This is a genomic window from Saccharothrix sp. DSM 118769, from assembly GCF_052936295.1.
In genome coordinates, this window is record NZ_CP193627.1 from 1,984,794 (window position 1) to 2,100,136 (window position 115,343).

Genomic DNA, 115,343 nt, shown 5'->3' on the forward strand with positions numbered 1-115,343 from the left:
GCGACGGCACCGCCCGCAGCCACTGGGTCGTCGAGTTCCGCAACGGCCTGCTCCAGTGGACCGAGGACGACTGGTTCCGCCGCGACGAACTGCGGCTCGACTTCAACCAGACCGACGGCGACTTCGACGAGTTCCACGGCGGCTGGGTGCTCGAACCCACGCCCGAGGGCGTGAAGACGGCGCTCATCGCCGACTTCGACTTCGGCGTGCCGTCGCTGGCCAGCATCGTCGAGCCGGTCGCCGAGCGCGTGCTGACCGACGTCGTGCAGCTGATCCTGCTCGGCCTCTTCGGCGACGCCGTGCAGTTCCCCGAGGGCACCGTCGTCCCGCAACGCGAGATCCGCCGGCCCCAGGCCGTCGCCGGCGTCTGACCGACCAACCCCAGGAGGAGTGAGACCATGGGCAACGCCCGCGACCTCTACCACGCCCACGCCGCGCCGAACACGGTGCCCGAGGGCAAGCTGCTGACCGACCTGTCGCCCGGGCAGCTGTTCCGCGCCGGCCAGATCTCGCTGGCCCCGTCCACGCTGTCGCGCAAGCGGCTGCCGGTGAAGCTGAACCTGGACGAGTTCCGCTCGCCGGAGTTCCACTACGACACCGACTCCGCCGAGCGCTGGCAGAAGCTGCTGGAGGACGTGCCGCTCAACGGCGACGGCGTCCGCTGGATCCACGAGGACGACGCGGTGCTGTTCTACGGCATCCGCCACTTCGAGATGGACTACGACGAGTTCGTCTCCCGCGTGGACGTCAGCCGCGTCGGCGACTGCTTCCGGGACGTGCTGGGCATCAACACCCAGGTCCTCCAGCGCGACGCGGCCGGCCGGCCGACGCTCCAGGTCGAGCGGATCGCCGCGCTGGCCCAGCCGCGCTACACGGCGTTCCTCGGCAAGGACGAGCTGGACGTCTACAAGCTGGAGCACATGACCTACGAGAAGGACGAGGTCCGCAACTGGATGCGGACCGTGTGCAGCCCCAACGCGTCCACCTCGGCCGACGACGGCTACCTCGGCTTCCGCCGCGCCGCGGGCGGCGGCACCGACATCGTGTTCGTGGCCCGCCAGGCGTTCCCGCGCCCGCGCGTCATGGTGGCCCTGCGGCTGGACCGCTGGGTGTGGTTCCGCACCATGCTCACCGAGTCCGCGTACATGAACTTCTGGAACGACACGGTCGACAACATCATCTCCCGCTACGAGGGCCAGGAGATCGGGATCGGCCGCCCCAACCGGGGCAAGGGGTCGTCCAAGCGCGTCGTCGGCGCCCTGGCCGCCGCCGCCGCCACCGCCCTCTTCCTGCGAAACCGCAGCCGCCGGGCGAAGAAGCGCCGCTGAGCGACTCCCACCGGCGACGAGAGAGGAGGGGTCCTGATGGAGTACCCGTACGCGTTCCACATCGCTCTCGACGGCAACGGCCTCAACGGGTTGGAGGGACGGGCCGGGGTCTGCATCTTCCGGTACGACCCCGCGACCGGTCGGTACGCCTACGACGTCGAGTACTACGACGGGATGGCGGGCGGCCACGCGGTCAGCGTGAGCCCGGACCGGCGGGTCGGCTTCCTCGGCAGCACCGGCCAGCACCTGATGTTCTACGACACCGCGACGGCCGAGGAGGTCCAGCGGATCTCCACCCTCCGGTTCGAGCCGACCGACTCGTCCATCAAGGGCAGCACGCACGTCGCCTGGATCAACGACACGCAGGCCGTCGCCGCCATGGGCGACGGCCTGTGGATGACCGACCTCCAGCGGCTGGACAAGGCCGAGCGGCTGGGCGACCACGGGGTGAAGCTCCCGCACGCCATGAAGACCACGGCGTCGGGGCGGTACCTGGTCTACGGCGGCATGGACCACCCCGGGCGCGGTGAGGCGTGCGAGGTCGGCATCTTCGACCTGCACACCCGCACCGCGCGCCGGGTGGAGCTGCCCGCGACCTGCTGGCACGTCGTCGCCCACCCCTCCGAGGACCGCTTCTACGCGCTGTCGTTCCGGGTCCGGCCGCAGGACGGGCGCGACTGGCACGAGTGGAGCATCGCCCAGTTCAAGGAGTACGCGTTCGAGATCGACGCGGAGACCGGCCAGGTGCTGCGGCACTGGTCGGCCGGTCACGACACGCCCGCGCACATCAACTCGGACGTGTGCATCTCCGACCGCGAGCTGATCTACTGCAACGGCGCCAGCGGCACCATCGTCATGATCGACCTGGCGAGCTTCACGTCGTTCCGGGTGCTCGACGAGCGGCCGAACCTGCGGGCGCAGCTGCGCGCGGGCCGCCAGGTGGCGCGCACCCTCGTGGACACCTTCAGCCGCGGCTCCGCCCTCACGCAGAGCCACCACTACCTGCGCGCGCTGCGGGTGGCCCGGGGTGCGATGGTGGACTCGGTGTACGCCTGCCAGCTCTCCGCCGACCAGTCCCTGCTGTTCACCGCCAACCGGGGGCTCAACCAGATCACCGTGTACGACTACCCGGAGAACACCGTCCGGCTCCGGGTGCGCATGCCGGAGCTGCAGGAGTTCGACAACGGCCTGCGCTGGTGGAGCGATCCCCGGCTCGGCTTCCACCACAGCACGCTGATCAGCCCGCCGGCGGCGGCGAAGGAACCACCGGCGCCGGCGGCCCCGCCCGCGCGCCCGCAGCGGCAACCGCGGGCGCGCACCAAGGTCCGCCCCCGCTAGCGGACCGCACGGCACCAGCGAAACCGCCCGCCCGAACCAGGAGTCCCGTTGGACCGCCTCACCGACTTCCTCTTCCGGAACAGCAAGCTCGTCCTGGTCGGCTGGGTGCTGCTGGCCGTCGTCGGCGGGTTCTTCGCCCTCGGGCTGGAGGGCCGCGCCGTGCCCGGCGGCGAGGCGTCGGGGTCCAGCCAGGCCGAGGCGGTGGCGCGCGAGCTGGGCGCCAACGGCGTGCCGTCGCTGTTCGTGGTGGTGACCGGCCGGCCGGCGGAGGGCGGCGCGGCGGCGCTGGAGCCGATCACCTCGGCCATCTCGGCCACCGAGGGGGTCCGCGAGGTCGCGCCGCTGCCGCTGCCGCCGCCCGCGGCGGGGTCCGGGCCGATCGCGGTCCTGGGCATCTCCGCCGAGGGCGGCGTGGACGGCTCGATCGACGTGGCGAACGAGCTGCTCGACGCCGGGCTGACCGCCGAGGGCGGCGAGGTGTTCCTCGGCGGCTACGGCGCCCACCGCGAGGAGCTGGTCCAGCTCTCCCGCAGCGACCTGTTGCGGGCCGAGCAGGTGGGCCTGCCCATCGTCCTGGTCGTCCTGCTGCTCACCTTCGGCGCGCTGTGGGCGACCGTCGTACCGCTCGTCATCGGCCTGTCCGCGCTGGTCGGCGGGCTGGGCGCGGCGGGCGCGCTGGCGTACGGCATCCCGTTCTCGGAGTACGTGACGAACGCGGCGTCGATGGTGGGCCTCGCGCTCGCCGTCGACTACGCGATGTTCCTCGTGCAGCGGGTGCGCGAGTCGGTGCTGCGCGGGGTGGGCGTGGACGACGCCATCCGGAACGCCATGCGCACCACCGGCACGGCCATCGCCTGGTCCGGGCTCACCGTCGTGGTGGCCGAGGCGACCATGTTCCTGGTCGACTCGCGGGCGATCCGCACCGCGGGGCTCGGCATGATCCTGGTGACGGTGGCGGCGATCGTGGCCGCCCTCTTCGGCGCCCCGATCGTGCTGCGGATGCTGGGCCTGCGCATCCTGCGCAAGAAGGACCGGCAGCGGCTGGTCGAGTCCGGCGGGGCCGTGGTCGTGGACGCCGAGCTGTCCGGTTCCTGGGCCCGCTGGGGCAAGCGGGTGACCGACCGGCCCGGCCGCTGGCTGGTCGGCGCGACCGTGCTGCTGGCGTTGTTCTGCGTGCCCGCGCTGGACCTGGCCGACCGGGTCGACCTGCCGTCCGCGAGCGCGATGCCGCCGGACTCGCAGGTGCGGCAGGCGACCGAGACCGCCGCCGACGCCTACGGGGCGGGCGTGATCTCGCCCGTGGAGGTCGTCGTGCGGGCGACCGCCGGGACGGCGCGCACCCAGGCCGAGCGGGTGGCGCAGGTGCTGTCGGACGCGCCGGGGGTGCGCGCGGCCGTGCCCGTCGCGCTGGACCGCCCGGACGTCTACCGGGTGAGCGTCGCGACCGAGCACAGCCCGTCCGACGACCGCACCCACGACCTCGTGCGCAGCCTGCGCGACGGCGACCTGCGCGGGCGGCTCGACGGCGTCTCCTACGACGTGGGCGGCGAGACCGCCATGCGCGTCGACGCCACCGACGCGCTGTTCGCGAGCCTGCCGCTGATGCTGGCCGTGCTGCTCGGGCTGGTGCTGCTGCTGCTCGTGGTCGCCATGCGGTCGATCGTGCTGCCGATCAAGGCGGTCCTGCTCGTGGTGGTGTCGCTGGGCGCGAGCACCGGCGGCCTGCTGCTGCTGTCGACCACCGAGCTGGGCGCGTCGCTGATCGGCTGGTCCGACCCCGCCGACCTGCACCCGATCGTGCCCATCACCATCGTCGCCATCGTCATCGCGCTGTCCACGGACTACGAGGTCATCCTCATCTCCCGGATCGCCGAGCGGTACGCGGAGACGCGCGACAACACCGCCTCGATCATCGACGGCGTGGCGCGCACCGGCCGCGTGATCAGCAGCGCCGCGGCCATCATGATCGCGGTGTTCTTCGGGTTCGCGCTCTCGGACGTGACGCCGCTCAAGCAGCTCGGCGTGGGCCTGGCGTTCGCCGTGCTGATCGACGCCACGGTGGTCCGCGGCGTCCTGGTGCCCGCGAGCATGCAGCTCATGGGCCGCTGGAACTGGTGGTTCCCGGGTTCCGGGCGGCGTCCCGCGCCGCCGGTCGGGGAACGCCTGCCCGAGGTCGTGGGTGGCCGCGCGCCCTCCGACGACCTGTCCTGACACCCACTCACGAAAGGTCCCGGCACCGTGCCTTCAGTGCTCTCGGCCGTCGCCCGCGCGACGCGGATCGTCTTCGCCAAGCCCACGGTGGACCGGGTGGAGCCGTCCTTCGACATCGACCTCGGGCTGTACCACGAGGCCGACTACGAGAAGATCATCCCGCAGCTGGAGGACGTCGAGCGGCAGCTCGCGCAGGTGCCGCTCGACCGGCGCGGGATGCGCTGGGTGCACCAGGGCGACACCGTGCTGTTCTACGGCGAGCGCACGTTCGACGTGCCGTTCGAGGACTTCACCTCCCGGGTCGACATCAGCCACGTCGGGCGGTTCTACCGGGACTCCCTCGGCGTCACGACCCGCGTGGTGGCGCGGGACGGGCAGGGCCGGTCCGTGCACCAGGGCGTGCGCGTGGTCGCCCTGCCGCAGCCGAACTACGCCGCGTACTTCGGCAAGGACGACCTCGACGTCTACAAGCTGGAGAAGGTCGACTACGGCCCCGACGAGCAGCGGGTGTGGATGCTCACCGTGCACAGCCCGAACGGCTCGGCGGTGTGCGACGACGGGTACACCTCGTTCACCCGCACCGCCGACGGCCGGGGCACCAGGGTGGCGTTCCTGGCGTGCCAGAACTTCCCGGTGCCGCCGCTGATGGCGCTGACCCGGGTGGACCGGTGGACCTGGTTCAAGACCCTGGTCACCGAGAGCGCCTACCGGCGGTTCTGCAACGCCATGATGGACGCGGTCCTGGCCTGCTACCACGGCAACGAGTTCCGCGTGGGCCGCGTGGCGCGGTAGCGGGCCGGGCCCGGCTCACCTCGACTGGAGCGCGTCCACGGCGACGGCCTGCGCGATCACCAGGCGGCGGTCCACGTGCGGGTCGGCGATCGTGATCAGGTAGTGGTCGCGCACCCAGGTCTTCTTCTCCACGCTGAACACCGGCTGCCCGCCGCGGGCGAAGTCGAAGTGGAAGCGGAACGGGAACGGGACGTTGTTGACGAACGGCAGGAAGCCCCACACCCGGCGCAGGATCGCGATGCCCGCGTTGCGCTCCCGCCCGGTGGCCGTCGGCGCGCCCGGCTGGTCCAGGTGCCAGGTGGAGTTGGTCAGGGACTTGCCGAAGTCCTTGCGGAACGAGCCGATGGACCGGCCGTCGCCGTCGGTCACGTCGTAGCCGCTGCCCAGGTCGATGACCTTGCGCGCGCGGAAGCCCGCCAGCACCTGCCCCTTGCCGGAGTCGGTGAAGATCGTCACCTGCTCCTTGAAGGCCATCCGCTTCTGCTCGACGAACGCCACGAGGTGACCCGGCTCGCCGCCGTTGTCGGCGAAGACCTCGTAGCGGTTCACCATCAAGGTGACCTTCTGGTGCATGTGCAGCACGTTCATCGACTGTGGGTGCATGGCCGTCCCCTGACTCCGGTGGTGACCGCAGTCTCTCACCCGACCGAGTGAAGATCACCTTTGGCCTGAACCGGCCGGCGCGCTGGCCGCCGTCGACGGCGCCGGGCGGGTCGGCGGCGGCCACGGCGACGACCGGGGACCCACGACCGACCCGAACGCGAGCCACCGGTTCGCGGTCGCCTGGGACACCCGCACCGGGGAGGTCGGCCTCACCGTGCAGCCCAGCACCATCGAGGGCGGGTGGGCCGTCGACGACATCGTGGTCGACGTCCGGGAGATCGGGGTCGGCCACGGCTACGTCCCCAACAGCTTCGAGGTGCGCGCGGCCGACCCGGGCGGCCTGTCCATCGACTACGACCTGCTCAACAGCGGCCTGCCGGGCGAGTTCGGGCAGGTCAACGGGAACGTGTCGGTGGTGCTGGACCCGGAGCGGGTCGAGGTGCGCAACCGGGGCGACGACTACCCGGCCGGCGAGTTCGTCCAGTACCGCGACAGCGGCACCCGCCTGCTGGGCAGCAAGGACATGGCGGCCACGCCGGCGGCAGGCGTTCGGCATCACCCGCCCGTTCCTGGACCCGGGCGCGACACCGGAGGGGTTCGACGTGGAGTTCGACCCGTTCCTGCACCAGCTGGACCGGCGACTGGCGGAAGGGGGCCGGTGATGGGCGACGACGTGTCCCTGGAACCCGTCGACCTGGTGGGCGCGATGCGCGTGCTCGCCGGCGAGGGGGAGACCTTCGGCGGCCGGCTCGCGGCGGCGTTCCGGCCGACCCACGGGCCGGCCGTCGAGTCCGTGAAGCAGGCCGCGGGGCTCGTCCCCGGCGCGTTCGGCGAGGCCGCCTCGGCGGGGGAGGTCTCCGCCGCCGAGCACGTCCGCGTGGGCGGCGCCGCCGGGCTGCAGTTCGAGGGGCTGAGGTTCGCAGGGCCGGGTCGGAGGGGCCGGGGTTGGAGGGGCCGGGGTCGGAAGGGCTGGGGTTCGCGGGGCCGGGACGGGCCGACCCGCCGCGCTGACCGGTCCTCGTCGACCGGGACAGCGCGGCGGGTCGGGGGTCTCGCGGGGCTCACCTCGCGGGGCTCACCCCACGGGGTGCGGCCTCACGGGGTGGCGCAGGAGACGGTCGGGGCCGCCCACTGGCCGTTGGCCATCACGGTGAAGCCGAACGTCGTGCTCGCGCCGGCCGCGAGGTTGCCGTTGCCGCTGGGCTTCACCGTCATCACGTTGCCGCTCGCGTCCCAGCTGGGCGTGCCGCTCCAGGTGGCCGTCACCCGCTGCGGCGACGTCACCGAGACGGTGGCGGTCCAGCTGCTGATCGCCGACGAGCCCGCCCGCACGGTCACCTCGCCGTTGAAGCGGTCGCCCCACTGCTGGGACGTCCGGTAGGTGGCGGTGCAGGAGCCGCCGCCCGGCTGCGTGGTCGTGGTGGTCGTGGGACCACCCGGGTTGTCGGTGGGCGCGACGGCGCGGCCGGTCGACGGGGAGATCATGCCCGCGCACAGGCCGCGGCTCGCCAGGTTCGCGGCGATCTGCGGGACGGCGTTGAGCGTCGTCTGGTAGCCGTCGTGCATCAGGATCACGCCGCCGTTCTGGAGCGTGGACGCCGCCTGCACGATGGCCGCCGTGCTCGCGCCGTTCCAGTCCTGCGAGTCGACGCTCCACAGCACCTCGGTGAGGCCGAACTGCGCCTGCACGGACTTCAGCGTGGCGTTGGTCTCGCCGTACGGCGGGCGGAACAGCTTCGGCGCCTCGCCCGTCGCCTGCTGGATCGCCTGCTGCGTCTGGGAGATCTCCGACGTCATCTGCGCCTGGCTCAGCTGGGTCATGTGCGGGTGGGACCAGCTGTGGTTGCCGACCCAGCCCACCTGCCGCTGCGCCTGCACCAGCGCGGTGTTGCCACCGATCTTGTTGCCCTGGTTGAAGAACGTCGCCCGCAGGCCCGCCGACCGCAGCGCGTTGATCAGCTGCGTGGTGCTGGTGCCGGGGCCGTCGTCGTAGGTCAGGCCCACGTAGCCGTTGGGGCAGTTGGGCGCCGGCTGGCCCGTCGTGGTGGTCGTGGTGGTGGTCGGGTTCGTGCCACCGCCCGCGTTGAGGGCGTTGAGGACCGAGGTGTACGCGGCCTTCTTGTTGCCGCTGCCGTCGAACAGCAGCGGGGTGCCGGAGGCGCGCCACGAGTCGGTGTCGCGGATGCCCCACACGGTGATGCCGGTGCAGCGGGCGACCGAGAGGCACGCCTGCACGACGCCCTGGTACTGCTGGGCCTGGCTGGAACCGGAGCCCTCGATGTCCAGCTCGGTGATCTGCACGTCCACGCCGAGGTCGGCGAAGTTCTGCAACGTGGTGTGGTAGTTGCTCGGCACCGGGTTGCCGCTGTTGAAGTGGGCCTGGAAGCCGACGCAGTCGATGGGCACGCCGCGCGACTTGAAGTCCTGCACCATGCGGTAGACGCCCTGGGTCTTGGCGTGCGACCAGTTGTCGGTGTTGTAGTCGTTGTAGCAGAGCTTCGCGCCCGGGTCCGCCGCCCGCGCCGCGCGGAACGCGGCCTCGATCCAGTCGTTGCCGGTGCGCTGGAGGTTGGAGTCGCGCCGGCCGCCGGAGCTGCCGTCCGCGAACGCCTCGTTGACGACGTCCCAGGCGTAGATCTTGCCCCGGTAGTACGTGGCGACCTGGGTGACGTGGTTGAGCATCGCCTGGCGCAGCGTGGAGCCCTCCATGGACTGCATCCAGCCGGGCTGCTGCGAGTGCCACGCCAGGGCGTGCCCGCGCACCCGCTTGCCCTGGCCGCGCGCCTGGTCGACGATCCGGTCGGCGTTGCCGTAGCTGAACTGGCCGCGCTGGGGTTCCGTCGCGTCCATCTTCATCTCGTTCTCGGCCGTGACCATGTCGAACTCGCGGTTCAGGATGCCCACGTAGGTCGAGTCCGAGAGCTTGTTCGCCGCGACCGCGGTGCCGAAGTACCGGCCCTTCTCCGCGGCCGACGCGGCCAGCGTGGTGCCGGCGCTGGCGATGCTCGGCAGCACCACGGCCGTCGCGGCGAGCAGGCCGACGACGCCGGCCACCACCGCGGCGCGGTTCGGCCCGCCCCGGTGCGCCGGCCTGCCGGCGGCGGTGACAGCAGTTCTGGACATCACTTCCTCCAAGGTGTCGTCACGGCACAGGGCGATTCGAAAGTTTCGATCGAACCGGGTGACGCTTTCGTAAACTAAGGGCCTGGTCGGAGGTCGTCAAGCACTTGCAATCACCTATAGAGACGCCAAAATGCCGGTACAGAGAGGTCAACTCGCTTCCGCAACTTACGAAAGTGTCGGCTCATGTCTTGCGGTAGCGAGGGCTGAAGTCACCACTCTTCGGCGCATCGACCGCCGCGTGGAGCGGGGGTAGCCTGCCGGGGAGGCCCGCGCCGGCGTAGGTCGGGCCCGGTGGCGTCCGGGGGGACTGCACGTGGTGGAGCGGACCGCGGTCGAGTACGCGCAGAACCTGCTCGGCACGGACGTGGCCGCGCCCCGGCTGTCCTGGGTGCTGCGGCCGTCCGTGCGGCAGACCGCCTACCAGGTCGTGGTGAGCGGGGTCTGGGACTCCGGCAAGGTCGAGTCCGACCGGACCACCGGCGTGCCCTACGGCGGGCCGCCCCTCGCGCCGCACACCCGCTACCACTGGCGGGTGCGGGTGTGGGACCAGCGCGGCCGGCCCTCGGCGTGGAGCGCGGAGCGCTGGTGGGAAACGGCTTTCCTCGGCACGCCGTGGGACGCGGAGTGGATCGGCGCGGGCGACGGGGAGTTCCCCGGCCTGGAGGCCGCGTCCTGGGTCTGGGCGCACGACGGGGAGTTCTCCCCGCCCGGCACGCGCTGGTTCCGGGCGGCCCTCGACGTGCCCGGCGCCGTGGCCCGCGCCCGCGTGGTCGCCACCGGCGACGACGACTTCGTGCTGCACCTGAACGGCGAACCGGTGCTGTGGAACGAGGAGCGGGTCGACGCCTGGAAGCACGGCCGCGGCGCGGTGGTCACCGAGCACGTCCGCCGCGCGGGCGGCCGGGTCGTGCTCGCGGCGGCCACCACGAACCGCGGTGACGGGCCCAACCCCGCCGGGCTGATCGCGCGGCTGGTGGTCGACCTCGTCGACGGCACCGCGCACGAGCTGGTGACCGGACCGGGGTGGCTGGCCGCCGACACCGAGCAGCCCGGCTGGCACGAGCCCGGGTTCGACGACTCGTCGTGGACGCCCGCGGCGGTGCTGGGCCCGTACGGCGCGCCGCCGTGGGGCGACGCCGTCTCGGTGGTCGTGGAGACGCCCGCGCCGGTCCTGCGCCGGGAGTTCCGGCTCGCCAAGCCCGTGGCGAGCGCCCGCCTGCACCTGTGCGGCCTGGCCTACCACGACGCGTGGCTGAACGGGGCCCGCGTCGGCGACCACGTCCTCGACCCCGGCTTCACCGACTACGACGTGACCGTCCTGCACGCCACCCACGACGTCACCCGGCAGCTCACCACCGGCGTGAACGCGCTGGAGGTGACGCTGGGCCGCGGGTTCTACGGGTTGACCACGCCGACCGCGTGGGGCCACGAGCACGCCACCTGGCGCGCCGAGCCGAAGCTGCTGGCGCAGCTCCTGGTGACCTTCCGCGACGGCACCAAGACCTCGATCGGCACCGGCACCGGGTGGCGGGTCGCGGACGGCCCGACCCGCACCGACTCGCTGTACGCGGGCGAGTCCCACGACGCCCGGCACGTGCCCCGGGACTGGCGCCCGGCGGTGGTCGTCGACCCGCCCCGGGGCGCGGTCCGGGCGCAGGCCCACCAGCCGGTGCGGGTGGTGGGCGACGTCCTGCCGGTGTCGGTCGCCCAACCGCGCCCGGGCGTCCACGTCGCCGACTTCGGCCGCACGTCGGCGGGCTGGACGAAGCTCACCGTCCGCGCGCCCGCCGGCACCGTCGTCCGCCTGGTCCACGGCGAGCAGCTGACCGACGACGGCACCGTCGCGACCGGCAACGCCCTGGTGCCCGGCCGCCACCAGACCGACGAGTACACCTGCTCCGGCCGGGGGACCGAGACGTGGGAACCCCGCTTCTCCTACAAGGGTTTCCGGTACGTCGAGGTCACCGGCCTGCCCCGGCCGCCCCGGCGCGGCGAGCTGGTGTGCCGGGTCGTGCACACCGACGTGCCCGCGATCGGGTCGTTCGGCTGCTCGGAGCCGTTCTTCGAGCAGCTGGAGCGGGCGATGCGGCGGACGCTGCTCAACAACCTGCACGGCATCCTCACCGACACGCCCACGTTCGAGAAGAACGGCTGGACGGGCGACGTGCAGCTGGGCGCGGGCGTGCTGATGCAGGCGTTCGCGGCGGAGCGGTTCCTCGCCAAGTGGCTCGGCGACCTCGCCGACAGCCAGGACGAGGCCGGTCGGCTGCCGGTGGTCGTGCCGACCGGCCGCTACGGCTACGCCGACGACGCCGCGCCCGCGCCGGAGTGGACCACGGTGTACCCGTACCTGGTCCGCGAGTTCCACCGGTACTACGGCGACGAGCGGGTCGTGGCCGACCACTGGCCGGGCGTCGTCCGCTACCTGGACTGGGAGGTCGCGCGGCTGGAGGGCGGCCTGGCGACCACCAGGCTGGGCGACTACCTGCCGCCGGGGTCGGGCGGCCTGCCGCCGGAGGACACCCGGCTGAGCGCGACGGCGTACCTGCACCGCGCCCTGCTGTGCGCGGCCGAGGTGGGCGACCTGCTGGGCGAGCACGACACCGCCGCGCACTACCGCTCGGTGGCCGACTCGTGCCGGGACGCGGTCAACGCCGCGTTCTTCGACGGCGCGCGGTACCGCACGGGGTGGAACGGGCGGTACAGCCAGACGTCCAACGCCCTGGCGCTGGAGTTCGGCCTGGTGCCGCCGGGCGCGGAGGGCGCGGTCGCGCAGGGGCTGGCGGACGACGTGCGCGCCCGCGACGACCACCTGGACACCGGCGCGCTGGGCACCAGCGTGCTGCTCCAGGCCCTGACCCGCCACGGTTTCCCGGAGGTGGCGCACGCGGTCGCCACCCAGCGGACCTACCCGAGCTGGGGGTTCTGGTTCGACCTCGGCGCCGACACCATGTGGGAGATGTGGGAGGAGCACTCCCGCTCGCGCGACCACTTCTTCAAGGGCGGCGTCGTGCAGTGGCTGTACGAGCACGTCGCGGGCCTGCGGCCGGGGGACGACGGCTACCGGGCGTTCACGATCCGGCCCGACGCGCGGGTCGGCGTCACGTGGGCGCGCAAGACCACCACCACCGTGCGCGGCGAGGCGTCGGTCGAGTGGTCGACCCGCGGCCCGGTGCTGGAGCTGGTCGCCGTGGTGCCGTCCGGGTCCACGGCCGAGGTGCACGTGCCGACCGGCGACCCGGGCGCGGTGACGGCGCAGGACGGCGCGGAGGCGGCCGGCGAGGAGCCGGGCTTCGCGGTGTACCGGGTGGGGCCGGGCCGGTGGCGGTTCGTGTCGCGGCTGTGAGCGCGGCTCAGGGCAGGGCGTAGCCGACCCCGCGCACGGTCCGCACGAGCGGCGGCGGGCCGAGCTTGTCGCGCAGCTGGGCGACGACCACGTCCAGGGCGTTCGACCTCGGCGGGACGACGGCGTCCCAGGCGGCGGCACAGGCTGCGCACCCGGGCGACCATCTCCACCACCGCGAACGGCTTCACCAGGTAGTCGTCGACGGCCACCAGGAGGTCGTCGTCCTCGGTGACCAGTACGCGCACGAGGAGCGACGGTAGCGGAACCCCGGCGGGGCGGCCCGTCGGTCGGCCCGCCCCGGTCCGCGTGTTCCGGCCGGCGTGTTCCGGTCAGCCGGCCCGGTCCACCAGCCGGCCGCGGTCGGCGGCCTTGGCCCCTGCCTGGAAGCGGCTGCGCGCGCCGAGCCGGTCCATCAGGTCGGACACCACGCGGCGCATCGTGCGCACGGAGATCCCGAGCCGCGCCCACCACGCGGCGGCGGCGACCCGGGCCGGGTCCTCCGGCGGCACGACCACCTCGGGCAGCGGCGCGGGCGGGCCGACCGCGAGCCCTTCGGTCACCGCGCGGTACGGGTCCACCAGGCCCGCGCCGTACGCGTCGCCGACACCGCCCGGCGCCGGACCGGCCGTGGCCAGGAGGCGGGCGACGACCTGCGGCGCGGTCAGCTCCGGCCACCTCGCCCGCACCAGGGCGGCCGTCGCGGACACGAACGGCGCGACGAAGCTCGTGCCGCTGCGCACGTCGTGCCCGCCGGCCCGCGCCGCCGCGACGATGTCCGCGCCCTGCTCGGCCGCGTACCAGATGCCCCGCGCCAGCACGACGGGGTCGAACGCGGCCGACCCGCCGCCCTCCGCGACGTCCCGCTCGGTCACCCGCACCGGCAGGACCCGCGCGCCGGGCGCGAGGCCCGCGAACCCGACGCCGTCGACCGGGTCGGCCGCGATCACGCTCGCCACCGCCGTGCCGTGCGACACGCAGTCGAAGTTCCCCGGCAGGTCGCCGACGAGGTCGAAGTCCTGGCCCGCCGGCACCTTCCCCGGCCTGCTCAGCTGCGGGTGGTCGGTGTCGACGCCCGAGTCGACCACGGCGACCAGCACCCCTCGCCCGTGCTGTGCGGCCACACCGACCTCGGCGCCAGCACCCGCTGCGCCCACGGCACCGGCGCGACGACCGGCCGCGCCGGCTCGGCGTTGCGGCACACCCCCGCCGGGGGCGCGCCCGCCTGCGGGAACGCCGCGCCCGCCTGTGGGAACGCCGCGCCCGCCTGCGGGAACACCGCGACCGTCGCCGGCGCCACCACCGCCCCGAACGCCGTCATCGAGCCCTCCGGCACCCGCCCACGCCGCGCACCTCCCCGATCCGCTCCCGTGAAGCCGCCAGTGTGGGCAGCGGGGACGCCCGGGGCCGGCCGCCGGCCACTTCCGGACAGCGGCCGGCGTCGCGGCTAGCGCGTGCCGCAGAGGGCGTGGTCGACCAGCGGGGCGACCGGGTCGTGCGGCGCGGGCGCGGTGCCCGGCGTCGGGACCATCGAGTCGGTGTTGATGGACACGGTGACCGCGCGGGCGCCGTCGTCGGTGACGCCGTTGCGGGTCTTGAAGCCCGGGATGTCACCGCCGTGCGACCAGTAGCCGCCGCACTCGTTGGGGATGAACATCAGGCCCAGGCCGTACCGCACGCCCGGCCACCCCTGCTCGAAGGCGGTCGCCGGGACGGTGCGCTTCATCTCGGCCAGCTGCGCCGGGCGCAGCACCCGGCCCGCCATGAGGGCCTTGAGGAAGCGGTTGCCGTCGTCGGTGGTGCTGATCATGTCGCCCGCCGCGCCGCCCCACGACGGGTTGTAGACGGTGACGTCGATCGCCTCGCCGTAGCGCGGGTCCGCCGGGTCGGCCTCCAGGCCCTTCTCGGGGAAGCGCTCGTACGCTGTGGCATGCGGTCGGGGGATGAACGGCGAGGTGTGCGGCAGGTGGGTATCCCGCAGGCGCAGCGGGTCGAGGATGCGCGTGCGCACCTCGTGCTGCCAGCTGCGGCCCGTCACCCGCTCGATGATCATGCCCGCCAGCGCGTAGCCGGTGTTGGAGTACAGCCACCGCTCGCCCGGCGGGAAGTCCGGCGCGACCCGCACGGCGAGGGACACGGCCTCCTCGGCGGTGACCGTGCGGAAGCGGTTGGCCTCGAACTCGCGGTCCTTGAAGACGAACGGCAGTTGCAGCACGTAGTTGTGCAGGCCGCTGGTGTGCTGGAGCAGCATCCGCACCGTGATCCGGCCGCCGTCGTTGCCGTTTCCCCGCACGACGCCCGGCAACCAGCGTTCGACGGTGTCGTCCAGCGACAGCCTGCCCTCGCCGACCAGTTGCAGGACGGTCGCGGCGACGTAGGTCTTGGTGAAGCTGCCGATGCGGAACTTCGCGTTCCACGGCACGGGTTTGCCGGTCGTCGTGTCGCCCACGCCGCTGCGCACGTCCACGTCGCCGCGCGGGGTGTCCAGTTCCACCAGCACCCCCGGCGCGCCCTGGGCGAGCAGGGCGTCCGCGTCCCGCTGGAGGGTGGAGGGGCGCTGGTGGTCGGCGTGCGCCGCGCCGACCAGGCTCGCGGTCAGCGCGGCGGCCAGCAGGGGGGCGAGAAGTCGTTTCATGACAACGAAAGCTAGGCGCGGCGCGGGCTCGTGTCGTCGCCCCTGGACGGCAACTCCGCTTACCCCCGCGGGGGTAGGCCCGGATCAGCCCGGAGGATGGCGACGGCGCGGGGCCGTGTCCAATAGGCTTGTCCCCGGCGATGCCGCGCAGTCGGCGCTAATAGTGCGGAGAGCGAATGTCGAAAGGTCGTGCGTCTCGCTTGGTGAATTCAGTCGACGCAGGTCAAGAGCATTGTGTTACTCCGTGATAACCTGGCGTGGTCAGGGCGGGCAACGTATTTAGCATTCGCTTTACACCACCGGTGTAAAGCGGGCAAGAGGCCGATCGGATCGCATTCCAGGTGCATTGGACGGAAATGGTGACGAGCGCCACTGTTCCCGTCACCGCCGCACTGCTCGGTCCTGCGCGGGCGTGGCGGGACGGTGTCGAGGTGGACCTGGGCACGGCGCGCAGGCGGGCCGTGTTCGCGGTGCTCGCGCTGCGTGCCGACCAGGTCGTGTCGCGCGACGAGCTGGTCGACGGTGTCTGGGGCGACGCCCCGCCCGCGACGGCGGCGGCGAGCCTGCACACCTACGTGTCCGGCCTGCGCCAGGTGCTGGAACCCGCGCGGTCCAAGCGTGCGGTGGCGCGGGTGCTGGTGTCGGCCGGGTCGGGGTACTCGCTGAAGCTGTCCGAGGACGGCCTGGACGTGCACCGGTTCGAGCGGCACCGGGAGCGCGCGGCGGCGCTGGCGCCCCGGGACCCGGCGGCGGCGCTGGCCGAGCTGGACCTCGCGCGGGGGCTGTGGCGGGGCGACGCGCTGTCCGGCGTGCCGGGACCGTTCGCCGAGGCGCAGCGGGCCCGGTTGCGCGAGCTGCGGCTGGCGGTCGCCGAGCGGCGGGCCGAGCTGGCCCTCGTGCTGGGGCGGCACGTCGACGTGGTCGCCGACCTCGCGGCGCTGGTGGACGAACACCCCCTGCGCGAGGGCCTGCGGGCGCTGCTGATCACCGCCCTGCACCGCGGCGGGCGGTCCGGCGAGGCGCTGGAGGCGTTCCAGGACGCCCGGCGCGTGCTGGTGGAGCGGCTGGGCATCGAGCCCGGCGCGGCGCTGCGCGAGGCGCACCAGCGGGTGCTGGACGACGAACCGGCCGGGGAGTTACCGGGCCCGCCCGAGCCGGGTTCCCCGGACCGCGTTTCCCCGGACCGGGGTTTCCCGAACCGGGGCCCCCTCCCGCCCGACCGGGTTCCCCTGGACCGGATTGCGCCGGACCGCGTTCCCGCCGACCGGATTGCGCCGGACCGGATTGCGCCGGAACGGATTCCGCTGGACCGGGTTCCGCTGGACCGGGTTCCGCTGGACCGGGTTCCGCTGGACCGGGTTCCCCTGGACCGGGTTCCCCTGGGACGCGACCTGGTGGGCGGGTTCGCGGGGCACGTCGCCCCCGGCCGGCCGGGGGACGTGTTCGTGGGGCGGGACCTGGAAGCGGGCGTGCTGCGCCGGGCGCTGGTCGACGCCGCCGCCGGGCGCGGGCGGTGCGTGTGGGTGGAGGGCGAGCCGGGCATCGGCAAGTCGGCCCTGCTGGCGGAGGGCCTGGCGGGTGCCGCCGCGGCGGGCTTCCGGGTGGCGTGGGGCGCGGGGGACGAGGTCGGGCCGCGCACGCCGCTGCGGGTCGCCCTCCAGGCCCTCGGGGTCGCGGAGACCTCCCCGGACCCGAGGCGGGCGGAGCTGGCGCGGGCGCTGCGCGTCCCCGCCGTGGGTGACCCGGTGCCGGTGGTGGTCGACCGGCTGCTGGCCCTGGTGGCCGAGATGTGCGCGGAGGCGCCGCTGGTCGTCGTCGTGGACGACCTCCAGTGGGCGGACGAGGCCAGTGTGCTGATGTGGCACCGCCTGCTGCGCGTGGCGCACCGGTTGCCGCTGCTGCTCGTGGCGGCGGTGCGGTCGGTGCCCCGGCGGGCGGACGTGGACCAGGTGCGGCGCGCGGTGGTCGACTCCGGCGGCCGGGTGGTGCGGCTCAGGCCGCTGTCCGCGGAGGCGGGCACGGCGCTGCTGGCGTCCCTGCTGGGCGCGGTGCCGGGGGAGAGCCTGTGGACGGTCGTGGACTGCGCGGGCGGGAACCCCCTCTACACCAGGGACATGGTCGAGGCGCTGCTGCGCGACGAGGCGATCCGGGTGCGCGACGGCGTCGCCGAGACCTCCGTGCCGCTGGACGACGACCCGCCGCGCTCGCTGGTCGCCGCGCTGGCGCGGCGGTTGGCGTTCCTGTCCCCGGAGACGACGGAGGTGCTCCGGTCGGCCGCGCTGCTGGGCACCGAGTTCGCCCTGGGCGACGCGGCGACCGTGCTGGGCCGGCCGTCGTCGGAGCTGATCGCCGCAGTGGAGGAGGCGACCGCCGCGGGCGTGCTGGACGACGCCGGCCCGAAGCTCGCGTTCCGGCACGTCGTGATCCGCGAGGCGCTCTACCACGGCACGCCCGCCGCGGTGCGGACCGCGCTGCACCGCCGGACCGCGCAGGCGCTGGCCACCGCGGGCGCGCCGGTGGAGCTGGTGGTCGAGCAGCTGGCCGCCGCGCCCGGCGCGGTCGACCCGTGGGCGGTGGACTGGCTGGTGGCCCGCGGCACGGCCCTGGGCAAGCGCGCCCCGGACACCGCCGTCCGGCTGCTGCGCGCCGTCGTGGAGGGGCCCGCGCCGGACGCCGAGCACCGGGAACGGCTCGCCGCCCTGCTGGCGCGGCTCATGTTCTGGCTCGGCCGCAGGCCCGAGGCCGAGGCGCGGTACGTGCTGGCGCGCACCCGCGACCCGCGCCGGGCCGCCGAGATGCGCTGGATACTGGCCCACGCCCGGTACCGCGACGGCCGGGCGGCGGAGGCGGTGGACGCGCTGCGCGCCGCCGCGGCCGACGCCGCCGTGCCGCCGGCGTGGCGGGCGCGGCTGGAGGCCCTGCTGGCGGCCGTGCTGCGGGAAGGGCTCAACGACGTGGCGGCGGCCGAGGAGACGGCGCTGCGCGCAGTGGCGCGCGGCGAGGAGGCGGGCGACGAGTTCGCCGTCGCGCACGCCCTCCAGGCGCTGTGGCAGGTCGACTCGGTGCGCCGCGACCACCGCGGCGCGCTGGCGCGCGTCGACCGGGCGCTGCTGCTGACCGGCGGGCGGCCGGACTTCACCGAGCTGCGCCTGGGGCTGATGGACAACAAGGCGTTCACGTTGCAGAACCTGGACCGGCTCGCCGAGGCCGACGGGGTGCTGGCCGCGGCGCGCGAGCTGGCCGGCGGCACCGCCTCGCCCGCCGTGCGGGTCACCGCCGCCGTGCAGGACTACTGGTCGGGCCGCTGGGACGCCGCCGCGGCCGAGGGCGTTCGGGCGCTGGCGAACGGCACCGGCACGTCGTTCGGCCTGCGCGAGCACGGCCTGGCCCTGCTGGTGCACGGGGTGGCGGCGCTCGTCGCGGCCCGGCGCGACCGGGTGGAGACGGCCGAGGCGCACCTGGACGCCGCCACCGCGCACCCGCTGGTGACGCCGTCGGACCGCGAGCACGGCGACTTCCTGCTGGTGGCGCGGGCCGTGCTGGCCGAACGCGCGGGCCGGCCGGACGAGGCGCTCGCGCTGCTGGAGCCGGTGGTGTCGGCCGCCGGGCAGATGGTGCTGCGCCACCAGTGGCTGCCGCTCGTCACCCGGCTCGCGGTCGCGCACGGGCGGCGCGACGTGGCGGGGCGCGCCCTGGCCGTCGCCGAGGAGGAGGCCGCGGCGGAGCGGGAACCCGCGCGGGCCGCGGCGGCGCTGTCCTGGTGCCGGGGCCTCGTCGACGGCGACCCGGCCGGGATCGTGGCCGCCGCCGGGAGGTTCCGCGCCGTCGGCCGGCCGGTGGAGCTGGCGGAGGCGCTGGAGGACGCGGCGGTGCTGTCGCGCGACCGGGTCGCGTTCGACGAGGCGGTGCGGGGCTACCGCGAGTTCGGGGCGGTGCACGACGTGCGGCGCGCGACCGTCCGGCGACGCGCGGCCGGGACGGGCGCGGGAACGGGGACGGGCGCGGGAACGGCCGAGGGGTGGTGGACCGGGTGACGGGCGTGCCGCCCGGCTCGTCGCGCCCCCGCGCGGCGGGGCCGGGGGATGCCGGCCGGGGTGACGGGCGCGGTCCGGGGCGGGTCGGCCGGATCGGTGCGCCCGCGCGCGGCGCGGGTGGCTGAAAGGTGTTCGGCGGGGTGGTGGACGTGGTGCGGGTCGGGTCGGGTCGTTCGGCCCGTCGCCGGGCGGCGGGTCCGGGAACGGCGACGGTGGGGGAGTGGTGGACCGGGTGACGGGCGTGGTGCGGGTCGAGCTGCTCGGGTCGGTGCGCGCCTGGGCCGGCGACCGGGAGGTGCCGCTGGGCTCGTCGCGCCCCCGCGCGGTGTTCGCGGTGCTCGCGCTGCGCGCCGGCGGGGTGACCCGGGACGAGCTGGTGGCGGCCGTGTGGGGCGAGGGCGCGCCGGCCACGGCCGAGGGCAGCGTGCACACCTACGTGTCGGTGCTGCGCAAGGCGCTGGAGCCGGACCGCCCGCGCGGCACGCCGTCGCGGCTGCTGGTGTCGGCGGGCTCCGGCTACCGGCTGGCGGTGGACCCCGCCGACGTGGACGTGGCGCGGTTCGAGGCGCTCCTCGACGCGACCCGGCGGCAGTTGGCCGGCGGCGACCCGGAGGCGGCGCGGCGGTCGTCGGAGGCGGCGCTGGCCCTGTGGCGGGGCGACGCGCTCGCCGGTCTGACCGGCCCGTTCGCCGAGGCGCAGCGGCGCAGGCTCGGCGAGGCCCGCACGGCGGCCCGCGAGCTGCACGGCGAGGCGGCCCTCGCGGCGGGCGCGCACGTCGAGGCGGTGGCGGGGCTGACCTCGCTGGTCGCCGACGAACCGCTGCGCGAACGCGCCCGCGAGCTGCTGATGCTCGCCCTGCACCGGTCGGGCCGCAGCGCCGAGGCGCTGGAGGTGTTCCGGGACGCCCGGCGGGTGCTGGTCACCGAGCTGGAGGTCGAGCCGGGCAAGCGGTTGCGCGAGGCGCACGAGCGCATCCTCGCGGGCGGGCGCCGGTACGAGCCGCCCGCGCCGCCCGCCCCCCGGCCACCGGACGTCGACCTCGTCGGGCGCGGCCCGGAGCTGGCCGCGGTGGGCCGCCTGGTGGACGACGTCAGCGCCGGGCACGGCCGGGTGCTCTGGGTCGAGGGCGAGCTGGGCATCGGCAAGTCCGCGCTGCTCGGCGCGGTCCTCGCGCGGGCCGGGCGCGCCGGGCACCGGATCGCCCTCGCCGTGGCCGACGAGCTGGGCACGCGGTTCCCGCTGCGGCTCGCCCTGGACGCGCTCGCCGTGGACGCGCGCTCACCCGACCCGCGCCGGGCCGCCGCCGCGCACGCGCTCGCCCAGGAGCGGCCCGCCGGGTCCATCTTCGGCGAGGCCGACCCCGTCGTCGAGGCGGTGGACCGGCTGGTGTCGCTGGTGGAGCTGCTGTGCGCGGACGGCCCGCTGGTGTTCGCGCTCGACGACCTCCAGTGGGCCGACGAGTCCAGCGCCCGCGTGTGGCACCGGCTCACCGCGCTCACCCGGCGGCAGCCGCTGCTGCTGGTCGGCGTGGCCCGCCCGGTGCCCCACCGGGCGGAGATCGCGCGGCTGCGCCGGGACGCCGAGTCGTCCGGCGGCACGGTGCTCGACCTCGCCCCGCTCGCCGACGCCGAGGTCGCCGGGCTGGTCGGTCGCCTGGTCGGCGCGGTGCCCGGACCGGGGCTGCGCCGGATCGCGGCCCGCGCCGCCGGCAACCCCCTGTACGTGCGGGAGGTCGCGGACGCCCTGGTGCGCGAGCAGGTCGTGCAGGTCGACACCGGTGTCGCCGAGGTCGTCGACACCGCGTTCGACCGCGCCCCGCTGTCGCTGGTGTCCGCGGTGACGGGCCGGCTGGACTTCCTGTCGGACCCGACGCGCGAGGTGCTGCGCTGGTCGGCGCTGCTGGGCGGCGAGTTCGGGGTCGGCGACCTGTCGGTGGTGCTCGGCACGCCGGTGTTCGACCTGGCGGCCCGGCTGGAGGAGGCGCTGGCGGCCGGGGTGCTCAGCGACGCCGGGCCGCGCATGGCGTTCCGGCACCCGCTGATCCGCCAGGCCCTGTACGAGGGGACGCCCGCGGCCCTGCGCACGGCGCTGCACCAGCAGGCCGCGCAGGCGCTGGCCGCGTCCGGCGCGGCGGTGGACCACGTCGCCGAGCAGCTGCTCGCCGCGGACGGCGAGGTCGGTGCGTGGGCGCTGGACTGGCTGGTGGAGCAGGCGCCCGCGCTGGTCTACCGGGCGCCGCTGGTGGCCGTCGAGCTGCTCCAGCGGTGCCTGCGGTCGTCGGTGGCGCGCGACGAGCGGGACGCCGCGCTGATGGCGCACCTGAGCAGCGCGCTGTTCCGGGTCAACCGGGACGTCGAGGCAGAGGAGCACGCGCGGCGGGCGCTGACGCGGCTGCGCGACCCCGACCGGGTGGCCGAGGTGCGGTGGACGCTCGCCTACATGCCGTACCGGGGCGGGCGGGCCGAGGACGCGGTGGCCGCGTCGCGGGAGGCGCTGGCCGACCCCGTGCTGTCGGACCGGTGGCGCGCCCGGCTGCTGTCGCTGCTGGCGCTGGTGCAGCGGGCCGGGGTGGGCGAGCTGGACGGCGCCGAGGCCAGCGCGCGGCAGGCCATCGAGGCGGGGGAGCGGGCGGCGGACCCGTTCGCCCTCGCGCAGGCGCTGGAGGTGCTGTGGCAGGTGGAGGCGGTGCGCCGGGACTACCCGCGCGCGGTGGCCCACCTCGACCAGGCGCTGGACGTCGTCGGCACCGACGTGAGCCTCACCGACCTGCGGTTGCTGCTGCTGGACAACCGGATCTTCACCCTCCAGTGCCTCGACCGGCTCGACGAGGCCGGGCGGAACCTCGACCTGGCGTTCGAGGTGGCCGGGCGGACCACGCCGGTGGCCGGGCTGCACCTGGCGGCGGCCGTGCACCAGTACTGGCTGGGCGGGTGGGACGAGGCGGTGGCCCGGCTGGACGGCGTGCTGCGCGACCCGGGGTTCACCGGGTTCGGCCTGCGGGAGGGCGCGCCGGTGCTGCTGCACGGGGTGGCGGCGCTGATCGCCGCGCACCGCGACGACGGCGAGCGGCTGGCCGACCACCTGGAGCAGGGGCTGACGCTGCCGCTGGTGACCGAGGCGTACCGGGAGAACTGCGACTTCCTGGTGGCCGCGCAGGCGATGGCGGCGGCGCGGGAGGGCGACCCGGCCCGCGCGGTGTCGGTGCTCGGGGCGATCCTCGACACCCGGTACGCGGACATGATGCTGAGGCACCAGTGGCTGCCCGAGCTGGTGCGGCTGGCGCTGGAGGCGGGCGACCGGTCGACGGCGCTCGCGGCGGCGCGGGCGTGCGAGACCGAGGCGGAGCGCGAGGCGACGGCGGCGCGTGCGGCGGCCGCGGCCCAGCGGTGCCGCTCGGTCCTGGCGGAGGACCCGGACGGGCTGGTCCCGGTGGTGCGGCACTACCGGTCGGTCGGCCGGGCGTTCGAGCTGGCGCAGACCCTGGAGGACCGCGCCGTGCTGCTCGCGCGCGCCGGTCGCGGCGCGGAGGCCGGGACCGCGCTGGCCGAGGCGGTCGCCCACTACCGCCGGTTCGGCGCGGAGTGGGACGTCCGCCGCGCGACGGGCGAGGTCGCGCTGTCCCGCTGACCCGAGAGCGGGAGGACCCGGCGGTGGTTCGGTCGCGTGCGGTGGTGCGGTGGTGCGGTGGTGCGGTGGTGCGGTGGTGCGGTGGTGCGGTGGTGCGGTGGTGCGGTGGTGCCCGGCCGTGCCGGCCGCCGTTCCCCAACGGCGCCCGTGCCGGCCGGCGGCCGGTCAGCGGCCGGCCGGCTCCTCGTCGCGCGGGCCGTCGATGACCCCGTCGGGGGTCATCACCCACTGCCGGGGCCGCGCCGGGTGCGGCGCGCGGCCGGGCCCGGACCTCAGGCCCCGCAGCGCCAGGTCCACCACGTGGCGGAGGGAGGCGCCGGTGCGCTCGATCGGTTTCTCCACGTCAGATCATCCCCTTCCGGAGGGCGTAGGCGACCGCGTGCGGCCTGTTGCGCAGGTTCAACCTGGTCGTGATGCCGTAGAACACGTTCTTGATCGTGCGCTCCGAGTAGCACAGCCGGCCGGCGATCTCCGCGGTGTCGAGCCCGTCGGCCATCAGCCGCAGCACGTCGGCCTCCCGCGAGGTGAGCTGGTTCGGCCCGCCCTCGGGCGCCACGACCTGCCGCTGGAGGCGCTCGACGTGCCGCAGCAGCTCGGACACCATCGACGGCGGCATCGCGCCACCGCCGGTCGCCGCCGACAGCACGCTGCGCAGCACCACCTCGTCGGTCACCGAGGCGCGTTGCAGCACGGCCACGACCCGGCACTCCACGGCGGCCAGCACGTCGGTCTCGCCGACCTCGTCGACGATGAGCACGACGGGCGCCCCGACCTGGGCCGCCGCCCGCCGCAGGCGGGACGCGACCTCCGCGGTGAGGCGCGGCGCGGCGACCACCGCCACCTCGGCCCGCGCGTGCTGCGCGGCCCCCAGGACCTCGATCTCGGGCCTCGACCCCAGGTAGGTCGTCAGACCGGTCATGCTCAGGTGATCCGTCGCCTGGACGGCGACCCGGATTCGCTCCACCGCTGCCTCCCACAGTCTCGCGTTGCGCTTCCGAGTCTGCTGGGGGCGGCTTCAGGCCCTCTCAACCGCGTCTACAAGGATTCTTCACGCCGGCCGGCGTCCCTCAAGAGCCGTGGAGAACCCTGGTGGACGAACTCAACACCGCCTGACCCGCCCAGGTCAAGGGCCGTTCCGCCCCAGTGCCGGTGCAGCGACAGCAGCACCTCCGACGGGTCGTGCGCGGGCCGCCAGCCGGGGTAGTCGCGGCGGAACCGGCGGGTGTCGGTGAGCCACCACCGGACGTCGGCGAACCGCGGTCCGGGCGTGTAGTCGAACCGCACCTCCTGCCCGGTCAGGTACTCGTAGCGCGCGATGAACTCCAGCACCGACGCGCCGTGCTCCCGGCCGCCGCCCGCGTGGTAGACCTCGCCGGGCCGCGGCGACAGGTAGAACCGCCAGAACATCTCCACCAGGTCGCGCGCGTCCAGCACGTCCCGCACCTGCTTGCCGCCGTGCCCGATGACCTGGAACGCGGCCCCGCGCACGGCGCTGCGCACCAGGTGGGACAGGAACCCGTGCCGCTCCACGCCCGCGTGCCGGGCGCCCGTGACGCTGCCGCACCGGAACACGCCGACGGCCATGCCCAGCCGCCTGGCGTACTGCTGCGCGGCCAGGTCGGCGGCGAGCGTCGACACGCCGAGGAACGTGCGGTCCACGCGGTCCAGCCGCAGCGACTCGTCGACGCCGTGCTCGTGGTAGGGGTGCGCCGGGTCCACCTCCCACCGGGTCGCGGTCTCCACCAGCGGCAACGAGTCCGGCGCCGCGCCGTACACCTGCCGGCTGGACACCACGACCACCACCGCGTCCGGGCACCACCGCCGCACGGCCTCCAGCGCGCTCACCGTGCCCAGGGCGTTGACCCCGAAGTCCACCAGCGGGGCGTCGGCGGCCCACTCGGCGCTGGGCTGCCCGGCCGCGTGCACGACCAGCCGCACGTCGGAGCCGTACTCGGCCAGCACCGCGCCGAACGCCTCCTGGTCCCGCACGTCCACCGCGCGGTGCCGGGAGTTGGCCGGCGCCTCGACCGCCGCGCCCACCGCCGCCGCGCCCAGGAAGTCCCTCCTCATCATGTTGTCGACCCCGACGACCAGGTCGAACCGGTCGGCCAGCACCCGCACCGCCTCACCGCCGATCAGCCCGGCCGAACCGGTGACCACGACGACGTCCACGTCCGCTCCTCTCCGACTGCTCACGGGCGGCGGAAGAACTCCACCTCGCCCAGCGCCACGTGCCCGCCCGGCGGGAGCCCGGCGGCCTGCTTCACGACCAGCCGCACCCGCACCACGCCGCTGATCGCGGTGTCGGTGCGCTGCGGCCCGGCCCGGTCGCCCAGCGACAGCGGCACGGTGCGGTGCGTGCCGTCGACCGAGGTGACCACGGCGTCGACCGCGGTGGCCCGGCCCTGCGCGGTGAACGCCTCCGGCTGCGCGCCCGCGCCGGTGTGCACGACGACCGACAGCAGCCGGAACGGCGAGGCGAACGTGAACTCCACCGCGTCGCCCGCGGCGGGCGCGCCCCAGTACCGGTTCGACAGGCCGTCCACGGCGTTGGACGCCGGGTGGCCCGGCACCTCCGCGGTGGCCCTGGTGCCGCTGGGCGCGATCGCCGCCGGCGTCGACACCCGGTCCCGCAGGTCCTCCAGCCACCGCACGGCCCACGGTTCCAGCAGCACCGCCACCGCCACCAGCACCACCACCGCGAGCAGCGCCGCCAGCCTGCGCAGCCACCGTGACGTGTCGCCGCCCCAGCGCCACCGGGTCCGGCGGGGAGCGGACTCCTTGCGCGCCGCGGTCCGCAGGGGCGTGGCGCAGCGCCGGCAGAACCGCCGGTCCGGCGGGTTGGCCGTGCCGCACGACGGGCACGGCGGCCCGACCACGGCGTCCCGCGCGGCGGCGGTCGGCAGCGGTCGCCGGATCGCCGGCCGCCCCGGCGGCACCGGTTCCAGGGTGAGCGCGAGGGGCGACGCCTCGGGCTCGGCCTTCGGCACCCAGCCCAGGTAGGTGCCGCAGTTGCCGCAGAAGTCGTCCCCGTCCGGCACGGGCGCGCCGCACTGCGGGCAGTGCCGCACGTCGTCGGCCGTCACCTCAGCCACCGCCGACCACCTCCACCACGCACGTCGCGTGCACCGGCCGCACCGCCTCGACCAGCGCCTCCACCGCCGCCCGGTCCACCGGCCCGGACCTGCCGGGCCGCACCCGCACCACGACCGCCCCGACATCCGGGGGCAGCTCGCCGTCCGGGTCCGGCGACCACACCGCGCCGGCCCCGTCGAGCACCTCGGCGCGCACGCCCAGGCACAGCTCCAGCCGGGCCACCAGGCCGCGCGCGGTGCCGCGCAGCCGGTGCAGCTCCACGGCCCGGGACGCGACCTCGCGGCGCAGCGGCTCCGGCCACGCCGGGTCGAGGTCGGCGGCCAGCCACGACGACAGCCACTCCAGGAAGTCGGCCGGCGCCAGGTCGGCGTCGAAGTACGCGGCCAGGTTGTCCATCGTGGACAGGATCGAGGACAGCACGGCGTCCAGCCCGGCGGTGAACCGCTGCGCCAGGTCGTCGGCGGCGTACAGGGCGGGCAGCGCCGCGCCCAGCGGGTGCCTGCTGGGCAGCTCGGGCAGGGCGGCGCGGCTCACGGCCCGGCCACCACTACCTGGTGCTGGTGGGAGAACACCAGCGCGTTGGGCGCGACCTCGACCCGGTCGCCGGGCGTGCCGCGCGCCCCGGTGATCGGGTTCGCCGGGAACAGCAGCACCTCGTCCACCAGGCGCACCCCCGGCACCCGCTGGAGCACCGCGAACACCTCGCCGAACTGCACGGCCCGGCCGAACTCCCAGCCCGTGCCGTCCACGCCGCCGCGCAGCGGGTTCAGGTAGCGGTGCAGCGCGTCCAGCGCCTCCTCGCGCACCCGGGACGTCTCGGCCGCGTGCGCCGCGGCCAGCCGCGCGACGACCGTGACGCCCTGGTAGCGCGGCGGTTCCACGACGATCCGGGTGCCCAGCAGGCGGCGCTCGTCGAGCTTCGCGGCCACCGCCCGCAGCACGTCCGCCGTGGGCACGAGCTGCTCGAACCGCAGCCGGTCGCCCCGGTCGGCCACCGCGTCGGGCACGACGAGCACCCGCGCGCCGCCGCCCTCGACCGGCAGGCACCGCACCCGCGCCAGCGACGGCGCGGCCACCCGGGCGATGTGCTCGTGGTCCTCCGCGGTCACCGCCCGCTCCTGCACCCGCAGCTGGTGCGGCGCGCGCAGCTTGGCCTCCGCGACCGTCTCGCCGTCCACCCCGCCGCGCGCGGCCTCGCGGTTCTCCACCGCCGCCACGAACGGCACCGAGCTGCGCAGCACGGTGATCGTGCCGCGCGCCACGTTGCCCGCCCGGCCGCCACCCGTGCGGTAGCGCGGCACGTGCACCACCGCGCCCTTCGCGGGCACCGCCCCGTACCGGCGCAGCGACCCGTCCGCCTCGCGCACCGCCGGCGGGAACGCCACCTCGCCGCGCGCCGCGTCCAGCACCACGTGCCGGTCGTCGGGGCCGGACAGCCCGAAGTGCTCGACCGCCGTCCAGTCCTGCCAGCCCTCGCCCTCCGACACGCGCACCACCGGCGGCTCGCCGTCGAGCAGCACGGGGGCGCTGGGCAGCAGGAACCGCTGCCCCGGCACGCCCGCCGCCTCGCCCAGCGGCACGTCCACCTCGGTCTCGGCGTGCTCGACGACCGCCGTGCCGCCGAGGGTGAACGCCTCCGCCCGCCGCACGGTCGGCGACTCGGCGTAGAACGGCTGCTCGCGCACCGGTTCGACGACCCGGCAGCGCAGCCAGCCCGCCCGGTGCCCGGCGACGACCGACGCGGTGTGCCCGGCGGGCACGTGCAGCACCACCTCGCCCGGCCGGTTCAGGCCGCCGGTGGTGTCCTCGTCGGTCGCGCACGGCACCCAGTCCTGGCCGTCCCACGCCTCCCACACCAGCGGCGGCTGCCGCGGGTCGACGCCGATGCCCTCGACCCGGCTGTCCAGCCGCAGCACCACGACGCAGCGCGGCACGGCGTTCGACAGGCCGAACAGGGTGGCGTCACCGGCCGCCGGCTCCGCCTGGAAGCACCGCACGTCCCGGCCCGCCTCCAGGTCGCGGGAGCGGTCGGCGTGCTCGCCCGCCGCGGTCCGCGTCACCAGGCGCTCCAGCGCGCACGGCACCACGGGCAGCTCCTCGGTGGTGGCGAACACGACCGGCTCGTCCTGCTCCACCTGGGCCGTCGCGACCTCCGTGCCGACGGGCAGCAGCACGGTGTCCTCCTGCGGCGCGGACAGCCAGAACGTCACCTCCGCCCGCGCCGCGGTCGGCGGGAACAGCGTGACGCCGAGCAGGTCCAGGAACGCCAGGTGGTTGCGCTCGGGCACCCGGTTCAACCGGTACACGAGCTGATCGACCATGTGCGCGAACGCCTCGATCAGCGTCACGCCCGGGTCGGACACGTTGTGGTCCGTCCACTCCGGGCAGCTCTGCTGGACGTAGCGCTTGGCCTCGTCCACGAGCTGCTGGAACCTGCGGTCGTCGAGGTTCGGTGCGGGCAGCGCCACGGCTAGTCGCCCCCCTCGTCCGGGATCGTGTAGAACGGGAAGACCAGGTTGCGCTGGTCGTTGGTGGTGCGGACGGTGTAGCGCACGTCGATGTAGAGCGTGCCGACGTCCACCGAGTCGAAGGCCACCACGACGTCGTCCACCTCGACGCGCGGCTCCCAGCGCTCAAGGGCGGCGCGCACCTCGCGCGCCAGGTGCCCGGCGGTGGCGCCGTCGGCGGAGGCGAACACGTGGTCGTGGATGCCGCAGCCGAACTCCGGCCGCATCGGCCGCTCACCGGGCGCGGTGCCCAGGACCAGCCGGATCGCCTCGGCGATCTCCTGGTCGCGCTCCACCATGCCGATGCCGCCGGTCGGGCCGACGCGCAGCGGGAAACCCCAGCCGCGTCCGACGAAGTCCACGGCGTCAGCCCCCGATCCGCACGGTGAGCGCGCCGAGCACGACCTGCGCCCCGCAGGTGGTCTTGTCGCCCACGCGGGCCGCCGGGAGACCGCCGATCAGCACCGGCTTCCCGAGCGAGGCGGGGCCGGGCACCACGAGGTTCCCGGGCCCCAGCGCCGCGTGGGGCGGCATCGGGCAGCCGTGCGTGCTGCCCACGACGGCGGCGGGACGGCCCTCGATCCGGACCGAGGCGACCCTGATCGCGGCCGGGGGCAACGGCGGTCCGAGAGCACCGCCGTGGCTCGTCTGGTCGCCCAACCGGGCTGCGGGTGGCATGTCGTCCTCTTCTCGTGCTCAGACGGGGAACGGGGGGTTGAGGTGCACGACCGTGCCCTGCACCACGGCCTTGAGGCCGCCGTCGACGGTGACGCCCCGGGTCGCCTTCACGGTGGCCTCGCGGGTCGCCTTCACGGTGGCGTCACGGGTGGCCTCGACGGTCACGTCGCGGCCCTTGAGCAGCAGTTCGCCGGTGCCGGCGTCGATCGTGATGCCGCGGTCGGTCATGGTGATCGAGCTGAGCACCCGGCGACCGCGCGCGTCGCGCACCCGCAGGACGAGCTCGGACTTCAGCTCGTCGAGCACGACCTCCAGCCGCTCGTCCCCGCTGGCGACCCGCACACCCGACGCCGTCGTGCCGTCGAGCAGTTCGAGCCGGTTGCCGGTGCGCGACACCAGCGAGCGCCGGTTCACCCGGCCGCTGCGCCGGTCCACCAGCGGCACGGCGTGCGGCGAGGGCTTGTCGACCCCGTTGTAGAGGCCGCCCAGCACGTACGGGCGGTCCAGGCTGCCCTGCTCGAAGCCCACGAGCACCTCGTCGCGGACCTCGGGGCTGAACACGCCGCCGCCGCGCACGCCGCCCCACTGCACGGTGCGCACCCAGTCGCTGACGTAGGACTTGTCCAGCCACGGGAAGGTCAGCTTCACCCAGCCGCGCTCGCCGCCGACCTCCTTGACGTCGGTGACGATCCCGACCGCCAGGCCCGGCACGCGGGCCGACCGGGCGGGCGCGTTGGCCCCCGTCGCCAGGCCCGCGAGGGACCGGTCCGGCGACGTGCTGACCGTGACGGTGGTCTGGTAGCCGTCCACCGCGTCCAGCACGTGCCGCACGGACGTCGCCGTGTACTTGCCGTCGAACTGCGTGCCCGCGCCGGCGAGCGTGACCGGGACGCCCGCGCGCAGCTTCGGCTGGCCCGCCGCGACCGCCTCGACCTCGGCGAACCCGGCGCTGATCGCACCCGCCAGGGACTTCGACGCCGCCCTCGTCTCGGCGTCCGTGCCGTACGGGGTGTCGAACACCAGGGTCTTCGCCTTCGTGCCGAACGCGCGGCCCACGTCGGCCGGCTTGGCGCCCGGCACGACCGCGGTGCTGGTGACGGCGGGCGAGGTGGACACCAGGGGCGCCTTCGCCCGCACGTCCCAGCCGCGGACCTCGACCTCCTGCACCTGGTCCGCGCTGGTCAGCGAGGCGCGCAGCACCCGGACGTTGCGGCCCAGCTCCAGCACGCACGGGTGCGCGACGTTGGTCGGGGCCGGCGCGCTCGCCGCCGGCGCGGGCCGCACGAAGTCCAGCACGCCCTTCGCGTCGACCCGCACGACCGCGCCGTGCTCCTGGGCGAGCTGCTGAAGGAAGTCCCAGTCGGAGATGCCCGGCTGGCTCAGGTGCGGGTGGATCACCGAGGCGACGTCGATCCGGCCGACCTTCAGCCGGGCGCCCTTCACCACCTGCGTGACGATCCGCTTGACCGACATGTTCGTGAACCCGGCCACCCGGCGGCCCCGGAACAGCCGGTGCGCCCTGCTCATCGCGCGGATGACGGTGAACTTGCCCGTCGAGTCCGCGTCGACCTCCAGGGACGTGACCTCGCCGGTGAACAGCAGCTCCCGGGCGGTGCCCGTGGTCGCCGACACCGACACCTCGACCGGGCTGCCGATGGTGACGCCGCCCTTGTCCAGCGCCTCGCGGCCCGGGTCGCGGTAGGTCAGCACGGCGGAGTCGGGCAGCCCCACGCTCTCGTCGACCACGCAGCTGACCAGGTCGTTGTGCCACGACGCGGGCAGGCCGCCCGCCTTGACCGTGAACGACGCCGCGGTCGGTTTGCCGGCCTTGCTCATCGGACCTCCTCCACACCGGGCACCAGCAGCTCCGTGCCGGGCACCAGCACCATCGGGTCGTCGATGTCGTTGGCCTCGGCGATGACCCGCCACGCCGTCGCGTCGCCGTACTCGCGCCACGCCAGCTGCGGCAGGCTGTCCCCGGCCACCACGCGGTGCGCCCGCCGCGCCTCGCGCGACCCGGACGTCGGGTTCTGGCCGGGCGTGTCGACCCCGGCCTCCTCGATCGACAGCGCGCAGCGCGCCCGCAGCGGCTTGCCGTCCACGTCGAACAGCGAGTAGTCCACCGACAGGTTCGACAGCACGCCGTCGAACGACGTGGTCTTCGACGTGCCCCACTCGAAGCGCACCCACGGGCTCGCGGGCTTCTTCTTCGCCAGGCTCGCCTTCGTCGGCACGCACGCCGTCAGCAGCTGCTGCACCCGGTTCTCCACCGAGTTGTCGTGCTTGGCCGTGCCGTCCAGGAAGACCTCCACGGACAGCGTCCGCGGGCCGCTGCCGACGAACTCCGGCAGCGACGTCTCGCCCGCCATCCGCGCCGGCGTGCGCCGCCACTCGGTGCTCTTGGCCAGCTGGAGCGAGTTCGGGTTGAACTGGAACTTCACGCTCGCGAGCCGGCCGCCCGGCTTGGCCCCCGCCGTCGCCGGTGGTTCCATCACCACCAGCTGGGCGCGCGTCAGGCTCGCTCCTGCCTTCGGCATGTTCTGTGGTCCTCTCAGGACGCTTCGATGCCCTCGTGGGCGAATTCGAGGGTCTCCACGGCCGCCTGCGAGCTGCCGGGGTCGAAGGAGGGGCCCTGCCAGCGGACCGGGACGATGCCCTGCACCTGCCAGCTCGCGATCGGGGTCATGTCGGGGGTGAGCGCGACGATCTCGCCGTCCTTGCGCTCGACGCGCTTGATCACGTCGTTCAGCCACTTCACGACCTTGGCGCTGTCGGAGGTGACCGGTCGGGTCATGGTGATGTTCGACCAGGTGATGCGCGAGGGCAGTTGGTGGGCGAACCCGTTGTTGCCGCCCTCGGTGAACTGCTCGACCTCCATCTGCGCGCCCATGCCGTCGCAGGTGTGGAACGCGCCGAGGTCGTTGCCGGCGATGGAGAGCCGGAAGAACACGCTGGTGGCGAAGATCGTGTCGGACACGGGGTTTCCCTTCTGGTTCTACCGGCGCCGGTCGTGCAGCCGCCCGGCGCGCTCGCGGCCGTGCCGCAGTTCGGCGCGGAGCAACCTGCCCACGGGGTCGACGAGGTGGCGGGCGAGGTCTTCGAGGTCGGTCCTGGGGTTGGTGCCGTGCCGGGCGGAGCCTGCCGCGTTCGCCGCGTTCACCGCGCCGGCCGTGCTGTTCGTGCTCGTCGTGCTAGCCGTGGTTGCGCCGGCCGGTGCTTCGGATCGCTGGACCACCCGGGCGTGCGGCGTCGCGGTACCGCGCTGCACGGCCCGCGCCGGGGCCGGGGCCGAGACCGGCGGCTCCATGACCCGGGGCGGGTAAGCGGGCTTGACCGGCAGGCGTTCGGGCCGCGCACCGCCACTCCCCGCCGTTCCCGCCGTTCCCGCCGCTCCCGCTGTCCCGAGCGCTCCCACCGCTCCCGCCGATCGCGGCAGTTGCACCCGCCCCGGTTCCTGCACCCGTCGCGTCTGCTGCGGCGACCGCTGAACCGCCGGTGATCCCGGTCCCCAGTGCCGCAGGGGGACGACCGGACGGGCCGCGGACGCGGACCCCTGACGTTCGGGAGGCCGGGCGAGCGGCCGATCGGCGATGAGCGGGACGGTCCGGAGATCCGCCTTCCCGGCACTGCGCTGGACGAGCGGCACCACCGGCAGTGCGCGCCGCTCGGGTGTTGACCCGGTCGTCGGCTGCCGGACCACGACGGGCGGGGTGACCCGACGCTGAACCGGAGAGGCAGCAGGAGCACCGACAGCCTCACTGGTGGGCTCACCGGCGGGCTCACCGGACGCGGTAGGCGGCAGTTCGGGCAGCGGCGAGCCGATCCCGATCACCGGACGTGTACCAGGTGTCCCCGTTCGAGTGATCTTGCGCTGAACAACCGGCTCCACCGGAGCCGGGGCCGGAGCCGGAGCCGGGGACGTCCTGACCGGCGGATGACCGGGAACACCCTGTCGGACAACGGAAAGCGGCCGAAGCGGGGTGACTTCGCGACGCGCCGAGATCAACGGCCGCCCAATGGCCCTGAGCTGCACCGCAGGTGAAGCCGACCCCAGCAGCGGAGCCCCACCCCCACCCGTACGACCGACCGCAACCCCGGTCCCACCCCGCCCACCGGAGGCACCGCCCCCAGCAGGCCGAGACACACCGCCACCACCAGCGGCCCCACTCCCACTACCCGCCGACCCCCCGGACCGACTCCCGGCCCCTGAAGCCGATCGGGCACCACCGCCACCCGCATTCGAGCCGACCACGGGCATGGCCACCGAACTACCCGGCCCAACGCCGGACCCTGCCCCGCCACCCGAGCCCGCCCCGGACCTGCCGCCCGATCCCGATCCCGACCCACCACCCGAGCCCGCGCCGACCACGCCGCCCGAGCCCGAACCAGAGCCCGGCCCGCCGCTCGAACCCGCGCCGGCCCTACCGCTTGAACCTGCGCCGGTCCCGCCGCCAGAGCCTGGCCCGCCGCCCGAACCCGCGCCGGACCAGCCGCCTGAACTCAAGCCCGGCCTGCCGCCCGCGCCTGCTCCGGCCCCAGCTCCGCCGCCCGAGTGCGCGACCGGACCCACGCCGGTCCCGCCACCCGAACCCGGTCCGCTGCCCGAGCCTGCGCCGGCTCCGCTGCTCGACCCTGCGCCCGGTCCGCCGCCAGAACCCGTACCCGACCCGCCGCCGAACACCCCGCCGGCTCCCGCGCCCAGACTGCCGGCGAACCCACCGCTCGGCCCCATGCCCAGCACACTGGTGGAGTCGCCACCCAACCCACCGCCGACTCCGGCGCCCGGTCCGCTACCCGCCCGGCTACCGGACCCGGTTCCCGGCGCGGCGCTCGATCCGCCGCCCGCCTTGGTGCTCGGCCCGCTGCTCGCCCTGGTGCCAGACCTGGCGCTCGGTCCGCCGCCCGCCTTGCCACCTGCTCCGGTGCTCGGGCCGAGGCCCGTCTTGCTGTCTGCCCCGGTGCTCGACCCACCGCTCGGCTCGGCACCCGACCCACCGCTCGATCCGGCACCTGTCCCGCCGCTCGACCGGCCGCCAGGCCCCGCGCCCGACCGGGTGCCGGACCCGCCGCTCGTCCCAGCACCGGCCTTGGTTCCCGTTCCGCCGCTTGATCCGCCGCGTGATGCGCCGCCGACGCCGGACCCGGTGCCTGGAGCAGCCCCCGGAGCGACACCCTGAGCAGTGCTGCGAGCGACCACGGGACCGACCCCGGAGCCGGTTCCGTTCCGCGCCTCCGCACCGCCGACTGCACCGCCGCGCCGCCCGGTCCGGGTGAGGGCGCGGGCGATGCTCCGCGCTCGGGCACCGAAACCGATCACGGGGCGAGCGGGTTCCTCTCCGCCACTCTCTCCGCCGCCACCCTCACCGCCACCCTCCCCGCCGTCGAACGGGCGGTGGGCGAACGTCAGTGGGTGCGCGGCCGAGTACTCGCCCGGCACGCCGGTCGGGCGGGCCACGCCGTGGACGACACCGGCCGGCGCGGTGGAGGTGACCGAGTGGCCCAGGTCGCCGCTGATCGTGTGGCCGCGCCACGCGGCCAGGCTGTCGCGGAAGCGCAGGCCGTCGGTCACGGCCATCGACGTTCGCTGCAGCACGCCCTCCATCCTCGGCGCGGCGCGCCAACCACCGTCCGAAGTAGACCGACCAGCTCGAACGGGAACCGGAACAGGAACCGGTGCCGGCGTGCGGGATCTGGACCAGAAGCCCATCGGGTCACCCCCCTTCGTTCACCTTCGTGTTGATGCGCGCGATCTCCGTCACCCAGCGCAACCGCTCGCGGTGGTCCAGGTCGAGGATCTCGTCGCGCGGCCAGTGGAAGTGGTAGGCCACGTACGCGACCTCCTCGTGCAGCCGGTCGGCCGCGTACGTCACGATTCCCCCAGGCGACCACCGGCCAGGTCCACCTCGAACGCGCTCCCGCACGACGGGCACGACACCCCGGCCCGCGTGTGCCCCTCGCTGTTGATCCGCCGGTAGAAGTCCTGCAGGAAGGCGATGTCCGTGGCGTACATGCGCTCCACCACGCCCACGTTCACCTCGTCGACCTCGCCCAGCTCGGTGATCACCGTGCTGAGCAGCAGCACGCTCAGGTACCCGGGGTTCTCCTTCACCCGCAGGTCGATCTGCGGCCTCAACTCGTCCCGCGCGGTGGCCAGGCGCATCCGGCCGTGCCGGTGGACCTGGCCGTCCCCGTCCACGTAGCCGCGCGGCAGCTCGAACTCGAACTCGGTGAGCGCGGCGGGCGCGTCGGGCGGGGTGGCGACCGGCTTCTTCTTGACCTCGGCCAGCTCGTCGAGCGAGTCGAGGCCGATCACCCGGCGGCGCATCAGTCTTCGAGGGTGATGTCTTCGAAGGTGATCGTCACCTTCTCGGTCGCGGCGCTGGACTCGCCCGCCTTCAGCGACGGGCCCTCCCACCGGCTGACCCACCCGTTGACCAGGTTGAGCCGCCGCTCGGTCTCGCCCTTGCTGTTCATGATCTCGATCGTGATGTTCTGCCGCGCGGACTCGACGTCACCCTTGTTGAGGGTCTCCTTGAGCCACTTGGTGAACTCCTTGCTCTTGTCCATCCCGCGGGTGACGGTGATCTCGCCGCCCTTGCGGGCACCGGGCTGCTTGCGCAGCAGCGGCTTGCCCTGCGGGGTCACCTGCGAGATCTCGACCACGTCCTCCTCGACGGTCACACCGCTGACCTCCTGGAGCGACTCGACGACGTACGCGCCGAGCTGGAGGCCGAAGATGTGCGTGGAGAGGGCATCACCGTCTGCCATGGCTGCCGCCTTTCACAAGGGAAGAGGTCACTCGCTGACGAGGCTGGTGTTGTCGGAGAACTGGGCGAGCCGGAAGACCACGAACTCGGCGGGCTTGACCGGCGCCACGCCGATCTCGCACACGACCTGCCCGAGGTCGATCGACTCCGGCGGGTTGTTGTCCCGGTCGCACTTGACGTAGAACGCCTCGGCCGGGGTGCGGCCGAACAGCGCGCCCTGCCGCCACTGCTCGGTGAGGAACGCGGTGATGTTGCGCCGGATGCCCGCCCACAGGCGGTCGTCGTTCGGCTCGAACACCACCCACTGGGTGCCGATCAGGATCGACTCCTCCAGGAAGTTGAACAGCCGCCGCACGTTCAGGTAGCGCCACGCCGGGTCGGACGACAGCGTGCGCGCGCCCCAGATCCGGATGCCGCGACCGGGGAACGAGCGCAGGCAGTTCACGCCGACCGGGTTCAGCAGGTCCTGCTCGCTCTTGCTGAGCGCGACCTCCAGGTCCACCGCGCCCCGGATCACCTCGTTCGCCGGTGCCTTGTGCACGCCGCGCTCGGCGTCGCTGCGGCCCCACACGCCGGCGACGTGCCCGGACGGCGGCACGAGGGAGTTGCGGCCGGTCGCCGGGTCGAAGACCTTGATCCACGGGTAGTACAGGGTGGCGAAGCGCGAGTCGTGGTTGGCCTCGTCCTGCCGCCACGTGCGGACCCGCTGCGGCGACAGGCCGGGCGGGGCGTCGAGCAGGGCGACCCGGTCGCCCATCCGCTCGCAGTGCCCGATGACCGCGTTCTGCACGGTCTTCACGCCTTCGAGGTCGATCATGCCGCGCTGGTAGGCGCTCATCAGGTCGGGCACCGCGACCATGGTGACCTCGTCGACGTTCTCCAGGCCGCCGAAGCCGGTGCGGGCCTCGGGGTCGCCGACGTACTCGTTCGCGTCGACCTTCGCGGGCCTCGCCGCGTCGGCGGGCGCGGCGGGCAGCGCGACGGACTGCTTGTCCGGCCTGCTCAGCGCCGTGCCGGCCTGTTCGGTGACGGCGATCAGCTTGGACCGCTCGGTCACCTGCGTCACCACGTAGTTCTTGAGGTTGCGGCGGGTCGACACGTCGTAGGTCTCCACGACCCGCTCGCCCTGCCGCACCAGCAGCTTGAACCGGTCCTCGGGCGGGTTCTCGCCGTCGGCGTCGGCGACCTCGACGGTCACGTCCGGTCCCGCCGCCGGCAGCGCGGTGATGCGCAGGCCGCCCAGCACCGCGGGCACCGCGGCCACCGGCTCGGCCTCCCGCGCCGCGCCGCCGACGCGCACCACGTACGCCGCGCCGCCGCCGTTCGCGAAGTAGCCGTACAGCGAGTGCGGCAGGTAGGCGCCCTCGGTGAAGCCGCCGAACTCGCGCACGTACTGGTTCCAGTTGGTCACCAGGGTCGGCTGGTGGAAGGGACCGCGCTCGGCGAACCCGACGAAGGCGGCGACCGCGGTGCCGACCCCCTCGATCGGTCGCGCCCCGGTCTGGACCTCCTCCACGTACACACCGGGGGAGAGGTACTGCGGCATGGTCGCTCCTCGTCTGTCGGGCGTTCTTCCGCTCTGCTGAGGACGAGTTTCGTCGGGCGGCGCACCGGGCGGCAGGACCGCCGGACCCCTGCCGGGGGCACTCCCGCTGCCTGAAGGGGCACCGCGCCCACCCGCACGGCACCGCGCCCCGGCACCGCGGGGTGCGGTGCCGGGGCGCGGTGGGTCGTGCGGTGCCGGGGCGGGTCAGCCCATGTACTCGGCCACGTTCATCCGGAAGCGCCGGTACAGCTCCGCCTCCACCCGCAGCACGGCCTCGGCCTCGCTCAGCTGGGCGTTCGGCGGCAGCCTCCGGTTGATGAAGGCGGCGATGCCGGACCGCGTCGTCGGCGTCGCGGGCAGGGTGAAGGAGAACGGGCCGGTGTCCCCGTCGTCGCTGTCGCGCACCGGCGGCGCGTCCCCGGCGTGCGTGTACGCGCCGGAACCGCGGTAGTTCGCGTCCCGGTCGAAGGCCACGCCCTGCCCGCTCACCACGCCGATGGGGGCGTAGTCGCCGAGGTCCTGGGCGACGAACGTGGTGGCCGTGCTGTTGGGCGAGCCCGACAGCACGTAGATGTTGTTCGGGTCGCCCTCGCCCGGCCTGCCGCCCATGTCCTCGGGCAGGCCGATGCCCTGGCCGCCGGCGCGCGTCAGGCCCTCCTCGTGGATGCCCTCCCGGTTGTCGGGGCGGGTGAGGTGGCCGTGCAGCTGCACCACGGGCGGCAGCGCGGGCACGTTCTGGTAGCGCCTGTCCAACGCGGTGATGCTGACGTTCTCGTTGGCGGGCAGCGGCCGACGGCCGTTGTCGTCGTCCTCGTCGCTGTCGAAGCGCGGCCGGCCGGCCCCCGAGCCGGACGCGCCGGGGATGCCGATGCCCATCGGCGCGCTCCGCGCCGGTTGCGGCCGCTCCTCCGGGGTCGGGGTCCGGGCCAGCGACTCGCCGCCGGCCTGCCGCCGCAGTGCGTTCACCTCGTTCACCTCGCCGGTCACCAGCTGGCGCAGGCCCCTGATGATGGTCGCCCGGCGCGCGGTCTGCTCCCGGTGGAGGTCCGGTGTGAGGCGACTGGCCTGGTTGCGCTCCCAGTCGTCCATCGCGACCTGCAACTCGGCCAGCAGGAGCCCGCGGGCGGTGAAGTCGGCGGCGGGCAGGTTCGAGTAGTCGGCGACCCGCCGGGCGATGGCCGGCCACTGGGACCGCCTGGGGTTGGGTATCCGCTCGCCGGCCGCGTCCCGCACGGACTGCTCCAGGCTCCACGTCGCCGGGGTGCGCTGCACGGCCGGCCCACCCGCCCCGTGGTCGTGGCCGCCGTGACCGCCGTGGTCCGCCTGGCCGCCGTGGTCCGCCTGGCCGCCGTGGTCCGCGTGACCGGCCTGACCGGCCTGACCGGCCTGATCGGCGTGACCGGCGTGCCGGTCCACGTGGTGGTGCGGGTCGGGGGCCGGGGCGCTCAGCGCCCTGGTGGCGTTGGCCTCGGCGGCGCGTTCGAACCGGTCCGACGGGTCGCTCACCCGCAGGCCGTCGCCGGTGTCCGTGCCCGACACCGCGCCCTGCCGCTGCTGGATCACGTGCGTCAGCTCGTGCGCCAGCGTGTGCCGGTCCCCGCCGCCCCGGCCGATCACCACGTGCTCGCCCGACGTGTAGGCGCGGGCGCCGACCTCCTCCGCCGAACGGGCCGCCGCGGTGTCGGCGTGCACCCGCACGCCGGAGAAGTCCGCGCCCAGGCGCGCCTCCATCTCGGTGCGGGTGCCGCTGTCGAGGGGCGTGCCCGGCCGGTCCAGCACGTCGTGCACGGCCGACCGCTGCACCGCCGGCGGCTGCCCGGCGGCCCGCCCGCCCGCCGCCTCGGCCTCCCGGGCCAGCTCGACCATCCGCGCGACCGCCGTGTTGCCCGCGGTGCGCTGGACGCGCAGCAGGTCGCCGGTCCGGTCGGCCGGGCGGTCCACGCCCGGCACGGGGTCGTCGCGCTCCGGCCCGTGGTGGTGATGGTGGTGTGCGTGCGTCACGTGCTCCTCCTGCGTCCTGTGCCGGTCAGGGCCGGTCCTGCCACCACGGTCCGAACTCGTTCTCCAGCACGAGCCGGCCGAGCTTGCGGTACTCCCGGTGGATCGCCGCCACGACGTCCGCCATGGCCACCGGCCGGTCGGCGGCGGCGGCCAGGTAGGCGGCGGTCACCGCGCACGCCCGGATCGAGCCGCCCGCCAGGTCGAAGCGCTCGGCGCAGAACGCCAGGTCCAGGTCGTCGGCGCGGGGCATGGCGGTGCCCAGGCAGCGGTCCCACAGCGCGGTCCGCTGCTCCGCGTCGGGCACCGGGAAGTCCGCGACCACGTCGATGCGGCGGGTGAACGCCTCGTCCACGTTGGACCGCAGGTTCGTGGTCAGCACGGCGATGCCGTCGAAGGACTCCATGCGCTGCAACAGGTACGCGGACTCGGTGTTCGCGTGCTTGTCGTGCGAGTCCTTGACCTCCGACCGCTTGCCGAACACCGCGTCCGCCTCGTCGAACAGCAGCACCCCGTGCACGCCCGCCGCCTCGGTGAAGATCCGCTCCAGGTTCTTCTCCGTCTCGCCGATGTACTTGTCCACCAACGACGACAGGTCCACCACGTACAGGTCCATGCCGATCTCGGCGGCGACCACCTCGGCCGACATCGTCTTGCCGGTGCCCGACTCGCCCGCGAACAGCGCCACCACCCCGCGCCCCCGGCCGCCGCCGGGCCGCATCCGCCACTGCCCGAGCACGCGGTCGCGGTAGCGGGCCCGCACCACCAGCTCGTCGAGCTGGGCGCGGGTGGGCGGGGGCAGCACCAGGTCGTCCCAGCCGACGGCGGGCGTGATGCGGCGGGCCAGCCGTTCCAGCCCGGCCCCGTTCTGGGCGCGCACGCCGGCGCGGACGTGCCCCAGGCCCACCGGGCGGTCCTCCAGCACGGCCAGCCCCGCCGCGACGTCCACCGCCCGGGTCACCTCGTCCGCGCCGAGCCGGTAGCCCGACAGCGCCGCCACCAGCGAGTCGTCCGCGGTGGTCCCGGTCGCCCGCGCCAACGCCCCCGCCCACCACCGGGCCCGCTGCCCGGGGTCGGGGGACGGCACGTCCACCGACGGGACCGGCGTCGCGGTCCAGTACGGGTCCCAGTGCCCCCGGCCGTGCAGCAGGAGCGGCACGTCGCCGGCGAGGGCGACGAGGTCGCGCACGACGCCCACGTGGTCGGGCACGAGGGTGTCCAGCGGGCCGAGCACCACGCCCGCGCCGCGCAGCCGGGCCTCCCGGACGGCGGCCCGGACCAGCGGCGTCCCCGCCGGGCCCGGTGCCGCGGCGGCGAGTGCCGGGGCGTCGAGCACCACCGCGCCCAGCCCGGCGACGGACAGCGCGTCGCACGCCACCCGCCCGCCGTCCCCGTCGCGCTCGCGCAGGTGGACCACCGACACCCCGGCCCGCAGCGCGGCCCCGAGCCGGTGGTCCGGGCCGGGGTCGCCGCCCGCCGGCACCACGCGGGCGGCGCCGGCGAGCACCGGGTCCGGCTCGTCCGCGCCCAGCAGGTGCGCGACGACCCGGTCGGGCACCCGCAGCACCCGCGACAGCGCGGGCAGGCCGCCGTCGACGACCTCGACCAGCCCGCCCGCCACCAGTGGCGCGGACGCGGCGAACCGGAACCGGGCCGGGGCCGCCGGGGGCAGCCCGCACAGCTCCAGCGCCAGCCCGACCGTGGCCCGCCGGCGGGTGACGTCGTCGTTGAGGTAGGCGTAGAGCCGCTCGAACCGGGCGTCGACGTCCGGTGCCAGCGCGACGAGCAGGAACTCCACGTCCAGCGGCGTCAGGTCGAACCGCCGGGCCAGCCGCAGCAGCCGGGGGCCGCCGTCGGGGGCGAGCGCGGCGAGCGCGGCCAGCTCCGGGTCGTCCTCGGGCGGCTCGCCCAGCCGCCGCGGCTCGTCCAGGATGCGCCGCACGACGTCCGCGGTCAGGTAGAGGCCGCGGTGCGGGTCGTCCGGCAGCGGATCACCCTCCGCGCGCACCGCCACCACCCGGCGCACCCTCTGCTCGACCGCGCCCAACCGGCCCCACAGGTACGCGAGGTCGGCCGCGCCCGTCCCGGTCCGCGCCGGGCCGCCTCCCGCCCCGGCGGCGGCCACGCGACCCGCGCCCGCCGGACCTGCCGGACCTGCCGGACCCGCCGGACTCACAGGGCCTGCCCGATCCGCGCTCACCACCTCGGCCGTCATCGGATCGGGCCCGCGTGGCGGCGGCGGTCGGCGGGCAGCGGACGCGGTCGGGGCGCGGTGAACCCGACACCCGACCCGCCTACCCCGCCGGCCCCGCCAGAGGTCCCCGCCTCGTCGTAGCGCAGCCTGCGCCCCTCGTCGCCGGACGGGCCGACCAGCACCAGACCGTCCACGGCCGGCGCGGCCGGGGCGAGCGTGCCCACGACCGGCGCGGTCACCACCACGTTGATCGCCGGCCTCAGCTCACCGCCGAGCGCCGACCACACGTCGGTCGCGGCCCGGCCCTCCGACACCGCGCCGCCCGCCTCGACGCCGACCGTCAGGTCCAGGTCGGCCAGCGACCCGGACAGCCACTCCGCCCGGAGCCGGTTGGTCGCGACCAGGCACGCCAGCGCCTGCGACAGCAGCCGGTGCCCGTCCTGCGACCGGTTCGTCCACGCGGTCACCAGGTAGGACAGCCGGAACCAGCGGGGCGGCCGGCGGTGGCCCACCAGGTGCTCGTCCTCGTGCACGGCCAGCGAGCCGGTCGAGCGCCGAGTCAGGTCCTCGCGGATGTCGTAGAGGAACACGTTGACCGTCGGCGCGTTGCGCCGCGCCACCCAGTCCGTCGTGGGCGGGTCGAACGCCAGCTCACCGCCGCCGCCCGGCACGTCGCCGGCCGCGAACAGCTTGCGCATCGCTTCGTCCACCTCGTGGATCACCCGACACCTCCTCCGTCGTCGTCCCGGGTCACCGGCGCCGCACCACGTCCGGTGGCTGGATGGAGCCCGGCACCACCAGGAACGGCGTGGTGGCGGACCGGAAACCCGGTCCGGCCGCGGTGATGGTGCGCGGGCCGGTCGAGTCCTTGCCGAGGATCAGCAGCTGCGCGGCGAACCCGCCGTCGGCGCGCGGCAGCACGGGGGCCGCCGCCGCGGTGATGCCGGGCGTCCACGTCAACCGCACGGGCACGCCGGGCGGGAAGTCCAGGCCCCGCACGGACGTGACGAACCCGGGTTCGCCGATCGGCGGCACGGCCACGATCCTGGGCAGCAGCACGCGCACCGGCGCGCTCGCGGTGTTGTCGGCCGGGTTCGCGTCGGTGCCGGTGGTGCGCAGCACGCCGCGCGCGACGGCCTGGAGCGGCGCGTCCGGCGCGAGCACCACCTGCACCACCTGCGCCGCGCCGGGCGCGAGGTCGGGCAGCACCGGGCAGCCGGTCACCGAGCAGCCGGGCGGCAGGGCCGCGACCGGCACCCGCGCGGGCAGCTGCCAGTCCAGCCGCAGGCCGGTGGCCAGGCCCCCACCGCCGTTGCGGACCGCGTACGTCGCCGTCGTGCGCCCGCCCACGTACGACGGGTCGGGCTGCACCACGACGGTCAACGACGGCCCGGCGGCGGGCGGCGGCGCGGGAGCGGGCGGCGCGGGCGGCGGGGGAGGCGGCGGCGGGGCGGGCGCGGGGTCGCGCACCGGCACGGCGGTGGTCGCGGCGTTGTCGGTGGGCAGCGCGTCGAGCACCGGTCCCGCGACCGACCACGTCAGCTCGTGCCGACCGGCCACCACGCCCACCAGCTCGACCGACACCCGCACCACGTCACCGGGGGCCAGCACGCCGAGGTCGCAGCGCACCCCCGCCACGTCGCACGCCCCCCGGTCCGGGCGCAGCGCGACCGGCCGCACGCCGCCCGGCACGGACGCGGTCAGCGCGCTGCCCGGCGACGTGGCCGGCCCCCGGTTGACCACCTCCACCTCCAGCCGGGTCGTGGCGCCGGTCTCCGAGTCGGGCAGGTCCGCCGGGGCGAGCACGGCGAGGTCGACGGACTGCTGCCACGTCGGCTCCTTCTGCCGGCCGGGCAGGTCGGCGGTGATCCGCGTGACCGCGCCCGTGCCGACGTCGACCACCAGCAGCTCCTCCGGCGACCGCGCGTCCCCCGCGCGCCGCGCGGTCAGCACGACCCGCGACCCGTCCGGCGAGAACGCCGCGTCGCGCGGCTGGAACGGCCCGCCCGGCGCGCTCAGCGGCTCGGCGCAGGTGTCCCGGCCGCGCGGGAACAGCACGGTGCAGCCGTCGTCCGCCAGGGACACCAGCAGCACGCCGTCGGCCTCCCGGTTGACCACGAGCGTGCGGCCGTCCGGGCTGAACGCCGAGCTGTCGTCGGTGACCTCGCAGTCGAAGCCGCACACCGCGGCGGAGACGTCGCGCTGCCCGCCCAGGTCGTCGGCGCGGGCCGTCCACACGTGGTTGTCCCGCACCTCGGCGGTCGGCCCGTCGAACACCCGGCCGCGGGTGAAGGACAGCGTGCGGCCGTTCGGGGACCACGCGGGCTGCGTGTCCTCCTGGTCGGCCGCGCCGGGCGGCGGCAGCAGGCGCCCCGTCACCGCGCCGGTCGCCACCTCGACGACCACCACGCGGCTCGGCCCGCCCGCCGGGCGCACCCCTCCCGGCGTCCGGCGCGCGAAGGCCAGGGACCGGCCGTCCGGGGACCACGCGGCGTCGAACTCCCAGTCCGTCGCCGCGCGGTCGGCCACCGGCAGCCGGCGCGGGTTGCCGCCGTCCGCGTCCACCAGCCACACGCGCTGCACGCGCCCGCCCTCGCCGTCCTCGAAGCGGCTGAACGCGATCGTGCGCCCGTCGGGCGAGTAGGACTGCCGCTGCGTCCACGGGTCGAAGCCGGGGCGCGGGCGGAACAGCAGGTTCGGGTCGTTCACCGCCTCCGGGTCCTCGCGCAGCACGGGCACGCCGAGGTCGCGCGGGTCCGCCCCGTCGGGGCGCACGTCCAGCAGGCCCGCCGTGGAGCGGGTCGGCGCGGTGGTGCGGCCGACCACGAGCTGCTCGCCGCCCGCGTCCACCAGCCACGTGGGCGCGCCGACGACGCGGTCCTCGGCCAGCAGCAGGTCGGGCGGCGCGACCACCGGCACGCCGGGCGCGGTGTCGGCGCGGTAGACCTTCTCCACGTTCGGGTCGGCCGGGCACGAGCACACCTGGTCGAGGCTGAGGAACAGCAGGCGCGTGCCGTCGGGCAGCCACTCGGGCGACCGGCCGCGCCACTCCGCCTGCCCGCCGCCCAGCAGCGGGACGCCCGCCGCCGGGTCGTCGCCCACCAGCCGCAGCCACCGGGTGCCGTCACCGCTGTCCAGGGTGTAGGCGATGCGGCCGTCCACCGGGTTCCACGCGGGTTCGACGGCCGCGCCCACCGGTTCGTCGGTGACCCGGGTGGTCGCGCCGCCCGCCACCGGCCGCCGGTACAGCTCGGCGTCGCCGTCGGGGTCGGCGGAGAACACGACCTGCGCGCCGTCGGGCGAGAACGACGGCGACGTCTCGTCGTGGGGCGTGTCGGTGAGCCGGGTCAGGCCGGTGCCGTCGACGCCGACGCGCCACAGGTCGCGCTGCCCGCCCTCGGCGGAGTCGAACACCACCGACCGCAGGTCCGGCGACAGCCTCGGGCGGCCCGCGTCACGGCCCTCGGTGAGCCGCCGCACCGCGCCGTCCCCGGCCCGCGCGTACACCTGGGGCCGGGGCTCGTCGCGCAGGCTGGTGAACACCACGAGCCCGCCGCGCGCGGACGGCCGGTCGTCGTGGTGCGCGGGCCCGGCGCCGAGCAGCGGGTCGCTCGCGCGGAGCTGGTCGGGCACGGGGGCCGCCACCGCGCCGAGGCTGCGGTGCCCGGTGCCCGCGTAGGCGATCCGGCCCGCCGCGGGCGGTTCCTCCTGCGCCGCCGCCGACGTGGCGCCCCCGTGCGCCACCACCACGACCGCACCGCACAGCAGCACCAGCGCGGTTGCCGTGGCCAGGTGCGGGTTCCGCAGCCATCCCACCAAGGTCTCCACCTCCGTCAGTCGCCGGAATCGTCGTCGGGAACGGGCCGCCGCACCGAGGTCCCGGCGGGCACGACGCGGGAAGACCGGTGGCCCGTTCGGGCAACCCGGTCAGATCAGGCCGTGCCGCATGGCGAAACCGACGGCGTGCGCGCGGTTGCGCAGGTGGAGCCTCGTGGCGACCTCGTGCAGCACGTTCTTGACCGTCCGCTCGGAGAACGACGTCTTCGCCGCGATCTCGGCGGTGTCGAAACCCTCGGCCACCAGCCGCAGCATGTCCGCCTCGCGCGGGGTCAGCGTGGACAGCGACGGCCCGTTCGGGTCCAGCACGCTGCGCTGCAACCGGCCCACGTGGTCCAGCAGCCTGCCCAGCAGGTCGCCCGGCAGCACCGACTCGCCGCGCGCCAGCGCGGTCACCAGGCGCACCAGGTGGTCCTGGTCGGCCTCCGCGCGCCGCAGCACGCCCGCGACGCCGCAGTCGATCGTGGTCTGCAACGAGTCGTGGTCGAAGCGCCCCACCACCAGGCCGGTGCGCGTCTCCTCCGCGTGCCTCAGGCGGCGCAGCAGCCGGGACGTGCCCTCGTCGACCTGGTCCACGACCACCAGGGCCACGACCGCGCGGGACTCCTCGTCCGGCCGCAGCACCTCCACCTCGGGCCGCGGGCGCAGCTGCTGGGTGACGCCGACCCGCAGCACCGGGTCCTCGGCGTACACGGCCACCGGGATTCTGCTCATGGCACCCCTCCTGAACACCGTCGTGCCACCATCGTGCTGGCGGGGTGGGCGCACGGGCAGCGGCACGGGGTTCCCGGTGCACGGGATTGCCCGCACCGTGCCCTTTTCTCCCTGCCGGCCCGGGATTTCACCTCCCTACGGTTCGCCGGGTGACCACAACGACCGAGTTCGGTCTCCCCACCGTGGGCGTCACGCCCGGTCAGGAGACCCGCACCACGATGACGGTGCGCAACGACAGCGACATCGTCGAGGCGTACGAGTTCGAGGTGGTGGGCGACTGCGCCCCGTGGACCACCGTCGAACCGGGGCGGCTCTCGCTGTTCCCCGGCACGTCCGAGCAGGTTTCCCTGGTGCTGCGGCCACCGCGCTCACCCCTGGTGCGCGCGGGCGAGGTGCCGCTGGCGGTGCGCGTGCTGCCCGTCGAGCGGCCGGACTCGGCGGTGGTCACCGAGACCACCGTCGTGGTCGCGCCGTTCGCCGCGCAGCGCGTCCGGGTCGTGCCCCGGCGCCGCCGCGCCTGGCGCAGCGCCCGCTACCGCGTCGAGGTGCGCAACGAGGGCAACACGCCGGTGTCGGTGACCGTCGCCGTGCCGGAGAAGGACGACCACCTCCGGTACGCCACGCCCCCGCGTCCGTCCACAGTGGAACCGGGCGGTCAGGCGGACCTCGAACTGCGCGTGCGGGTGGCCAAGCTGCTGTGGTTCGGCAAGCCCCTGGTGTGGCCCGTGCGGCTGGAGGTCGTCGCGCTCGCCGCGGAGGAGCGGCACGAGCACGACCTGGCGGCGGAGCTGGTGCAGCTGCCGGTCCTGGCCCGCTGGCTGCTGTCCGTGCTCGCGGCGCTGCTGGCGCTGCTGCTGCTGTGGCTGTTCCTGGTGCGCCCGGCGGTGCGCAGCGCGGCCCGCGAGGCCACCGACGAGCGGGCGCAGGAGATCGCGCAGGCGGGCGACGCCCAGGCGCCCCCGGCGGACCAGCCGCAGGGCCAGGGCCAGGGCCAGGGGCAGGGCGAGGGCCAGGCCCAGCCGGGCCAGCGGGGACAGGGACAGGGACAGGGGCAGGGCACGGCGTTCGGCCCCGGTCGGCAGGGCTCCGCCACCATCCAGGTCACCACCGCGCCCGGCCAGCAGGCCACCGGCACGTACGTGGTGCCCGACGGCAAGATGTTCCACATCAGCGACATCGTGCTGGCCAACCACCAGGGCGACGAGGGCGTGCTCACCATCGCGTTCGGCGAGCGCACCATCACCACGATCGCCCTGGAGACGTTCCGCAACCAGGACTACCACTGGGTGACGCCCATCGACATCCCGGAGAACGGCACCGTCACCGCCGCGGTGACCTGCGCCAAGCCGGGCACGCCCGCGAGCGGCCAGCAGGCGTCGGGGTGCGCGCAGCTGCTCAACGTCAGCGGTGTGCTGGCCGACCTGCCCTGACGCGGAGGGGGCGCCCGGCAGCGGCTCGACCGCGCGGGCGCACCCCTCGCCGGCCGTCCACACCCCTCCGGGGGTCGACGGCCGGCGCTGTGCTCACCAGCCCGCGCGGCGGTTCCACTCGTCGAGCAGGGCGTCGATCCACGCCAGCATCAGGTCGGCGGTCGCGTCGTCCCCCAGGGTGCGGTACCGCTGGAGCTCGACGCCCGCCGCCGTCAGCTCGGCGCACAGGTCCGAGGTGGCGATCCCCTCCGGCCTGCTCACCGCTCGCGGGCTCGTTCGGCGCTCGCCCGTTCGGCGTTGCGCGCGGCGATCCGGAACGCCTCCACGTACTTGGGCAGCTCGACGAGCGCGCGTTCCCACGTGCCCGCGGTCACCTGCTCGGCGAACACCATGTCGACCGCGAACTGGGCCACGTCCGGCGAGAGGTCGTCCACGGACGCCTCGCGCAGCCGGCGCGACACCTCCAGCCGCTGCACGCGGGACCGGACGACCTCCAGGGTGCGCAGCAGCTCGGCGACGACCCGCTCGGCCTCGCCCCGCTCGACCACCAGCCACCCCTTGTCGGCCAGGTCGAGGAACAGGTCGCCCGCGAACCTCTCCCGCGTGGAACCGTCCGCCACGCGACTTCCGTCCCCGTCGGGCCGCACAATCATCGCACCTCCGTACGGGAACCGGGGCGCCGCTCCTCCGGGAGCCCTCACCAGTTGACGACCCGAGCCCACCACGTGCGGGGGCGCGGGTACAGGTCGCGGGCGCAGGTCTGCCCGTCCGTACCTGTCACCGACCTGTCGATCCACCGCGACCCATCCGCCAAGATCGTCCGAACGGGTGAAACCCTCTGGATTCTGAACCGTGTGGACCCACCGTGCGTGGCCATGCTGCGTAGGACGAGCGGGGGGAGGCGACGGGATGCCGATCGACGACGACGCGCTGCGGGTGCGGTTGCTGGGGCCGGTGCGGGCCTGGCTCGGGGACGCGGAGCGCGGCCTGGGGGCGGCCCGGCAGCGGACGGTGTTCGCGGTGCTGGCCGGCCGGGCGAACCGGGTGGTGTCGCGGGAGGAGCTGGTCGACGGCGTCTGGGGGGACGCCGCGCCGGCCGGCGCGGTCGGCAGCCTGCACACCTACGTGTCCGGGCTGCGCCGGGCGCTCGGGCCGGCCAGGCACGTGCTGGTGTCGCGGTCGGCGGGCTACTCGCTGGGGCTGGCCGAGGACGCGCTCGACGCGGCCGTGTTCGACCGCGGCCGGGTCGAGGGGCAGCGGCTGCTGGCGGCGGGGGAGTGGGCGCGCGCCAAGGACGTGCTGGACGCCGCGCTGGGCCTGTGGCGCGGCGGGGCGTACGACGGGGTGGCGGGTCCCTTCGCCGAGGCGGAGCGGCGGCGGCTGGGCGAGCTGCGGGTGGGCGCCGCGGAGGCGCGGGCGAGGGCCGCGCTGGAGCTGGGCGAGCACGCCGAGGTGGTCGCCGAGGTGGGCGCGCTGGTCGGCGAGCACCCGTGGCGGGAATCGCTGCGCGAGCTGCTGATGCTGGCCCTGCACCGGGCCGGGCGGCACGCGGAGGCGCTGGACGCCTACCGGGAGGCGCGGCGCGCGCTGGTCGCGGACCAGGGCATCGAGCCCGGACCCGGGCTGCGCGAACTCCAGCGGGTGATCCTCGACGGCACCGACCTCCCGCGCACCGACTCCCGGCGCGCGGACCTCCCGCGCATTAACTCCCGACGCGCGGATCTCCAGCCGGCCGACTCACGGCGCGCGGACCTCCCGCGCGCCGACCTCCGGCCCGCCGCCGCTCCCCGCGTCACCTCCCCGAACCCCCCTCCCACCCCCGACCACGACCGGCGCCTGGTCGTGATCCCGCCCCGCGTCCTGGCCGCCTCCGCCGCTCTTGCCCCCGCCTCCGCCTCCGCCTCCGCTCCCGCTTCCGCCGCGTTCGTCGGCCGGCGCGTGGAGACGGCGCTGCTGCGCTCCCTCGTCGCCGACGTGCTCGACGGCCGCGGCTCGGTGGTGTGGGTGGAGGGCGAACCCGGCATCGGCAAGTCCGCGCTGCTGGCCCGCTCCCTGGCCGACGCCGCCGACCGCGGCTGCCAGGTCGGCTGGGCCGCCGCCGACGAGCTGGGCATGAGGTTCCCCCTGCACGTCGTCATGGAGTGCCTGGACGTCGCGCCCACCGCACCCGACCCCGTCACCGCCGACCCGGCGACCGGCTGGGCCACCGACCCGGTGACGGCCGCCGTGGACCGGCTGCTCGCGCTCGTCGACCGCACGTGCGCCCGCTCGCCCCTGGTGCTGGTCGTCGACGACCTCCAGTGGGCCGACGAGGCGAGCCTCGTGCTGTGGCACCGGCTCGTCGCCGCCACCAGCAGGCTGCCGCTGCTGCTGGTCGCCGCCTCCCGGCCCGACCCCGGCCGGCGCGCGCTGGCCGGCGTGCGGCGCGGCGTGGAGGCGCGGCGGGGTCACGTGCTGGCGCTGGAGCCGCTCGCCGCCGACGAGGCGGAGGAGCTGGTCGGCCACGTCGTCGGCGCGCGGCCCGGCGACGCGCTGCGCGGGGTCGCCGAGCGCGCCGCGGGCAACCCGCTGTACCTGCGGGAGGCCGCGCAGTCCCTGGTGCGGCGCGGCGCGGTCCGGGTCGTGGGCGGTGTCGCCGACGTCGACGCGGCCACGGCCGGCGAGGTGCCGCCGTCGCTGCTGTCCGCGGTGAGCCGGTCGCTCGACGCCCTCACCCCGCCGGCCCGCGACGTGCTGCGGTCCGCGGCGCTGCTCGGCGTCGAGTTCCGGGTGCCCGACCTGGCCGCGGTGACCGGCCGGTCGGTGATCGACCTCGCGTGCCTCCTGGACGAGGCCGTCGCCGCCTCCGTCGTGGTCGAGGCGGGCGAGCACCTGGCGTTCCGCCACCCCTACCTGCGGATGGCGCTGCACGAGGGCCTGTCCGCGCCGGTGCGCACGGCCCTGCACCGGCAGGCGGCCGAGGCGCTGGCCGCGGCCGGGGCGCCGGTGGAGCGCGTCGCCGGGCACCTCGTCACCGAACCCGTCCCGGTGGACGCCTGGGTGCTGGGCTGGCTGGTGGACCACCACGCGGCCCTGGTCGAGCACGCGCCGAGGGCCGCCGCCGACCTGCTGGCGCGGGCGGCCGACACCGAGCCCGCCGACGCCGGGCAGCGCGCGACCGTGCTGGTGGCGCTCGTCCGCGCGCTGTCCCGCCTGGGACGCGACCCGGTGGACGCGGCGCTGCGCGCGCTGGCCGTGGCCACCGACCCGGCCGACGTCGCCGAGGTGCGCCACCTGCTGGCCGCCGCACGGCCCTGCGCGACCCCCGGCCCGGACGGGGGACCGGCCGCGCCCGACCTGCCGGCGGCCCGGCGCGTCCACCACCCGTCGTCACCGGCGCACCTGACCGGCCCGTCCGCCCCGTCCGCCCCGTTCGGCCCGTCCGCCCCCTTCGGCCCGTCCGCCCCGTCGGGCCAGGAAGGGCCGCTGAACCCGCGCCCACCGCACCCGATCCGCCGCGACCACGGCCAGGCGCCGCGCCGGGGCGACGACGCCCACGCCCGGCCCCGGCGGCCCGAGCTGGTGGCGCTGCGCCCGGACCTGCTCGACAACCGGGTGTTCACGCTCCGCCTCCACCGGCCGGCCGAGGCGGAGGAACCGCCGCCCCACCGGACCCCGCCCCGCCCCGTGCGCCACCGCCGGGCGCGCCGCCACGGGCCCGCCGACGCCGCGGGTCCGCGGCTCAGGTGTCCCGGGACGTGCTGACGTCCGCGCCGATCGGGTTCACCCGCACGGCGAGCAGCACCACCACCGCCGGTACGGGTCGGGCAGGGGCACCTCGGCGGCCGGGTCCGCCTGCGGTCAGGATCGGCCCGCCGGGCGGGGGAGCAGGAAGTGGACCGCGAACGCCGCCGCCGTGGTGAGCACCGCCTGGTACAGCGTCGACAGGCGGGCGTCGTCCGCGACCGTGAACACGGCGTCCAGGTCGGTGGTGACCAGCCCGGCCAGGGTGACCAGGCCCGTGGCGTGCCAGCCGAAGAAGCCCGCCGTCCACGCGGTCAGCGGCCACCGGTTGCGCCCGGGGCGGCGCAGCAGCCACACCGCCGAGGCGGCAGCCGCGGCGTTGACCGCGAGCGCGAGCCCCACCAGCTCCACCGAGACCCCGCTGAGCAGGGCGGACAGTGCGTGGAGCACCGCCAGGATCAGGGTCGTCCAAGCGCCCAGGCGCGTTCGGTCCACGTCCCGGATGCTAGATCAGCGGTCCCCCGGCCGACGCCGAGGTGGGCGCCGCGCACCCGCGGTTCAGTCCACGACGGCGGCGACGGCCTCGATCTCGACCAGCTGGTCGTCGTACCCGAGCACGGTGACGCCGAACAGGGTGCTGGGCACGTCGTGGTCGCCGAACGCCGCGCGCACCACCTCCCACGCCGTCACCAGGTCCGCCTGCCGGGTGGAGGCGACGAGCACGCGCGTGCTGATCACGTCCTCGATCCCGGCACCCGCGTCCTCCAGCGCGACGCGCATGTTCCGCACGGCCTGCGCGGCCTGGGCGGCGTAGTCGCCGGCCCCGACCGTGTTCCCGTGCTCGTCGAGCGGGCACGCGCCGGCCAGGAAGACCAGCCGCGCGCCGGCGGGCGCGGTGGCCGCGTAGGCGTACTCGGCGACGTCGGACAACCGGGGCGAGCGGATCAACCTGACGGCCGGGGGCACGGCGCTCCTTCCGCTGGACGGGTACCCGAAGCCTGGGTGGCGGGCACGTACCCCGGCACGCGCGCCGCCGCGCGGCGCTCCACCACGACCGACAGCCCGGCCACGGCCAGCCCGGCCAGGCTCAGCGCCACGCCCACCCACGCGGTCGAGGTGAAGCCCCAGCCCGCCGCGATGGCGAGCCCGCCCAGCCACGCGCCCGCGCCGTTGGCGAGGTTGAGCGCCGCGTGGTTGGACGACGAGGCCAGCGACGGCGCGTCCGGCGAGGCGTCCATCAGCCGCACCTGGAGCGCGGCGGCGAGCACCTGCGTCACGTACCCCAGCAGGAACACGAGGACGAACGCGAGCACCGCCACCGTCGCGGTCAGCGCGAACGCCACCAGCACGGCGGCGGTCACGACCAGCCCGCCGAACACGCTGCCCATCACGGACCGGTCGATGAACCGGCCGCCGGTCATCGCGCCGAGCGTCATGCCCAGGCCGAAGGTCGCCAGCGCCCACGGCACGGCCGTGCTCGACAGCCCGGTCACCTCGGTCGTGATCGGCGAGATGTAGGAGTAGACGGCGAACATGCCGCCGAACCCGATCATGCCGGTGACCAGCGCGAACCACACCTGGGGACGGCGGAACGCGCGCAGCTCGGCGGCCACGCCCGCGTCCTGCGCGGCCGGGATGCGGGGCAGCCACCGCGCCAGCGACAGCGTCGTGACCAGGGCGATCACCGACACCGCCAGGTACGCCACCCGCCAGCCGATCTGCTGCCCGGCGGCGGTCACCACGGGCACGCCCACCAGGTTGGCCACGGTCAGGCCGACCATGATCCGGGCGACCGCGGTGCCGCGCCGCTCCGGCGCGACGAGCGTCGTGGCGACCACGGCCGCGATGCCGAAGAACGCGCCGTGCGGCAGGCCCGCCACGAACCGGGACACCATCAGCAGCGTGGTGTTGGGGGCCAGCGCCGACAGCCCGTTGCCGACGGCGAGGGCGACGGTGAGCGCGATCAGCAGGCCCTTGCGCGGCAGCTTCGCGGCGAGCCCCGCGATCAGCGGGGCCCCGACCACGACGCCGAGCGCGTAGAGGCTGATCGCGTGGCCGGCGGTCGGGATGGAGATGTCGAACGTGTCCGCCACCTGCGGCAGCAGGCCCATGGTCGCGAACTCGGTGGTGCCGATGGCGAACCCGCCGAGCGCCATGGCGCTCATCGCGGCGGTGGCGCCGCTCGTCCGGGGGGCGGCCGTCCGCTCGACGGTCGTGGTCATGCGCGATCGCTCCTGTCACCGTGTCCCGCGTCGACGGTGACCGGACCCCTTGGGCTTCCCTGAAACTCGATCAGCTGCTGAAACGATTTTACGGGCGGGGGCATTCCGCGACCGGCGTGCCGCTCCTCACACGTCGAGCTTCGTGCCGTACAGCTTCGCCGCGCGCAGCCTGATCACCACCCGCCGCTCGCGCACCTGCTCCACCAGGAACGCGCGCTCCTCGGCCGGGTCGGCGAACCCCGGCGTCATGCCGAGCAGTTCGAGCCCCACCGCGTCACCGGGCTCGGCGCTCGGCGCGGACACCTCGGCGTCGCCCTCCACGACCGCGAACGACCACACGTCCGGGCTCACGTGCAGCGCCACCCTCGGGTCGGCCTGGACCTGCCGGGCCTTGACCCGGTCCGCCGTGGTCGACACGCGGGCCACGCCGTCCCGCCAGTCGTAGGCGACGGTCGTCAGGTGCGGGTGGCCGCTGCGCTTCACGGTGGCGAGCACGCCGAACCGGTGCGCGGCGAGCAGGTCGGTCACCTCGTCGGTGGTCAGGGTCCGCGGGGTGGGGCGGTCGTCGCTCACGTCGTGTCCTTCCAACGGTTCCGGGGTCACCGGTCGTCGTGCGGGACGGACGGCACGGTCCCTCCCGCCCGAGCGGTGACAGGAGGAACCGTAGCAGATAGTACCGTTGTAGACGATCTGTTTCAGGATTACTTGCTGCGCTCGCGGGCCCGGCGGGCGGTCGCCGGGGCCTCGACCGGGGTGGACAGGTGGCCGGTGGCCAGCCGGTCCAACGCGCGCAGCAGCACCTCGCGCTCGTCGTCGGGCAGCGCGCCGAGGGCGTCGCGGTGCACGCCGTCGACGATCCGCCGGCTCCGCGCGGCGACCTCGGCCCCCTTCTCGGTCACGGAGACGATCCGGGCGCGCCGGTCGGTGGTCGACGGTCGGCGCTCGGCCAGGCCCGCCGCCTCCAGCGCGTCGACCGTGACGACCATGGTGGTCTTGTCCATGTCGCCCAGTTCGGCGAGCCGGACCTGCGTGCGCTCCTCCTCCAGGGCGTGCACCAGCACGCAGTGCATGCGCGCGGTCAGGCCGATCTCGGCCAGGGCCGCGGCGACCCGCGTGCGCAGCACGTGGCCGGTGCGGTCCAGCAGGAACGACAGGTCGGGCTCGGTGCGCGCGGGGGCCGTGGCGGACATGGCCCCAGTCTACGACTCGTCCCGATCCGGATCGTCCGTCACGGGACGGTATTACCGGGGCGGGTGGGCGTTGCGCAGCAGGTCGCGGAACTGGGCCGGGTCCCACCGACCGGCGGGCGGCGAGTCCGGGCGCGCCCCGGTCGGGTCGGGCGTCGCGTCCGGCTGCCCGGTGTAGGTCGGGTCGCACATCCGGTCGAAGTTCTCCTCGCCGGTCGGGACCGGGATGCTCGCCCCGTCCGACTCGCCCGGCCGCTTCAGCCACGCGTAGGCGTCCACGTCCGGCGCGGGGGACGCGGTCGGCGACTCGCCCAGGCCCGCGCCCACCTGGTTGCACCAGTTGCCGATCCGCAGCCGCCGGTCGAGCCGCCCGCCGTCCACGTACGCGTCGACGTTCGTCTCCGGCCCCGGTCCGGTCGGCCGCGCGGCCCCGCCCCAGCCGTTGCGCGACGTGTCGACCACCACGCCCGCGCCCGCCCGGAACCCGGCCGCCACCAGCCCGCGCCGCACGGCGTCCGCGTAGGACAGCTCGTCGAGGAACGGGTTCCAGTCCACCCACCTGGTCTGGAGGATCGGCTGGCCCGCGATGGTGGTCCTGGTGATGAACTCCTCGCGCAGCACCGAGTAGTTCGCCGTGTTCACCACGAACCCGTGCACGTCCGTCGGCGTGCTGCCCGCCGCGTTCGCCGCCCGGAGCAGCACGTCGGTCAGCGGCCGGCGGTGGTCCGCCCAGCCCAGCGACCCGTGGTGGCCGATGTCGAGGTAGGAGTAGGTGTTGTCGAGCTCGCCGAGCCTGGCCAGCGCGTGGCCGACCGCGCCCGTGTACGCGCCGTTCGCCTTCACCCGCTCGCAGAGCGGCGTGGCGTCGTTCGCGGACCCCACGTGCGTGACCAGGAACCCCAGCGCGTGCGGCTCGACCACGGCGACGACCCGCAGGCCCGCGTACGCCGGGTCGCCCAGCACCTCCGCGATCGGGTCGACGAACTCGGCGCGGTAGCGCGGCAGGTCGTCCGGGCCCAGCTCGCCGTTCGTCGACAGCCGCCCGCAGTCGCGGCCCGGCGCGTCGTGCAGCACGAGCTGGACGAGGTCGGCGCCCTGGCGCAGCGCCTCGTCGAGGTGGTCGCGCAGGCCCATCCGGCCGTGCCGGCCGTGCACGGAGGCGATGCTGTCCAGCCACACGGCGGTCGGCTCGCCGGCGACGGCGGCCCCACCGGGTTCGGCGGCGGCGCGGGCGGACCACTCCGGGTCCACGTACGCCCGCGCCCCGGCGTACGGGTTGTCGGCACGGGTGGTGGCGGTGGCGGTCGGTGCGCCGACCAGGCCCGCGACGAGCGCGAGGGCGGCGGCGAGGTGGAGCGCGGGACGCGTGACGGACATGCGGCGACCTCCGGGTCGAACGGAGGCGGTGTGCGTCCACGGTACCGCGCCACGCACCCCCCGCCGGCCCCGAACGGCCGCCACCGCCCGCGCCGTCACCGCACCCCGCCACCGGTCGCGCTGCCACCGGTCGCGCTGCCACCGCCCGCCGCCACCGACCGGAAAACCGGTGGTGGCGGGCGGGATGATCGTCGCGCGCACCGACCCGGGGAGGCCGCCATCACCGTCCACGACGCCGTCGCCGAGGCCGCCCTCGCGCCGGGGTGGCGGCCGGCCCTCCACGTCGTGCCGGGGCTCGTGGCGGCGGTCGCCCGGTCCCGACCGCGGTCCCGACCGGTCCTGCCGGGGGTCAGGACCGCCAGACCACCGGGTCGTCCACGTAGGCGTCGCCGCCCTTGTCGAAGCTCGCGCCCGAGACCTTCGACCCCTCGCGGGCGGCCGACAGCACGCACGTCTCGTACTTCGCGCCCGCGGTGGTGAAGTCGCGCGGCGCGCTCTCGGACTCGCACTTGTCCGTCTCGCCGCTGATGATCACGCCGGTGCCCTTGCCGTCGTCGCCGAGGCCGCGCAGGCTCAGCGAGCTGTAGGACAGGTCCGTGCCGCCGAGGTTCTCCACCGTCACCCGGATGTAGAACGGCGTGATGCCCTTGGCCTTGTCGCCGAACTTCGCCAGGTCCGCGTTGTCGCCCTGCTCGATCGCGCTGACCGTGACCCCGAGGGTGCCGTTCTTGTCCGTGCCGTACTTGAACGGCACGACCGCGCGCTCGCCGACGTCGAGCTTCGCGCCGGGCGCGGTCACGTCACCGGTCGGGGCGTCCGCGGCGGCCGACGCGCTCGCCTTCGCGGACGTGCTGCCGCTCGTCGACGCGCTCGTGGTCGCGGACGTCGTGTCGCCCGCCGGGGCGGACACCGCGGTGCCCTCCGTGTCGCCACCGCACGCCGACAGCAGCAGGACGGCCGCGCAGGCGGCGGTGATCGAGGCCGTGCGGGCGTGCGTCAAGGCAACTCCTCGGGTGGGCGGCACGGCGACGCTAGCTCCGTCCGGAGCAACCCCGCGTCGGTCGTTCGCACCACAGGACCGCTCAGAGGTCGTCCACGCCGATCAGGCCGTCCTGGATGGCCCGCGCCACCAGCGCCGCCTTGGTCGGCGCCTCCCGCCCGATCAGGGCGTACTTGATCCGGATGCGCTCCAGGTGCGAGTTGACCGTGCTCAGCGAGATGCCCAGGCGCTGCGCCACGAAGTCCTTCGACTCGGACTGGAACCACTCGACCAGCACCTCGACCTCGCGCGCCGACAGCGCGGGCCGGTGGTCGGACCGGTCGCCCGCGAGCGCCCCCGCCAGCGACGGCGGCGTGTACGGCCGCCCCTCGGCCGCGGCCCGGGTCGCCTGCACCAGGTGGTCGGCGCCCTCGGCCTTGGTCAGGTAGCACAGCGCGCCCAGTTCGAGGCACTGGAGCGCGATGTCGTCGTCGGCGCGCATCGAGTACACGACGACCCGCCGCCCCGCCTCCGCGAGCCGCCGCAGGTCGCCCAGCGCCGGCGTCGGACCGCCCAGGTGCAGGTCGAGGATCACCACGTCGGCCCCCGCGCCCTCGCCCAGCCACGCCACCCGCACGTCCTCGCCCGCGGCCACCACGGTGATCGGCGGAACACCCGACGACAGCCAGTAGGCGACCCCCGCGCGCACCGCCGGGTGGTCGTCCACGACGACCGCGGTCAGCTGCTCGTCCGCCATCTGGCCTCCATCCGCGCCTGCCCACCGTACGTGCCCCGTTCGACCACGACGCGGGCCGTCGCGGTTCCCCGATCAGCCGATCCGTCGCCCCCAGCGGTGTCCTGTTCGTCACACGTCCCGTCACCCGGACCGCCGACACCCGTTCCGCCGTCCGCACCGGCACCCGATCCGCCACCCGCGCCAGTGCCCGTTCCGCCGCCCGCGCCGGCACCCACTCCGCCGCCTGACCCGCCGCCCACGTCGGAGCCCGATCCGCCGCCCGCGCCGGTACCCGATCCGCCGCCCACGTCGGTACCCGATCCGCCGCCCACGTCGGTGATCACCGCCACCCGCACCTCCGCCCCGGTCCGCAGCAGGCTCACCCGGGCCCTCTCCCGCGCCACCGACAGCGCCACCGCCACCGGCCCGGTCAGCTCCCGCCGCACGTCCGTCGGCACCGGCACCGGGGCCCCGCTGACCGCCAGCGACACCACCAGCCCCCGCCGTTCGGCGATGTGCACGCACGCCTTGACCTCGTGCACCAGCGGGTCGGGCACGTCGTCGTTCTCGGCGAACAGCCGGCGCAGCTGGGTGGCGGCGAGCGCGCACCGCGACCGCGTCTCGTCGTCGCGCGGGTCGAGCACGCCGTCCGCCAGGTCCGCCAGCAGCGGCACGGTGGCGCCGAGCTGCCCGGCGAACCCCGCGCGCAGGTCCTCCTCCCACTGCCGGGCCATGGCGGTGCGGGTCTCGGCGCGCTCCTGCTCCGCGGCGGCCTCGGCGGCCTGCCGGGCGGTGCGCACCAGGACCCGGGTCAGGACCAGCACGCCGAGCTGGAAGCTGGTGACGCTGAGCACGACCACGCCCGCGCTGCCCACCTCCTCCCGGTCCGGCGACCCGGCCAGCGCGAACTGCGCCGCGTTGAGCGCGGTGTGTGCGCCCAGGGCGGTGAGCAGCAGCGGCACCCGGTCGAGCAGCAGCACCAGCAGGTGCCAGCCGACCAGGCCGAACGACCAGTGCGCGGCCTCGAAGTGGCCGTCCTCGGGGAGCGCGTCCGTGGCCGCGACCGAGGCGGCGAGCACGGCGGCCGTGCCGACCGCCACCACGGGGCCGGGCAGCGGCCTGCGGCGCACCACCCACACCGCGCACACCGCCGTGACCAGGCCGAGCACGGCGGACCCGACCGCCGCGCCCACCCCGTGCGGGTAGCTCACCAGCGGCAAGGTGCTCAGGCTGACCTGCACGATCGCCGTCACGGCCAGCAGCACCAGCCGCAGGCTCGCGATCACCTCGGCGTCGGTGTCAGCCACGCGACCACGTCATCCGCACCACCGTGCCGCCGGGCCCCGACACGACCTCCGCGCGCCCGCCGACCGCCGCCACCCGCTCGACCACCGAACCCCGGATGCCGCGCCGGTGCTCGGACACCGCGCCCACGTCGAACCCGCGCCCCGCGTCGCGCACGGTCACCACCACGCCGTCCGCGAGCGCCACGACCGCCACCGACGCGTCGTCCGCCCCGGCGTGCCGCTCGACGTTGAGCAACGCCTCCCGCACCGCCCGGACCAGCGCCAACGCCACCGACGGCGGCACCAGCACCTTGTCCAGGGAGGTTTCCACCCGCAGCGGCGAGCGCTCCACCACGGCCCGCACCGCCGCTCCGACGTCCACGACGCTCTCGCGCGGCACCCCTCCGCCCCCGGTCAGCAGGTCCAGGTCGCGCCGCGCGTACCCCGCGACCGCCGCCGGCTCCGCGCCACCCACCGCGACCACGAGGAACGTCGCCGACGCCGTGTCGTGCAGCAGCGCCAGGTACTCGCGCTCCCGCCTGCGCCGCTCCACCGCGACCGCCTCGGCCCGCGTCGCCGCCGCCCGCCGGGCCCGCACCTCGTCCACCCGCCGGGTGGACCGCCGCAGCAGCGCGAACGCCGCCCGGGCCAGGGCGCACTCCACCACGACCCGCAGCACGGCCGTGCCGTCCCAGCCGACCAGCGAACCGTGCGCGACCAGCAGCGCCGCCGTGACGGGCACCGTGACCCGGGGCGACCACTCCCACTGGAGCGTCACGGCGGACGTGGTCAGCACGTTGAGCGCCCACTGCCCGCTGCCGCCGACCCACCCCTGCACCGCGCACACCGCCACCACGCGCACCAGCGCGGGCACGAACGCCACCCGCGGCCCGGCGAAGTCCGCCACCGCCCCGAGCAGCACCACGCCGAGCACGGCGAGCGCGAGCAGCACCCCGTCACCGGGCACCGAGAGCACGCCGAACGCGCTGAGCAGCACCACCCCGACCCCGCGCACCGGCCCGGCGAACCGCGCGACGGCGGCCAGGAACCCCTCCTCCACCGGCCCGCGCACGCCCAGACCCTAACCGGCCCCGGAGCCGTTCGCGATCAGTACCGTGGCGGGGTGACCACGACAGTCCCACCGGCGTTCGCCGAGGCCATCACCGGTCGCGAGGGCGAGGCGGGCAAGCGGTGGGTCGAGGGGCTGCCCGCGTCGGCCGCCGAGTTCCTGGACCGCTGGTCCTGCACCGCGTCCGGGCCGGTGATGCACGGTTTCGTCGGGGTGGTGATCCCCGCGGTTCGGGCGGACGGGACGCGGGTGGTGCTGAAGCTGGGGTTCCCGACCCCGCGCAACGCCGCGGAGCCCGTCGCCCTGGCGGCGTGGGACGGTGACGGCGCGGTGCGGCTGCTGGAGCGCGACGACGCCCGGTTCGCCATGCTGCTGGAGCGCCTGGAACCCGTGGCGGAGCCCGACCCCGCCCCGTTCACCGCGGTGGGCCGGCTCGTCCGCAGACTGGCCGTCGCGCCGCCGCCCGGCCTGCCCTCGTTGGCGGAGAAGGCGGCGGGGTGGCTGTCGGACGTGCCCGCGCACGCGGCGCGGTCGGGGGCGCCGCTGCCCGCGCGGGTGGTGGACGTCGCGGTCGCCGACGCGCGCGACCTGGCGGCCGATCAGCCCGCCGTCCTGCTGCACGGCGACCTGCACCTCGGCAACGTCATGCGCGACGACGAGGGGCCGCGGGCCATCGACCCGGACGGGCTGGTGGGCGACCCGGCCTTCGAGCTGCTCCCGCTGCTGCGCGGCGACTGGCCCGCCGTGGCCGCCGAACCGGACCAGCGCCGGGCGGTGGAGCGGCGGATCGCGGAGTTCGCCGAGGCGGCGGAGGTGGACCGCGAGCGGGTGCGCCGGTGGACGCGGGCCAGGGCGGTGGAGGCGGCGCTGTGGTCGCGCCTGCTGCGCGAACCCGCGTCGGTCACCGCGGTCGTCGACGCCCTGGCCGAACTGCCGGTGTGACCCGCGCCGGGCGGGGACCGCTCGTCCCCGACCGGTCGCGCGTCGCGGGGTCCCGCCGCCACGGTCGACCCCCGACTTTCGTCGGGGGTGGGTGCGGTCGGTCGGCGGAGGTGCCGAGACCGGCCGGGTTCCTACCGTCGACGGCGTGAGATCCCTGATCACGGCCCTCGTCCTGCTCCTGGCCGCCCCCGTGCCTGCCGCCCCCGTGCCCGCCGCCCGCGCCGACCCGGCGGACGACCTGCGCGCCTACCTCGACCGGGCCCTGCACGGCACCGGTGTGCCCGGCATGGCGGCGGTCGTGACGCACGGCGACCGGGTCGTGCTCGCCGCCGGCGTCGGGCACGACTCCACGGGCGCGCCGGTCACCGCCGACACCCCGATGCGGGTCGCGTCGCTCAGCAAGTCGTTCACCGCGATGGCGGTCATGACGCTCGTCGAGGACGGCCGGATCGCGCTGGACGAGCCGGTCGCCGCGCAGCTGCCCGGCTTCGCGATGGCCGACCCCCGCCACGAGCGGATCACCGTGCGGCACCTGCTCCACCAGACGTCCGGCCTGTCGGACACCACCGTGGACGTCGCCGAGCTGGAGGACGCGTCCTCGCTCGCCGACCACACCTCCCGGCTGCGCGACGACTCGCTCGCCGCCGACCCGGGCACCCGCCACGAGTACTGCAACGTCAACTACGCGCTGGCCGCGCGGCTCGTGGAGGTGGCGAGCGGCCGGCGGTTCCGCGACCACCTGCGCGAGGAGGTGTTCGAGCCGCTCGGCATGTCCCGCAGCGCGGTGTCGGACGAGGACGTGCGGCCGGCGGACGGCTACGTCTCCCTGTTCGGCGCGTGGGTGCCGCGCGCCGAGCTGGACGGGTTCCTCGACGACAACGGTTCCGGCGGCGTCATCACCACGGCCGCCGACCTGGGGCGGTGGCTGGTCGCGCAGAACGGCTTCGGCCCCGCGGTCGTGTCCCCGGAAGGGCTGCGCACCACCCACACCTCGTCCGCCGTGCACGAGTACGCGATGGGGTGGCAGCCGGACGTCGACGGGCTGCTGGTGCACTCCGGCAACCTGTTCACCTACAACGCCGTGCAGGCGATCGACCCGGCCACCGGCCACGGCTTCGCGGTGATGACCAACAACAGCGGGTTGCAGGACGAGACCTACGCCGTGATGCGCGGCCTGCGCGAGCTGGTGCGCGGCGGGCGACCGGCGGACCCGGGCGGCGGGCGGCAGGCGGTGGAGCTGGTGCTGGGCCTGGTCGCGCTGGTGGCGGTGGCCCTGGCCGTGCTCGGCATGCGGCGGTCCGGGCGGTGGGCGCGGCGGTTCGAGCGGCGGCGGTTCGGGCAGCGGCGGTCCGGGCGGTGGTGGCGCCTGGTGCCGCTCCTGGTGCCGCCCGTGACCTTCGCCGTCCTGCCGGACCTGATCTCGGTGCTGGTGAACGGCCGCACGGTCACGTGGGAGCAGTTGACCTACTTCCCGGCCCCGCTGACGATCACCGCCGGTGTCGTCGCCCTGTCCGCCTCGGTCGTGCTGGTCGCCAGGCTCGTGCGGCTGCGGTCGGTACAGTCCGCCGGGTGAGGAACGGCCCGGTGGGGAATGGCCAAGCGGGGAATGGCCAAGCGGGGAATGGCCAAGCGGGGAATGGCCAAGCGGGGAATGGCCAAGCGGGGAATGGCCAAGCGGGGAATGGCCAAGCGGGGAATGGCCAAGCGGGGAACGGCCAAGTGGTGAACGGCGTGCTGCTGGCGGTGATCGCGGCGGCCGGCGCGGCCAACGGGCTGGGCACCGACGCGCTGCCCACGTGGCGTCAGCTGCTGTTCGTCGTCCTGGCCGTCGCCTCCTACCTGCACGGTCGCCACCTGCCCACCCGGTACGGCGGGGCGGTGCTGGTCGCGGCGGCGCTGGCGGGGGTGGGCGTCGGGTTCGTCGTGCTCTGGGAGGGGGTGGCGGTGCTGGCGGCCCTGGCCGTGTTCGTGGCGCTGTCGAGGCTCGCCGGCCTGTTCCGCCGCCAGCAGGCCGACCTGATCGCGGCGGGCCGCGAGCGCATCGGGCAGCTGGAGCGCACGCAGGAGCTGGTGGTCGAGCAGGCCAGGCTGCGCGAACGGGCCCGCATCGCCGCCGACATGCACGACTCGCTCGGGCACGAGCTGGCGCTGATCGCGCTGCGCGCGGGAGCCCTGGAGCTGACCGCCGGCACCGGGCCGGACCGCCGCGCCGCGGCGGAGCTGCGCGAGTCGGCGGTGGCCGCGACCGACCGGCTGCGGCGCACGGTGGGCGTGCTGCGCGAGGGCGCCACGCCCACGGAACCGCCGGACGAGTCGGTCGAGGAGCTGGTGTCCCGCGCGGCCCGCGCCGGCCTGCCGGTCGTGCTCACCCGCACGGGCGACGCCGCCCTGCCGTCCCTGGCGGACCGCGCCGTGCACCGGGTCGTGCAGGAGGCGCTGACCAACGCGGCCCGCCACGCGCCCGGCGCGCCGGTGGCGGTCCGCGTCGAGCGTGACGAGGGCGTGGTGGTCACCGTGACCAACCCGCTGCGCGGTCCGTCCGGGACCGGCGGCGGCACCGGCGGCACCGGGTTGGCGGGCCTCGCCGAACGCGTCCGGCTGCTGGGCGGCGACCTGCGCGCGGGCGAGGAGCACGGCGCCTTCACCGTCGTGGCCCGACTGCCCGGACAGCCGGTTCCGGAAGGGTCCACCCCGGGATCGTCCACCCCAGGATCGTCCACTCCGGAACCGTCCACTGTGGAGGAGAACGCGTGATCCGGGTGCTGCTGGCCGACGACGAGGCGGTGGTCCGCGCGGGCGTGCGGGCGATCCTCGCCACCGACCCCGGCATCGAGGTCGTCGCCGAGGCGGCGGACGGCCGGGAGGCCGTGGCGCTCGCCCACGCCCACCGGCCGGACGTGGTGCTGCTCGACATCAGGATGCCGCGCCAGGACGGGTTGTCGGCGGCGCGCGAGCTGCGCCGGACCCTGCCCGGCGTGGCGGTGGTCGTGCTGACCACGTTCGACGAGGACGAGTACGTGACCACCGCGCTCGGCGACGGCGCGGACGGGTTCCTGCTCAAGGCGTCCGACCCGCGCGAGCTGCTGATCGGCGTGCGCGCGGTCGCCGAGGGCGGCGCGTACCTGTCGCCCCGCATCGCCCGCCGCGTCGTGGCGGACCTGCGCGGCGGACGGGCGGGCCGCGCCGACCGGGCGCGCGAACGGGTGGCGGCGCTGACGCCCCGGGAGCGCGACGTGCTCGCGCTCGTCGGCGAGGGCCGGTCCAACCAGGAGGTGGCCCGGCGGCTCAACCTGGCCGAGGGCACGGTGAAGGCGCACGTCAGCGCGATCCTCGACACCCTCGACGTGACCAACCGGGTGCAGGCCGCGATCCTCGCCCACGAGGCGGGGCTGACCGACCCCCCACCCTGACCGGCCCTCACCCTGACCGGCCCCACCCTGCCCGCTCACGTCCCGACCGCTCACGTCCCCGCGAGCGCGTCCGCGATCCGGGCGACCCCGTACTCGAAGGCACCCTCGACGTCCCCGCCCAGGTTGAACGCGTCCGCCAGCTCCATGCTGACGAAGCCGTGCACCCAGGCCGTGACCGTGCGCGCCGCGTCGAGCGCCCGGTCGGCCCCGACGAGTTCCGCGGCGATCCGCAGCACGGGCGCCGCCGCCCCCGCGAGCGAGCCGACGTCCGGCCTGCTCGCCGCGGGACCCGCGAACACCAGGCCGTACCCGGCCGGGTGCGCGTGCGCGAACTCCCGGAACGCCCGGCACAGCGCCGCCAGGTCCGCGCGGGCGTCGCCGGTGGCCGGCACCGCGCCGAGGCGTTCGCCCAGGTCGTGGACGGTGGCCTCGGTGACCAGCCGGACGAGGTCGTCCCGGTTGCGCACCCGCTTGTAGAGCGACGGTGCCCGCACGCCGACGCGCACGGCGACCGCCTGCATCGTCAGGTTCACGGGCCCTTCCGCCTCCACGAGGTCCCGGGCCGACGCGACGATGTCCGCGAGCGAGGTCCGTTCAGGGGTGGGCATCGGTTCTCCTCCGGCCGGCGGTGGTGTCGCGTCCATCATAGCTATTGGCCATAGCCATGATGGCTATGTACCGTAGCCATCAACACCGGAGGAAGGACACCGTCGTGAAGCTCGGCGAACACCTGCACCGCATCGGCAACGACATCGTCGCCGTCCACCTGGTCGTGACCGACGAGGGCGTCACCGTCATCGACGCCGGCCTCCCCGGCCACTGGGGCGAGCTGACCGCCGAACTGGCCGCGCTGGGCCGTTCCGTCGACGACGTCAAGGGCGTCGTCCTCACCCACGGCGACAGCGACCACATCGGTTTCGCCGAACGCCTCCGCCGCGACCACGGCGTCCCGGTCCACGTCCACGCCGCCGACGCGGCCCGCGCCCGCGGCGAGGTGAAGTCCCAGCCCACCCGGGGCCCGGTGAAGATCGGCGCGGCGGCCCGCTTCCTCGGGTACGCGGCGCGCAAGGGCGGCCTGCGCACCACCTACCTCACCGAGGTGGTCGAGGTGGCGGACGGCGACGTCCTCGACCTCCCGGGCGCGCCGCGCGTCATCGGCACGCCCGGCCACTCGCCCGGCAGCGTCGCGGTCCACGTCCCCGTCGCCGACGCCGTCTTCGCGGGCGACGCCCTCACCACCCGCCACGTCCTGACCGGCTCCTGCGGTCCCCAGCCCGCCCCGTTCACCGACGACGCGGACCAGGCCCTCGCCTCCCTCGACCGCCTGGCGGCCGTGGACGCGACCTGGCTGCTCCCCGGCCACGGCGCGCCCTGGGACGGCGGCCTCGCCGAAGCGGTCCGCCGCACCAGGGCCGCCGACCGGTCCCGGTGAGCGGGGCCGGCCGGCGGCGGGGCGACCGGGTCAGCCGTCCGGCGTCGGCGCGACCGACGCGAGGTAGCGGTCCAGGGCGCCCGCCGCGGCCAGCATCAGCCTCGCCTGCCGGGCCAGCGCGACCTCCCGGTCCGCGACGGCCCGCCGCAGCGCCTCCGTGCCGCCCGACTCCCGGAACCGGTCCATGATCGGCTTGATCGAGGGCAGCGGGTACCGGGCCTGGCGCAGCATCGCCACCAGGTGCGCGTCGCGCACGTCCGCCGCCGCGTAGAGCCGGTACCGGTCGGTGGTCCGCGCCGGCGCCAGCAGCCCGGCGGCCTCCCACACGCGCAGCGCGGACGCCCGCACGCCCAGCCGCGCGGCCAGTTCCCCGACGCGCAGCCCGGACCGCGGCACGGTGTCCGGCGGGCGACCGGCCACCGCCTCCAGCGCCTCCGCGGTGGCCGCCAGGGAGAGGCGCTGCGCGTGCACGGCGGCGTGCGCCTCGTCCACCCTGGCCAGCGCCAGGGCCTGCCGGTCCTCGTGCACCGCGAGCATGACGGCGCGGGCGGTGTCCCAGCCGTAGCCGCGTCCGAGCGCCCGGTAGGTCAGCAGCGCCTCGCGGTGCCGTTCGGTCAGCACGCGGTAGCCCGTCGGCGAGCGCTCCGCGGGCGGCAGGACGCCGGCGTCGAGGTGGTTGCGGACCTGCTGGGTCGAGATGCCCGCCGCGCGGGCCAGGTCGACCGGGCGCAGCGCCACCGGCTCCTCCGCTTCACCAGGGGTTTGAGGGTGGCGCGGAGATCACGTGCCCCCCTCGCGCGCAACGCTCAAAGTAGCACTTCAACGATACGGTTGAAGCCCGTGAGAGCTGTGGAGAACCCGGTGGCGCCGACCCGCGGCCTGCGCGTGCGGTAAGGGTCGCGGGACGTGGTGGACGGCGTGGACGGTCGTGGTGCTCGGGCTGTGGGCCGTCGTCGGGTCCGCCCTGGCCCCGGCGGTGCTGCGCCGGATGGCCCGGCGCGAACCGGGCGCACCGGCAGCCGACCGCACCCGGCCCTGACCGCCACCCGGGCGTGCCGGTGAGCGGGACCCGAGCAGCGAAGTCGGCCGAGCAGTGGAGTCGGCCGAGCAGTGGAGTCGGCCGGGCAGCGGGGTCGGCCGGGCAGCGGGGTCAGCCGAACAGCGAGGCCAGCTCGCCGCGCCCCAGCGCCCCGAGCGCCCGGTCGGCCTTGGTCCCGGGACCCGCCGGCACGACCACGCGCACCACCCCGGTCTGGTCGGCGGGCTGCTCGGCCACCGCGCCGGGCAGCAGGTCCGACCACGCGGGCCGGCCGGTGGACGGCGTCTCCAGGTTCCGCTCCACGAGGTCGCGCAACGCCTTGGGGTTCTCGTCGGGCACGCACACCACCTCGACGGCCTCGCCCGCCGGCGCCGCGCGCACCCCGACGGCGATCGGCAGCCCCGCCTTCGGGCCGGTGACCACCGCCGCCACCACGTCACCCAGGCAGCGGGCCAGTTCGCCGGTCATCGGGTCGTCCGCCAGGGTCCGGCCACCCGGGTCGGCGACCCACCCCAGCGCCTCGCCGCCGGTGCCGTGCCGGACCGCGCCCGGCTCGACGCGCACCCGCTGGAACCCGCTCACCACCCCGGCCCGGGCCAGCGGGCCGTCGAGCGACACCCGCCCGTCCTCGGCGGTGGTCCACGTGCCGGACCGGTCGCGCTCACCGCCGAGCGAGGTCAGCTTCCCCTCCACGGCGGCCACGTCCACGTCGAGCCGCAGCACCGCCGCCCACGTCGGGGCCTCGCCCACGCGCAGCGCCGTGGTGGCCGCCGACGCGTCGAACCCGACGACTCCCGCCACCTCGCCGACCCGCGGCGCGAGGTCGGAGTAGCCGTACCCGCGCAGCCCGCCGAACCGCTCCGCGTCCGCGGCGACCAGCGTGCGCACCGCCGCCACGTCGCCGTACTCGACGTAGGCGGTCGACCCGTCGGTGGCCCGCACGCCCGCCAGCGCGCCCAGCAGGCCGCCGGCCGGTGGCGGCTGCTGCTGCGAGACGTCGGCCACCGCCGTGCACCCGACCAGCGCGAACCCGACCAGCACCGCCACGCCCCAACACCTGATCACCGCTCGGATGGTAGGCGGGCGGGCCGCCCCGCACGGCCGTTTCCCGACAACAGCGAGCCGGACGACAGCGCACCGGACGACAGCGGGCCACCCGCCGCGCTCACCCGGCGGGGATCTCCACCGCGATCTCCTCACCCAGCCGGTAGCCGGCCTCCAGCTCCAGCTCGTCACCGCTCCAGAACCGGCCCGGGTCGTACCAGTTGGCGCGGCGACCCTCGGGCAGCAGGCCCATCGCCTCGTAGGTCACCGCGACGACCTCCGCGCAGTAGGCGGTCTCCAGCGCCGTCCCGGAGGCGCGGCGCAGGTTCGGCATCCGGCCGCGCAGCCACCGGGTCGCCAGGCGGGCCGTGGACGGGAACGGCGTGCCGTTCAACCGCGCCACGGTCCGGAGCGCGGCGTCGTCCTGCTCGCTCGTCGTCGGCAGGTCGAGCTGCCGCAGCCACGCCCGCTGCCCGTACCGGCGCGCCCACACCAGCACGGCCTCGCGCAGGTCGTGCAGCTGCACGCCCCGGTGGTGCGTGCCGGTCCACACGTCCGGCAGCGAGCGCCCCAGCTCGGCGTGCCACATCAGCGGCGGCAGGTCCTCCACCGCCACGGTCATGCCCACGTGGTTGACGGGGCTGTTGGTCGTCACCCGGATCGCGCGGTCGGCCGCCGAGCTGCCCCGGAACAGCCACACGTCGCCGGTGCGGGTCAGCTCGACCGCCTCGTCCAGACCGATCTTCGTCCCAGCCATCCCGGTAGCCTAGGCAGATGCGTTGGTGGAAGCTGCTCGGACTGGCCGGTGTCGCGGGTGTCGCCGCGACGGGTGTGGTGATCGCCCGCGGGGAGCGCAAGCGCCGCGCCTACACGCCCGAGGAGATCCGGGAGCGGCTGCACGCGCGCGTCGCCGAGCCACCCCGCTGACCGACCCGGTGACCAGACCCCCGGTGACTAGACCCCCGACGAGCAGGCGCCCGCAGCACCGCCGACCGGCAGGTTGACCGGACGCCCGGACGGGTCTGTGGTGGGGCGATGCGGTCCCTGCTCGCCGCCCTGCTGTGCGTGCTCGTCGTCGCACCGCCGGCGCAGGCCCACACCCGCCCGGTGCCCGACCTGGACTCGGCCACCATCCCGCAGCTGGCGCGCATGATGGACGCGGGCTCCCTCACCTCGGTCGACCTGACCCGCGCCTACCTGCGGCGCGTCTCGACGGTGGACCGCCGGGTCCGGTCCGTCGTGGCGGTGGACCCCGAGGCGCTCGCCCAGGCCGCGGAGAGCGACCGCCGCCGGGCCGCGGGACGGGCCAAGGGCTTGGTGGACGGCATCCCGGTGCTGCTCAAGGACAACATCGACACGCGCGGGACGGCCACCACCGCCGGGTCGCGGGCGCTGCGCGTGCCGCCCCGCGACGACGCCGCGCTCGTGACGCGGCTGCGCGACGCCGGGGCCGTGGTGCTGGGCAAGACGAACCTGTCGGAGTGGGCGAACTTCCGGTCCACCCGGTCGACGTCGGGCTGGTCGGGCGTCGGCGGGCAGACGAACAACCCGCACGTGCTGGACCGCAACCCGTGCGGCTCGTCGTCCGGGTCGGGCGCGGCGGTGGCGGCGTCGCCGGCTCAGGTCGCCGTGGGCACGGAGACCGACGGTTCGATCGTGTGCCCGTCGGGCCAGAACGGCGTGGTCGGGCTCAAGCCGACGCTGGGCCTGGTCAGCCAGGACGGCATCGTGCCGATCTCGTCGAAGCAGGACACCGCCGGTCCGGTGGCGCGGCACGTCGTGGACGCGGCGATCCTGGCGGGCGTCCTCTCCGGTGGCGCGGTGCGGGCCGCCGGACCCGCCGACCTGCGCGGCGCGCGGGTGGGGGTGTGGCGCAAGGCGGGCCGGAACGCGGAGGTCGACCGGGTGGTCGGGTCGGCGGTCGACGCGCTGCGCCGCGCGGGCGCCACCGTCGTCGAGGTCGACCTGCCCCACCAGGACGAGATCGACGCCGCCGAGTTCCCGGCGCTGGTCACCGAGTTCAAGCACGACCTGGAGGGGTACCTGGCGACCCGGCCGGGCGCGCCGGGGACGCTGCGCGAGCTGATCGCGTTCAACGAGGCCGACCCGGTCGAGCTGAGCCGGTTCGGCCAGGAGCTGTTCCTCCGGGCCGCCGACGCGCCCCCGCCGACCGACCCGGTGTACCGGGAGCAGCGCCGCACCGCCACGACCCTGGCCCGCCGCTCGATCGACGGGACCCTGGCCGCGCACGACCTCGACGTGGTCATGGCCCCGACCAACGGCCCCGCGTGGAGGACGGCGTACGGCGAGGGCGACGCCTACGAACTCGGCTCGTCGACCCCGGCGGCGGTGTCGGGCTACCCGAACGCCACCGTCCCGGCCGGGTTCGCGGGCCCGCTGCCGATCGGCGTGTCGTTCATGGCCGGCCACCGCGCCGACGCCCGCGTCCTGGCCTTCGCCGCCGCGTTCGAGCAGCTGACCCGCGCCCGCCGCGCACCCGCCTACCTGCCCACCGCGCCGTAGCGGCACCCCTGGGATGCGCCGCCCGGCCCGTGGTGGGAGGTTGGTGGCCATGGTCGTCGTGGTGCTGGGAACCGGGTTGTTGGGCGCCGGCATGGCGCGGAGCCTGCTGCGCGCCGGGCTGGACGTGGTCGTGTGGAACCGCAGCCCCGAGCGGGCGCGGGCGCTGGCCGCCGACGGCGCCCGCGTCGCCGAGGACGCGGGCGAGGCGGTGACCGGCGCGGACGTCGTGGTCACCGTGTTGTTCGACCTGTCCGCCACCGCCGAGGTGATGGTGGACGCGCTGCCCCGGATGCGCGACGACGCGGTGTGGGTGCAGTGCGGCACGGTCGGCGTCGAGGGCGCCGAGCGGCTCGCGGACCTGGCCGCCACCAAGGGCGTCGGGTACGTGGACGCCCCCGTGCTCGGCACCCGGCAGCCCGCCGAGCAGGGCGCGCTCACCGTGCTCGCCGCCGGGGCGGCCGACGCGCGGGACGCGGTCGCGCCCGTGTTCGAGGCGATCGGCTCGCGCACCGTGTGGGTCGGCGACCACCCCGGCGACGGCCAGCGGCTTAAGCTCGTGGCCAACTCGTGGGTGCTGACGATCACCGCCGCCGCGGCCCAGGCGGTCGCCCTCGCGCGCGGGCTGGGGCTCGACCCCGCCGCGTTCCTGGACGCCATCAGGGGCGGTGCCGTCGACAGCCCCTACGCGCACGCCAAGGGCGGTGCGATGATCGACGGCACGTTCGAGCCGCCGTCCTTCGGCCTGGACGGCGCGGTGAAGGACGCCGCGCTCATCGCGGACGCGCTGGCCTCGGTCGGCGCCGACGACCGGCTCATGCGGTTGCTCCAGTCGCACTACGCGTCCGCCGTCGGCGAGGGGGACGAGGACATGGCCGCGGTCGTCCGCGCGTTCGGCGCCTGACCGCCCCGGCGCGCTCGTACCCGAATGCCCAGGTTCCCGATGTTCGGGGTTACCGTTCCACCGGGTACTAGCGGGGAGGAGTGCCGGCAGGCGGAGGAGGCGGCTCGTGGGGACCGGTGGTGTGATCGCGGCGGTGGCGGTGGCCGGCGCGGTGGCGGCGGGCGCGGGCGGGCTCGCGGCACCCGGCGACCCCGACCAGGTGTGGCGGGACAACGGGCTGCGCGTCGTGGACCGGGTGACCCGGCAGGACACCGACTGCGCGGCGCAGGCGTTCGGCCAGGTCCAGGAGCTGCTGGCGGCCACGCCGTGCGTCGCCCTGGACCGCGTGCTGTTCACCCTCACCGACGACCGGGGCGGCACGATCCTGGTGGCCGTCGCGTGGGTCGAGTTCGCCGACCGCGACCAGGCGCGCGAGTTCAAGCGCGTGGAGGACGTCCACGGCACCGGTGACGTCCGCCCCCTGGCCGGCTCGCTGCTGCGCGTGGACGACGTGCCGTTCACCGCGCTGAACTACGACTCCGACACCCTCGACGGCACCACCGTCGTGGTCGCCGAGACCGAGCAGCTGACGGGCGGCTTCACCGCCGACTACCTCGACGGCGTCGCCGCCCTCGCCGTGGACACCCCGCGCCCGTCCTAACCCCCGCAGGCGGCGACGGCCCGCTCGAGCGCGCCGCGCTCGGCGTTCGTCACGCTCAACCCGTACTCCGCCTTCACCGTCACGTAGATCCGCCCGTACTGGCAGGCGAACGCGCCGTTCGGCGGCATCCACTCGTCAGGCGTCTGGTCACCCTTCGACTGGTTGACCTTGCCCTCCACGGCGAGCAGGTTGCGCAGGTCGTTGGCCGCCGCCACGCGCCGGTCCCGCGGCCACGACGCCGCGCCGCTGCGCCACATCTCGGCCAGCGGCACCACGTGGTCGATCTGGATCTTCGACACGGTCGTCACGGTGCCGCCGGTGTAGGGGTCGAGCAGCGAGCCGGACGCGACGGAGCACCGGCCCTCCTTGCGCACCACGTCGGTCAGGTCGCGGGCCAGGACCTGGCTGCGCTGGTCGCAGCCGTCGCCGTCCACGTCCTCCCACGGCCGCCCGAACACGCACCCCTTGCCGTCGTCGCAGTCGCGCGCGTACCCGGTCATCCGCCCCGGCTCGGCCACCGCGAGCTGCGCCAGCAGGGTCCGCGCGGTCGGCCCGTCGACGGTGCCCTCCGGCACCCGGTCCACGGTGGTGCCGCCGCCCGCCGCGGGCGGTGAACCCACGACGTCGCACCCGGTCGGCAGCAGGAGCAGCACGGCCAGGGCCACCGCGGTCCGTCTGAGCATCGCCCACCCTCCAGTCCTCGAAAACCAGCCCCTACCCGGGGCCGCGTCCCGGGAAACCCCGCGCGACCTGCGGCGGCGGCGCGTACCGACGGGCGGTGGTACTGCGGTGGACCGGATGGCGCGATGATCTGCGGCATGGGGGTTCGGTGGGGAGCGGTGACCGTCGTGGTCGCGTTGGTGGCCGGCACGACGACGGCGAGCGCGGTGAGCGCGTCGGGCACGTCCGGGTACCGGCCGGTGGTGGCGTGCGCCGATCTGGTGCGCGAGGTCGTGCTGCCGGGCGCGCGGGCGCACGTGACCGAGGCGGTGGAGGTGCCGGCGGGCGCCGAACCCGCGCACTGCGCGGTGCGCGGGTACGTCGAGCCGGCCGTGCGGTTCGCGCTGGAGCTGCCGACGACGACGTACGCGGGCCGCTACCTCCAGTACGGCTGCGGCGGGTTCTGCGGCGAACTGGTGCCGCCGGTGATCCCGGACTGCGGTGCCCGGGTCGGCGGCACGGCGGTGGCCACGACCGACGACGGGCACGTGGGCGCCGGGGGACCGCTCGCCTCCGTGGACGGCACCTGGGCGGCGGACGACCAGGCCGCCCGCGACGACTTCGCGTTCCGCGCGCCGCACGTCGTGTCGCTGGCGGCCAAGCGGGTGATCGAGCGGTTCTACGGCGCGCCCCCGCGGTTCTCCTACTTCTCCGGCTGCTCCAACGGTGGTCGCGAGGCCCTGCTGCTGGCCCAGCGCTACCCGCACGACTTCGACGGCGTGGTCGCCGGCGCGCCCGCGAACTACCTCAGCGCGGTCGTCGTCCTCCAGGCGTGGCTGGCGCGGGTGAACACCGGCGCGGACGGCCTGCCGGTGCTGACCACCGACCGGCTCCCCGTGCTGCACGACGCCGTGCTGGCGCGCTGCGACACCCTCGACGGCCTGGCCGACGGGGTGCTGGAGGACCCGCGCCGCTGCGACTTCGACCCCGGCGCGCTCACCTGCCAGGACGGCCCGGCGTGCCTGACGCCGCAGCAGGTCGACGTGGTCCGGAAGCTCTACGACGGCCCCCGCGACGAGCGGGGCCGCCGGCTCTACCCGTCCGGCCTGACCAGGGGCTCGGAACCGGCCTGGTACGGCTGGACGCTCCCGTCGCCGGAGTTCGGCGACGTCCCGCTGGCCGCGCGGCTGGCCGACAACTACCTGCGGTACATGGGTTACCCGATCGGCGCGCCGCACTCGTCGCTCGACGACTTCCGGTTCACCGCCGCCGAGTTCCGCCGGCTCGACGCCGTCGGCGCGCGGCACAACGCGATGGCCCTCGACCTGTCCGCGTTCCGCCGCGCGGGCGGCAGGCTCGTGCTGTGGCACGGCTGGAACGACCAGGCCATCCCGCCCGCCGGGCTGCTCGACTACCACGACCGGCTCAAGCGCCGCCACGGCGGCGACCTCGACCGGTGGACCCGGTTGTTCCTGGTGCCCGGCCTGCACCACTGCTCCGGCGGCGACCGGATCTCCGGCTTCGACCCGCTGCCCGGCCTGCTGCGCTGGGTGGAGCAGGGGGCCGCGCCCGACCGGGTGATCGCCACCGGCCGCGACGAGGGCGGCGCGGTGCGGACCCGGCCGGTGTTCCCGTACCCGCTCACCGCCCGGTACGACGGCACCGGCAGCGTGGACGACGCGGCGAACTTCGTGCCCGCGCGGCCGTCGGGTCCGGTGCGCGACGCGGTCGACTGGTACGGCGCCTACCTGCACCACTTGCCGGGACCGGTCGCGCCCGGCAGGTGAGTGTGAAACGAAACTCACGTGTTTCAACTACCCCCGGACGGGTTACCCCCGAGTGCGTCGCTCTCCACGGCGCGACACGGCGGTCTTCGGGGGTGCTCACGGTGGATTGGGAGTTCGACGAGAACGAGATCCGCGCCCTGCACGTGTACCTCACCCAGGTGACGCGGGCGTTGGGGCTGCGAGGCGATTCCTTCTTCGTGCAGGCCGGTAGCGCCTACCTGGCGCTCGACGGTCGGCTACCGGGTTTCCCGGACCGCGACGTGGCCCTGCTGTGGGACGAGGCGCGCGGCTGGGCCGTCGCCGTCGAGAGCGACAGCGCCGAGCCGCCGTTCGTGCTGTCCCGCCTGCGCGGGCCGGTGCGGCCGGACCCGGCGAGCGTGGCGCGCTGGGTCGACGGCCTGGCCCTGACCACCGACGACGGGATGCTGGCCGCCAGCTGACCCGCGAGCCCGACGTCCGGCCCCGGGGTGCCGCCCCGGGGTCAGCGGGTCGCGGCCAGGTAGGTCCGGGTCTCGTCCAGCAGGGCGCGCACGCCCCGCATGAAGCTGCCCTCGCCGTGCAGCGCCTCGTGCAGCTGCTCGACCTCCTCGGCCGACGCGCTGGTGAACATCAGCGTCTCGGTCATCTCCAGCCTCCGGTTGACCGAGCCGACCGCGCTCCGCCACCGGTGCAGCAGGTCGATCAGCTCGGCGTCCCGGCGCGGGCTGAGCGCGCCCGACGAGAACGCCGAGTCCACCGCCGACTGGATGAGCCTCGGGTAGAGCCGCCGGCCGGCCGGCGCGTCGGCGCTGAACTCCCCGCCGTCGAGGGTCTCCCGGTTGCGGGCCATCTCCAGCCGGATCGACTCGACGGCCTGGTTGCGCTGCTCGCGCTGCGCCGCCCAGCGCTCGGCGAAGATGCCGGTGATGCCCGCCAGCAGGGCCAGTGAGTTCACCGCGGGCTCCCAGCGGTCGCCGGGCGGCGACACGACGAGCCACGTCACGCCCAGCCCCATCGCCACCGCGAGCGCGCCGAACGTGAGCGCCGTGATGGCGATCCGGACCATCGGCGGGTCAGCGCTCCCGCAGGTCGGTGGTCACGGGAGAAGTGGTCGCGGGGGGAGTGGTCACGGTCGGTGCTCCCAGATGTCGCGGGCGCGGCTGTCCCGCGCCGGCTCGGCCGGTTCGTCGGGCCCGCCCGGCGCGAGCAGCAGCAGGTCCATGCCGAACCCCTGCGCCGACCGGGGCACCGGGAAGTCCGAGTGCGTGCCGGTGACCTTGCGCATCCCGGCGGCGCGCACGACCCCGTCCAGCGCCTTCCGCGCGTACTTGCGGGTCAGGTACAGGCGGATGGTGTCCTGGTCCGGGAACGGCACGCGCGTGCGGTCGGGCAGCATCACCATGATGTCGCCGCCCGTCCGGTTCTGGTAGACGACCTTCACCTTCAGCGCCCGGTCGCCCTCGACCGCGCCCCGGAACTGCACCGCGTCCAGGGTGATCGTCAGGTCGGTGTTGTGCATCAACGCGCTGGTGACGAACTCGCGGTAGGCGCGGCTGCGCGCGTACTCCTCGACCGCGTCCTGCGCCAGCTCGTCGGACAGCGCGTCGGTGGTGGCGACCTCCAGCAGGAACAGGTCCTGCGGCCGGACCAGCCCGGTGAGGCTCGCGAGCAGCTCGGCGTCGTGGTCGAAGTTCGCCATCGTGTTGCCCAACAGCGAGTACAGCACGGGCTCGTCGCCGACCACCCGGTGCACGAGGTCGCGGAACTCGGTCAGGTTCCCCGGGATGGAGAAGTCGAGCTGCACCGGCACCACGCGGTGCCCGCGCAGGCGCAGGCCGTGCGTGGCCTGCTGGGTGCCGAGGCGCAGCATCTCCGAGCTCATGTCGACCGGCACGTAGAGCATGTCCGGGTTGTGGTCGAGCAGGTGCTCCAGCACCAGCCGGTCCTTGTGGCCGGTGCCGACGCCGAAGCTCACGTGGTGGAAGCCCGCGCCGATCCGCCCGCGCACCCGGCCCCACCGCCGGGTGAACGAGTCCAGGCTCTGCTTCATCACCAGGTAGAACGGGTCGGCGCAGGCGTGCGCCCAGGCGATCGTGGGCCCGATGCCCCAGTAGGCGTAGCCCGAGGTGATCTGCTTGCCGTCGCCGGTCGTGGACGGCTTGCCGAGCAGGTCGCTGGTCAGCGCCGCCAGCTTGTCCCGCTGGTCCTCGCCGACCAGCACCAGCGACCACGCGAAGTCCGATTCGTCGATGGCCTTGGCGAGGTCGCCGACCAGTCGCCCCTCGCTCGCCGTCACTCGGCCTCCCTCGCGTCGCCCACCGCAGCCTACCGATCACCGCCGGCGGTGGCCGGGAGGCGCGCTGCCGCCGCCGTTCCCGCCTCGCCGGGCCGAAAAAAAGGGGGTCGTAGGCGTTCGCCTACGACCCCGTGGGTGGGAACTCGCCGGGCGTCACCCGCCGACCGGCCTCAGGATGCGGCCGGACGCGGTGAGGTGCTCCCAGGTGCGCCCGCGCTGGCTGGACGGTGCCGAGCCGTCCGCCGTGCACACCGGGTAGACCAGACCGTAGGGGGTTGGTTGGTCGAACTCGTCGCCGCTGACGATGTCGACCAAGTCGCGCACGTGTGCCATCACGACCTCCCGACCAGTGCTGTGTGGGTGCCCATGTCGCGCTCCTCGTCGAACGGAGTGGGGGAGCAACGGATACCCGACCGTCAGGGCGAATATGCTCGAAGCGCTGCGGCAACAGAGTGAATCGTCACGACTTTTCGCCTCCCGGGCGAGATCCGGCCGGCTCAGGTCGCCGGGGGGATCTGGAGGGCCAGCGCGAGGAGCGAGTGGGCCCGCGTGGCGATCGCGGCGAGCAGGCCGTGCAGTTCCGGCGACGCCGCGTCGGCCGCCGCCTGGAGCGCCCTCAGGTCCTCGTCGATGCGCTCCAGGATCGGCGCCACGTCCACCTGGCCCGTCCGCAGCGCGGTGGCGATCTCCTCCAGCGGCACGCCCTGGACCTCCAGGCGCCGCACCAGGTCTATCTTGTCCACATCGGACCGCTCGTACAGGCGGTAGCCGCCCGCGGTGCGCTGCGCGGGGGAGAGCAGGCCCAGGCCCGTGTAGTAGTCGACGGTGCGGATGCTGACCCGCGCGTGGGCCGCCAGCTCGCCGATCCTGAGCAGGGCGCCGGTCACCGCCGCACCCCCTGTCCGCGTCCGCCGTCGCGGCGGCCCCGTCGGGCCACCGGCTCTCGTCGGGCAACCATACAGTGCCACGTGTTAGTGTCGATACATGTCCACAGACGCCGACGGCTGCAGTCACGGGCCGGGCCGGGCCCGGCGGCAGTCGTGTTGATCATCTACGGCCTGCTGGCGATCGTGCTGCTCACCGTCGCCACCGGGTACTTCGTCGCCCAGGAGTTCGCCTACATGGCGGTCGACCGGGGCAAGCTCCAGCGGTTGGCCGAGGGCGGCGACAAGGGCGCGGCCCGCGCGTACGCGGTCACGCAACGCCTGTCGTTCATGCTCTCCGGCGCCCAGTTCGGCATCACCGTCACCGCCCTGCTCGTCGGCTACGTCGCCGAACCGCTGCTCGGCGAAGGGCTCTCGGCCGTGCTCGGCGTCACCGGTCTGCCCGCCGGGGTGGGCGTCCCGCTGTCCATGGCGGTGGCGCTCGTGTTCGCCACGGTCGTGCAGATGGTGCTGGGCGAGCTGTTCCCCAAGAACCTCGCCATCGCCGAACCCGAGGTGCTGGCCGTGCGGCTGGCCTCCTCCACGCTCGTCTACCTGAAGGTGGCGGGCCCGGTGATCCGGCTGTTCGACGCGGCGGCCACCAAGCTGCTGCGCGGCGTCGGCATCGAACCGGTGGAGGAGCTGCCGCAGGGCGCCACGCCCGAGGACCTCAGGCAGATCATCGGCGAGGCGGGCGCGCTCGGCCACCTCGACCCCGAGCTGTCCCGGCTGCTCGACCGCGGCCTCGACTTCCGCGGCCTCGTCGCCGGGCAGGCCATGACGCCCCGCCCCGCCGTGCGCACGATCGCCGCCGGCGAACCGGCCGCGCGCGTCGTCGAACTGCTCGACACCGGGTTCTCGCGGTTCCCGGTCACCGGCGACGGCCTGGACGACCTGCGCGGCGTCGTCGGCCTCGCCGAGGTGCTGACCGTCGAACCCGACAAGCGCGCCGACACCGCCGTGGGCGACGTCGCCTCGCCCGCCCTGGTCGTGCCCGCCACCCTGCCGCTGCCCGCCGTCCTGGAACGGCTGCGCGCCGAACGCCGCCAGCTCGCGTGCGTCGTCGACGAGTTCGGCGGCTTCGCGGGCGTCGTCACGCTGGAGGACCTCGCCGAGGAACTGGTCGGCGAGATCCACGACGAGGACGACGTGGTGCGCGACCAGGTGCGCGGCGAGGACGGCCGCTGGGAGGTGCCCGGCAGGCTGCGCATCGACGAGATCGCCGACGCGACCGGCGTCGAGCTGCCCGAGCACGACTCCTACGACACGCTGTCCGGCCTCCTGCTGCACCGCCTCGGCCGCACCGCCGCCGTGGGCGACGAGGTCGCGTTCGACGGCGTCCGGCTGCGCGTGGTCGCCGTGCAGCGGCACGTGCCCAGCCGCGTCGTCCTGGAGGTGGGGCGATGAGCGCCACGTGGTCCCTGCTCGTGTCCCTGGTGCTGCTCGCGGCGAACGCGTTCTTCGTGGCCGCCGAGTTCGCGCTCATCGCCGCGAAGCGGCACCGGCTGGAGGAGGCCGCCGAGACGAGCCGCGCGGCGCGCGCCGCCGTGGCCGGGGTGCGCGAGCTGTCGCTGATGCTCGCGGGCGCGCAGCTCGGCATCACGCTGTGCACGCTGGGCCTCGGCGCGCTCGCCAAGCCCGCCGTCGCCGACCTGGTCGACCCGCTGCTGCTCGCCGTCGGCCTGCCCGCCGGGCTGTCCTACGCCATCGCGTTCACGATCTCGCTGCTGCTGGTCGTGTTCCTGCACATGGTGGTCGGCGAGATGGCCCCGAAGTCGTGGGCGATCACGCACCCCGAGCGCTCGGCGCTGCTGCTCGCCATCCCGTTCCGGGCGTTCGCGCGGACCGTGCGGGGGCTGCTCAGCCTGCTGAACAGCACGACGAACGCCCTGCTGCGGGCGGTGGGCGTGCAGCCGAAGGACGAGCTGACCCAGGAGCACCGCCCGGACGACGTGCGGATGCTGCTGCGCCAGTCCGCCGAGCACGGCCTCATCCCGGAGGGCCAGCAGCGCCTGCTGACCCGGATGATCCAGCTCCAGCAGACCACCGTCGCGCAGGTCATGGTGCCCATCGGGGAGACCGTGAGCGTCACCGAGCGCGCCGGCGCGCTGGAGGTCGAACAACGCAGCCGGGAGTCCGGCCGCTCGCGGTTCCCCGTCACCGACGGCGCGGGCCGGTTCGTCGGCCTGGTGCACATCCGCGAGGCGGTGCGCGCCACCGCCGCCGGCCGCGACACGCCGGCCCGCGAGCTGATGACCGAGCCGCTCACGCTGTCCGCCGCGCTGCCCGTCGCGGGCGCGGTCACGGCGATGCGCGCCGACCGCGCGCAGCTGGCGCTGGTGGCCGACGAGGACGACCGCGTGGTCGGCATCGCCGCCCTGGAAGACCTCCTCGAAGAGCTGATCGGCGACTTCGAGGACGAGACCGACCAACCACCCCGCTAACCCTTCAGCGAGAGGTCCCCCTCCATGTTCAAGCGGATGCTCAGCGCCTTCGGCGTCGGCGGACCGTCCGTCGACACCGTCCTGGACACCCCGCACGCCCAGCCCGGTCAGGTGATCACCGGGCAGGTGCGCATCCAGGGCGGCAGCGCCGAGGCCAAGATCGACCAGGTCGTGCTGTCGCTCGTGACGCGCGTCGAGGTCGAGCACGGCGACCACGAGTTCGGCGGTGTCTCGGAGTTCCTCCGCGTCCCCGTCGCGCAGGGCGTGCGCGTCGCGCCGAACCAGTCGGTGTCCATCCCGTTCCAGCTCCCCGTGCCGTGGGAGACCCCGATCACCGCCGTCGAGGGGCAGCCGCTGCCCGGCATGACCGTCGGCGTGCGCACCGAGCTGGTGATCTCCGGCGCGCCGGACAAGGGCGACCTGGACCCGGTCCTCGTCGGCCCGCTGCCCTCGCAGGACCGCGTGCTCCAGGCGTTCGGGCAGCTCGGCTTCCAGTTCCGGTCGGCCGACGTGGAGGCCGGGCGCATCCACGGCGTCCACCAGGAGCTGGGTTTCTACCAGGAGATCGAGTTCTTCCCGCCCGCCCAGTTCGCGGGCCGCGTCAACCAGGTCGAGCTGACCTTCGTGACCAGCCCGCACGAGCTGGTCGTGGTGCTGGAGGCCGACAAGCGCGGCGGGGTGTTCTCCTCCGGCGGCGACGTCTTCGGCCGCTTCCACGCCTCCCACCAGGACGCGCTGCACACCGACTGGGCGTCGGTGATCGGCCAGTGGGTCGCCCAGGTGGCCGAACGCGGCGGCCACAACGCGTACGGCCGGCCGGGCTACGCCCACCAGGGCCACCACGGCCACCGCCGGGGCCCCGGCATGGGCGGCGTGGTCGCCGGCGCGGCGGCCGGCGTGGTCGGCGGCATGATCATCGGCGAGGCCCTGGACGACGCCTTCGAAGACGGCGGCGAAGCCTTCGGCTTCGAGGAATAACCCCCACCCGAGAGTCCAACGCTCAGGACCCGAGAGTCCAACGCTCAAGACCCCTGAGTTCTTCACTCGCGAGTAAGAACTCGGGGTCCTGAGCGTAGAACTCAGGGGTCGCGAACGTAGGACTCACGGGGTCTGAGCGTTGGACTCTCGCGGCCTGGGGGTTGGACTCTCGGGGTCAGGTGGTGGGGCGGAGGAGGGTGATGCGGTTCGCGCCCAGCTCCGTCACGTAGAGGTTGCCGGTGGTGGGGTGCTGGACGATGTCCAGCGGCTGGTTGAAGCCCGTCATGCCGGTGGTGCCGGTCGTCCGGTTCGACAGCACGCCGTTCGCGGCCACGTCGAAGTACTGGACGTCCTGCCCGGACGAGTAGCGCACCATCAGCAGCTTGCCGTCGAGCCGTCCGCCGAACGCGCCGCCCCGGTACTCGACCACCCCGTTCGGCGACGCGTGCAGCCCCGCGTCGTAGGTGCCCGCGAGGTCGAAGTTCCGGTCCGGCAGCGTGCCCACCGGGTACGCGGACGTCTGGAACGGGTCGGTCCCGGACGTCGGGTTGCCGCCCGCCAGCACCCACTCGCAGCGCACCGGCGCGGGGTGCCCGTAGTACTTCCCCGGCTTCACGTCGAACACGTAGTCGGTCTCGGACTGCGGGTTGTTCACCACCGCCGGCACCGCCGGACCGGTGTACGGCCCGTCGCGCCGGGACGCGCACGCCGCCGGCAGCGGTGACGGCGTGGCCGGCGCGTTGCCGCCCGCCGCCGAACCGTTCGTCGGCACGTACAGGTGCCCGTTGCGGTGCCACACCAGGTCGTAGGCGTTGCGCACGCCGGTCGCGTGGATCGTCACCGGCGCGTCGGCCGCGTACGGGTCGTACGAACCACCGGCCTCGGTGCGCACGTTCACCGGCAGCGCCGCGGGCAGCCGCGCCGGGTGGAGCTTGAGCACGGCGGCGCTGAGCAGGTGCTCCGCCCGGCCGCCCCACGTCGTGTCGGGCGCGCCCATCGCGTTCATCGAGCCCTGCACCAGGTAGAGCCCGCCGTCCGGCCCGAACGCGAGCGAGTTCGACTCGTGGTCCTTGATCGACCGCGGCAGGTCGGTCACGACCTCGGTGTACGTCCCCAGGTCCGGACCGCTGAGCCGGGCGACCTTGCCGGACCAGTCCGGCGCGTTGGACGTGCCGCCGAAGTTGTCCGTCACCCACAGCACCGGCGCCGCGGCGGTGGACGCCGGGTCGAACGCCAGGCCGATCACGGTCCGGTTCGGCGCGCCGGGCAGCCCGGCGGCGGTGGCGTGCGCCCGCACGGTCTCGATCACCGTCGCGGCGCCCAGGGTGCCGTCGGCGTTGACCGGGAAGCGGCGGAGCTGACCGGTGAACGTGGCCGCGTACAGCCGCCCGTCCGGCCCGAACGCCACGCTGGTGAACGGCGCGCCGGTGGCCACCCCGAACACCTGCTGGAACGCGATCGCCCCACCACCCCCGCCGGTGCCGGTGGTGAACACCGACGAGAACGGCCGGAAGGCGTTGCCCGCCACGTCCCGCACGCCCGAGGTCACCGAGAACCGGTAGGGCGTGGACGCGGCGAGCGGCGCCAGCGGCGACAGGTTGACCACGTCCCCGCCGCCGCTGGTGATCACGTTCGCCGCCACGGCCGCGCCGTCGGGCACCCGGGTCAGCCGCACCGAGGTCGACGACAGCGTCGCCGGGTCCACCGCGCCCGCGGGCAGCCGCAGGTCGGCCACCACCGACGTGGTCGGGTCCACCGCGGTCGCCAGGTTCGCGGGCGTCGCGGCGCGCACCGACGGCGGACCGTCCGGCAGCCCGTCCACGTCGACGTAGTTGACCTTCGTGTTGGTCCCCGAGCGCGGCGACAGGGTCAGCCGGCCGTCGGTCACGGTGACCACGCGGGTCGCGGTGGCGTGCTTCGCGGTCGACGTGGGCTTGAACGCGGCGACGGCGTTCTGGTCCTCGACGTTGAGCCAGTGCGTGCTGTCGGTGGCGGTGCCCGCGTCGCCGACGGCGACCGTGACGGTGTAGGAGCCGCTGGGCACGGCGATCTCCCAGCTGCCCGGCGTCGGCACGCCCGGCGAGGTCGCCGGGAGCTGGGCGTGCACGAGCGTCGCCAGGCGCGGGTCGCCGGTGCCGCCGCGGTCGCGGCCGTTGCCGACGAGCGACAGCGGGGTGGTGGTGCCGAGCGAGACCCAGCCGAACACCTGGCCGTTCGGCCGGGTGCCGTACGGCTCGCCGAAGTCCCGGGCGTAGCCGGTGGCGGGCGCGGTGGCCTGGTCGGAGAAGTCGATGCGCGCGGTGAACGCGGCGGCGTGCGCGAGTCCGGCGGACTGCGGTGCGGCCAGTGCCGCGGCGGCTAAGGCGGTGGCTGAGGCGGTGGCGGTGAGCACTCGCATGGTGGTCCCCTCACGGCGGCGGAGGAGGCGAGCCTCGCAGACCGGCCCCGGGGGGCAACCGCCGAAGGGCGGCACACCGGCGGGCCGTCCTGCGGAGCACCGAAGGGCCGGCGGAACCAGCCGATCGGCTTGTTGTCGCCGTGTGAACGCGCCTTTACGGTCGGTTGACGTCCTGCCGCCGAACGCCCTGTGGAGGTCCGCGGTGTCGAGGAAACGAGTCTGCGCCGCCGTCGGCGCCCTGCTGCTGGCCGGCGCCGCGCTGGCCACCACCCCCGTCGCGGCCGGCGCGGCGGACGACCGGCCCACCGCCGTGGTGTCGCTCGGCGACAGCGCCATGTCCGGCGAGGGCGCGGGGTCCTACGAGGCCGGCACCGAGGGCCAGAACGGCAACTGGTGCCACCGCTCCACGCAGGCCATGGTCCACCGGACGCAGCTCGCCTCGCGGACGTTCAACCTCGCCTGCTCCGGCGCGGACTCGGCGAACGTGTCGCTGGCCGACACCGTGCACTACACCGAGGGCTCCCAGGCGCGGCGGCTGATCGACATCGCCCGCCAGTTCCGCGTGACCACCGTCGTCGTGCAGGTCGGCGCGAACGACGACGTGCGGTTCGCCGACACCATGGTCGACTGCGTCGCCGCGTGGGTGAACCCGTTCGGCCCGAGCTGCCGCTCCGCGCTGGAGCGCGAGTGGCCCGGCCGGCTCGCCGCGATGGCCCCGAAGGTCGAGAACGCGCTGCGCGACGTGCGCACCGCCATGACCACCGCCGGGTACGCGGACTCCTCGTACGACCTGGTCCTCACCTCGTACGCCTCCCCGGTGACCGAGAAGATGGACAAGCTCCTGCACGGCCCGCAGGGCTGCCCGCTGCGGCTGGCCGACGCCCAGTACGGCCGCACGGTCGCCGTGCCGCAGTTCACCGAGGCGCTGCGCGGCGTGGCGACGCGCTCGGGCGTGAAGTTCCTCGACTTCTCCCGCGCCACCGAGAACCGCGAGGCGTGCAGCAAGGGCGCCACCACCAGCGGCGAGTGGCAGCGGCGGCTGACCGTCGACCCGTACGCGCTCGTCACCGGCGGCCTCGACGCCATCGGCATCCACCTCGCCCAGCAGTCGTTCCACCCGAACGCCGCCGCGCACGCCCAGCTCGGCCGCTGCATCACCGAGTTCGTCACCTCGGGCGCCTCCTCGGCGCGCTGCCTGGAGGGGGCGGACGGCAACCTGCACGCCATCGCCTGATCCACCCCCGACCAGCGGGAACCGCTTTCACCCCACCGGGCGTGGAAGCGGTTTCCGCTTTTCGTGCAACCCCGTCCGGTGCGTGGGCGTCCTGTGGGTAAGTTGGCCGGACCGGATTGTGGGGATCTGCTTTGGGGGAACCGGTGTCTCACGAGAACGCACTCGCCCGCCCGGGCCGGCCGGCGGCGGCGGTGCTGACCGCCGTGCTGGCCGTCGTCGCGCCGGTCGCCACCGCCTGCACGTCGACCGGGGGCGAGCCGCTCGACCCGGGCCTCGCGCCGCGCGGCACCGTGCAGACCACGGCCAAGCCGACCAGGCAGGACCTGTCGAACGAGATCGGCCTGACCGGCAAGGTCACCATGAACCCGGTCTTCGGCATCGTGTCGCCGGTCGCGGGGCAGGTGCGCTACCTGACCCTGCCCGAGGCGACCGGCACGCCGACCAGGCCGACCCGGTTCGCCACCGTGTGGGTCGACGGCAAGCCCACCAACGTGGAGGTGCCCGCCGGGGCGGTGTTCGGCGGCCGGCTCGTCGATGACCGGGCCGCGGTGACCGCCGGGATGCCGATCGCGTCGGCCAAGCACGGCGGCTACGGCATCGTCGCCGAGATCAGCGGCGAGCAGGCGTACCAGATCGCCGACGCCGCGCAGGGCACCGTGCAGGCGCAGATCAAGAACGGCCCGGGGCCGTTCGCGTGCGCGCTGCTCGGCACGATCGCCGCGCTGCCCGCCGGCACCGTGCCCGTCGAGCCGCCCGCCCCGGAGCAGCCGGGGACGCCGCCGACGGGGGCCGCCGCGCCCCCGCCGCCGCCGCAGCGGGAGGAGCCGGTCGACTCGCCGTCGTCCGACCCCACCGGCCTGCGGCTGGTGTGCACCGCGCCCGCCGACGTGAAGCTCATCAACGGCGCCGCCGCCACCCTCGAACTCGTCACCGCCACCTCGCCGAACGCGCTCGTCGTGCCGGTCGAGGCCGTCGCGGGCGGCCAGGGCAAGGGCAAGGTCGACGTGGTCGGCGCGGACGGCGCGCGGGAGACCAGGGACGTCGAGCTGGGGCTGACCGACGGCAAGGTCGTGGAGGTCAGGTCCGGCCTGACCGGCGACGAGACGCTGGCCGTGCCCGGCCCGAGCCTGCCGCCGGTCGACGCCGGGCAGGACGGGCCGGAGCGGGGCGGCTCCGGGGCGGGTGGCGCGTGAGCACCGAAGCCGTCCCGCTGATCAGGCTCACCGGCCTGACGAAGACGCTGAAGGGCCAGGAGGAGCCGCGCTCCATCCTGGCGGGCGTCGACCTGACCGTGCGCGCGGGCGACAGCGTCGCCATCCTCGGCCGCTCCGGCTCCGGCAAGAGCACGCTGCTCAGCCTGATCGGCCTGTTCGACCGGGCCGACGGCGGCCAGTACCTGCTGGGGGAGCGGGACATCACCCGCCTGCCCGAGCGCAAGGCCGCCGCGCTGCGCAGCGCCGAGTTCGGCTTCGTGTTCCAGCGCTTCTTCCTGCTCAAGCACCTGACGGCGGCGCAGAACGTCGCCATGGCCCTGGTCAACGGCCAGGGCTGGCTGCCGCGCCGCAAGCGCAAGGCGAAGGTGATGGCCGCCCTGGAGCGCGTCGGCATCGCGCACCTGGCCAAGCAGAAGCCGCCCCGGCTGTCCGGCGGCGAGCAGCAGCGCGTCGCCATCGCGCGGGCGCTGGTGCGCGAACCGCGCGTGCTGCTCGCCGACGAGCCGACCGGCGCCCTGGACACCGACACCGGCAACCTCGTGGTGGAGGTGCTGCGCTCGGCCACCGAGCAGGGGTGCGGGCTGGTGCTCGTGACGCACGACCACGACCACGCGGCCAAGATGGGCCGAGTGTTCCACCTGTCCGACGGCCTGCTGCACGAGGGCTCGGCCGCGGCGCGGGTGGTCGTGTGAGCGGGCTGTCCGGGCGGCTGCGGTCGGCGGTCGTCATCGGCGGGCAGGGGATCAGGGCCCGCAAGCTGCGCACGTTCCTGTCCATGGTCAGCCTGTTCCTCGGCGTGCTCGCGGTCGTGCTGGTGCAGGCGGGCGCGGAGATCGCCAACCGGGCGCTGCTCGCCGACCTGGAGCTGTCCGTGGCCAAGGACGGCACCCGGCAGGTGTACCTGCCGCCGGAGGGGCAGACCGTGCCCGTGGCGCTGGAGGTGCTGCGCGGCCGGACCGACGCGGTGGCGCTGACCAGCGTGCAGGCGTTCATCGGCGAACCCGGCGTGAAGCCCCTCAACGAGGGCGGCGGGCCGATCGACCAACCCGGCTACAGCGGGACGCGCACCTGCGACGCGTCGGGCTGCTACATCGTCGAAGAGGCCGAGGGCGACCCGCCCGGCCAGGCCGTCGAGCTGGAACTGGTGGGGCTGACCGGGGACGTCCGCCAGTTCCGGCCCTTCCGCACCGTGGGCGGCGACTGGCTGCACTTCGGCGGGGAACCGTCGCTCGCGCCCCGGCTCGTGTTGAACGAGGCCGCGGCGGAGGCGTTCACCCGCCACCGCGTGCCCGCCGAGATGCGCGTGGAGGGCGCCGCGCACAACCCGACGCCGGTGTTCAGCGGTGTCGTGGCGGACGGCAACGACCGGCCCGTGGCGTACGTCCGGTCCGACGAGCTGCTGAACTGGATGCCCGTCGACAGCGTCAAGGAGGGCCGCTTCGGGCCCGGCCTCCAGGTGCTGGTCTCGCCCACGGCCCCCGAGGTGGAGCACGTGCTGACGGCGAGGCTGACGGCCGCGGGCACGCCGGCGGACCACATCCAGGTGCAGACGATCGAGGTGCGGGACCGGATGTCCGCTGAGCTGGCGCTGATGCGCTGGATCTTCCTGGGCATGGCGGCGCTGGTGCTGCTGATCGGCGTGGCGGGCATCCTCAACGTGGGCCTGGCGACCGTGGGCGAACGGGTCGAGGAGTTCGCGCTGCGCCGGGCCGTCGGCACGCCCCGGCTGCTGCTGGCCGGGATCGTGCTGGCGGAGACCCTGCTGACGGGCCTGCTGACGGCGGCGCTGGCCATCGGGGCGGGCGTGCTCGGGCTGGAGGTGGCCCTGGCCCTGTTCGGCTCGCGGACCCCGTCGCTGGAGGGCGTCGAGTTCCCGTGGCAGGCGGGCATGGCGGGCGTGGTGGCCGGGCTGGTCGCGGGCGTGCTGGGCGGGTTGGTCCCCGCGCTGCGGGCGGCCCGCATCCCGATCGCGACGGTGATGCGGGCCTGACACCCCCGGCCCCGGGGCCTGAACCCCGGCCCGGGGGCTGACCCTCCCGGCCCGGGGTCAGCCAGGCCGGGGTCAGCCGGGTGTCACGGCCTGCCACGGCGCGACGCCCAGCCGGCCCGTGCTGCCGAGGTCGATGGTGGTCGGCCCGTCCTCGCCGACGAGGGCGAAGACCTCCGGGGCGATGTCCGAGGCCGCGACGATGCGCAGGTGCGTGCCGACCGCGGGCGGTGCGGTGAGGTCGTCGTACTTGTTGCGCCACAGCACGCTCGTGGTCGCGTACTCGCCCGGGTGGATGGTCACCGGCTGGGGCGCGCGGTCGAAGGACTCGACGCTGGAGATGCCGAACGAGCCCCGGCCGACCACCACCGGCAGCACGGCGCGGTCCTCGTCGAGCACCTCGATCACCGGGTAGCCGTCCAGGGTCAGCGGTTGCGTGCCGCAGTTGGTGGCCCGGATGCCGAGCACGCGCAGGCCCATGGCGGCGTCCTGCGTCCCCAACGAGTAGCGCAGCAGGCCGCCGGTGCACGGCGCGGCCCCGGCGTCGACCCGCTCCGCCCCTGAGGGGGCGGTGCCGGGCAGGGCGTCGGCGGACGGGGCAGTGCCGGGCAGGGTGGTGGTGGGCTGGGTGGTGCCCGGGGCCGGCGTCGAGGGCGGCACGGAAGCGGGGATCTCGGGCGGCGGCGTGGTGCAGGCGGTCAACACCAGCAGCAGCGCGGCGACAATGATGCGGGGCACGGTTCGATGGTGGCACAGCAATGGGTGTTGCCGCGCCGCGCATTTCCGGGATAGGCTTCTCCCGTGACTGCCGGGTCGGCCTTGAGCCATCAGCGAGAGAGTCACCCGGCCGCCGAGTGAGCGCCGGGTGGGCCCGCGGCCCGCCCCCCTTCTCCGGGTTTTCCACGTTGTCGCACGTCAACGTGATGTACCCGGCTTTTCGCAGCTCCACCTCCTCGCACCACCGCGGGCCCAGTGCTGCCCGCGCACCTTCACACGACCTCCACGGAAAATCGCGGGAACATTCACCCGCGGTTCTGCCGTCATGCCCGGAAAACGCCTCAGGAGAGCGATCGAATGGATTTCAACCAACAGGTGATCGACGAGTTCCGCGCGAACGCGGGCCGCGTGGGCGGGCCTTTCGAAGGCGGCAGGCTCGTCCTGCTCACCACCACGGGCGCGCGCACCGGTGCCCGCCGCACGACGCCCGTGGGCTACCTGCCCGACGGCGACCGCATCCTCGTCATCGCCTCGGCGGGCGGGTCGCCGCGCCACCCCGACTGGTTCCACAACCTGCGCGCCAACCCCGTCGTGCAGGTGGAGGACGGGGTGTTCACCTACGACGCGAAGGCCACCGTCCTGGAGGGCGCGGAGCGCGACGCGATCTGGGCCCGCGCGGTCGAGGCGGACGAGGGGTGGGCGCGGTACCAGGAGCAGACGAGCCGGGTCATCCCGGTCGTGGCGCTGGAGCAGGTGGCCGGCGGCCCGCCGAACGCGTCGAGTATGGGGGAGGCCCTGCGGCTGCTGCACGACGCGTTCCGGCGCGAGCTGCGCACGATCCGCCGCGAGGTGGCCGGGAGCGGCGGCACGCTGGGCGCGCAGCTGAAGGTCAACTGCCTGACCGCGTGCCAGGGCCTGAAGTTCCACCACACCGCGGAGGACACGGGCGTGTTCCCGTCGCTGGAGCAGCGCTTCCCGGAGCTGGACCCCGTCCTCGCCCGGCTGCGCGAGGAGCACGAGCGCCTGGCGGTGCTGCTGGCCGAGTTGCAGGCGACGCTGGAGCGCGGCGACGTGGCGACCCTGCGCGAGGACGTCGACCGGCTGGTGGCCGACCTGGAGGCGCACCTCGACTACGAGGAGGAGCAGCTGATCCCGTTCCTCGACGCCTGAGCACGTCTCGCCGCCCCGCCCGGTCGACCGGGCGGGGCGGCGGTACCCCCGTCACCCGTAGGCGTTCGCGTTGCCTGACTGGTCGATCACTCACCGGGCGACTTTACTCACGCGGTCCTCTCGCGACCGCCGCGTGCGGGTCAGTAGTGGCGGATACCGGCGGACAGCGTGCGCGCCCACGGGGCGTCCACGGCGTCCGCGTCCACCGCCACCACCAGGTGGCACAGCATTCCGACGGCGAAGAACCGCTGTACCTGGGCCTCGTCGCCGCCGGACACCCCGCGCACGTACTCGATCGCGCGGGCGTACCCGCGCTGCACGACTTCGCGCACCGCCGGTTCGGACACCGCCGCCGCCTGGGCGTGCATCTGGACCAGCAGCAGCGTGTTCTCCTCGGCGATGAGCCGGGCGTACGCGTCGCCCATCGCGTGCAGCACGGCCTCGGGCGAACTGCCGGTCGCGGCGGCCACCCCGTCGGCGAGGCTCTCCCGGATGCGGGCGAAGCAGTGCTCGACCACCGCCAGGAACAGCGCCTCCTTGTCCGGGAACAGCCGGTACACGTACGCCTGCGAGATGCCCGCCGACTTCGCCACCTCGCCGGTCGTGGTGCCCCAGTAGCCGCGTGCGCCGAACGCGCCGAGGGCGGTGCGCAACACCGTCTCGCGCCGCTCCTCGGCAGTGGACAACCTGCGCCCCGCACCCGCTCCAGCCATAGGTGTAATCAACCGCTCACACCCCCCGCTGTCAAATCCCACCCGCGAGTCCAACGCTCACGACCCGCGAGTCATGCGCTCACGACCCGCGAGTCCAACGCTCGCGACCCGCGTGTCCTGCGTTCGCGACAGGTGTGTCCTGCGTTCGCGACCGCCGGGGCCCCATCCGGGTCTAGGGTCCGCGCATGTCGCGTGGCGCTGTGGCCGTGGTCGCCCTCGTGTTCCTGCTCGCCGGTTGCGGCACGTCGGTGGGCGGCGAGGCGCTGCCCACCCTGGCGTCGTTGCCCGACCCGACGACCGGCACCAGTCCCGCCCCCGCCACCGCCGCGACCACGACCACCGCCGCGACGGCCACCACCACGACCACCACGCCCGCACCGGCGCCGCCGCCCCCCAAGGCGGGCAACCCCGCCGGTGACGCGGTCGTGCCGCCCGAGGCCGCCGCCGTCGACACCTCGTCCCCCACCCGCGTGGTCGGCAGCGGCACGCCGGCCGGCTGCACGTCCGACGCCGTCGTCCAGGCCGTCGCGGCCGGCGGCACGATCACGTTCGACTGCGGTCCCGCCCCCGTCACCATCGCCATGACCGCGACCGCGAAGGTGCGCAACGACACCGGCCCGCAGGTCGTCCTCGACGGCGGGGGACTGGTCACGCTCAGCGGCGGCGGGCAGCGGCGGGTCGTCTACCAGAACACGTGCGACCCGGCCCAGGGCATCACCACCTCGCACTGCCAGGACCAGGACCACCCGCGCCTGGTGCTCCAGGACATCACGCTCGCCGACGGCGACTCGACCGGTGACGACGCGGAGGGCGGCGGTGGCGGCGCGGTGTTCGTGCGCGGCGGCCGGGTGAAGGTCGTCAACACGACGTTCCGCGGCAACCGCTGCGACCCGGTGGGCCCCGACCTCGGCGGCGCCGGGATGCGCGTGCTCAGCCAGTCCGGGGGCGCGCCGGTGTACGTCGTGTCCAGCACGTTCGAGGGCGGGCGGTGCGCCAACGGCGGCGCGCTGAGCGGCATCGGCGTGTCGTGGGTCGTGCTGAACAGCGTCCTGCGCGGCAACGCCGCCGTCGGCCGAGGCGCGAACCCGGCCCGCGCGGGCACCCCGGGCGGAGGCAGCGGCGGCGCGGTCTACGCGGACGGCAACGGGTTCACCGTGCGCATCGCGGGCAGCGTCGTGGAGGACAACGAGGCGACCGAGGGCGGCGGCGCGGTGTTCTTCGTCAGCAACGACCGCACCGGCAGGCTGCTCATCGAGGGCTCGCGGTTGCGCCGCAACCCCAGCGCGGGGTTCGAGACCCCCGGCTACAAGGGGATCTTCTTCCTCGGCGCGGCCACGCCGTCGGTCAGCGGCTCGACCATCCAGTGACCGGGCCGGCCACCAGACCGACGACCGGGCCGGCCACCAGGCCGACGACCGGACCGGCGAACAGCCGGCCACCGGGCCGGTGACCGGCGGAAGGGTGTGCGGCGATCCGAAGGCGAACCGGAAGAACTCCCGTCGATCGTCGGATTGTGAGCAGCCCGTTCGCCGTTCACGATGAGCGCGTCGGCAGAGGGGCCGGCTGGAAGTCCCTGCGAACTCGACGTCCGGCCACCCTGCGAGCTCGACCCCGGCCGGGCGCGGGAAGGAACACCGTGCGCACTGGTACGAGAAAGGCGCTCGCCCTGGTCGTGGGCGTCGCCGCAACCCTGGCCGCAGCCGCGGGCCAGGCGCTCGCCGCACCGCCGTCGACGGACGGGGGCGGCGTCACGCCCCAGGTCGTGGGCGGCACCCGGGCCGCCCAGGGCGAGTTCCCCTGGATGGTCCGCCTGTCGATGGGCTGCGGCGGCTCGATGCTGACCGACCAGCTCGTGCTCACCGCCGCGCACTGCGTCAGCCGCACCGGCAACAACACCTCGATCACCGCCACCTACGGCGTGGTCGACCTCCAGAGCACGAGCCGGGTCACCCGCACGTCCACCTACGTGCACCGCGCGCCCACCTACGGCACCGCCACCGGCGGCGACTGGGCGATCATCAAGCTGGCCAGCCCCATCACCGGCGCGGCGCTGCTGCCGATCGCCACGACCAACGCCTACAACACCGGCGTGTTCACGGTGGCCGGCTGGGGCGCGACGAGCGAGGGCGGCGGCCAGTCCCGCTACCTGCTCAAGGCCGACGTCGACTACGTCGACGACACCACCTGCAAGAACTCCGACCCGTACTACTCCGACCTGATCCCGGCGGCCGAGCTGTGCGCAGGCTTCCCGCAGGGCGGCGTCGACACCTGCCAGGGCGACTCGGGCGGCCCCATGTTCCGGCGCGACAACGCGGGCGCGTGGGTGCAGGTCGGCATCGTCAGCCACGGCAACGGGTGCGCGCGACCGGACAACCCCGGCGTCTACACCGAGGTCAGCACGTTCGCGGCGGCCATCAACCAGGCCAAGGCCGACCTCGGCGGCGGCACCAACCCGCCCACCGGCAAGGTCTTCGAGAACACCGCCGACGTGAACATCCCGGACGCCGGCGCGGCCGTCTACAGCAACGTCGCCGTCACCGGCGTCACGGGCAACGCCCCGTCCGCCCTCGCGGTGGGCGTGAACATCGTGCACAGCTACAGCGGCGACCTGGTGATCGACCTGGTCGCGCCGGACGGCTCCACCTACCGGCTGAAGAACTCCAGCGGTTCGAGCACGCCGAACGTCAACACCACCTACACCGTGAACGCCTCCTCCGAGGTCGCCAACGGCACGTGGCGACTCAAGGTGCAGGACGTCTACAACGCCGACACGGGCTACATCAACTCGTGGAAGCTGACGTTCTGACCGACCCGCGCTGACCGGTCCGGTGGCGGGCGGGAGGGCCGCCCGCCACCGGACCGATCGGTGGCCGATCCGAACCGCCGGCGCCCGGCGGCGCAACAGTCGGCCGTCCGGCTGCGATGTACCCACCGATCGCACGGCGAAGGGTGGGGCCGATGGAGCGCAGGACCGAGGTCGAGGACCGGCTGCGGCGGCTCGCCGCGGGGTTCACCGGGTACGTGGACGCCTACGACGCGGCGACCCCGTTCACCAGCGCCCAGGCCAAGGCCCACCGGGACGCCATCGCGCTGCGCCGGGCGGCGGGCGGCGCCGAGGCCGCGCTCGACGACCTGGCGTTCGTCGCCTCCCTGCACCGCACCCTGGTCGCCTGGAAGATCGGCACGCGCGGCTCGCGGCTGGTGTCCCCGTCGGAGTTCTTCGAGGCCCTCCAGGTCGCCAAGCCCGACATCCTCGCGCTGGAGCGGTACGCGATCGACGACCGCGACGCGCCCGAGGACGTCGCCGACCGCGTCTGGCGGGTGGTCGAGGGGCTCGGCGTCGTGGTCAACAAGTCGAAGCTGGTCGCGGGCACCAAGACGCTGCACCACGTGCTGCCCGACCTGGTCGTCCCGCTGGACCGGGACTGGACCGGCTCGTTCTTCCGGCTGCACGCCCCGGACTGGCAGTACAACCAGCAGCGCACCTACCGCTGGGTGCACAACCGGTTCGCCGCGCTCGCCCGCCAGGCCAACCCGCAGCAGTACGTGACCGGGCGCGGCTGGCGGACCAGCCGCACGAAGGTCCTCGACAACGCGATGATCGCGTTCTGCCGCCGGCACGGCCGCAACCCGGTGCCGCCCGACGAGCCGGTGCGCGCGGTGTCGTTCTCGGTCGCCGGACCGCCGCCCACTCGCAGCGAGGCGCTGTCCCTGCTCGGTGCCGGCCACCCCCACGTCGACCGGGTGCGCGTGCTGCTGGAAGCCGCGCGCGGCGCGATCACCAAGCAGGGCTTCACGCCCGAGCCGGGCAAGGCCGTCGCGCTCGACCTGGAGGTCCGGGTCGGCCCCGGCACGCGGCCCGCGGACGCGCCCACCGCGCTCGGCGGCGTCGGCGCGGTGCTCCAGGACAAGGCGTCCCGCGGCGGGCTGCCGCACCTGGCCGACCTCGCGTCGGTGTGGCTGTTCCGGTACGGGCACCAGCTCAAGCAGGTCTCCTACCGCGAGGTCGAGGGCGCGGACACCGGCTACACCGTGAGCGTGCGCGTCATCGACGTCTGACCGGCGACGTCCGACCGGCGACGTCCGACCGGTTTTGTCAGGCGCATACGAAGTGTTGTCCAGGAAAGCGCTTGCCTTTGACAACAACCAATTGCGTACATCTCCGCTCCGATCGACCTCGACTGTCTCATCGGTGCAGGTGGCGGACGTTGCGATTATCCATAATTGACAATTTCGACCGTTGTTCCACACCGTTCATGCCGCACCCTTGCGCGCCTGCTGCGACGTGGTTAATTTCCCCTGTGCGGTAATTCCGCGACCCGCTCTCGCCCTGCCCCCTATTTTTCTGACGTGCCCCCGGCGTCAGGGAGGACGTTCCCGTGAGACGCAGAAGACAAGCCCGCCGGCTGACGGGGCTCGGCGCGGTCGCCACCGCCGCCGCGGTCGTCGCCGGCCTCGTGACCGGCACGGGCACCGGCTCCGCCGCGCCGGGTGAGCTGACCCAGACCTACGCCTGCCCGCTGCCCCTGATCGGCCCGCAGGACGTCACCGTCGAGATCGCGGTCGCGAACCAGCCCGCGTCGATCGCCGCGGGGACGTTCACGCCCGCCCTCGACATCACCGCGGTGTCCAACGCCGGGGCGACCTCCACCCAGGCCCTGCGGCTGGTGGGCGCGGAGACCATCCGGGGCTTCGCCCGCGCCACGTCGGAGGTCACCTCGCCCGGCGGCCAGGGCACGCAGGCCGTGCGGGTCACCACCGACGTGCCCGAGCAGCCCATCCCGGCGGTCGGGAACGACCTCGTGCTCGACGCCGTGGGCAGCGCGCCGGGCCTGCGGTTCGACGAGCCCGGCACGGCCACCGTCGAGGTGACCGACCTGGTGCTGGAGATGACCCCGCTGCGGGCCGACGGCACCCCGACCGAGCTCGGCACGTTCGTCGCCGACTGCACCCCGGCCGCGGGACAGGACACCGTGCTCCAGGCGTACGAGGTCACCGGTGCGGCGGTCGCGCCCGAGACGCCCGCCGGGGTCGGCTCCACGCCGCCGCTGCGGCAGACCTACACCTGCCCGTTCCCGCTGATCGGGAACCAGGCCGTCACCGTCGACATCGACACCGACGCGTTGCCGGCCGAGATCCCGGTGGGCGCGTTCACGCCGCCGATCGGGATCACCGCGGTGTCCAACGCCGGGCCGACCTCGACGCAGGGGTTGCGGCTGGTGGGCGCGGAGACCATCCAGGGCACGGCGGTGGCGGCCTCGCTCGTCGACGCGCCGCAGGGGCACCTGGCCGTGGCGGTGGCGACGGGTGTGCCGAACCAGCCGATCCCGCTCAGCGGCGACCTGATCGTCGACGCCGCCGGGTCGGCGCCCGCGCTCCGGTTCGACCAGCCGGGCACCGCGACGGTCTCGGTGCACGACCTCGTGCTCACCCTGACCCCGCTCAGGGCGGACGGCACGCCCACGGGCCTCGGCACGTTCGTCGCGGACTGCACGCCGACCGCCGGCCAGCGCACGGTCCTGCACACCTTCACCGTCACGCCCGCCGCCGACACCGAGGTGCCCTCCGCGCCGTCCGGCCTGACCGCCGGGGACACCACGCAGACCAGCGTGCCCCTGTCCTGGACCGCGGCCACGGACAACATCGGCGTCACCGCCTACGAATTGTTCAACAATTCCACATTGGTCACCACCGTCACCGGCACCTCGACCACGGTGGACGGCCTGGCGGCGGACACCGAATACACCTTCACCGTGGTCGCGCTGGACGCGGCGGGCAACCGCTCGACACCCAGCGCCCCGGTCACCGCCCGCACCAAAGCCGTGCCCGACACCCAAGCGCCCACCACGCCGGCGAACCTCACCGCGACCGCCGTCACCCAGACCGGCGCCACCCTGAGCTGGTCGGCGGCAAGCGACAACACCGGCGTGACCGCCTATGAATTGTTCAACAATTCCACATTGGTCACCACCGTCACCGACACCACCGCGACCGTCACCGGCCTGAGCGCGGACACCGAGTACACCTTCGCGGTCGTCGCGGTCGACGCGGCGGGCAACCGGTCCGCCGCGAGCGCGCCGGCGGTGGTGCGTACACCCGCCGCACCCGACACCGAAAGCCCGAGCACCCCGGCCAACCTCCGGTCCACCGGCGCCTCGGCGTCGAGCATCGGCCTGGCGTGGGATGCCTCGTCCGACAACATCGGCGTGTCAACATACGAATTGTTCAACAATTCCACACTGATAACGACCACCGCGAGCACCGCGGCGACGGCGGAGGGCCTGGCGCCGGACGCCGAGTACACGTTCACCGTCGTGGCGCTGGACGCGGCGGGCAACCGCTCGGCGGCCGGCGCGCCCGTCACCGCGCGCACCGAGACCGCGCCGGACACCGAGGGTCCGTCCACGCCGACCGGTCTCACCGCGTCCGGCGCGACCCAGTCCAGCGTGACCCTCGCCTGGGTCGCGTCGACCGACGACGTCGGCGTCACCGGGTACGACGTCTACCGCGGGACCGTGTTCGCGAAGAGCGTCGAGGGCACCTCGGCGGTGGTCGACGGCCTCGCCGCCGGCACCGAGTACACCTTCACGGTGGTGGCGAAGGACGCGGCCGGCAACCGTTCGGCGGCCGGCGCCGAGGTCACCGCCCGCACCGCGGACGCGCCCGACACCCAGGCGCCCAGCACGCCGAGCGCCCTGCGCTCGACCGCGCAGACCCAGACCACCGTCGACCTGGCCTGGGACGCCTCGTCCGACAACGTCGCCGTGTCAACGTATGAATTGTTCAACAATTCTACCTTAATGGCGACTGTCCCAGGCACGACGGCGACGATCGAAGGGCTGACCGCCGACACCGGGTACTCGTTCTCGGTGGTGGCGGTGGACGCGGCGGGGAACCGGTCCGGTGCCAGTGCGGCGGTGGTCGTGCGCACCAAGCCGGACGCCGGTCCGCCGGTCGTCCGCTACGGCTACGGGCTCTCCGGCACCACGGGGATCAAGGCGGCCGGCGGCTCCGTCGCGCTGAAAGGCGGCATCGACGCGGCGCTCGACCTGTCCACCGGCGCGTTCGACGCCGACCTGCGCCTCGACCCGACCACCGGCAGGTTCACCCTCTTCCGGTTCGTACCGGTGAAGGTGAAGATCGAGTTCGTGCAGGCGGCCAGGACCACCGGCACCCTGACCGGCGGCGTGCTGAGGTCCACCTCCACCGCGACGGTGACACTGCCGCACGTCTCGGTGCTGGGCATCCCGGTCAGCACCGGCCGGAACTGCGGGACCACGACCCCGGCGTCGATCCCGCTGGAGTCGGGACCCGGCTTCGACCCGCTCGCGGGCGGCACGCTGACGGGCACCTACACCCTGCCCCCGCTCAAGGGCTGCGGACCGCTGACCCCCCTGATCAGCGCCCTCACCTCCGGGCCGGGCAACACCATCGAGGTGGAACTGGCCCCGCGCTGACGCCCGGACGACCCGCCGCGAGCGGCGGCGAATGGCGAACGGCGGCGAGCGGTGGCGAATGGCGAACGGCGGCGAGCGGTGGCGAACGGCGGCGCGCCACCCCCGCCCGCCGCTACGTTGGCACCATGCTGCTGCAGTCCGCGATCATCGCGGTGGGCGCGGTCTACGTGGTCGCCGGTGTCATCAGCCGCCGGGTGCAGCCGCGCAACCGGATCGGCGTGCTCCTGGTCCTCATCGGCGTGTGCTGGGCGCTGGACTACGCGACGGTCGTCACCGGCCCGCTGCCCGTGCTGCTGGCGGCGAAGGTCTGGCCCGCCGTCCTGGGCCACGCGGTCGTCGCGTTCCCCACCGGACGGCTGCGCACCGTCCCCCGCCGGGTCGTGGTCGCCGCCGGGTACGCCGAGGCGGTCGCGCTCACCGTCGCCCTCCACTACTGCGCGGACCTCCCGTGGGGAGCGGCGCTGCTGGACTGGGAGGTGCAGGCGACCGCCGTCATCGGCTTCTGCATGCTGGCCCTCCAGGTGCACCGCTGGACGGTGAGCAGCCTGGCCCAGCGCCGCACGCTCACCGCCGTGCTGGGTGCGAGCGTCGTGGCCGTCGTCGTGTTCGCGATGTGGGAACCCGTCGAGCGCGCCGGCCTGGACCCGCCCGTCGTGGCGCTGATCCTCGCGCTCGGCGGCATCCCCCTCGCCTACCTGGCGGGCCTGCTGCGGCGGCGCGTGGACCGCGGCGGCGTGGCCGACCTGGTGGTGCGGCTCAGCGGCGACAGCAGGCACGCCGACGTGCAGGAGGCGCTGGCCGCCGCCCTGTCCGACCCGGGCCTGCGGGTCGCCTACTGGGTGGCCGGGCAGGAGCGGTACGTCGACGCCGGCGGGCGGCCGGTCGCGCCGGACGGCGCGCACACCAGGGTCGACCGGGGCGGCACGCCGGTCGCGGTCGTGCTGCACGACCCTGGGCTGGACGTGGAACTGGTGGACGCCGCGTGCGCCGCCCTCGGCCTGGCGCTGGAGAACGAGCGGCTCACCGCGGAGCTGCGCGCGAAGGTGCGGCAGCTCGCCGAGTCCCGCGCGCGGCTCGTCATGGCGGGCGAGGACGAGCGGCGGCGGCTGGAGCGCGACCTGCACGACGGCGTGCAGCAGCGGCTGCTCAGCGCGGCGATGACGCTCGGCCTGGCGGAGACCGTGCCGCCGGACCGGAGCCGGGAGCTGGCCGCCGAGGCGAAGCAGGCGGTCCTCGCGACGATCGACGACGTGCGCGCGGTGTGCCACGGCATCCACCCGCCGGTGCTGACCGAACGGGGCCTGCACGGCGCGGTGCGCGAGCTGACCGCGTGGGCCGACCCCAGGCCGGAGCTGGTGCTGGACCTGCCGGACGACGTGCCGCCGCAGGTGGAGACGACGGCCTACTACGTGGTGGCCGAGGCGCTGGCGAACGTCGCCAAGCACGCCGAGGCGTCCCGCACGACGGTGGCGATCACCGTGACCGGCGGGCTGCTGGAGGTGCGCGTGGACGACGACGGGCGCGGCGGGGCGGACCCGGGCGGGGGCACGGGGCTGCGCGGCCTGGGCGACCGGGTCGAGGCGAACGGGGGGACGATGAGGGTGGTCAGCGAGGTCGACGCCGGCACGAGCGTGCGGGTGGTGCTGCCGTGCGGGTCGTGATCGCGGAGGACTCGACGCTGCTGCGCGAGGGCCTGACGAGGCTGCTCGCCGAGGCGGGGTTCGAGGTCGTGGCGGCCGTCGAGGACGCGCCCGCGCTGCTCGCCGAGGTCGACCGGCACCGGCCGGACGTGGCCGTGGTGGACATCAGGATGCCGCCGACGCACACCGACGAGGGGTTGCGCGCCGCCCTGGCGCTGCGCCGTCGGCACCCGGCGACCGGCGTGCTGGTGCTGTCCCAGTACGTCCGGGTCAGCTACGCCGCCGAACTGCTGGACGCGGGCGCGGACGGCGTCGGCTACCTGCTCAAGGACCGGGTGTCGGACCTGGCCGAGTTCACCGCGGCGGTCCGGCGCGTCGGGGCGGGCGGCTCGGCGTTCGACCCGGCGGTGGTGGGCAGGCTGCTGGTGCGCCGCCGCGACGACAGCGAGGGCCGGCTCACCGACCGCGAGCGCGCAGTGCTGGCGCTCATGGCGGAGGGCCGCACGAACCAGGCCATCGCGCAGCGGCTGTTCATCGCCGAGCGGACCGTGGAGAAGCACTGCACCAGCATCTTCACCAAGCTGGACCTGACCGCGAGCCCGCACGACCACCGGCGCGTGCTGGCCGTCCTGAGGTACCTGAACGCGTGACGTGGTGCGGGAAACCGCACCACGGGGTGGTGGTGGCACGATTCCGCGCACCCGCCGGCGCGCGCGAGGCTGGGGCCATGCTGACAGTCGAAGCGCCGGTGGGGGCGCGTCCGCGCGCGGACTACCGCACGGACCTGATCACGGTGCTGCTGGGGACCTGGTTCTCGGCCGGCCTGTTCCTCGACGCCTGGGCGCACTCGAACGTGCCCGAGCTGGAGTCCTTCTTCACGCCGTGGCACGCGGTGTTCTACTCGGGGTTCGCGGCGACCGGTGCGTGGATCTGCTGGGTGGTGTGGCGCAACCACCAGGCCGGGGCGCGAGGGCTCGCCGCGGTCCCGGTGGGGTACGGGCCGGCGGTGGTGGCGCTGCCGATCTTCGCGGTCTGCGGCGCGGGCGACTACCTGTGGCACACGTTCCTCGGCATCGAGCAGGGCATCGACATCCTGTTCAGCCCGACGCACCTGGGCCTCATCTCCTCCATGATCATGATCCTGACGACGCCGCTGCGCACCGCGTGGGCCGACCGGGACCTGGTCGCGCCGACGTTCACCCGCTTCCTGCCCGCCGCGCTGGCGCTGGCGTTCACCGCGTCGCTGGTGCTGCTGTTCGCCCAGTACGCCGACGCCACCGTCTACTCGGCCGAGCGGGTCGTCGAGGCCTTCTCGTTCGACAAGGCCGACGGCGGCTCGGGCCCCGCGAACCGGCTCGCCGCCTCGATCCTGGTCACCAACCTGGTCCTGCTGCTGCCGCTGCTGCTGGCGGCCCGCCGGTTCCGGCTGCCGTTCGGCACGGCCACGCTGCTGGCGGTCGTCGTGATGTCGCTCAGCACGGCCGTCGCGAACTACGAGAACCTGAGCACCGCAGTCGGGTTCGTGCTCGCGGGCCTGGTGGTCGACGTGCTGCTGGTCCGGCTGCGGCCCGCCGAGGACCGGCTCCGCGAGTACCGCCTCTTCGCCGCGCTGGCCGCGTTCACCACGTGGGCGCTGTACTTCGCGGCCGCGGCGATCTCCCACGGGTCGGTGCCGACCATCACCGAGATGTGGACCGGAGCGCCGATCGTGGCCGCGCTGCACGGCCTGCTGATGGCCGTCGTGCTGGTCCCGTCGCGGCGGTGAGGCCCGTCCTCCTCGTCGTCGCGCTGCTGCTCGCCACCGCCACCCCGGCGCACGCCCACGCGGGCGGCCTGACCCCGCAGGACCACCTGAGCCGGGTCACCGCGATCGACCCGCCGCTGCCCGGCGTCACCGCCCGCACCGTCAACCACGGCACGCAGCTGGAGGTCCACAACGGCGGCGGCGCGCCGGTCGAGGTCGCCGGGCACGTGGTGCGGCCGGGGGAGACGCACCGGTTCCGCGACGAGCGCACGACCGCCCCGACCTGGGAGGTCCCGATCGGCGCGTCCGCCATCCGCGGCCGGGTCGACACCGAACCCGGGCCGAACCCGGTGTGGTGGCTGCTCGCCTGCCTGGCGCTCGCGGTCGGCGGCTGGGCGCTGGGCAGGCGGCGGCACCTGCTCGCGGCGGGCGTCGTCGTGGTGACCGGCGCGCACGCGTGGCACGCCGTCGGCTCGACCCTCGCGGTCACCGGCGGGTCCTTCGCGCCCCTGCTGCTCGGCGCGAGCGGCGTCGGGCTGGTGGCGTGGCCGCTCGCGGTGCTCGCCGTCGTGGCGGCGGTGCGGCGCAGGCCCGCCACCGCGTTCGTGGCCGCCGTGGTCGGCGCGATGCTCGTGGTGGCGGGCCTTCCCGACCTCGACAGCTTCCGCTTCTCCCAGCTGCCGTTCGCGGGTCCGGCCGACCTGGACCGGCTGCTGGTGGCACTGGTGCTCGGCGGCGGCCTCGGGCTCGCGGCGGGCGGTTTCGACCACATGAGAAGGGAGACGGCCCGGTGACCCGCGTCCTGCTGCTGTCCCTGTTGTCCTCGCTGTCCCTGTCGGTCCTCGCGGGGTGCGCCCCCGAGCCGGCGGCGCCGGCCGCGCCGTCCGCGCCGCTGGTGCTGGAGCTGTCCGTCGACCGGGCGTCACCGCGGCGGGTGGAGGCGGTGCGCGGGCAGGCCGTGGAGCTGACCGTCACCAGCGACGAGCCGGTGGACGTGCACGTGCACGGCGTCGACGTGCTCGCCAAGGCGGAGAAGGGGAAGGACGCCCGGCTGGAGTTCACCGTGGACGAACCCGGCACGTACGACGTGGAGGCCCACCCCGACACGCTGCTGGTGCAGCTGGTGGTGCGGTGACCGCGCTCGCCCACGGCGTCGGCGCGCGGCACGACCTGCCGCTGCCCCTGGACCTGGTGCTCCAGGGCGCGGCGGTCGCGCTGCTCGCCTCGTTCCTCGCGCTCGGCCTGCTGTGGACGTCGCCGAGGTTCACGCCCGCCGAACCCGGGCCCGGTGGACCCGCGCCCGCCGAACCGGGACCGGGCCGCGCGTGGTGGCCGGTGCGGGCGCTGGTGGCGGTCGGCCTGCTGTTCGTGCCCGCGGCGGCGTGGCCGCACCTGGTGTTCGTGCTGCTGTGGGTCGGCGTGCCGGTGCTGTCGGCGCTGGTGGGTCCGGTGTGGAGGGTGCTCAACCCGCTGCGCCTGGTCCTGCTCGTGACCCGCGACCGCCCCTACCCCGAACGGCTCGGGCACTGGCCCGCCGCGCTCGGCCTGCTCGTGTTCACCTGGGTCGAGCTGGTCGAACCGCGCGCCCTGCCGTGGTTCCTCGTCGCGCACGCGGCGGTGAACCTGGCCGGCGGCTTCGCGTTCGGCCGCGCCTGGTTCGAGCGCGCCGACGGGTTCGAGGTGTTCTCCACGCTGCTGGGCGGGTTGTCCCCGCTGCGCGGCAACCCGTTCCGCGCGCTCGCCGCCACGCCCGTGCGCCCCGGGCTGGTGGCCGTGGTCGCGGTGCTGCTGGGCTCGACCGCGTTCGACGGCCTGGGCTCGGCCCCGGAGTGGGAGCGGCTCGGCGTGCCCGACGCGCTCGGGCTGGTGGCGGCGGTCGGCCTGGTCGCGGGCAGCTACCTGCTGGCCTGCCGGGCGTTCGGCGGGGAGCTGGCGCACTCGCTCGTGCCGATCGTCGCCGGCTACGTGGTGGCGCACTACTTCTCGCTGCTCGTCGTGGAGGGGCAGCGCGCGGTCGCGCTGCTCGTCGGCGCGGGGGGCTTCACCCCGGCCACCGCGCTCGCCGCGCCCGTCGTGGTGGCGTCGGTGCAGGTGGGCGCGGTGCTGGCCGGGCACCTGCTGGCCGTGGTGTCCGCGCACGACCGGGCGCTGCGGCTGCTGCCGGTGCAGCGGCACCTCACCGGCCAGGTGCCGCTGCTCGTGCTGATGGTGGGGTACACGTCCGGGGGACTCGCGCTGTTGTTCGCGGGGTGAGCGCGCATGATGGGGGAGGAGGCCCCGCGGATTCCGCGAGCATTGTTCGCTTGTCCGCCGGGCACCCTCAGTGGTGACGAGGATGACCCCAACGATGTAACCCGGTGGTCCGACCGGATGCTTCTGTCCGCATTCCTGCGGACCAATCACACCCGTCCGGGTGACGTAGTCCGACGTCGTCACCTGACCGTCTGGTGTTGGGCAGCACAAGGATGAACGGCCTTGTCCGCGCTGTGAACTGATCACTACGTTTCGTAGCGTGGAATTGGCGCACCTGTGGAAAGCGTTCCGGAATGCGAGAGGGCGTACATGAGCATCTACCTCACAGGTCTGCTGTGGGTGGGTGGCGCGGTCGTCGTCACGGCACTGCTCGCCTTCCTGATCCGCAAGTACGGCGTCGACGACGACGAGGCCCGCGACGCCAACAACGAGGCGTCCGGCAACGTCTTCACGATCGTCGCCGGCCTGCACGCGGTGCTGGTGGCGTTCATCCTCATCGCCCTGTTCGACACGGTCGCGGACGCCGAGGAGGCCTCCTACCGCGAGGCGGACGGCCTGGTCGCCGCCACCTGGGCGGGCGAGGCCCTCTCGCCCGAGATCGGCGACGAGGTCCGGTCCCTCTCGCGCGCCTACTCCATCACGGTGATCAACGACGAGTGGCCCGCCATGCGCGAGGGCGAGGAGGCGTCGAGCACCGGCTGGGACCAGCTCGACCGGCTGCGCAAGGTCGTCGCCGACGCCCCCGCGGACGACTCGTGGCGCGCCGACCGCAAGACCGAGGCGGCCAACCAGCTGTGGGAGGTCTACCAGGCCCGGCAGGAGCGCCTGGACGCGGCGAGCGGCGGGGTCAGCGCGGTCATGTGGTTCGTGCTGGGCATCGGCACGGTCCTCGCCGTGTTCCTGCCCCTGCTGTTCGGCAGCGGCCGGAAGATGCGCACGCACATCATCATCACCTGCACCCTGGCGGCCACGCTCACGCTGCTGCTCTACGCCACCTACCAGCTCCAGAACCCGTTCGCCGGCGGCGCGGACGTGACCCCGGAGGCGTTCCAGGCCGCTGTGGCGCGGTTCGAATGATCGAGCTCCTCGCCCAGGTCGCCTGCACCACCATCCAGGTGGAGGCGAACCACGGCCCGTCCTCGGTGCTCCAGGTGACGTTCCCCGAGGGCACCACGACCGGCCTGGGCGTGCTCGACCGCCGGCTCAACGCGATCGGCTACTCCCACGCGCAGAACCTCGTGTACGGCGTGGACGACGACGGCAGGCTGGTCGCCCTCGACCGCTCCGGCCGCCTCGTCGGCACGCCGTCGCGCCCCTCGCCCCTGCTGCGGCACGCGAAGGCGGGCGCCGTGGTCGGCGAGCGGCTCGTGGTGCGCGTCGGGCACGCGCTGTTCTCGGTGGGCATCACGCCCGGCCCCCGGTTCGGGAAGGTCGTGCACGAGGCGGTGATGTGGCCCGCCGCCGCGGTCACGGTCGACGACTTCGACCTCAACGCCGCGGACGGCCTGCTCTACGGGGTGGCGACCCACTGGTACGGCCACGGCGTCGTGGTCACGATCGACCCGGACAGCGGCCGGGTGCGCAAGGTCCCCGGCGTCGGCCACCTGCCCGGCGGCCACGGCTACGGCGCGGTGACGCTGAGCCCGGACGGCTCCCTGTACGCCACGAACAACCGGCACGACGGCCGCAGCACCCTCTACCGGGTGGCGCTGGACGGCTCGGGCGTGGTCACCGAGATCTCGTCGCGGCAGACGCTGCGGACCATCGACTCGTCCGGCTGCCTGTTCGTGCCGCCGCCCGCCGTGGACCCGCCCGACCCCACGCCGGAACCGACCCCGGGACCGACCCCCGGTCCCGGGCCGATCCCCGGACCCGCGCCGACCACCACCGTCCCGCCACCGGGACCGCAACCCGTCGTGCCGCCGCCCCCCGGTTCCCCGCCCCCCGGTTCCCCGCGGCCGGGTTCCCCGCCGCCCGCGACCACGCCCGTCCCGCCCCCGCCCGCCACGACGGCCGGACCCACGCCCACGCCACCCCGGCCCACCACCGTGCGGATGCCGGAGCGGCACGGCGGCGCGGTCGCCGTGGAGGACAACACGGTGCGCGACCAGCGCCGGTGGGGGCTGGTCGCGCTCCTGCTGATCCTGGGCATGGGCGCCGCCGCCGGGAGCGCCACGGCCCGCCGCCCGCGCTGACCGACCGCGCCGGCCGCCGCCCGCGTCCGGCACCCCCGGCGCGCGCTACACGGCCAGCATCCGCCGCACCTCCTCGTCGTGCAGCTCGGCGGCGGTGCCGGCGCGCACGACCTCGCCCGCGTCCAGCACCACGAACCCGTCCGCCAGCCGCAGCGCGAAGTCGAGGTACTGCTCCACCAGCAGCACGGTCATCCCGGCCTCGCGGTGCAGCCGCTCGATCGCGGCCTCGATCTCGTCGATCACGTTGGGCTGCACGCCCTCGGTCGGCTCGTCGAGCAGCAGCAGGCGGGGCCGGGTGACCAGCGCCCGCGCGATGGCGAGCTGCTGCCGCTGACCGCCGGACAGGAACCCGGCGGGGCGCTTGAAGAACTGCTTGAGCGCCGGGAACACGGCCAGCGCGTCGTCCACGGCCCCCGGGTCGCGGTGCGCGGTCGCCTCCAGCGTCACCTGGAGGTTCTCCCACACCGTGAGCTGCGGGAACGACACGTGCCCCTGCGGCACGCACGCCACGCCCCGGCGCACCCGCTGGTGCGTGGGCAGGCGCGTGACGTCCTCGCCGTCCAGCTCGACCCGGCCCGCCGAGGGCGCCAGCGTGCCCATGACGGTCTTGAGCAGCGTCGTCTTGCCCACGCCGTTGCGGCCCATCACGCACACCAGCGACCCGGCAGGCACCTCCAGCCCCACGCCGAACAGCACCCGCGCCCGCCCGTAGGCGACGTCCACACCGGACACCGAGAGCATCACGTCACCGCCTCCCCCTTGGCCCGCCCGAGGTACACCGCGCGCACCTCGGGGTCGTCCCGCACCTCGGCCACCGAGCCCTCGCGCAGCACGCGACCCTGGTGCAGCACGGTCACGCGCCGCGCGTACCGGCGCAGGAACTCCATGTCGTGCTCCACCACGACGACGGTGTGCGTCGCGGCGATCCGGTTCAGCAGCTCGCCGGTGCGCTCCCGCTCCGACCTGCTCATGCCCGCCACGGGTTCGTCGAGCAGCAGCAGCCTCGGCCGCTGCACGAGCAGCATCCCGATCTCCAGCCACTGCCGCTGCCCGTGCGACAGCACCCCGGCGGGCTTGTCGGCCAACGCGGTCAGGCCGGTCGCCCCCAGCGCCTCGGCCACCTCGTCCGACACGCCCCGCCGCCGCTTGAGCAGCGACCGCAGCGGCATCCGGAAGCTGCCCGCGAGGTCCAGGTTCTCCACCACGGTCAGCTCCTCGAACACGGCGGCGGTCTGGAACGTGCGGCCCACGCCCATCCGCACGACCTGGTGCTCGCGCCGCCCCACCAGCTCCTCGCCGCCGAACCGCACGCTGCCCGCCGCGGGTTTGGTGAGCCCGGTGACGACGTCGATCAGCGTGGTCTTGCCCGCGCCGTTGGGGCCGATGAGGAACCGCAGCTCGCCCTCCTCGACGGTGAGGTCCAGCCCGTCGACCGCGGCGAACCCGTCGAACACCACGCGCAGCCCGCGCACCTCCAGCAGGGCCGTCACACGACCACCTCCTCGCGGGGCCGGGTCGTCCCGGGCGAGCGCCGGAACCGGTCGCGCACCGACCCGACGACCCCGGCCAGGCCCTTCGGCGCGAACACCAGGACGAGCACGAACAGCCCGCCCTGGAGGTACAGCCAGCCCTCGGCGAAGTCCTCGCTGAACACCGTCTTGGCGTAGTTGACGGCGATGGCGCCCGCGATGGCCCCGGCCAGCACGAACCGCCCGCCGACCGCGACGCCGATCAGCAGCTCCAGCGACGGCACGACGCCGAGCAGCGCGGGGGAGATGATGCCCACCACCGGCACGAACAGCGCGCCCGCGATGCCGGCCACCACCGCCGAGGCGGTGAACGTGATCGTCTTGACCACGGCCGGGTCGTAGCCGAGGAACCGCACCCGGTCCTCGCCGTCGCGCACGGCCACCAGCAGCCGGCCGAACCGGCTGCGCACCAGCAGCTTCGCCAGCAGGAACACCGCGCCGAGCACGGCGGCGGTGATCGCGTACACGGCGCGCTGCCCGTTCGGGTCGGTCAGGTCCAGGGCGAAGAAACCGGTGAAGTTCGTCATCCCGTTGGTGCCGCCGGTCAGGCCCTGCTGCCCGACCAGCAGGATGACGAACGCGGCGGCCAGCGCCTGCGACAGGATCGCGAAGTACGCGCCGCGCACCCGCTGCCGGAACACCAGCAGCCCCAGCAGGAACGCCACCAGCCCCGGCACCAGCACGACGGCGGCCAGCGCGAACACCGGGTTGGCGAACGGCGCCCACAGCGCGGGCAGCTCCTCGACCCCGCTCCACACCATGAAGTCCGGCAGCCCGGCGGACCCGGCCTCCTGGAGCTTGAGGTGCATCGCCATGGCGTAGCCGCCGAGGCCGAAGAACACGCCCTGCCCGAGCACGAGCATCCCGCCCTGGCCCCAGGCCAGCGCGATGCCGACCGCGACGATCGCGAAGCACAGGTACTTCGCGAGCAGCCCGAGGCGGAACGGCGAGAGCGTGAACGGCGCCAGCGCCAGCAGCGCGACGCACACGACCAGTGAGACCCGTCCCCACGTCATACCAGCGTCCTCCCGCGCAGCACGAACATGCCCTGCGGCCGGACCTGGAGGAACGCGATGACCGCCACCAGCACCAGCACCTTGGCCAGGCTTGCGTCGGTCCAGAACTCCAGGTAGCTGTTCAGGAAACCGAGCGCGACGGCGGCCAGCACCGCGCCCCGCAGCTGCCCGAGCCCGCCCGCCACGACGACCAGGAACGCGTCGACTATGTAGAACGTGCCCAGGCTCGGCCCGACCGGTCCGACGAGCGTCAGCGCGACGCCCGCGACCCCGGCCAGGCCGGAGCCGAGCAGGAACGTGAACCGGTCGACCCGCCCGGTGGCGATGCCGCTGTACGCGGCCAGCTCCCTGTCCTGCACCACCGCCCGCATCCGCCGCCCCTGCGGCAGCCTGGTCAGGTAGAACCACACCGCCACCACGCACAGCGCCGCCAGCGCGATGGTGAAGACCCTGTTCCACGGCAGCCGCACGCCCAGCACGTCGGCGCCGCCGACCAGCCAGGCCGGCGCGGTGACCTGCACGTTGGGCGCGCCGAACAGGTCGCGGGCCAGTTGCTGGAGGACGAGGCTGACGCCCCACGTGAGCAGCAGCGTGTCCAGCGGCCTGCCGTAGAACCTCCTGATCAGCGACCACTCCAGCAGCAGCCCCATCAGCCCGGCGACGGCGAAGGCCACCGGGAGCGCGAGGAGGAACGACTGCGACGTGAGCCCCTGGAGCAGGTACGCGGTGTACGCGCCCGCCATGATGAACTCGCCGTGCGCCATGTTGATCACGCCCATCTGGCCGAACGTGAACGTCAGGCCCAGGGCGATGAGCAGCAGCACGGCGGCGATGCCCAGCCCGATGGGGAGCTGGTTGGCCAGTGCCTCCACGCGTCCCCCCTCAGCCCAGGCCGCCGGCCCAGTCGTAGCCCTTGAGGTAGGGGTCCGGTTCGATCGGCGCGTCGGACGCCCACACCTCCTCGATCTGCCCGTCCGGCCGCACGACGCCGATGCGCGCGGTCTTGGCCACGTGCTGGTTGTCGCCGTCGATGGTGGTGGTGCCCTCGGGCGCCTCGATCGAGATGCCGCCGGCGGCCTTGCGCACCGCCTCGACCTCGGTGGTGCCGGCCTTCTTCACCGCCGCCGCCCACAGGTGCACGGCGTTGTAGCCGGCCTCCATCGGGTCGGAGGTCACCTTGTCCGCGCCGTACTTCGCCTTGAACGCCTTGACGAACGCCTCGTTCGCCGGGGTCGCCGTGGTCTGGTAGTAGTTCCACGCGACGAGGTGGCCCGCGACGTTCTCCGGGCCGATGCCCCTGACCTCCTCCTCGGCGACGCTCACCGACACGACCGGCGTGGTGTCGGGCGTGATGCCGGACCCGCGCAGCTGCTTGAAGAACGCCACGTTGCTGTCGCCGTTGAGGGTGTTGAAGACCGCGTCCGGCTCGGCGTCGGCGATCTTGTTGACCAGCGTGGAGTACTCCGTGTGCCCCAGCGGCGTGTACTCCTCGCCGAGCACCTCGATGCCCTTGGCCGCCGCGTACGCCTTGATGATCTTGTTGGCGGTGCGCGGGAACACGTAGTCGCTGCCGACCAGGAACATCCGCTTCCTGCCCTGCGCCGCCAGGTAGTCCAGCGCGGGCACGATCTGCTGGTTCGTCGTCGCGCCGGTGTAGAAGATGTAGGGCGAGCTCTCCAGGCCCTCGTACTGCACCGGGTACCACAGCAGCGCCTTGTTGCGCTCGAACACCGGGAGCATCGCCTTGCGGCTGGCGGAGGTCCACCCGCCGAACACCGCGGCCACCCGGTCCTGCGAGATGAGCTTCTGCGCCTTCTCCGCGAACGTGGGCCAGTCGGACGCGCCGTCCTCGGTCACCGGGACCAGCTTCTCGCCCAGGACGCCACCCGCGGCGTTGATCTCCTCGATCGCCAGCAGCTCGGCGTCGCGGACGGTCACCTCGCTGATCGCCATCGTGCCGCTGAGGGAGTGCAGGACGCCGACCTTGATCCCGTCACCGGCCGCCTGCCCGTCCCGGCCCGGCTCGTCGACGCAGGCCGTGGTGAGCAGGACGGGCAGCAGGAGGGCGATCAGACCGCGCTGGAGACTTCTGCGCTGGACGTTCGTGGGACGCACCGGCGGCTCCTTTCGGCTGGTGGAACCGCCGAAGCTAGGAACCGCGTGTTGCGTGGCCGGCGCGCCTGGTTACGTTCACGTGGCCAGGTCCGCACAGCGCCCCGGCCGTGACCGTCTCGTTGTCGCACAGGGGCTTTCCGGCCCTGTCGTCCACCGGGTGGACCGTGAAACTCCTCCGAAGGTACGACCCGCGCCGACGCCGACGGCCGACGCCCCGCCCGTGCCCGCCGACCTACTTTTCGTCGTATGAGCGGACGAATCGCGGCACTGGACGTCCTGCGCGGGGTGGCGATCCTGGGAACCTTCGGCACGAACGTGTGGGTGTTCGCCAACCCCGGCGGACCGACCGGGTTCCTGACCATGATGAACAACTCCGGCATCGACGGCGGCGCGCTGCTGCGCGCGCTGTCGAACGGCAAGTTCCTCGGCCTGCTGTCGATCATGTTCGGCATCGGCCTGGCGATCCAGCACCGGTCGGCCGTGCGGCACGGCCGCCGCTGGCCCGGCTGGTACCTGTGGCGCTCGGCGCTGCTGCTGGTCGAAGGGCTGCTGCACTACCTGCTGATCTTCGAGTTCGACGTGCTCGCGTTCTACGCGGTGGTGTCGGTGGCGGTGGCGTTCCTCGTCGCCCGGCGCACCGCGACGCGCTGGATGATCGGCGTGGGCGTCCTGCACGTGGCGCTCGTCGGCCTGTTCACGCTGGGCCTGCTGCTCAACGGCGGGGCCGAGGCCGCCGACCCGGGCTCCGCGCTGCCGCTCGACAGCTGGTGGGGCATGGTGCAGGACCGGGTCGAGCACTTCGCCGCCTTCCGCGCCGAGGGCGTCTTCGTGCTGCCGCTGAGCACCGTGCTGTTCCTGGCGGGCGCCGCGCTGTTCCGCGCCGGCGCGCTGGAGGACTCGGAGCGCGGCCTGAGCCTCCAGCGGCGGCTGGTGGCCTGGGGCCTGGGCGTCGGCGTGCCGCTGAACGTGGTCACCGCCCTGTCCGGCCCGACCTGGTTCCTCGTGGACCGCTACCTGTGCGCGCCGCTGGTGTCGTTCGGCCTGCTCGGCGGCATCACCTGGCTGGTCAACCGGATGCGCGCCGAGCAGGGCCCCCTGCGCGCCGGCCTGAGCGCCGTCGGCCGCACCGCGCTGACCTGCTACATCGGCCAGAACCTGATCGCGTCGCTGCTGTGCTACCCGTGGGCGCTGGGCCTGTCGACGCGCTTCTCCGGCCCCTGGTTCACCGCCGCCGTGTGGGCGTCCGTCTCGGCCCTGCTGGTGCTGGGCGCGACGTGGTGGACGCGCCGGTTCGAGCGCGGCCCGGTGGAGGCGCTGTGGGACCGGTTCTACCGGGCACCGCAACGCCTCGTCCGGCGCACTCCCGCGGGTCAGCCGTAGCGGTGGTCGAAGTACTCGTCGGCCGCGTGCTGGTCCTGCGCGAAGTTGACCGCCTCGACGATCTTCCCGTCCACGACGCGGAACGCCAGCGCCCAGGTGATGTCCAGGCCCTCCGGCTCGGTGCTCCACCCGCGGTGCAGGTCGACCACCCAGTCGCCGTCCGCGGCCAGGAAGATCGGGTCGGCCTTGAACCCGGCCTTCGCCAGCTGCCCGAAGAACTCCAGCACCTCGTCCGGACCCGACTTCGTCCCGGACAGCGGGTGGCGGCCGGGGATCGTCCACCGGATGTCGTCGGCGAAGAACGCCGCCAACGCCGACGTGTCACCCGAGGCGTAGGCCCGGTAGTACTGGCGGATCAACTCCACGTTGGGGTGGTCCTGCGACACCGCTGGTCCTCTTCTCGTCTCACGACAACTCGCCGGTCGACCCAACCAGTGGTCGCTCACACCGGTCCAATACCCGTGGCCATACCCTCTGGGCATGAGTCCCCTCGACGTGGACACGCGGGTGCTGCGGTACTTCGTGGCCGTGGCGGACCGCCTGAGCTTCACCGCGGCGGCCCGCGACCTGTACGTCTCGCAACCCGCGTTGAGCAGGCAGATCAGGCAGCTGGAAGAGGACCTGGGCGCCGAGCTCTTCGTCCGCACCGGCCGCGAGATACGCCTGACCGGCGCCGGGACCGAGATGCTCCCCCTCGCCCGCCAGGTCGTGGAGGCGTGGCAGGAGACCACCCGCGTGGTCCGCTCCGCGGCGGCGGCCGAGCTGAACGTCGTGCGCGTCGGCTTCGTCGCCTCGGGCGGCGGCAGCGTGGCCCGGCGGGCGCGGGCGGCGTTCGCCGAGCACCACCCCGAGGTCACGATCGACCCGAAGCGCTTCGACTGGGGCGGTGAGCCCGACGCCCTGCGGCAGGGCCTGGTCGACGTGGCGTTCGTCTGGCTGCCGGCCGACGTGACCGGCCTGCGCTGCCACGTGGTCGCCACCGAGGACCGCTACGTGGCCCTCTCCCGGGACCACCGCCTCACCGCCCAGGAGTCGGTGAGCATCACCGACCTGGCCGACGAACCGCTCATGTGGACCCGCAAGGCACCGAAGGAGTGGGTCGACTGGTGGGCGGTCAACCCGCGCCCCGACGGCCGCGAACCCGTGTGGGGACCGGAGAACGACAACGTCGAGGAGATGCTGGAGCAGGTGGCGACCGGGACGGCCGTGTGCATCGGCCCCGAGTCGATGGCCCTGTACTACGCGCACCCCGACCTGGCGTGGCGGCGGATCACCGACGTCGAGCCGCTGCGCATCGCGGTGGCCTGGATGCCGGAGGCGGCGAGCCCCGTGGTGCAGGCGTTCGTGGAGGCGACGGTGCGGTTGGCGAGCCGGGTCGTGGGCTGACGCCCGTCAACCGGCCGGCCGCGACTCCAGGGCCAGCTCACGCAGCACCTCCGTGGCCGACGGCAGGTCGGGCGGGCAGTTCTTGCCCTGGGCTTCGAGGTAATGGGCGGCGAATTTCATCAAACGATCCTCGGGTGATCGCGTACCCACATCGGCCCACCGGAACCTCTCGAAGAGCTTGAAGAACTGAACGGGAGCGATCTGTCGCCAGAAGCTGCCCGGCAGCCTGAACATGCTGCTGAGCAGAGGTCCGTCGAACGCCCAAGCACTCGTGGCTGGATCGACCAGGTAGTCGATCATCATGGGGGACGCGTAGCCGTGGTTCACGCCGATCGCGGCGTTGTGCCTCGCGACCTGCTCCAGCGCGCGGATCAGGTGGTCGAGCCCGAGGTGGTCACGTCCGACACGCGTGCGCGCCAGTCGAGCTGTGATGAGGCTCGGCAGCGCGTCATCCGGAGCGTCGTCGAGTTGACCGATGATTTTGACCAGAAGCTGCCGGTCATCCAACAGGTGGGGGTGTGCGCAGAGAGCGGAGATGATTTCAAACAGGTCTTGGCGCTGTGCGACCGCGTGTCCTACGACCCGGACCACCAGGCTGTTGGGAAGGCGCCACGCCTCCCGGGACACCGACCTGATGAACGCATCCCATGATCCGCTGTTCAAGTGCGTGCCGGTATCGAGCGCGTTGACGACCTCTTCGAGAAGTCCGAGGTCGTAGGGCAGCACGTGGCGGGCGCCCCCCATCCCCGAGGTGAGCATCAGCCACTCGGCCAGTTGGGACAGCAACTCCTGCTCGTCGGCGTGCGCGGTGGTGTCCGGGCCGATGAAATCACCCAGCCGGTTGGTGCCTTCCAACAGGCCGTCGCCGAGGAGTTGCGCCTCCTCGATGTAAGGGGAGGCGTGCACCGAGGCAGCTCGCCGGACCAGGTGGTGCACGCCATCCCGCAGGTCGAGCCGGAGGGACTTGCGGAGGGCTTGCCAGCCCTCCGGGTCCACTCCCGCCTGCCAGAGGCGCACCGTGGCACGCCACTCCGCCAGGTCCTCCTCCAACGGCACCGGACCCCCGGTCAGGAAGACCCGCAGGCAGATCAGGTTCGCCGAGTAGGTGGCCACCCGTGACACCAGGGTCGCCCCGGACGGCGAGTAGTCCGGGTAACTGCCCCGCTCGGCCTGCTCGTGCGCGCCCTTTGTAAGATTGTTCAACAATTCTAGGATGTCGTCGCGCACTTCCGGCTCCAGCCGGGCGAACAGGCCGACCGTGAAGTCCAGCACCGGCTTCCGCTTCACCAGTACTTGGTGCGACAGGAACGCGAGCAGCAGGTCCTCCTCTTCCGTGACCCGCTTCCGCACGGGCCGCGAGGTCCGCGACGGTGCCCGCGACCGCACCGCCACCGCGTCCACCAGCAGGTTCAGCGTCACCTCCGCGATGAGGTACTCGCCGAACGTGGCGTGCAGGAACTCGTAGGTGCGGCGACCGGCCCCCGCCTCGGCGCCCGCCCCGTCGTTCATCCTCGCCGAGTGGATGAAGAAGAAGTCCTCCACCACGCGGTCGGCGGCGGTGAGCGGCGTGTCGAAGCCGGTCCGCTCCACCGGGTCGGCCGGCGCGAAGACGCCCAGGTCGTGCGCCAGGTCCTCGTCGGAGACGTACTGGTGGCCCCGGTTGAACATGGCCAGGGCGGCGACGCTCAGCTGCCAGCGGCTCTGCTCGGCCTTCGCGGCCACGTGGTCCTCCGGCGGCTGCACGGGCCCCTTGTCGCGGGCCTGGCGGCGCACGAACGAGGTGATCAGGCGTTCGTACAGCTGGGCCTGGGACAGG

At 74.7% G+C, this 115,343-nt stretch carries 101 protein-coding genes and 2 pseudogenes (2 of these 103 cut by a window edge); 44 read left to right on the plus strand and 59 right to left on the minus strand.

Annotated features, from left to right (window positions below):
- The 5 genes in view from ACRAKJ_RS09455 to ACRAKJ_RS09475 are tightly spaced (at most 48 nt apart) and all read left to right on the plus strand, a layout consistent with a single transcriptional unit that may run on beyond the window.
- On the plus strand, positions 1-371 hold the 3' portion of the coding sequence (locus tag ACRAKJ_RS09455; RefSeq protein WP_438921879.1) for an SRPBCC family protein. Its footprint begins 130 nt before the window's first position; the window shows 371 of its 501 coding nt (coding positions 131-501); its start codon lies off the left edge, out of view; the stop codon is at positions 369-371.
- A gap of 27 nt (positions 372-398) precedes the next feature.
- A complete protein-coding gene (locus tag ACRAKJ_RS09460) occupies positions 399-1,328 on the plus strand; it encodes a hypothetical protein (RefSeq protein WP_438921878.1) in 930 nt (309 codons plus the stop codon).
- 36 nt (positions 1,329-1,364) lie between these two features.
- Positions 1,365-2,666 carry a hypothetical protein gene (locus ACRAKJ_RS09465; RefSeq protein ID WP_438921877.1) on the plus strand — a complete coding sequence of 434 codons (1,302 nt, stop codon included), beginning with the start codon at positions 1,365-1,367 and terminating at the stop codon, positions 2,664-2,666.
- A gap of 48 nt (positions 2,667-2,714) precedes the next feature.
- The gene (locus ACRAKJ_RS09470; protein ID WP_438921876.1) at positions 2,715-4,877 is read left to right on the plus strand and encodes an MMPL family transporter; all 2,163 of its coding nucleotides are present in this window, start codon (positions 2,715-2,717) and stop codon (positions 4,875-4,877) included.
- Between the two features lie 27 nt (positions 4,878-4,904).
- Positions 4,905-5,669, plus strand: a complete 765-nt coding sequence (locus tag ACRAKJ_RS09475; protein ID WP_438921875.1) for a hypothetical protein — start codon at positions 4,905-4,907, stop codon at positions 5,667-5,669.
- Positions 5,670-5,684: 15 nt separating this feature from the next.
- Here ACRAKJ_RS09475 and ACRAKJ_RS09480 read toward each other — a convergent pair whose 3' ends face one another.
- The 3 genes and pseudogenes from ACRAKJ_RS09480 to ACRAKJ_RS09490 form a co-directional block, all read right to left on the minus strand.
- Positions 5,685-6,272 (minus strand): hypothetical protein, encoded by a 588-nt coding sequence (locus tag ACRAKJ_RS09480; protein ID WP_438921874.1) that lies wholly within the window; start codon positions 6,270-6,272, stop codon positions 5,685-5,687.
- 1,095 nt (positions 6,273-7,367) lie between these two features.
- Positions 7,368-7,838, minus strand: a complete 471-nt coding sequence (locus ACRAKJ_RS09485) for a cellulose binding domain-containing protein (RefSeq protein ID WP_447009095.1) — start codon at positions 7,836-7,838, stop codon at positions 7,368-7,370.
- A gap of 108 nt (positions 7,839-7,946) precedes the next feature.
- Positions 7,947-9,395, minus strand: a pseudogene (locus ACRAKJ_RS09490) (endo-1,4-beta-xylanase); the annotation flags it as partial.
- Positions 9,396-9,708: 313 nt separating this feature from the next.
- On the opposite strand from ACRAKJ_RS09490, the gene ACRAKJ_RS09495 reads away from it, so the two are divergent.
- A complete protein-coding gene (locus ACRAKJ_RS09495; RefSeq protein ID WP_438921873.1) occupies positions 9,709-12,741 on the plus strand; it encodes a family 78 glycoside hydrolase catalytic domain in 3,033 nt (1,010 codons plus the stop codon).
- 7 nt (positions 12,742-12,748) lie between these two features.
- On the opposite strand, the gene ACRAKJ_RS09500 is transcribed toward ACRAKJ_RS09495, so the two are convergent.
- From ACRAKJ_RS09500 to ACRAKJ_RS09515, 4 genes are all read right to left on the minus strand, one after another.
- Entirely contained in the window at positions 12,749-12,832 is an 84-nt protein-coding gene (locus ACRAKJ_RS09500) for a hypothetical protein (protein WP_438921902.1), read from the minus strand.
- A 238-nt stretch (positions 12,833-13,070) separates the two neighbouring features.
- Entirely contained in the window at positions 13,071-13,862 is a 792-nt protein-coding gene (locus ACRAKJ_RS09505; RefSeq protein WP_447008915.1) for a S8 family serine peptidase, read from the minus strand.
- Entirely contained in the window at positions 13,787-14,059 is a 273-nt protein-coding gene (locus tag ACRAKJ_RS09510) for a hypothetical protein (protein WP_438921871.1), read from the minus strand. The genes ACRAKJ_RS09505 and ACRAKJ_RS09510 overlap by 76 nt, the downstream gene beginning before the upstream one ends.
- 126 nt (positions 14,060-14,185) lie before the next feature.
- Positions 14,186-15,373 (minus strand): serine hydrolase, encoded by a 1,188-nt coding sequence (locus ACRAKJ_RS09515; protein WP_438921870.1) that lies wholly within the window; start codon positions 15,371-15,373, stop codon positions 14,186-14,188.
- A gap of 341 nt (positions 15,374-15,714) precedes the next feature.
- Between ACRAKJ_RS09515 and ACRAKJ_RS09520 the strand changes: the two genes are divergently transcribed.
- Together ACRAKJ_RS09520 and ACRAKJ_RS09525 are read left to right on the plus strand one after the other, a co-directional pair.
- Complete coding sequence (locus tag ACRAKJ_RS09520; protein ID WP_438921869.1) at positions 15,715-19,407, plus strand: BTAD domain-containing putative transcriptional regulator; 3,693 nt, start codon at positions 15,715-15,717, stop codon at positions 19,405-19,407.
- Positions 19,408-19,630: 223 nt separating this feature from the next.
- Entirely contained in the window at positions 19,631-23,035 is a 3,405-nt protein-coding gene (locus tag ACRAKJ_RS09525; protein WP_438921868.1) for a BTAD domain-containing putative transcriptional regulator, read from the plus strand.
- Positions 23,036-23,200: 165 nt separating this feature from the next.
- Here ACRAKJ_RS09525 and ACRAKJ_RS09530 read toward each other — a convergent pair whose 3' ends face one another.
- The 21 genes from ACRAKJ_RS09530 to ACRAKJ_RS09630 all read right to left on the minus strand — a co-directional run bounded on the left by ACRAKJ_RS09530 (position 23,201) and on the right by ACRAKJ_RS09630 (position 46,372).
- Positions 23,201-23,377 (minus strand): hypothetical protein, encoded by a 177-nt coding sequence (locus ACRAKJ_RS09530; protein ID WP_438921867.1) that lies wholly within the window; start codon positions 23,375-23,377, stop codon positions 23,201-23,203.
- Between the two features lies 1 nt (position 23,378).
- Entirely contained in the window at positions 23,379-23,954 is a 576-nt protein-coding gene (locus tag ACRAKJ_RS09535) for a LuxR C-terminal-related transcriptional regulator (protein WP_438921866.1), read from the minus strand.
- A 116-nt stretch (positions 23,955-24,070) separates the two neighbouring features.
- Positions 24,071-25,207, minus strand: coding sequence for an NAD-dependent epimerase/dehydratase family protein (locus tag ACRAKJ_RS09540; protein ID WP_438921865.1), 1,137 nt, complete (start codon positions 25,205-25,207; stop codon positions 24,071-24,073).
- A 20-nt stretch (positions 25,208-25,227) separates the two neighbouring features.
- A complete protein-coding gene (locus ACRAKJ_RS09545) occupies positions 25,228-26,130 on the minus strand; it encodes a zinc-ribbon domain-containing protein (protein ID WP_438921864.1) in 903 nt (300 codons plus the stop codon).
- Complete coding sequence (locus ACRAKJ_RS09550) at positions 26,123-26,665, minus strand: phage tail protein (protein ID WP_438921863.1); 543 nt, start codon at positions 26,663-26,665, stop codon at positions 26,123-26,125. Before ACRAKJ_RS09550 ends, ACRAKJ_RS09545 begins: the two co-directional genes overlap by 8 nt.
- Positions 26,662-28,599, minus strand: coding sequence for a putative baseplate assembly protein (locus ACRAKJ_RS09555; protein ID WP_438921862.1), 1,938 nt, complete (start codon positions 28,597-28,599; stop codon positions 26,662-26,664). Before ACRAKJ_RS09555 ends, ACRAKJ_RS09550 begins: the two co-directional genes overlap by 4 nt.
- A 2-nt stretch (positions 28,600-28,601) precedes the next feature.
- Positions 28,602-29,000 (minus strand): GPW/gp25 family protein, encoded by a 399-nt coding sequence (locus tag ACRAKJ_RS09560; RefSeq protein ID WP_438921861.1) that lies wholly within the window; start codon positions 28,998-29,000, stop codon positions 28,602-28,604.
- Positions 29,001-29,004: 4 nt separating this feature from the next.
- On the minus strand, positions 29,005-29,316 hold the full coding sequence (locus ACRAKJ_RS09565) for a PAAR domain-containing protein (protein WP_438921860.1): 312 nt from the start codon (positions 29,314-29,316) through the stop codon (positions 29,005-29,007).
- Between the two features lie 18 nt (positions 29,317-29,334).
- Positions 29,335-31,152: a VgrG-related protein gene (locus ACRAKJ_RS09570; RefSeq protein WP_438921859.1), complete on the minus strand. Its 1,818-nt coding sequence runs from the start codon at positions 31,150-31,152 to the stop codon at positions 29,335-29,337.
- On the minus strand, positions 31,149-31,853 hold the full coding sequence (locus ACRAKJ_RS09575; RefSeq protein ID WP_438921858.1) for a CIS tube protein: 705 nt from the start codon (positions 31,851-31,853) through the stop codon (positions 31,149-31,151). Before ACRAKJ_RS09575 ends, ACRAKJ_RS09570 begins: the two co-directional genes overlap by 4 nt.
- A 14-nt stretch (positions 31,854-31,867) precedes the next feature.
- Complete coding sequence (locus ACRAKJ_RS09580) at positions 31,868-32,293, minus strand: phage tail protein (RefSeq protein ID WP_438921857.1); 426 nt, start codon at positions 32,291-32,293, stop codon at positions 31,868-31,870.
- An 18-nt stretch (positions 32,294-32,311) separates the two neighbouring features.
- Positions 32,312-32,476 carry a hypothetical protein gene (locus tag ACRAKJ_RS09585; RefSeq protein WP_438921856.1) on the minus strand — a complete coding sequence of 55 codons (165 nt, stop codon included), beginning with the start codon at positions 32,474-32,476 and terminating at the stop codon, positions 32,312-32,314.
- A 2,551-nt stretch (positions 32,477-35,027) separates the two neighbouring features.
- Entirely contained in the window at positions 35,028-35,186 is a 159-nt protein-coding gene (locus ACRAKJ_RS09590; protein ID WP_438921855.1) for a DUF6760 family protein, read from the minus strand.
- Positions 35,183-35,641, minus strand: coding sequence for a hypothetical protein (locus ACRAKJ_RS09595; protein WP_438921854.1), 459 nt, complete (start codon positions 35,639-35,641; stop codon positions 35,183-35,185). Before ACRAKJ_RS09595 ends, ACRAKJ_RS09590 begins: the two co-directional genes overlap by 4 nt.
- Entirely contained in the window at positions 35,641-36,084 is a 444-nt protein-coding gene (locus tag ACRAKJ_RS09600; RefSeq protein WP_306745517.1) for a phage tail protein, read from the minus strand. The genes ACRAKJ_RS09595 and ACRAKJ_RS09600 overlap by 1 nt, the downstream gene beginning before the upstream one ends.
- 27 nt (positions 36,085-36,111) lie before the next feature.
- Complete coding sequence (locus ACRAKJ_RS09605) at positions 36,112-37,629, minus strand: phage tail sheath subtilisin-like domain-containing protein (protein ID WP_438921853.1); 1,518 nt, start codon at positions 37,627-37,629, stop codon at positions 36,112-36,114.
- A gap of 204 nt (positions 37,630-37,833) precedes the next feature.
- Complete coding sequence (locus ACRAKJ_RS09610) at positions 37,834-39,630, minus strand: eCIS core domain-containing protein (RefSeq protein WP_447008916.1); 1,797 nt, start codon at positions 39,628-39,630, stop codon at positions 37,834-37,836.
- A gap of 25 nt (positions 39,631-39,655) precedes the next feature.
- The gene (locus tag ACRAKJ_RS09615) at positions 39,656-41,752 is read right to left on the minus strand and encodes an AAA family ATPase (protein WP_438922777.1); all 2,097 of its coding nucleotides are present in this window, start codon (positions 41,750-41,752) and stop codon (positions 39,656-39,658) included.
- Between the two features lie 86 nt (positions 41,753-41,838).
- Entirely contained in the window at positions 41,839-42,543 is a 705-nt protein-coding gene (locus ACRAKJ_RS09620) for a DUF4255 domain-containing protein (RefSeq protein ID WP_438922778.1), read from the minus strand.
- Between the two features lie 28 nt (positions 42,544-42,571).
- Entirely contained in the window at positions 42,572-45,637 is a 3,066-nt protein-coding gene (locus ACRAKJ_RS09625) for a hypothetical protein (RefSeq protein ID WP_438922779.1), read from the minus strand.
- Between the two features lie 111 nt (positions 45,638-45,748).
- Positions 45,749-46,372 carry a LuxR C-terminal-related transcriptional regulator gene (locus ACRAKJ_RS09630; RefSeq protein WP_438922780.1) on the minus strand — a complete coding sequence of 208 codons (624 nt, stop codon included), beginning with the start codon at positions 46,370-46,372 and terminating at the stop codon, positions 45,749-45,751.
- Between the two features lie 149 nt (positions 46,373-46,521).
- Here ACRAKJ_RS09630 and ACRAKJ_RS09635 point away from each other — a divergent pair, with 149 nt between their 5' ends.
- Positions 46,522-47,802, plus strand: a complete 1,281-nt coding sequence (locus tag ACRAKJ_RS09635; protein ID WP_438922781.1) for a COG1470 family protein — start codon at positions 46,522-46,524, stop codon at positions 47,800-47,802.
- A 93-nt stretch (positions 47,803-47,895) separates the two neighbouring features.
- Here ACRAKJ_RS09635 and ACRAKJ_RS09640 read toward each other — a convergent pair whose 3' ends face one another.
- A complete protein-coding gene (locus ACRAKJ_RS09640) occupies positions 47,896-48,063 on the minus strand; it encodes a hypothetical protein (RefSeq protein WP_438922782.1) in 168 nt (55 codons plus the stop codon).
- Positions 48,060-48,422 carry a hypothetical protein gene (locus ACRAKJ_RS09645; protein WP_438922783.1) on the minus strand — a complete coding sequence of 121 codons (363 nt, stop codon included), beginning with the start codon at positions 48,420-48,422 and terminating at the stop codon, positions 48,060-48,062. The genes ACRAKJ_RS09640 and ACRAKJ_RS09645 overlap by 4 nt, the downstream gene beginning before the upstream one ends.
- A gap of 289 nt (positions 48,423-48,711) precedes the next feature.
- Here ACRAKJ_RS09645 and ACRAKJ_RS09650 point away from each other — a divergent pair, with 289 nt between their 5' ends.
- Positions 48,712-51,546: a BTAD domain-containing putative transcriptional regulator gene (locus ACRAKJ_RS09650; protein ID WP_438922784.1), complete on the plus strand. Its 2,835-nt coding sequence runs from the start codon at positions 48,712-48,714 to the stop codon at positions 51,544-51,546.
- A gap of 96 nt (positions 51,547-51,642) precedes the next feature.
- Here ACRAKJ_RS09650 and ACRAKJ_RS09655 read toward each other — a convergent pair whose 3' ends face one another.
- From ACRAKJ_RS09655 to ACRAKJ_RS09700, 10 genes are all read right to left on the minus strand, one after another.
- A complete protein-coding gene (locus ACRAKJ_RS09655) occupies positions 51,643-52,020 on the minus strand; it encodes a hypothetical protein (protein ID WP_438922785.1) in 378 nt (125 codons plus the stop codon).
- A gap of 63 nt (positions 52,021-52,083) precedes the next feature.
- Positions 52,084-52,491 (minus strand): RidA family protein, encoded by a 408-nt coding sequence (locus ACRAKJ_RS09660; protein WP_438922786.1) that lies wholly within the window; start codon positions 52,489-52,491, stop codon positions 52,084-52,086.
- Positions 52,470-53,747 carry an MFS transporter gene (locus ACRAKJ_RS09665; RefSeq protein WP_438922787.1) on the minus strand — a complete coding sequence of 426 codons (1,278 nt, stop codon included), beginning with the start codon at positions 53,745-53,747 and terminating at the stop codon, positions 52,470-52,472. Before ACRAKJ_RS09665 ends, ACRAKJ_RS09660 begins: the two co-directional genes overlap by 22 nt.
- Positions 53,748-53,873: 126 nt before the next feature.
- Positions 53,874-54,320 carry a TIGR03618 family F420-dependent PPOX class oxidoreductase gene (locus ACRAKJ_RS09670; protein ID WP_438922788.1) on the minus strand — a complete coding sequence of 149 codons (447 nt, stop codon included), beginning with the start codon at positions 54,318-54,320 and terminating at the stop codon, positions 53,874-53,876.
- Positions 54,321-54,448: 128 nt separating this feature from the next.
- Positions 54,449-54,937, minus strand: a complete 489-nt coding sequence (locus tag ACRAKJ_RS09675; RefSeq protein ID WP_438922789.1) for a MarR family transcriptional regulator — start codon at positions 54,935-54,937, stop codon at positions 54,449-54,451.
- A gap of 51 nt (positions 54,938-54,988) precedes the next feature.
- Positions 54,989-56,311 (minus strand): glycoside hydrolase family 6 protein, encoded by a 1,323-nt coding sequence (locus ACRAKJ_RS09680; protein ID WP_438922790.1) that lies wholly within the window; start codon positions 56,309-56,311, stop codon positions 54,989-54,991.
- A gap of 349 nt (positions 56,312-56,660) precedes the next feature.
- The gene (locus ACRAKJ_RS09685) at positions 56,661-57,311 is read right to left on the minus strand and encodes a hypothetical protein (RefSeq protein WP_438922791.1); all 651 of its coding nucleotides are present in this window, start codon (positions 57,309-57,311) and stop codon (positions 56,661-56,663) included.
- Between the two features lie 82 nt (positions 57,312-57,393).
- Positions 57,394-58,047 carry a response regulator gene (locus ACRAKJ_RS09690; RefSeq protein WP_438922792.1) on the minus strand — a complete coding sequence of 218 codons (654 nt, stop codon included), beginning with the start codon at positions 58,045-58,047 and terminating at the stop codon, positions 57,394-57,396.
- The gene (locus tag ACRAKJ_RS09695) at positions 58,029-59,333 is read right to left on the minus strand and encodes a hypothetical protein (protein WP_438922793.1); all 1,305 of its coding nucleotides are present in this window, start codon (positions 59,331-59,333) and stop codon (positions 58,029-58,031) included. The genes ACRAKJ_RS09690 and ACRAKJ_RS09695 overlap by 19 nt, the downstream gene beginning before the upstream one ends.
- The gene (locus tag ACRAKJ_RS09700) at positions 59,326-60,384 is read right to left on the minus strand and encodes an ATP-binding protein (RefSeq protein ID WP_438922794.1); all 1,059 of its coding nucleotides are present in this window, start codon (positions 60,382-60,384) and stop codon (positions 59,326-59,328) included. Before ACRAKJ_RS09700 ends, ACRAKJ_RS09695 begins: the two co-directional genes overlap by 8 nt.
- 51 nt (positions 60,385-60,435) lie before the next feature.
- Here ACRAKJ_RS09700 and ACRAKJ_RS09705 point away from each other — a divergent pair, with 51 nt between their 5' ends.
- From ACRAKJ_RS09705 to ACRAKJ_RS09720, 4 genes are all read left to right on the plus strand, one after another.
- Positions 60,436-61,323, plus strand: a complete 888-nt coding sequence (locus tag ACRAKJ_RS09705; protein WP_438922795.1) for an aminoglycoside phosphotransferase family protein — start codon at positions 60,436-60,438, stop codon at positions 61,321-61,323.
- Between the two features lie 145 nt (positions 61,324-61,468).
- Entirely contained in the window at positions 61,469-62,896 is a 1,428-nt protein-coding gene (locus ACRAKJ_RS09710) for a serine hydrolase (RefSeq protein WP_438922796.1), read from the plus strand.
- A 146-nt stretch (positions 62,897-63,042) separates the two neighbouring features.
- Positions 63,043-64,077, plus strand: coding sequence for a histidine kinase (locus ACRAKJ_RS09715; protein ID WP_438922797.1), 1,035 nt, complete (start codon positions 63,043-63,045; stop codon positions 64,075-64,077).
- Positions 64,074-64,733: a response regulator gene (locus tag ACRAKJ_RS09720; protein ID WP_438922798.1), complete on the plus strand. Its 660-nt coding sequence runs from the start codon at positions 64,074-64,076 to the stop codon at positions 64,731-64,733. The genes ACRAKJ_RS09715 and ACRAKJ_RS09720 overlap by 4 nt, the downstream gene beginning before the upstream one ends.
- A 50-nt stretch (positions 64,734-64,783) precedes the next feature.
- Here ACRAKJ_RS09720 and ACRAKJ_RS09725 read toward each other — a convergent pair whose 3' ends face one another.
- A complete protein-coding gene (locus ACRAKJ_RS09725; protein ID WP_438922799.1) occupies positions 64,784-65,341 on the minus strand; it encodes a WHG domain-containing protein in 558 nt (185 codons plus the stop codon).
- Positions 65,342-65,445: 104 nt separating this feature from the next.
- On the opposite strand from ACRAKJ_RS09725, the gene ACRAKJ_RS09730 reads away from it, so the two are divergent.
- The gene (locus tag ACRAKJ_RS09730; RefSeq protein WP_438922800.1) at positions 65,446-66,165 is read left to right on the plus strand and encodes an MBL fold metallo-hydrolase; all 720 of its coding nucleotides are present in this window, start codon (positions 65,446-65,448) and stop codon (positions 66,163-66,165) included.
- 30 nt (positions 66,166-66,195) lie between these two features.
- On the opposite strand, the gene ACRAKJ_RS09735 is transcribed toward ACRAKJ_RS09730, so the two are convergent.
- The 3 genes from ACRAKJ_RS09735 to ACRAKJ_RS09745 form a co-directional block, all read right to left on the minus strand.
- Complete coding sequence (locus tag ACRAKJ_RS09735; RefSeq protein WP_438922801.1) at positions 66,196-66,903, minus strand: MerR family transcriptional regulator; 708 nt, start codon at positions 66,901-66,903, stop codon at positions 66,196-66,198.
- A gap of 412 nt (positions 66,904-67,315) precedes the next feature.
- Positions 67,316-68,269: a hypothetical protein gene (locus ACRAKJ_RS09740; protein ID WP_438922802.1), complete on the minus strand. Its 954-nt coding sequence runs from the start codon at positions 68,267-68,269 to the stop codon at positions 67,316-67,318.
- Positions 68,270-68,369: 100 nt separating this feature from the next.
- Positions 68,370-69,005: a hypothetical protein gene (locus tag ACRAKJ_RS09745; RefSeq protein WP_438922803.1), complete on the minus strand. Its 636-nt coding sequence runs from the start codon at positions 69,003-69,005 to the stop codon at positions 68,370-68,372.
- Positions 69,006-69,022: 17 nt separating this feature from the next.
- Here ACRAKJ_RS09745 and ACRAKJ_RS09750 point away from each other — a divergent pair, with 17 nt between their 5' ends.
- The 4 genes from ACRAKJ_RS09750 to ACRAKJ_RS09765 all read left to right on the plus strand — a co-directional run bounded on the left by ACRAKJ_RS09750 (position 69,023) and on the right by ACRAKJ_RS09765 (position 72,312).
- Positions 69,023-69,175 carry a hypothetical protein gene (locus tag ACRAKJ_RS09750; protein WP_438922804.1) on the plus strand — a complete coding sequence of 51 codons (153 nt, stop codon included), beginning with the start codon at positions 69,023-69,025 and terminating at the stop codon, positions 69,173-69,175.
- 108 nt (positions 69,176-69,283) lie between these two features.
- The gene (locus ACRAKJ_RS09755; RefSeq protein ID WP_438922805.1) at positions 69,284-70,771 is read left to right on the plus strand and encodes an amidase family protein; all 1,488 of its coding nucleotides are present in this window, start codon (positions 69,284-69,286) and stop codon (positions 70,769-70,771) included.
- A gap of 13 nt (positions 70,772-70,784) precedes the next feature.
- Positions 70,785-71,672 (plus strand): NAD(P)-binding domain-containing protein, encoded by an 888-nt coding sequence (locus ACRAKJ_RS09760; RefSeq protein ID WP_438922806.1) that lies wholly within the window; start codon positions 70,785-70,787, stop codon positions 71,670-71,672.
- Positions 71,673-71,778: 106 nt separating this feature from the next.
- Positions 71,779-72,312: a hypothetical protein gene (locus tag ACRAKJ_RS09765; RefSeq protein ID WP_438922807.1), complete on the plus strand. Its 534-nt coding sequence runs from the start codon at positions 71,779-71,781 to the stop codon at positions 72,310-72,312.
- On the opposite strand, the gene ACRAKJ_RS09770 is transcribed toward ACRAKJ_RS09765, so the two are convergent.
- Positions 72,309-72,995 (minus strand): HNH endonuclease family protein, encoded by a 687-nt coding sequence (locus ACRAKJ_RS09770; RefSeq protein ID WP_438922808.1) that lies wholly within the window; start codon positions 72,993-72,995, stop codon positions 72,309-72,311. The two genes, ACRAKJ_RS09765 and ACRAKJ_RS09770, sit on opposite strands and share 4 nt — an antisense overlap.
- Before the next feature lie 135 nt (positions 72,996-73,130).
- Here ACRAKJ_RS09770 and ACRAKJ_RS09775 point away from each other — a divergent pair, with 135 nt between their 5' ends.
- Together ACRAKJ_RS09775 and ACRAKJ_RS09780 are read left to right on the plus strand one after the other, a co-directional pair.
- Positions 73,131-74,759, plus strand: coding sequence for a tannase/feruloyl esterase family alpha/beta hydrolase (locus ACRAKJ_RS09775; RefSeq protein ID WP_438922809.1), 1,629 nt, complete (start codon positions 73,131-73,133; stop codon positions 74,757-74,759).
- 101 nt (positions 74,760-74,860) lie between these two features.
- A complete protein-coding gene (locus ACRAKJ_RS09780) occupies positions 74,861-75,199 on the plus strand; it encodes a DUF6292 family protein (protein WP_438922810.1) in 339 nt (112 codons plus the stop codon).
- A 41-nt stretch (positions 75,200-75,240) separates the two neighbouring features.
- Here the strand turns inward: ACRAKJ_RS09780 and ACRAKJ_RS09785 are convergent, their stop codons facing one another.
- The 4 genes from ACRAKJ_RS09785 to ACRAKJ_RS09800 all read right to left on the minus strand — a co-directional run bounded on the left by ACRAKJ_RS09785 (position 75,241) and on the right by ACRAKJ_RS09800 (position 77,921).
- On the minus strand, positions 75,241-75,804 hold the full coding sequence (locus tag ACRAKJ_RS09785; RefSeq protein WP_438922811.1) for a hypothetical protein: 564 nt from the start codon (positions 75,802-75,804) through the stop codon (positions 75,241-75,243).
- A 60-nt stretch (positions 75,805-75,864) separates the two neighbouring features.
- Positions 75,865-77,034: an L-histidine N(alpha)-methyltransferase gene (locus tag ACRAKJ_RS09790; RefSeq protein ID WP_438922812.1), complete on the minus strand. Its 1,170-nt coding sequence runs from the start codon at positions 77,032-77,034 to the stop codon at positions 75,865-75,867.
- 153 nt (positions 77,035-77,187) lie between these two features.
- Positions 77,188-77,367: a hypothetical protein gene (locus ACRAKJ_RS09795; RefSeq protein ID WP_438922813.1), complete on the minus strand. Its 180-nt coding sequence runs from the start codon at positions 77,365-77,367 to the stop codon at positions 77,188-77,190.
- A 164-nt stretch (positions 77,368-77,531) separates the two neighbouring features.
- The gene (locus ACRAKJ_RS09800) at positions 77,532-77,921 is read right to left on the minus strand and encodes a MerR family transcriptional regulator (protein WP_438922814.1); all 390 of its coding nucleotides are present in this window, start codon (positions 77,919-77,921) and stop codon (positions 77,532-77,534) included.
- 153 nt (positions 77,922-78,074) lie between these two features.
- On the opposite strand from ACRAKJ_RS09800, the gene ACRAKJ_RS09805 reads away from it, so the two are divergent.
- The 3 genes from ACRAKJ_RS09805 to ACRAKJ_RS09815 are packed head-to-tail and all read left to right on the plus strand — an operon-like array spanning position 78,075 to position 81,379.
- Positions 78,075-79,364, plus strand: coding sequence for a CNNM domain-containing protein (locus tag ACRAKJ_RS09805; protein WP_438922815.1), 1,290 nt, complete (start codon positions 78,075-78,077; stop codon positions 79,362-79,364).
- Positions 79,361-80,401: a CNNM domain-containing protein gene (locus tag ACRAKJ_RS09810; protein WP_438922816.1), complete on the plus strand. Its 1,041-nt coding sequence runs from the start codon at positions 79,361-79,363 to the stop codon at positions 80,399-80,401. The genes ACRAKJ_RS09805 and ACRAKJ_RS09810 overlap by 4 nt, the downstream gene beginning before the upstream one ends.
- Before the next feature lie 24 nt (positions 80,402-80,425).
- Positions 80,426-81,379 carry a sporulation protein gene (locus tag ACRAKJ_RS09815; RefSeq protein ID WP_438922817.1) on the plus strand — a complete coding sequence of 318 codons (954 nt, stop codon included), beginning with the start codon at positions 80,426-80,428 and terminating at the stop codon, positions 81,377-81,379.
- Between the two features lie 175 nt (positions 81,380-81,554).
- Here the strand turns inward: ACRAKJ_RS09815 and ACRAKJ_RS09820 are convergent, their stop codons facing one another.
- Positions 81,555-83,777 (minus strand): Ig-like domain-containing protein, encoded by a 2,223-nt coding sequence (locus ACRAKJ_RS09820; protein WP_438922818.1) that lies wholly within the window; start codon positions 83,775-83,777, stop codon positions 81,555-81,557.
- Positions 83,778-83,979: 202 nt separating this feature from the next.
- Between ACRAKJ_RS09820 and ACRAKJ_RS09825 the strand changes: the two genes are divergently transcribed.
- The 4 genes from ACRAKJ_RS09825 (at position 83,980) to ACRAKJ_RS09840 (ending at position 88,215) form a co-directional block, all read left to right on the plus strand.
- On the plus strand, positions 83,980-85,011 hold the full coding sequence (locus tag ACRAKJ_RS09825; RefSeq protein ID WP_438922819.1) for a GDSL-type esterase/lipase family protein: 1,032 nt from the start codon (positions 83,980-83,982) through the stop codon (positions 85,009-85,011).
- A gap of 143 nt (positions 85,012-85,154) precedes the next feature.
- Positions 85,155-86,204 (plus strand): efflux RND transporter periplasmic adaptor subunit, encoded by a 1,050-nt coding sequence (locus ACRAKJ_RS09830; RefSeq protein WP_438922820.1) that lies wholly within the window; start codon positions 85,155-85,157, stop codon positions 86,202-86,204.
- Positions 86,201-86,917, plus strand: coding sequence for an ATP-binding cassette domain-containing protein (locus ACRAKJ_RS09835; RefSeq protein WP_438922821.1), 717 nt, complete (start codon positions 86,201-86,203; stop codon positions 86,915-86,917). Before ACRAKJ_RS09830 ends, ACRAKJ_RS09835 begins: the two co-directional genes overlap by 4 nt.
- Entirely contained in the window at positions 86,914-88,215 is a 1,302-nt protein-coding gene (locus tag ACRAKJ_RS09840) for an FtsX-like permease family protein (RefSeq protein ID WP_438922822.1), read from the plus strand. Before ACRAKJ_RS09835 ends, ACRAKJ_RS09840 begins: the two co-directional genes overlap by 4 nt.
- Before the next feature lie 72 nt (positions 88,216-88,287).
- Here the strand turns inward: ACRAKJ_RS09840 and ACRAKJ_RS09845 are convergent, their stop codons facing one another.
- Positions 88,288-88,950 (minus strand): DUF4232 domain-containing protein, encoded by a 663-nt coding sequence (locus ACRAKJ_RS09845; protein WP_438922823.1) that lies wholly within the window; start codon positions 88,948-88,950, stop codon positions 88,288-88,290.
- A 336-nt stretch (positions 88,951-89,286) separates the two neighbouring features.
- On the opposite strand from ACRAKJ_RS09845, the gene ACRAKJ_RS09850 reads away from it, so the two are divergent.
- A complete protein-coding gene (locus tag ACRAKJ_RS09850) occupies positions 89,287-90,099 on the plus strand; it encodes a nitroreductase/quinone reductase family protein (RefSeq protein ID WP_438922824.1) in 813 nt (270 codons plus the stop codon).
- 140 nt (positions 90,100-90,239) lie between these two features.
- Here the strand turns inward: ACRAKJ_RS09850 and ACRAKJ_RS09855 are convergent, their stop codons facing one another.
- Positions 90,240-90,812: a TetR family transcriptional regulator gene (locus ACRAKJ_RS09855; protein ID WP_438927031.1), complete on the minus strand. Its 573-nt coding sequence runs from the start codon at positions 90,810-90,812 to the stop codon at positions 90,240-90,242.
- 185 nt (positions 90,813-90,997) lie between these two features.
- Between ACRAKJ_RS09855 and ACRAKJ_RS09860 the strand changes: the two genes are divergently transcribed.
- From ACRAKJ_RS09860 to ACRAKJ_RS09920, 13 genes and pseudogenes are all read left to right on the plus strand, one after another.
- The gene (locus tag ACRAKJ_RS09860) at positions 90,998-92,179 is read left to right on the plus strand and encodes a hypothetical protein (protein WP_438927032.1); all 1,182 of its coding nucleotides are present in this window, start codon (positions 90,998-91,000) and stop codon (positions 92,177-92,179) included.
- A gap of 269 nt (positions 92,180-92,448) precedes the next feature.
- Positions 92,449-93,249: pseudogene (locus ACRAKJ_RS09865) on the plus strand (S1 family peptidase); the annotation flags it as partial.
- Between the two features lie 141 nt (positions 93,250-93,390).
- On the plus strand, positions 93,391-93,618 hold the full coding sequence (locus tag ACRAKJ_RS09870) for a proprotein convertase P-domain-containing protein (RefSeq protein ID WP_438927033.1): 228 nt from the start codon (positions 93,391-93,393) through the stop codon (positions 93,616-93,618).
- Positions 93,619-93,770: 152 nt separating this feature from the next.
- Entirely contained in the window at positions 93,771-94,871 is a 1,101-nt protein-coding gene (locus tag ACRAKJ_RS09875) for a hypothetical protein (protein ID WP_438925181.1), read from the plus strand.
- 320 nt (positions 94,872-95,191) lie between these two features.
- Positions 95,192-98,269 (plus strand): fibronectin type III domain-containing protein, encoded by a 3,078-nt coding sequence (locus ACRAKJ_RS09880; protein WP_438925180.1) that lies wholly within the window; start codon positions 95,192-95,194, stop codon positions 98,267-98,269.
- A 125-nt stretch (positions 98,270-98,394) separates the two neighbouring features.
- On the plus strand, positions 98,395-99,930 hold the full coding sequence (locus ACRAKJ_RS09885) for a histidine kinase (RefSeq protein ID WP_438925179.1): 1,536 nt from the start codon (positions 98,395-98,397) through the stop codon (positions 99,928-99,930).
- Entirely contained in the window at positions 99,918-100,559 is a 642-nt protein-coding gene (locus ACRAKJ_RS09890; RefSeq protein ID WP_438925178.1) for a response regulator, read from the plus strand. Before ACRAKJ_RS09885 ends, ACRAKJ_RS09890 begins: the two co-directional genes overlap by 13 nt.
- Before the next feature lie 77 nt (positions 100,560-100,636).
- Positions 100,637-101,674 (plus strand): hypothetical protein, encoded by a 1,038-nt coding sequence (locus tag ACRAKJ_RS09895; RefSeq protein WP_438925177.1) that lies wholly within the window; start codon positions 100,637-100,639, stop codon positions 101,672-101,674.
- Positions 101,671-102,447, plus strand: coding sequence for a hypothetical protein (locus ACRAKJ_RS09900; protein ID WP_438925176.1), 777 nt, complete (start codon positions 101,671-101,673; stop codon positions 102,445-102,447). Before ACRAKJ_RS09895 ends, ACRAKJ_RS09900 begins: the two co-directional genes overlap by 4 nt.
- Positions 102,444-102,788 carry a hypothetical protein gene (locus ACRAKJ_RS09905; RefSeq protein WP_438925175.1) on the plus strand — a complete coding sequence of 115 codons (345 nt, stop codon included), beginning with the start codon at positions 102,444-102,446 and terminating at the stop codon, positions 102,786-102,788. The genes ACRAKJ_RS09900 and ACRAKJ_RS09905 overlap by 4 nt, the downstream gene beginning before the upstream one ends.
- Positions 102,785-103,906: a hypothetical protein gene (locus tag ACRAKJ_RS09910; RefSeq protein ID WP_438925174.1), complete on the plus strand. Its 1,122-nt coding sequence runs from the start codon at positions 102,785-102,787 to the stop codon at positions 103,904-103,906. Before ACRAKJ_RS09905 ends, ACRAKJ_RS09910 begins: the two co-directional genes overlap by 4 nt.
- A 309-nt stretch (positions 103,907-104,215) precedes the next feature.
- On the plus strand, positions 104,216-104,983 hold the full coding sequence (locus ACRAKJ_RS09915) for a bestrophin-like domain (protein ID WP_438925173.1): 768 nt from the start codon (positions 104,216-104,218) through the stop codon (positions 104,981-104,983).
- The gene (locus ACRAKJ_RS09920; protein ID WP_438925172.1) at positions 104,980-106,101 is read left to right on the plus strand and encodes a DUF6923 family protein; all 1,122 of its coding nucleotides are present in this window, start codon (positions 104,980-104,982) and stop codon (positions 106,099-106,101) included. Before ACRAKJ_RS09915 ends, ACRAKJ_RS09920 begins: the two co-directional genes overlap by 4 nt.
- A 45-nt stretch (positions 106,102-106,146) precedes the next feature.
- Here ACRAKJ_RS09920 and urtE read toward each other — a convergent pair whose 3' ends face one another.
- Genes urtE through urtA form a run of 5 tightly spaced genes read right to left on the minus strand, consistent with a single transcriptional unit; the run spans position 106,147 to position 110,761 of the window.
- The gene (gene urtE / locus ACRAKJ_RS09925; protein WP_438925182.1) at positions 106,147-106,842 is read right to left on the minus strand and encodes an urea ABC transporter ATP-binding subunit UrtE; all 696 of its coding nucleotides are present in this window, start codon (positions 106,840-106,842) and stop codon (positions 106,147-106,149) included.
- Entirely contained in the window at positions 106,842-107,591 is a 750-nt protein-coding gene (urtD, locus tag ACRAKJ_RS09930) for an urea ABC transporter ATP-binding protein UrtD (RefSeq protein WP_438925171.1), read from the minus strand. Before urtD ends, urtE begins: the two co-directional genes overlap by 1 nt.
- Positions 107,588-108,646: an urea ABC transporter permease subunit UrtC gene (urtC, locus tag ACRAKJ_RS09935; protein WP_438925170.1), complete on the minus strand. Its 1,059-nt coding sequence runs from the start codon at positions 108,644-108,646 to the stop codon at positions 107,588-107,590. Before urtC ends, urtD begins: the two co-directional genes overlap by 4 nt.
- Positions 108,643-109,518, minus strand: coding sequence for an urea ABC transporter permease subunit UrtB (urtB, locus tag ACRAKJ_RS09940; protein ID WP_438925169.1), 876 nt, complete (start codon positions 109,516-109,518; stop codon positions 108,643-108,645). The genes urtC and urtB overlap by 4 nt, the downstream gene beginning before the upstream one ends.
- Positions 109,519-109,528: 10 nt before the next feature.
- Positions 109,529-110,761, minus strand: a complete 1,233-nt coding sequence (gene urtA, locus ACRAKJ_RS09945) for an urea ABC transporter substrate-binding protein (RefSeq protein WP_438925168.1) — start codon at positions 110,759-110,761, stop codon at positions 109,529-109,531.
- A gap of 246 nt (positions 110,762-111,007) precedes the next feature.
- Between urtA and ACRAKJ_RS09950 the strand changes: the two genes are divergently transcribed.
- Positions 111,008-112,141: a DUF418 domain-containing protein gene (locus tag ACRAKJ_RS09950; protein WP_438925167.1), complete on the plus strand. Its 1,134-nt coding sequence runs from the start codon at positions 111,008-111,010 to the stop codon at positions 112,139-112,141.
- Here ACRAKJ_RS09950 and ACRAKJ_RS09955 read toward each other — a convergent pair.
- Complete coding sequence (locus ACRAKJ_RS09955; RefSeq protein WP_438925166.1) at positions 112,132-112,527, minus strand: nuclear transport factor 2 family protein; 396 nt, start codon at positions 112,525-112,527, stop codon at positions 112,132-112,134. The two genes, ACRAKJ_RS09950 and ACRAKJ_RS09955, sit on opposite strands and share 10 nt — an antisense overlap.
- A gap of 94 nt (positions 112,528-112,621) precedes the next feature.
- Here ACRAKJ_RS09955 and ACRAKJ_RS09960 point away from each other — a divergent pair, with 94 nt between their 5' ends.
- Positions 112,622-113,527: a LysR substrate-binding domain-containing protein gene (locus ACRAKJ_RS09960; protein WP_438925165.1), complete on the plus strand. Its 906-nt coding sequence runs from the start codon at positions 112,622-112,624 to the stop codon at positions 113,525-113,527.
- Positions 113,528-113,533: 6 nt separating this feature from the next.
- On the opposite strand, the gene ACRAKJ_RS09965 is transcribed toward ACRAKJ_RS09960, so the two are convergent.
- A protein-coding gene (locus ACRAKJ_RS09965) for an NACHT N-terminal helical domain 7-containing protein (protein WP_438925164.1) crosses the window boundary here: on the minus strand, positions 113,534-115,343 show its 3' portion. 1,685 nt of this gene lie beyond the right edge of the window; only the last 1,810 of its 3,495 coding nucleotides appear in the window; its start codon lies beyond the right edge, outside the window — the gene reads right to left on this strand; its stop codon occupies positions 113,534-113,536.

Coding starts and splice junctions, on each gene's coding strand:
- ACRAKJ_RS09875 (WP_438925181.1), top strand. CDS start 93,771: ATGGAGCGCAGGACCGAGGTCGAGGACCGGCTGCGGCGGCTCGCCGCG.
- ACRAKJ_RS09575 (WP_438921858.1), bottom strand. CDS start 31,853: ATGCCGAAGGCAGGAGCGAGCCTGACGCGCGCCCAGCTGGTGGTGATG.
- ACRAKJ_RS09725 (WP_438922799.1), bottom strand. CDS start 65,341: ATGCCCACCCCTGAACGGACCTCGCTCGCGGACATCGTCGCGTCGGCC.
- ACRAKJ_RS09570 (WP_438921859.1), bottom strand. CDS start 31,152: ATGAGCAAGGCCGGCAAACCGACCGCGGCGTCGTTCACGGTCAAGGCG.
- ACRAKJ_RS09760 (WP_438922806.1), top strand. CDS start 70,785: ATGCGCCGCCCGGCCCGTGGTGGGAGGTTGGTGGCCATGGTCGTCGTG.
- ACRAKJ_RS09860 (WP_438927032.1), top strand. CDS start 90,998: ATGTCGCGTGGCGCTGTGGCCGTGGTCGCCCTCGTGTTCCTGCTCGCC.
- ACRAKJ_RS09855 (WP_438927031.1), bottom strand. CDS start 90,812: ATGGCTGGAGCGGGTGCGGGGCGCAGGTTGTCCACTGCCGAGGAGCGG.
- ACRAKJ_RS09795 (WP_438922813.1), bottom strand. CDS start 77,367: ATGGCACACGTGCGCGACTTGGTCGACATCGTCAGCGGCGACGAGTTC.
- ACRAKJ_RS09485 (WP_447009095.1), bottom strand. CDS start 7,838: ATGCACGACGGCTACCAGACGACGCTCAACGCCGTCCCGCAGATCGCC.
- ACRAKJ_RS09745 (WP_438922803.1), bottom strand. CDS start 69,005: ATGGCTGGGACGAAGATCGGTCTGGACGAGGCGGTCGAGCTGACCCGC.
- ACRAKJ_RS09460 (WP_438921878.1), top strand. CDS start 399: ATGGGCAACGCCCGCGACCTCTACCACGCCCACGCCGCGCCGAACACG.
- ACRAKJ_RS09675 (WP_438922789.1), bottom strand. CDS start 54,937: ATGTCCGCCACGGCCCCCGCGCGCACCGAGCCCGACCTGTCGTTCCTG.
- ACRAKJ_RS09785 (WP_438922811.1), bottom strand. CDS start 75,804: ATGGTCCGGATCGCCATCACGGCGCTCACGTTCGGCGCGCTCGCGGTG.
- ACRAKJ_RS09535 (WP_438921866.1), bottom strand. CDS start 23,954: ATGACCGGTCTGACGACCTACCTGGGGTCGAGGCCCGAGATCGAGGTC.
- ACRAKJ_RS09630 (WP_438922780.1), bottom strand. CDS start 46,372: ATGAGCAGAATCCCGGTGGCCGTGTACGCCGAGGACCCGGTGCTGCGG.
- ACRAKJ_RS09915 (WP_438925173.1), top strand. CDS start 104,216: ATGAGCATCTACCTCACAGGTCTGCTGTGGGTGGGTGGCGCGGTCGTC.
- ACRAKJ_RS09680 (WP_438922790.1), bottom strand. CDS start 56,311: ATGTCCGTCACGCGTCCCGCGCTCCACCTCGCCGCCGCCCTCGCGCTC.
- ACRAKJ_RS09850 (WP_438922824.1), top strand. CDS start 89,287: ATGGATTTCAACCAACAGGTGATCGACGAGTTCCGCGCGAACGCGGGC.
- ACRAKJ_RS09510 (WP_438921871.1), bottom strand. CDS start 14,059: ATGACGGCGTTCGGGGCGGTGGTGGCGCCGGCGACGGTCGCGGTGTTC.
- ACRAKJ_RS09755 (WP_438922805.1), top strand. CDS start 69,284: ATGCGGTCCCTGCTCGCCGCCCTGCTGTGCGTGCTCGTCGTCGCACCG.
- ACRAKJ_RS09815 (WP_438922817.1), top strand. CDS start 80,426: ATGTTCAAGCGGATGCTCAGCGCCTTCGGCGTCGGCGGACCGTCCGTC.
- ACRAKJ_RS09920 (WP_438925172.1), top strand. CDS start 104,980: ATGATCGAGCTCCTCGCCCAGGTCGCCTGCACCACCATCCAGGTGGAG.
- urtC (WP_438925170.1), bottom strand. CDS start 108,646: ATGACGTGGGGACGGGTCTCACTGGTCGTGTGCGTCGCGCTGCTGGCG.
- ACRAKJ_RS09565 (WP_438921860.1), bottom strand. CDS start 29,316: ATGCCACCCGCAGCCCGGTTGGGCGACCAGACGAGCCACGGCGGTGCT.
- ACRAKJ_RS09465 (WP_438921877.1), top strand. CDS start 1,365: ATGGAGTACCCGTACGCGTTCCACATCGCTCTCGACGGCAACGGCCTC.
- ACRAKJ_RS09480 (WP_438921874.1), bottom strand. CDS start 6,272: ATGCACCCACAGTCGATGAACGTGCTGCACATGCACCAGAAGGTCACC.
- ACRAKJ_RS09605 (WP_438921853.1), bottom strand. CDS start 37,629: ATGCCGCAGTACCTCTCCCCCGGTGTGTACGTGGAGGAGGTCCAGACC.
- ACRAKJ_RS09600 (WP_306745517.1), bottom strand. CDS start 36,084: ATGGCAGACGGTGATGCCCTCTCCACGCACATCTTCGGCCTCCAGCTC.
- ACRAKJ_RS09770 (WP_438922808.1), bottom strand. CDS start 72,995: ATGCTCAGACGGACCGCGGTGGCCCTGGCCGTGCTGCTCCTGCTGCCG.
- ACRAKJ_RS09775 (WP_438922809.1), top strand. CDS start 73,131: ATGGGGGTTCGGTGGGGAGCGGTGACCGTCGTGGTCGCGTTGGTGGCC.
- ACRAKJ_RS09750 (WP_438922804.1), top strand. CDS start 69,023: ATGCGTTGGTGGAAGCTGCTCGGACTGGCCGGTGTCGCGGGTGTCGCC.
- ACRAKJ_RS09810 (WP_438922816.1), top strand. CDS start 79,361: ATGAGCGCCACGTGGTCCCTGCTCGTGTCCCTGGTGCTGCTCGCGGCG.
- ACRAKJ_RS09690 (WP_438922792.1), bottom strand. CDS start 58,047: ATGGCGGACGAGCAGCTGACCGCGGTCGTCGTGGACGACCACCCGGCG.
- ACRAKJ_RS09515 (WP_438921870.1), bottom strand. CDS start 15,373: ATGAAACGACTTCTCGCCCCCCTGCTGGCCGCCGCGCTGACCGCGAGC.
- ACRAKJ_RS09595 (WP_438921854.1), bottom strand. CDS start 35,641: ATGCGCCGCCGGGTGATCGGCCTCGACTCGCTCGACGAGCTGGCCGAG.
- ACRAKJ_RS09665 (WP_438922787.1), bottom strand. CDS start 53,747: ATGACCACGACCGTCGAGCGGACGGCCGCCCCCCGGACGAGCGGCGCC.
- ACRAKJ_RS09960 (WP_438925165.1), top strand. CDS start 112,622: ATGAGTCCCCTCGACGTGGACACGCGGGTGCTGCGGTACTTCGTGGCC.
- ACRAKJ_RS09885 (WP_438925179.1), top strand. CDS start 98,395: ATGCTGCTGCAGTCCGCGATCATCGCGGTGGGCGCGGTCTACGTGGTC.
- urtE (WP_438925182.1), bottom strand. CDS start 106,842: ATGCTCTCGGTGTCCGGTGTGGACGTCGCCTACGGGCGGGCGCGGGTG.
- ACRAKJ_RS09650 (WP_438922784.1), top strand. CDS start 48,712: ATGCCGATCGACGACGACGCGCTGCGGGTGCGGTTGCTGGGGCCGGTG.
- ACRAKJ_RS09820 (WP_438922818.1), bottom strand. CDS start 83,777: ATGCGAGTGCTCACCGCCACCGCCTCAGCCACCGCCTTAGCCGCCGCG.
- ACRAKJ_RS09950 (WP_438925167.1), top strand. CDS start 111,008: ATGAGCGGACGAATCGCGGCACTGGACGTCCTGCGCGGGGTGGCGATC.
- ACRAKJ_RS09895 (WP_438925177.1), top strand. CDS start 100,637: ATGCTGACAGTCGAAGCGCCGGTGGGGGCGCGTCCGCGCGCGGACTAC.